This is a genomic window from uncultured Sphaerochaeta sp., from assembly GCF_963676625.2.
Taxonomy (GTDB): Bacteria; Spirochaetota; Spirochaetia; order Sphaerochaetales; family Sphaerochaetaceae; genus Sphaerochaeta.
This window is the reverse complement of sequence record NZ_CAXXYB010000014.1, coordinates 57,672-173,014: the sequence shown is the minus strand read 5'-3', so window position 1 is coordinate 173,014 and position 115,343 is coordinate 57,672. Positions and strand designations below refer to the sequence as shown.

At 43.3% G+C, this 115,343-nt stretch carries 109 protein-coding genes, 3 tRNA genes, 1 other RNA gene and 2 pseudogenes (2 of these 115 cut by a window edge); 52 read left to right on the top strand and 63 right to left on the bottom strand.

Features of this window, described 5'->3' with window-relative positions; all coding sequences use genetic code 11:
• The 18 genes from ACHZBG_RS18340 to murJ form a co-directional block, all read left to right on the top strand.
• On the top strand, positions 1-182 hold the final stretch of the coding sequence (locus ACHZBG_RS18340) for a BamA/TamA family outer membrane protein (protein ID WP_320130905.1). 1,138 nt of this gene lie to the left of the window's left edge; 182 of the gene's 1,320 nt are visible here — the last part of the coding sequence; its start codon lies beyond the left edge, outside the window; it ends in the stop codon at positions 180-182.
• 2 nt (positions 183-184) lie between these two features.
• Complete coding sequence (locus ACHZBG_RS18335; RefSeq protein ID WP_320130904.1) at positions 185-1,903, top strand: hypothetical protein; 1,719 nt, start codon at positions 185-187, stop codon at positions 1,901-1,903.
• A gap of 43 nt (positions 1,904-1,946) precedes the next feature.
• The gene (locus ACHZBG_RS18330) at positions 1,947-2,150 is read left to right on the top strand and encodes an AAA family ATPase (protein ID WP_320130903.1); all 204 of its coding nucleotides are present in this window, start codon (positions 1,947-1,949) and stop codon (positions 2,148-2,150) included.
• A 19-nt stretch (positions 2,151-2,169) separates the two neighbouring features.
• Complete coding sequence (locus ACHZBG_RS18325) at positions 2,170-2,799, top strand: hypothetical protein (RefSeq protein ID WP_320130915.1); 630 nt, start codon at positions 2,170-2,172, stop codon at positions 2,797-2,799.
• 22 nt (positions 2,800-2,821) lie between these two features.
• Positions 2,822-3,472 (top strand): hypothetical protein, encoded by a 651-nt coding sequence (locus ACHZBG_RS18320; protein WP_320130902.1) that lies wholly within the window; start codon positions 2,822-2,824, stop codon positions 3,470-3,472.
• A 108-nt stretch (positions 3,473-3,580) separates the two neighbouring features.
• Positions 3,581-4,081, top strand: coding sequence for a ribosome assembly cofactor RimP (locus tag ACHZBG_RS18315; protein WP_320130901.1), 501 nt, complete (start codon positions 3,581-3,583; stop codon positions 4,079-4,081).
• Positions 4,071-5,564 (top strand): transcription termination factor NusA, encoded by a 1,494-nt coding sequence (gene nusA, locus ACHZBG_RS18310; protein ID WP_320130900.1) that lies wholly within the window; start codon positions 4,071-4,073, stop codon positions 5,562-5,564. The genes ACHZBG_RS18315 and nusA overlap by 11 nt, the downstream gene beginning before the upstream one ends.
• Before the next feature lie 19 nt (positions 5,565-5,583).
• Positions 5,584-8,574, top strand: a complete 2,991-nt coding sequence (gene infB, locus ACHZBG_RS18305) for a translation initiation factor IF-2 (RefSeq protein ID WP_320130899.1) — start codon at positions 5,584-5,586, stop codon at positions 8,572-8,574.
• Positions 8,571-8,927, top strand: a complete 357-nt coding sequence (gene rbfA, locus ACHZBG_RS18300; protein ID WP_320130898.1) for a 30S ribosome-binding factor RbfA — start codon at positions 8,571-8,573, stop codon at positions 8,925-8,927. Before infB ends, rbfA begins: the two co-directional genes overlap by 4 nt.
• A complete protein-coding gene (truB, locus tag ACHZBG_RS18295; protein ID WP_320130897.1) occupies positions 8,917-9,819 on the top strand; it encodes a tRNA pseudouridine(55) synthase TruB in 903 nt (300 codons plus the stop codon). Before rbfA ends, truB begins: the two co-directional genes overlap by 11 nt.
• Positions 9,806-10,639: an FAD synthetase family protein gene (locus tag ACHZBG_RS18290; protein ID WP_320130896.1), complete on the top strand. Its 834-nt coding sequence runs from the start codon at positions 9,806-9,808 to the stop codon at positions 10,637-10,639. Before truB ends, ACHZBG_RS18290 begins: the two co-directional genes overlap by 14 nt.
• Positions 10,636-10,902 (top strand): 30S ribosomal protein S15, encoded by a 267-nt coding sequence (rpsO, locus tag ACHZBG_RS18285; protein ID WP_320130895.1) that lies wholly within the window; start codon positions 10,636-10,638, stop codon positions 10,900-10,902. The genes ACHZBG_RS18290 and rpsO overlap by 4 nt, the downstream gene beginning before the upstream one ends.
• A gap of 109 nt (positions 10,903-11,011) precedes the next feature.
• Positions 11,012-13,117: a polyribonucleotide nucleotidyltransferase gene (pnp, locus tag ACHZBG_RS18280; RefSeq protein WP_320130894.1), complete on the top strand. Its 2,106-nt coding sequence runs from the start codon at positions 11,012-11,014 to the stop codon at positions 13,115-13,117.
• Entirely contained in the window at positions 13,117-13,563 is a 447-nt protein-coding gene (gene dut, locus ACHZBG_RS18275; protein ID WP_320130893.1) for a dUTP diphosphatase, read from the top strand. Before pnp ends, dut begins: the two co-directional genes overlap by 1 nt.
• A gap of 3 nt (positions 13,564-13,566) precedes the next feature.
• Complete coding sequence (locus ACHZBG_RS18270; protein ID WP_320130892.1) at positions 13,567-14,841, top strand: LptF/LptG family permease; 1,275 nt, start codon at positions 13,567-13,569, stop codon at positions 14,839-14,841.
• A complete protein-coding gene (locus tag ACHZBG_RS18265) occupies positions 14,838-15,923 on the top strand; it encodes an LptF/LptG family permease (RefSeq protein ID WP_320130891.1) in 1,086 nt (361 codons plus the stop codon). Before ACHZBG_RS18270 ends, ACHZBG_RS18265 begins: the two co-directional genes overlap by 4 nt.
• Positions 15,924-15,929: 6 nt before the next feature.
• Positions 15,930-17,054, top strand: coding sequence for a tRNA guanosine(34) transglycosylase Tgt (gene tgt / locus ACHZBG_RS18260; RefSeq protein WP_320130890.1), 1,125 nt, complete (start codon positions 15,930-15,932; stop codon positions 17,052-17,054).
• A complete protein-coding gene (murJ, locus tag ACHZBG_RS18255) occupies positions 17,032-18,588 on the top strand; it encodes a murein biosynthesis integral membrane protein MurJ (RefSeq protein WP_320130889.1) in 1,557 nt (518 codons plus the stop codon). The genes tgt and murJ overlap by 23 nt, the downstream gene beginning before the upstream one ends.
• A 149-nt stretch (positions 18,589-18,737) precedes the next feature.
• Here the strand turns inward: murJ and greA are convergent, their stop codons facing one another.
• Positions 18,738-21,458 (bottom strand): transcription elongation factor GreA, encoded by a 2,721-nt coding sequence (gene greA, locus ACHZBG_RS18250; RefSeq protein WP_320130888.1) that lies wholly within the window; start codon positions 21,456-21,458, stop codon positions 18,738-18,740.
• Between the two features lie 227 nt (positions 21,459-21,685).
• Between greA and rpe the strand changes: the two genes are divergently transcribed.
• The 3 genes from rpe to recA all read left to right on the top strand — a co-directional run bounded on the left by rpe (position 21,686) and on the right by recA (position 23,939).
• Entirely contained in the window at positions 21,686-22,366 is a 681-nt protein-coding gene (gene rpe, locus ACHZBG_RS18245; RefSeq protein WP_320130887.1) for a ribulose-phosphate 3-epimerase, read from the top strand.
• Positions 22,363-22,800: a D-aminoacyl-tRNA deacylase gene (gene dtd / locus ACHZBG_RS18240; RefSeq protein WP_320130886.1), complete on the top strand. Its 438-nt coding sequence runs from the start codon at positions 22,363-22,365 to the stop codon at positions 22,798-22,800. The genes rpe and dtd overlap by 4 nt, the downstream gene beginning before the upstream one ends.
• A gap of 65 nt (positions 22,801-22,865) precedes the next feature.
• Positions 22,866-23,939: a recombinase RecA gene (gene recA / locus ACHZBG_RS18235; protein ID WP_320130885.1), complete on the top strand. Its 1,074-nt coding sequence runs from the start codon at positions 22,866-22,868 to the stop codon at positions 23,937-23,939.
• Positions 23,940-24,021: 82 nt separating this feature from the next.
• Here recA and ACHZBG_RS18230 read toward each other — a convergent pair whose 3' ends face one another.
• From ACHZBG_RS18230 to ACHZBG_RS18210, 5 genes are all read right to left on the bottom strand, one after another.
• Positions 24,022-24,651, bottom strand: coding sequence for a group II intron maturase-specific domain-containing protein (locus ACHZBG_RS18230; protein ID WP_320130884.1), 630 nt, complete (start codon positions 24,649-24,651; stop codon positions 24,022-24,024).
• 208 nt (positions 24,652-24,859) lie between these two features.
• Positions 24,860-25,111, bottom strand: coding sequence for a hypothetical protein (locus ACHZBG_RS18225; protein ID WP_320128378.1), 252 nt, complete (start codon positions 25,109-25,111; stop codon positions 24,860-24,862).
• A 20-nt stretch (positions 25,112-25,131) separates the two neighbouring features.
• A complete protein-coding gene (locus tag ACHZBG_RS18220) occupies positions 25,132-25,944 on the bottom strand; it encodes an AAA family ATPase (protein ID WP_320128379.1) in 813 nt (270 codons plus the stop codon).
• Positions 25,941-27,173, bottom strand: coding sequence for a DDE-type integrase/transposase/recombinase (locus ACHZBG_RS18215; protein WP_320128380.1), 1,233 nt, complete (start codon positions 27,171-27,173; stop codon positions 25,941-25,943). Before ACHZBG_RS18215 ends, ACHZBG_RS18220 begins: the two co-directional genes overlap by 4 nt.
• Positions 27,174-27,207: 34 nt before the next feature.
• Positions 27,208-27,627, bottom strand: a complete 420-nt coding sequence (locus ACHZBG_RS18210; RefSeq protein WP_394699377.1) for a hypothetical protein — start codon at positions 27,625-27,627, stop codon at positions 27,208-27,210.
• Between ACHZBG_RS18210 and ACHZBG_RS18205 the strand changes: the two genes are divergently transcribed.
• Entirely contained in the window at positions 27,532-27,765 is a 234-nt protein-coding gene (locus ACHZBG_RS18205; protein WP_320128382.1) for a hypothetical protein, read from the top strand. The genes ACHZBG_RS18210 and ACHZBG_RS18205 overlap by 96 nt on opposite strands.
• 155 nt (positions 27,766-27,920) lie before the next feature.
• Here ACHZBG_RS18205 and ACHZBG_RS18200 read toward each other — a convergent pair whose 3' ends face one another.
• Positions 27,921-28,730, bottom strand: a complete 810-nt coding sequence (locus ACHZBG_RS18200; protein WP_320130883.1) for a reverse transcriptase domain-containing protein — start codon at positions 28,728-28,730, stop codon at positions 27,921-27,923.
• A 407-nt stretch (positions 28,731-29,137) separates the two neighbouring features.
• Here ACHZBG_RS18200 and ACHZBG_RS18195 point away from each other — a divergent pair, with 407 nt between their 5' ends.
• The 7 genes from ACHZBG_RS18195 (at position 29,138) to ACHZBG_RS18165 (ending at position 35,483) form a co-directional block, all read left to right on the top strand.
• On the top strand, positions 29,138-30,133 hold the full coding sequence (locus ACHZBG_RS18195) for a segregation/condensation protein A (RefSeq protein WP_320130882.1): 996 nt from the start codon (positions 29,138-29,140) through the stop codon (positions 30,131-30,133).
• A gap of 47 nt (positions 30,134-30,180) precedes the next feature.
• The gene (gene scpB, locus ACHZBG_RS18190; RefSeq protein ID WP_320130881.1) at positions 30,181-30,765 is read left to right on the top strand and encodes an SMC-Scp complex subunit ScpB; all 585 of its coding nucleotides are present in this window, start codon (positions 30,181-30,183) and stop codon (positions 30,763-30,765) included.
• Positions 30,762-31,514, top strand: a complete 753-nt coding sequence (locus ACHZBG_RS18185; RefSeq protein WP_320130880.1) for a pseudouridine synthase — start codon at positions 30,762-30,764, stop codon at positions 31,512-31,514. The genes scpB and ACHZBG_RS18185 overlap by 4 nt, the downstream gene beginning before the upstream one ends.
• Positions 31,511-32,155 carry a (d)CMP kinase gene (gene cmk / locus ACHZBG_RS18180; RefSeq protein WP_320130879.1) on the top strand — a complete coding sequence of 215 codons (645 nt, stop codon included), beginning with the start codon at positions 31,511-31,513 and terminating at the stop codon, positions 32,153-32,155. Before ACHZBG_RS18185 ends, cmk begins: the two co-directional genes overlap by 4 nt.
• Positions 32,156-32,185: 30 nt before the next feature.
• Positions 32,186-33,907, top strand: coding sequence for a S1 RNA-binding domain-containing protein (locus tag ACHZBG_RS18175; protein WP_320130878.1), 1,722 nt, complete (start codon positions 32,186-32,188; stop codon positions 33,905-33,907).
• A 68-nt stretch (positions 33,908-33,975) separates the two neighbouring features.
• Positions 33,976-34,665: a tetratricopeptide repeat protein gene (locus ACHZBG_RS18170; RefSeq protein WP_320130877.1), complete on the top strand. Its 690-nt coding sequence runs from the start codon at positions 33,976-33,978 to the stop codon at positions 34,663-34,665.
• A 56-nt stretch (positions 34,666-34,721) separates the two neighbouring features.
• Positions 34,722-35,483, top strand: a complete 762-nt coding sequence (locus ACHZBG_RS18165; RefSeq protein WP_320130876.1) for a hypothetical protein — start codon at positions 34,722-34,724, stop codon at positions 35,481-35,483.
• Positions 35,484-35,615: 132 nt separating this feature from the next.
• On the opposite strand, the gene glmS is transcribed toward ACHZBG_RS18165, so the two are convergent.
• Both glmS and ACHZBG_RS18155 read right to left on the bottom strand, forming a co-directional pair.
• Positions 35,616-37,415: a glutamine--fructose-6-phosphate transaminase (isomerizing) gene (gene glmS, locus ACHZBG_RS18160; RefSeq protein ID WP_320130875.1), complete on the bottom strand. Its 1,800-nt coding sequence runs from the start codon at positions 37,413-37,415 to the stop codon at positions 35,616-35,618.
• 181 nt (positions 37,416-37,596) lie between these two features.
• Entirely contained in the window at positions 37,597-37,974 is a 378-nt protein-coding gene (locus tag ACHZBG_RS18155; RefSeq protein ID WP_320130874.1) for a GntR family transcriptional regulator, read from the bottom strand.
• Between the two features lie 112 nt (positions 37,975-38,086).
• Here ACHZBG_RS18155 and mazG point away from each other — a divergent pair, with 112 nt between their 5' ends.
• The 6 genes from mazG to ACHZBG_RS18125 all read left to right on the top strand — a co-directional run bounded on the left by mazG (position 38,087) and on the right by ACHZBG_RS18125 (position 45,291).
• Complete coding sequence (gene mazG / locus ACHZBG_RS18150; RefSeq protein WP_320130873.1) at positions 38,087-38,917, top strand: nucleoside triphosphate pyrophosphohydrolase; 831 nt, start codon at positions 38,087-38,089, stop codon at positions 38,915-38,917.
• Positions 38,918-38,986: 69 nt separating this feature from the next.
• Positions 38,987-39,643, top strand: a complete 657-nt coding sequence (locus ACHZBG_RS18145) for a TrkA C-terminal domain-containing protein (RefSeq protein ID WP_320130872.1) — start codon at positions 38,987-38,989, stop codon at positions 39,641-39,643.
• A 351-nt stretch (positions 39,644-39,994) separates the two neighbouring features.
• Positions 39,995-41,506, top strand: coding sequence for an ABC transporter substrate-binding protein (locus tag ACHZBG_RS18140; RefSeq protein WP_320130871.1), 1,512 nt, complete (start codon positions 39,995-39,997; stop codon positions 41,504-41,506).
• Entirely contained in the window at positions 41,503-42,471 is a 969-nt protein-coding gene (locus ACHZBG_RS18135) for an ABC transporter permease (RefSeq protein ID WP_320130870.1), read from the top strand. The genes ACHZBG_RS18140 and ACHZBG_RS18135 overlap by 4 nt, the downstream gene beginning before the upstream one ends.
• The gene (locus tag ACHZBG_RS18130; RefSeq protein ID WP_320130869.1) at positions 42,468-43,298 is read left to right on the top strand and encodes an ABC transporter permease; all 831 of its coding nucleotides are present in this window, start codon (positions 42,468-42,470) and stop codon (positions 43,296-43,298) included. Before ACHZBG_RS18135 ends, ACHZBG_RS18130 begins: the two co-directional genes overlap by 4 nt.
• Positions 43,288-45,291 (top strand): ABC transporter ATP-binding protein, encoded by a 2,004-nt coding sequence (locus ACHZBG_RS18125; protein ID WP_320130868.1) that lies wholly within the window; start codon positions 43,288-43,290, stop codon positions 45,289-45,291. Before ACHZBG_RS18130 ends, ACHZBG_RS18125 begins: the two co-directional genes overlap by 11 nt.
• Positions 45,292-45,384: 93 nt before the next feature.
• Here the strand turns inward: ACHZBG_RS18125 and ACHZBG_RS18120 are convergent, their stop codons facing one another.
• The 10 genes and pseudogenes from ACHZBG_RS18120 to ACHZBG_RS18075 form a co-directional block, all read right to left on the bottom strand.
• Positions 45,385-47,889 carry a TIGR03936 family radical SAM-associated protein gene (locus ACHZBG_RS18120; protein ID WP_320130867.1) on the bottom strand — a complete coding sequence of 835 codons (2,505 nt, stop codon included), beginning with the start codon at positions 47,887-47,889 and terminating at the stop codon, positions 45,385-45,387.
• 14 nt (positions 47,890-47,903) lie between these two features.
• Positions 47,904-48,671 (bottom strand): hypothetical protein, encoded by a 768-nt coding sequence (locus ACHZBG_RS18115; RefSeq protein WP_320130866.1) that lies wholly within the window; start codon positions 48,669-48,671, stop codon positions 47,904-47,906.
• A 28-nt stretch (positions 48,672-48,699) separates the two neighbouring features.
• Positions 48,700-49,038: RNase P RNA component class A (gene rnpB, locus ACHZBG_RS18110), an RNA gene on the bottom strand.
• 8 nt (positions 49,039-49,046) lie between these two features.
• The gene (locus ACHZBG_RS18105) at positions 49,047-49,865 is read right to left on the bottom strand and encodes a C4-type zinc ribbon domain-containing protein (RefSeq protein ID WP_320130865.1); all 819 of its coding nucleotides are present in this window, start codon (positions 49,863-49,865) and stop codon (positions 49,047-49,049) included.
• A 19-nt stretch (positions 49,866-49,884) separates the two neighbouring features.
• Positions 49,885-51,936, bottom strand: coding sequence for an RNA polymerase sigma factor RpoD (rpoD, locus tag ACHZBG_RS18100; RefSeq protein ID WP_320130864.1), 2,052 nt, complete (start codon positions 51,934-51,936; stop codon positions 49,885-49,887).
• A gap of 21 nt (positions 51,937-51,957) precedes the next feature.
• Entirely contained in the window at positions 51,958-53,754 is a 1,797-nt protein-coding gene (dnaG, locus tag ACHZBG_RS18095) for a DNA primase (RefSeq protein ID WP_320130863.1), read from the bottom strand.
• An 8-nt stretch (positions 53,755-53,762) separates the two neighbouring features.
• Positions 53,763-53,897 (bottom strand): hypothetical protein, encoded by a 135-nt coding sequence (locus ACHZBG_RS18090; RefSeq protein WP_394699435.1) that lies wholly within the window; start codon positions 53,895-53,897, stop codon positions 53,763-53,765.
• An 18-nt stretch (positions 53,898-53,915) separates the two neighbouring features.
• A pseudogene (locus tag ACHZBG_RS18085) lies at positions 53,916-54,200 on the bottom strand (YkgJ family cysteine cluster protein); the annotation flags it as partial.
• A 65-nt stretch (positions 54,201-54,265) separates the two neighbouring features.
• Positions 54,266-54,347, bottom strand: a tRNA-Tyr gene (locus tag ACHZBG_RS18080).
• Between the two features lie 21 nt (positions 54,348-54,368).
• The gene (locus ACHZBG_RS18075; protein WP_320130861.1) at positions 54,369-54,494 is read right to left on the bottom strand and encodes a hypothetical protein; all 126 of its coding nucleotides are present in this window, start codon (positions 54,492-54,494) and stop codon (positions 54,369-54,371) included.
• Between the two features lie 288 nt (positions 54,495-54,782).
• Between ACHZBG_RS18075 and ACHZBG_RS18070 the strand changes: the two genes are divergently transcribed.
• Both ACHZBG_RS18070 and ACHZBG_RS18065 read left to right on the top strand, forming a co-directional pair.
• The gene (locus ACHZBG_RS18070; RefSeq protein WP_320130860.1) at positions 54,783-55,391 is read left to right on the top strand and encodes a hypothetical protein; all 609 of its coding nucleotides are present in this window, start codon (positions 54,783-54,785) and stop codon (positions 55,389-55,391) included.
• Positions 55,392-55,752: 361 nt separating this feature from the next.
• A tRNA-Thr gene (locus tag ACHZBG_RS18065) sits at positions 55,753-55,824 on the top strand.
• Positions 55,825-55,980: 156 nt separating this feature from the next.
• Here the strand turns inward: ACHZBG_RS18065 and aroH are convergent.
• Positions 55,981-56,349: a chorismate mutase gene (aroH, locus tag ACHZBG_RS18060; protein WP_320130859.1), complete on the bottom strand. Its 369-nt coding sequence runs from the start codon at positions 56,347-56,349 to the stop codon at positions 55,981-55,983.
• Between aroH and ACHZBG_RS18055 the strand changes: the two genes are divergently transcribed.
• On the top strand, positions 56,348-56,644 hold the full coding sequence (locus tag ACHZBG_RS18055; RefSeq protein WP_320130858.1) for a hypothetical protein: 297 nt from the start codon (positions 56,348-56,350) through the stop codon (positions 56,642-56,644). The genes aroH and ACHZBG_RS18055 overlap by 2 nt on opposite strands.
• Before the next feature lie 64 nt (positions 56,645-56,708).
• Here the strand turns inward: ACHZBG_RS18055 and ACHZBG_RS18050 are convergent, their stop codons facing one another.
• The gene (locus ACHZBG_RS18050; RefSeq protein ID WP_320130857.1) at positions 56,709-57,350 is read right to left on the bottom strand and encodes a thiamine diphosphokinase; all 642 of its coding nucleotides are present in this window, start codon (positions 57,348-57,350) and stop codon (positions 56,709-56,711) included.
• A gap of 77 nt (positions 57,351-57,427) precedes the next feature.
• Between ACHZBG_RS18050 and ACHZBG_RS18045 the strand changes: the two genes are divergently transcribed.
• On the top strand, positions 57,428-58,747 hold the full coding sequence (locus ACHZBG_RS18045) for a DUF1015 domain-containing protein (RefSeq protein ID WP_320130856.1): 1,320 nt from the start codon (positions 57,428-57,430) through the stop codon (positions 58,745-58,747).
• Here ACHZBG_RS18045 and ACHZBG_RS18040 read toward each other — a convergent pair whose 3' ends face one another.
• Positions 58,748-59,326: an L-threonylcarbamoyladenylate synthase gene (locus tag ACHZBG_RS18040; RefSeq protein WP_320130855.1), complete on the bottom strand. Its 579-nt coding sequence runs from the start codon at positions 59,324-59,326 to the stop codon at positions 58,748-58,750.
• Positions 59,313-59,762, bottom strand: coding sequence for a septum formation initiator family protein (locus ACHZBG_RS18035; RefSeq protein WP_320130854.1), 450 nt, complete (start codon positions 59,760-59,762; stop codon positions 59,313-59,315). Before ACHZBG_RS18035 ends, ACHZBG_RS18040 begins: the two co-directional genes overlap by 14 nt.
• 77 nt (positions 59,763-59,839) lie before the next feature.
• Between ACHZBG_RS18035 and ACHZBG_RS18030 the strand changes: the two genes are divergently transcribed.
• A complete protein-coding gene (locus tag ACHZBG_RS18030; RefSeq protein WP_320130853.1) occupies positions 59,840-60,712 on the top strand; it encodes a hypothetical protein in 873 nt (290 codons plus the stop codon).
• Here ACHZBG_RS18030 and ACHZBG_RS18025 read toward each other — a convergent pair.
• The 15 genes from ACHZBG_RS18025 to rsxC form a co-directional block, all read right to left on the bottom strand.
• Positions 60,709-61,632 (bottom strand): ribonuclease Z, encoded by a 924-nt coding sequence (locus tag ACHZBG_RS18025; RefSeq protein WP_320130852.1) that lies wholly within the window; start codon positions 61,630-61,632, stop codon positions 60,709-60,711. The two genes, ACHZBG_RS18030 and ACHZBG_RS18025, sit on opposite strands and share 4 nt — an antisense overlap.
• A gap of 26 nt (positions 61,633-61,658) precedes the next feature.
• Positions 61,659-62,843: an FtsX-like permease family protein gene (locus ACHZBG_RS18020; RefSeq protein ID WP_320130851.1), complete on the bottom strand. Its 1,185-nt coding sequence runs from the start codon at positions 62,841-62,843 to the stop codon at positions 61,659-61,661.
• Positions 62,840-63,538 carry an ABC transporter ATP-binding protein gene (locus tag ACHZBG_RS18015; RefSeq protein WP_320130850.1) on the bottom strand — a complete coding sequence of 233 codons (699 nt, stop codon included), beginning with the start codon at positions 63,536-63,538 and terminating at the stop codon, positions 62,840-62,842. The genes ACHZBG_RS18020 and ACHZBG_RS18015 overlap by 4 nt, the downstream gene beginning before the upstream one ends.
• Positions 63,522-64,733, bottom strand: coding sequence for an FtsX-like permease family protein (locus ACHZBG_RS18010; protein WP_320130849.1), 1,212 nt, complete (start codon positions 64,731-64,733; stop codon positions 63,522-63,524). The genes ACHZBG_RS18015 and ACHZBG_RS18010 overlap by 17 nt, the downstream gene beginning before the upstream one ends.
• Positions 64,699-65,658 carry a hypothetical protein gene (locus tag ACHZBG_RS18005; protein ID WP_320130848.1) on the bottom strand — a complete coding sequence of 320 codons (960 nt, stop codon included), beginning with the start codon at positions 65,656-65,658 and terminating at the stop codon, positions 64,699-64,701. Before ACHZBG_RS18005 ends, ACHZBG_RS18010 begins: the two co-directional genes overlap by 35 nt.
• Entirely contained in the window at positions 65,655-66,533 is an 879-nt protein-coding gene (gene ftsY, locus ACHZBG_RS18000; protein ID WP_320130847.1) for a signal recognition particle-docking protein FtsY, read from the bottom strand. The genes ACHZBG_RS18005 and ftsY overlap by 4 nt, the downstream gene beginning before the upstream one ends.
• Positions 66,534-66,552: 19 nt before the next feature.
• On the bottom strand, positions 66,553-67,848 hold the full coding sequence (locus ACHZBG_RS17995) for a hypothetical protein (RefSeq protein ID WP_320130846.1): 1,296 nt from the start codon (positions 67,846-67,848) through the stop codon (positions 66,553-66,555).
• A gap of 2 nt (positions 67,849-67,850) precedes the next feature.
• Positions 67,851-68,952 (bottom strand): peptide chain release factor 2 gene (gene prfB, locus ACHZBG_RS17990; protein ID WP_320130845.1). Its coding sequence is split into 2 segments (ribosomal slippage): positions 67,851-68,882 and positions 68,884-68,952, totalling 1,101 coding nucleotides; the frame shifts between segments, so codons are not numbered across the junction.
• A 20-nt stretch (positions 68,953-68,972) separates the two neighbouring features.
• Positions 68,973-70,874 carry an alpha-amylase/4-alpha-glucanotransferase domain-containing protein gene (locus tag ACHZBG_RS17985; RefSeq protein ID WP_320130844.1) on the bottom strand — a complete coding sequence of 634 codons (1,902 nt, stop codon included), beginning with the start codon at positions 70,872-70,874 and terminating at the stop codon, positions 68,973-68,975.
• Between the two features lie 3 nt (positions 70,875-70,877).
• Positions 70,878-71,675 carry an RnfABCDGE type electron transport complex subunit B gene (locus ACHZBG_RS17980; protein WP_320130843.1) on the bottom strand — a complete coding sequence of 266 codons (798 nt, stop codon included), beginning with the start codon at positions 71,673-71,675 and terminating at the stop codon, positions 70,878-70,880.
• A 10-nt stretch (positions 71,676-71,685) separates the two neighbouring features.
• Positions 71,686-72,279 carry an electron transport complex subunit RsxA gene (gene rsxA / locus ACHZBG_RS17975; protein WP_320130842.1) on the bottom strand — a complete coding sequence of 198 codons (594 nt, stop codon included), beginning with the start codon at positions 72,277-72,279 and terminating at the stop codon, positions 71,686-71,688.
• Between the two features lies 1 nt (position 72,280).
• A complete protein-coding gene (gene rsxE / locus ACHZBG_RS17970; RefSeq protein WP_320130841.1) occupies positions 72,281-72,913 on the bottom strand; it encodes an electron transport complex subunit RsxE in 633 nt (210 codons plus the stop codon).
• The gene (locus ACHZBG_RS17965) at positions 72,910-73,467 is read right to left on the bottom strand and encodes an FMN-binding protein (RefSeq protein WP_320130840.1); all 558 of its coding nucleotides are present in this window, start codon (positions 73,465-73,467) and stop codon (positions 72,910-72,912) included. The genes rsxE and ACHZBG_RS17965 overlap by 4 nt, the downstream gene beginning before the upstream one ends.
• A complete protein-coding gene (locus tag ACHZBG_RS17960; protein ID WP_320130839.1) occupies positions 73,464-74,558 on the bottom strand; it encodes an RnfABCDGE type electron transport complex subunit D in 1,095 nt (364 codons plus the stop codon). Before ACHZBG_RS17960 ends, ACHZBG_RS17965 begins: the two co-directional genes overlap by 4 nt.
• Positions 74,555-75,865: an electron transport complex subunit RsxC gene (gene rsxC / locus ACHZBG_RS17955; RefSeq protein ID WP_320130838.1), complete on the bottom strand. Its 1,311-nt coding sequence runs from the start codon at positions 75,863-75,865 to the stop codon at positions 74,555-74,557. The genes ACHZBG_RS17960 and rsxC overlap by 4 nt, the downstream gene beginning before the upstream one ends.
• Before the next feature lie 85 nt (positions 75,866-75,950).
• Here rsxC and ACHZBG_RS17950 point away from each other — a divergent pair, with 85 nt between their 5' ends.
• Entirely contained in the window at positions 75,951-76,823 is an 873-nt protein-coding gene (locus ACHZBG_RS17950) for a hypothetical protein (protein WP_320130837.1), read from the top strand.
• Here the strand turns inward: ACHZBG_RS17950 and ACHZBG_RS17945 are convergent.
• A complete protein-coding gene (locus tag ACHZBG_RS17945) occupies positions 76,820-78,076 on the bottom strand; it encodes a poly(A) polymerase (RefSeq protein WP_320130836.1) in 1,257 nt (418 codons plus the stop codon). The two genes, ACHZBG_RS17950 and ACHZBG_RS17945, sit on opposite strands and share 4 nt — an antisense overlap.
• 110 nt (positions 78,077-78,186) lie before the next feature.
• Between ACHZBG_RS17945 and hisS the strand changes: the two genes are divergently transcribed.
• On the top strand, positions 78,187-79,521 hold the full coding sequence (gene hisS / locus ACHZBG_RS17940; protein WP_320130835.1) for a histidine--tRNA ligase: 1,335 nt from the start codon (positions 78,187-78,189) through the stop codon (positions 79,519-79,521).
• A 2-nt stretch (positions 79,522-79,523) separates the two neighbouring features.
• Positions 79,524-82,043, top strand: coding sequence for an ATP-dependent RNA helicase (locus ACHZBG_RS17935; RefSeq protein WP_320130834.1), 2,520 nt, complete (start codon positions 79,524-79,526; stop codon positions 82,041-82,043).
• On the opposite strand, the gene ACHZBG_RS17930 is transcribed toward ACHZBG_RS17935, so the two are convergent.
• Positions 82,044-83,105, bottom strand: coding sequence for a 3-dehydroquinate synthase family protein (locus tag ACHZBG_RS17930; RefSeq protein WP_320130833.1), 1,062 nt, complete (start codon positions 83,103-83,105; stop codon positions 82,044-82,046). It abuts the gene before it with no gap.
• Between the two features lie 126 nt (positions 83,106-83,231).
• Here ACHZBG_RS17930 and ACHZBG_RS17925 point away from each other — a divergent pair, with 126 nt between their 5' ends.
• From ACHZBG_RS17925 to ACHZBG_RS17905, 5 genes are all read left to right on the top strand, one after another.
• Positions 83,232-84,368, top strand: coding sequence for a cysteine desulfurase family protein (locus ACHZBG_RS17925; RefSeq protein WP_320130832.1), 1,137 nt, complete (start codon positions 83,232-83,234; stop codon positions 84,366-84,368).
• On the top strand, positions 84,365-85,564 hold the full coding sequence (thiI, locus tag ACHZBG_RS17920; RefSeq protein ID WP_320130831.1) for a tRNA uracil 4-sulfurtransferase ThiI: 1,200 nt from the start codon (positions 84,365-84,367) through the stop codon (positions 85,562-85,564). Before ACHZBG_RS17925 ends, thiI begins: the two co-directional genes overlap by 4 nt.
• 86 nt (positions 85,565-85,650) lie before the next feature.
• Positions 85,651-88,575 carry an acyl-CoA dehydratase activase-related protein gene (locus tag ACHZBG_RS17915; protein WP_320130830.1) on the top strand — a complete coding sequence of 975 codons (2,925 nt, stop codon included), beginning with the start codon at positions 85,651-85,653 and terminating at the stop codon, positions 88,573-88,575.
• Positions 88,575-88,916, top strand: a complete 342-nt coding sequence (locus ACHZBG_RS17910; RefSeq protein WP_320130829.1) for a 2-hydroxyacyl-CoA dehydratase — start codon at positions 88,575-88,577, stop codon at positions 88,914-88,916. Before ACHZBG_RS17915 ends, ACHZBG_RS17910 begins: the two co-directional genes overlap by 1 nt.
• 1 nt (position 88,917) lies before the next feature.
• Complete coding sequence (locus ACHZBG_RS17905; RefSeq protein WP_320130828.1) at positions 88,918-89,826, top strand: 2-hydroxyglutaryl-CoA dehydratase; 909 nt, start codon at positions 88,918-88,920, stop codon at positions 89,824-89,826.
• A gap of 86 nt (positions 89,827-89,912) precedes the next feature.
• Here the strand turns inward: ACHZBG_RS17905 and ACHZBG_RS17900 are convergent, their stop codons facing one another.
• From ACHZBG_RS17900 to ileS, 9 genes and pseudogenes are all read right to left on the bottom strand, one after another.
• Positions 89,913-90,716 (bottom strand): alpha/beta hydrolase, encoded by an 804-nt coding sequence (locus ACHZBG_RS17900; protein WP_320130827.1) that lies wholly within the window; start codon positions 90,714-90,716, stop codon positions 89,913-89,915.
• Between the two features lie 167 nt (positions 90,717-90,883).
• Positions 90,884-92,401 carry a hypothetical protein gene (locus tag ACHZBG_RS17895; protein WP_320130826.1) on the bottom strand — a complete coding sequence of 506 codons (1,518 nt, stop codon included), beginning with the start codon at positions 92,399-92,401 and terminating at the stop codon, positions 90,884-90,886.
• Positions 92,402-92,522: 121 nt separating this feature from the next.
• A pseudogene (locus ACHZBG_RS17890) lies at positions 92,523-93,640 on the bottom strand (ABC transporter ATP-binding protein).
• A gap of 11 nt (positions 93,641-93,651) precedes the next feature.
• A complete protein-coding gene (locus tag ACHZBG_RS17885; RefSeq protein WP_320130825.1) occupies positions 93,652-95,454 on the bottom strand; it encodes an iron ABC transporter permease in 1,803 nt (600 codons plus the stop codon).
• Positions 95,455-95,516: 62 nt separating this feature from the next.
• Positions 95,517-96,674, bottom strand: coding sequence for an extracellular solute-binding protein (locus tag ACHZBG_RS17880; protein ID WP_320130824.1), 1,158 nt, complete (start codon positions 96,672-96,674; stop codon positions 95,517-95,519).
• 217 nt (positions 96,675-96,891) lie between these two features.
• Positions 96,892-97,881 (bottom strand): tryptophan--tRNA ligase, encoded by a 990-nt coding sequence (gene trpS, locus ACHZBG_RS17875; RefSeq protein WP_320130823.1) that lies wholly within the window; start codon positions 97,879-97,881, stop codon positions 96,892-96,894.
• A gap of 3 nt (positions 97,882-97,884) precedes the next feature.
• The gene (locus ACHZBG_RS17870) at positions 97,885-98,106 is read right to left on the bottom strand and encodes a zinc ribbon domain-containing protein (RefSeq protein ID WP_320130822.1); all 222 of its coding nucleotides are present in this window, start codon (positions 98,104-98,106) and stop codon (positions 97,885-97,887) included.
• A gap of 13 nt (positions 98,107-98,119) precedes the next feature.
• Entirely contained in the window at positions 98,120-99,001 is an 882-nt protein-coding gene (locus ACHZBG_RS17865; protein ID WP_320130821.1) for a hypothetical protein, read from the bottom strand.
• 1 nt (position 99,002) lies between these two features.
• Entirely contained in the window at positions 99,003-102,131 is a 3,129-nt protein-coding gene (ileS, locus tag ACHZBG_RS17860; protein ID WP_320130820.1) for an isoleucine--tRNA ligase, read from the bottom strand.
• A 133-nt stretch (positions 102,132-102,264) separates the two neighbouring features.
• Here ileS and ACHZBG_RS17855 point away from each other — a divergent pair, with 133 nt between their 5' ends.
• Complete coding sequence (locus ACHZBG_RS17855; RefSeq protein ID WP_320130819.1) at positions 102,265-103,629, top strand: CCA tRNA nucleotidyltransferase; 1,365 nt, start codon at positions 102,265-102,267, stop codon at positions 103,627-103,629.
• Here ACHZBG_RS17855 and rnc read toward each other — a convergent pair.
• From rnc to ACHZBG_RS17795, 12 genes are all read right to left on the bottom strand, one after another.
• Complete coding sequence (gene rnc, locus ACHZBG_RS17850; RefSeq protein WP_320130818.1) at positions 103,596-104,342, bottom strand: ribonuclease III; 747 nt, start codon at positions 104,340-104,342, stop codon at positions 103,596-103,598. The genes ACHZBG_RS17855 and rnc overlap by 34 nt on opposite strands.
• A gap of 12 nt (positions 104,343-104,354) precedes the next feature.
• Entirely contained in the window at positions 104,355-104,594 is a 240-nt protein-coding gene (gene acpP / locus ACHZBG_RS17845) for an acyl carrier protein (RefSeq protein WP_320130817.1), read from the bottom strand.
• A 20-nt stretch (positions 104,595-104,614) separates the two neighbouring features.
• Positions 104,615-104,800, bottom strand: coding sequence for a 50S ribosomal protein L32 (gene rpmF, locus ACHZBG_RS17840; protein WP_014269196.1), 186 nt, complete (start codon positions 104,798-104,800; stop codon positions 104,615-104,617).
• A gap of 60 nt (positions 104,801-104,860) precedes the next feature.
• The gene (gene coaD / locus ACHZBG_RS17835) at positions 104,861-105,361 is read right to left on the bottom strand and encodes a pantetheine-phosphate adenylyltransferase (RefSeq protein ID WP_320130816.1); all 501 of its coding nucleotides are present in this window, start codon (positions 105,359-105,361) and stop codon (positions 104,861-104,863) included.
• Positions 105,358-105,867: a hypothetical protein gene (locus ACHZBG_RS17830; protein WP_320130815.1), complete on the bottom strand. Its 510-nt coding sequence runs from the start codon at positions 105,865-105,867 to the stop codon at positions 105,358-105,360. Before ACHZBG_RS17830 ends, coaD begins: the two co-directional genes overlap by 4 nt.
• 123 nt (positions 105,868-105,990) lie before the next feature.
• A complete protein-coding gene (gene rplS, locus ACHZBG_RS17825) occupies positions 105,991-106,347 on the bottom strand; it encodes a 50S ribosomal protein L19 (protein WP_320130814.1) in 357 nt (118 codons plus the stop codon).
• A complete protein-coding gene (gene trmD, locus ACHZBG_RS17820) occupies positions 106,334-107,086 on the bottom strand; it encodes a tRNA (guanosine(37)-N1)-methyltransferase TrmD (protein WP_320130914.1) in 753 nt (250 codons plus the stop codon). The genes rplS and trmD overlap by 14 nt, the downstream gene beginning before the upstream one ends.
• Positions 107,083-107,589 (bottom strand): ribosome maturation factor RimM, encoded by a 507-nt coding sequence (rimM, locus tag ACHZBG_RS17815; protein WP_320130813.1) that lies wholly within the window; start codon positions 107,587-107,589, stop codon positions 107,083-107,085. Before rimM ends, trmD begins: the two co-directional genes overlap by 4 nt.
• A 2-nt stretch (positions 107,590-107,591) precedes the next feature.
• Positions 107,592-107,825, bottom strand: coding sequence for a KH domain-containing protein (locus ACHZBG_RS17810; RefSeq protein WP_320130812.1), 234 nt, complete (start codon positions 107,823-107,825; stop codon positions 107,592-107,594).
• A gap of 17 nt (positions 107,826-107,842) precedes the next feature.
• A complete protein-coding gene (gene rpsP / locus ACHZBG_RS17805; protein ID WP_320130913.1) occupies positions 107,843-108,097 on the bottom strand; it encodes a 30S ribosomal protein S16 in 255 nt (84 codons plus the stop codon).
• Positions 108,098-108,139: 42 nt separating this feature from the next.
• A complete protein-coding gene (gene ffh, locus ACHZBG_RS17800) occupies positions 108,140-109,474 on the bottom strand; it encodes a signal recognition particle protein (RefSeq protein WP_320130811.1) in 1,335 nt (444 codons plus the stop codon).
• Positions 109,475-109,536: 62 nt separating this feature from the next.
• Positions 109,537-112,386 (bottom strand): AAA family ATPase, encoded by a 2,850-nt coding sequence (locus tag ACHZBG_RS17795; protein ID WP_320130810.1) that lies wholly within the window; start codon positions 112,384-112,386, stop codon positions 109,537-109,539.
• Positions 112,387-112,467: 81 nt separating this feature from the next.
• On the opposite strand from ACHZBG_RS17795, the gene ACHZBG_RS17790 reads away from it, so the two are divergent.
• Complete coding sequence (locus ACHZBG_RS17790) at positions 112,468-113,094, top strand: ribonuclease HII (protein ID WP_320130809.1); 627 nt, start codon at positions 112,468-112,470, stop codon at positions 113,092-113,094.
• Here the strand turns inward: ACHZBG_RS17790 and ACHZBG_RS17785 are convergent.
• The gene (locus tag ACHZBG_RS17785; protein ID WP_320130808.1) at positions 113,091-113,342 is read right to left on the bottom strand and encodes a DUF3276 family protein; all 252 of its coding nucleotides are present in this window, start codon (positions 113,340-113,342) and stop codon (positions 113,091-113,093) included. The two genes, ACHZBG_RS17790 and ACHZBG_RS17785, sit on opposite strands and share 4 nt — an antisense overlap.
• 432 nt (positions 113,343-113,774) lie before the next feature.
• Here ACHZBG_RS17785 and ACHZBG_RS17780 point away from each other — a divergent pair.
• Positions 113,775-113,845 (top strand) — tRNA-Gly (locus ACHZBG_RS17780).
• Between the two features lie 115 nt (positions 113,846-113,960).
• Complete coding sequence (locus ACHZBG_RS17775; RefSeq protein WP_320130806.1) at positions 113,961-115,136, top strand: site-specific integrase; 1,176 nt, start codon at positions 113,961-113,963, stop codon at positions 115,134-115,136.
• A 67-nt stretch (positions 115,137-115,203) separates the two neighbouring features.
• Here the strand turns inward: ACHZBG_RS17775 and ACHZBG_RS17770 are convergent, their stop codons facing one another.
• On the bottom strand, positions 115,204-115,343 hold the final stretch of the coding sequence (locus ACHZBG_RS17770) for a hypothetical protein (RefSeq protein WP_320130805.1). The gene runs 142 nt beyond the window's last position; 140 of the gene's 282 nt are visible here — the last part of the coding sequence; the start codon falls outside the window, past its right edge; the stop codon is at positions 115,204-115,206.

Sequence of the window (115,343 nt, the reverse complement as noted above, 5' to 3'; positions counted from 1 at the left end):
ATTTTTCCATGGGTGCTGGAGTGAAGCTGAAGATACCCGGATTCCCGCTTGGCCTGTATCTTGTAAAGAACGCAACCTGTATGGATAGTACGTTTGCTTGGGATGCCGGAACAATATTCACTACTTCAAGCGCTACAAGTGGATTTAAGCTTGTGCTGGCCATCTCGTCAAGCTTGTATTGATCATGGAAGAAAACGCGAAACTAACCCCGATGATGGTTCAGTACCGTCAGATCAAGGATAATAACCAAGACAAGGTATTGTTTTTCCGTCTCGGGGATTTCTATGAAATGTTTGACTCCGATGCCTTGGAAGTCTCGCGCTTGCTCAATCTCACCTTGACCAAGCGTGCAGGCCAGGCAATGTGCGGTATTCCCTACCATGCAGCGAAGGCCTATATAAAACGACTGTTGGATCTTGGTAAGAAAATAGCAATCTGTGAGCAAGTGGAATTGAATGATAATCCAAAACAACTGGCAAAACGAGAAGTTGTACAGGTAGTCACTCCGGCCACTGTAGTTGATGATGATTTCTTGGATTCAAGAAGCAATAGCTATGTTTTGTGCATTGCCTATTATCGGCAACGTGCAATGATTAGCTATACGGATATAACAAACGGGGAATTTGTACTTCGTTCGACGGATATGGACAAGCAATTCAATGCATTGCGTTCAATTCTTGAACAGGTAAGAGCTCGTGAGATCTTAGTAAATGAAGATGATTATTTCTTGCATCAAGACTTTCAAAGAATGATTGATGGCCAGAATGCAATGGTAACAAAACTCCCTTCTTGGTTTTTCAAGGCCAGGGAAGGGTATAAAATCATGTGTGAGCAGATGGAAACCAATTCCTTGAAAGCCTTTTCCCTTGATGAGAATTCCCCTGAGATCATTAGCGGGGGAGCGTTGCTTCGCTATGTGAAGGACTCCGCAAAAACGGGACTTTCTCAAATACGCACGTATACCTTGGCAAATGAAAATGAATTCCTCCAAATCGATGAATCAAGTCGAAAGAATCTTGAGCTACTTACCAACCTTCACGATGGCAGTGAGCGTTTTACGCTTTTTTCTTGCATTGACTCTACGATTACCAGTGGAGGGGCAAGGCTCTTGAAGAAATGGATTTCTTTCCCCCTCATAAACAAGCAAAAGATTCTTGACCGTCAGGATTGGGTTACCCGCTATATTGAGGATCGCACTGAACTGGAGAGAACCAGAACCATCCTAAAAAACGTCCTGGACCTTGAACGACTTACAAGCCGGATTGCGATGGGACGCTCCCTCCCTCATGACCTAGTGGGAATTGCCCGGACGGTAAAGGCGTTCTTTGATTTGGTTTCCGATTCTTTTTCTCTTTATAAGCCTTTGTTTGGAGATGATTTTACCCAAGAATCCATGCAACAGTTGATAGAGGTTGTACAGACTATCGACAAAGCAGTGAATGACCAATGCCAAGGCCCTTTTTTGGAAGGTCTGGTCATCCTCGATGGTTTTGATGAGCAACTTGATTCTTTGCGATCCTTGAAGGACAACGGCAAACAGTTACTTGATACCTACCTTGCCAAAGTACGTGCAGAAACTGGCATCACTACCATGAAACTCTCTTCCAATAGAATTCTCGGGCATTATCTGGAAGTATCCAAGGGACAGGTTGACAAAGTTCCCTCTTCTTTTTATAGAAAGCAGACTCTGGTAAATGCCGAACGCTATACCTCGGATGCATTGATCGAATGTGAAACAAAAATCCTCAAAAGCGCCTTTGAAGCAGAAAAACGGGAACGGTATCTCTATGAAGGAATTCTTTCTTCTGCCAGGGATATGAGAGACCAACTTCTGAAGATAGGAAAATTTTCTTGGTCAGGTCGATTGTCTGCAAGGATTTGCTGCGACCAGTATAAGAAATGATTATTGTCGCCCTCAATTCATTGAAAATGATTGTCTTTCAATTGTGGGAGGTCGGCATCCGGTAGTCGAACGACAACTTGGCATCGGCTCTTTTGTAGCCAATGATTTGACCATCTATCCTGGCGACAATCGTTTCTGCCTTATCACAGGTCCGAATATGGCAGGAAAATCGACCTTCCTTCGACAAAACGCACTGATAGTGCTTCTTGCCCAGATAGGGAGGTTTCGTCCCTGCCTCCACGGCTGAACTCAGTCTTGTCGATCGTCTGTATTGTAGGGTAGGTTCCAGCGACAACCTTGCAAGGGGAGAATCTACTTTTCTGGTAGAAATGCAGGAAGCTGCACATATCCTTCGTACGGCAACTTTCCATTCCTTGGTAATCCTGGATGAATTGGGAAGAGGAACCAGCACACAGGACGGTATGTCGATTGCCTATGCTGTTATGCAATCATTACTCGAGATGGGCCCTAAGACTCTCTTTGCCACGCATTACCATGAACTTGCTCAACTAGATACCTCCACGGTGCAGCTGTTGACACTCCAAGTCCTTGAACAAGGTGGAGAAATCATCTTTGTTCGTAAGGTAATAGAAGGTATTGCCAATAGTTCCTATGGATTGAATGTAGCCAAGATGGCGGGAATCCCTGCAAAAGCCCTGCGAACAGCCTTGTCGTTCCAGAAGAAACATTTCAGTGAATACGGTATTGCAAATCCTCAACTTGATTTGTTTGCCTCAGAGGTTGCTGATGATCACTTGACGGGAGAAATGCCAATCCTTTCGGAAACTGAATCTGACGTCCTCAATACAATAAAGACCATTGACCTTCCTTCATCGACTCCTATATCAGCCTTGTTGCTTTTGGAAAAATTGCAACAGGAACTTGAAGCAAATTGAGAATTGTTTATTCTTTTTCAATATGTTTTGCCAAATTTGCGGAAATTTTTCCGATGCCATTGTTTGCCCAGTTTGCAAGGAAATTCTTGAAAATGCTGCGTTTGCTCATAGATATGCTTCACATTGCCTAACCTGTGGTTATCCTATTGCTGATGCGGTATATACTTGTAGCAATTGTTCCCAAGGTTTGCTCTCCTATGGACGATATATTCCTCCGTTGTCGACACTTCTGGGGCGCTATAAATTCAGTTGTGAAAAAAGTCTTGCAAAGGTATTGGTTCCTTTATATCAATCCTTGTTGATACATTTGAAAAATCCAGTACTTGTCCCTGTCCCTGCCAGCAAAAAAGGTTTGCATGACCGTGGTTTTGATCAGATGGCATATCTTTGCAAATCCTTGGAGAGTATGCATGACTATCCTGTTTTATCATTGCTGAAAGCAAGAGGCAAGGGTGAACAAAAATTCCTTTCACGTGAACAAAGAAAACTTCGTGCTGGTTATAAAGTAATCAAAAATAAAAAATCATTGGTTGAGTCCTATGCAAAAAAGGGCTATTCTTTTGTATTGATTGATGATATTTCCACTACTGGAAGGACTTTGGAGGTTTGCGCTGATATGCTTTTAGAAGCCTATGGAATCAAACCCCAGGCAATCGTTCTTGCTTTGGCATAGGATGATTGACAAAGCCTTGGGATGTGCTTAGTATATGAATCAAGAATACGTTTGTTTATTGGGGATCGCTGACAGGCAGGTCCCTTTTTTATGGGAATTGGATAAGGTATGTTGCAAACAGGAATAGAACAGAGCGAATTATTTATGGAGTATGCCCCACTCTTGGAGGCACTTGGCGTAACCCTTGTAGATATCAGTATGGTTGAACATGGGCCAGCGGTTGTCATAACAATGATTATTTTGACAAAAGAGCATGAGGTGAGTATCGCCGAATGTTCAAAAGTGTATAAGCTTGTTTACCCACGTCTTGAAATGGTATTGGGAGAACGAGATATTCAACTTGAGGTTTCAACTCCAGGATTGCAGAGATCGTTGAGGGATTATTATGAATTTTCCCTTTATCATGGGAAAAGAGTTCGGGTCTATGATACGGTACAGGGCCAATGGGTCAGTGGTGTTATCGAAGATTCTGATAAAAACTCGTTAACCTTGCATTCCGCCCAGATCGGTGACGACAAGGAGATCCTTGAGTCAATGACCGTTGATTTTTCACAGATACAGAAAGCGAAACTTGACTATAGATGGGAGGACAATTCACATGGCAACTGAATTAGGTGATGCTATTCGGAATATGATTGCGGAAAAGGGAATATCTGAGGAATTGGTAATCAATACCATAGAAGACATCCTCCGTGCTGCATATAAACGAAAATATGGAACTGAAGAAAATGCCGTTATTGAATTCAATGAAGATTTCACATCCGTGGAACTCAGTGCACGCCGAAAGATTGTCGACGATGATAACTGGTATAATGAAGTTACCGAAATTGCTCTCAGCGACGCCCAGAAGATTCATGAAGACTGTGAAATCGGAGACGAGTTGCTGATTCCTGTTGATTTGAAAGAATTTGACAGAATCAGTGTACAGAGTGCAAAACAACGAGCTCATCAGAGTTTTCGGGATATCCAGAAAGATACTCTTTACAGTGAATTCAAGGCCAAGGAAGGACAGCTCATCATTGGGTATTTCCGTCGTCAGATTGCAAATGGTGATATTTATGTTGATATTGGTACCACTGAAGGAATTCTTCCTCGCAGAAATCAGTCAAGTCGAGAAAGTTATGGCAATAATGACAAGATAAAATGTTATGTTGACAGGGTCGAAAAGGCTGAGAGAGGGGTTCGTGTCGTATTGTCCAGAACCAGTCCCGAACTTATTCGCGAATTATTTGAGGTTGAGGTTCCTGAAATTGCCCAGAACCTGATTGATATCATTAAAATTGTCAGGGAAGCCGGTTACAGGACTAAAGTTGCCGTAGCTTCACGCAACGACGATATCGATCCTGTGGGAGCTTGCGTTGGCTTGAAGGGAAATCGTATCCAGACTATAATGAGTGAGATAGAAGGGGAGAAAATCGATATCCTTCGGTATGATCCAAATCCCGTTAATTATATCCGCAATGCTTTATCTCCTGCACAGGTCAGTGATGTAGTCATAATCGATAAAAACATTTATCATGCAGTTGCGATAGTTGATGAGAGCCAACTTTCTCTGGCAATTGGCAAACAAGGATTGAATGTCCGATTGGCCAATAAACTTTGTGACTGGCTTATCGATGTAAAGACTCCGGCACAGTTCCAGGAAATGGACATAGCTACTGAAGCACGCTCCAGGGCAGAGAGCATCTTCAAGGAAGATGATATTTTCAATGAGATCGAGGATGAACAGATTCAGGGTGAAGTTGCGAATTTATCAGAATCCGCACAGCAAGAAAGTGGCGTTAGTGAAGATGAAATTGCTCTTTCTGATCTTCCCCTTGATGCAAACCTTCTTAGTAAACTGCAATTCCATGACGTTTACAGTGTTGAGGAATTCATCAATCTTTCTGATGAGGAATTAACTTCTTTTGGGGATTTGAGTGATGAGGATATCAATCAAGTAAAGGATACTATCAACGAGTATGTCGATATCGTTGAAGATGAAGATGATGGACAAACTGAGTATGTATGCCCGAACTGCGGTTCACCCATCACCACTGATATGACTGTTTGCCCGAATTGTGGCACTGGTCTTGCATTTGAGGTAGAGTAATATTATCCAAGAGGGAAGAATGACGGAAGAGAATAAGCCAAAAGCAACATTAATCAAGCATGTCGTGACTCCATCGGAAAACAAGGAAGAGCAAATCGCTACTCCCAAGGAAACCGATACACAGCCAAAGGCTCAGGAGAAACGAAGAATTGTCGTAGTCAAGAAGAAAGTAGTCGTCGCAAAGCAACAGGTACGGCCGATGTCAACGGAACCTACTTCTTCGGAAAACGCATCACTTGATTCTGGAAAAAAACCGGCAACAACATTGCGTACCAATACGCAGAGGAAAACAACCCGATCAAGTGGGGACAGGCTATCCTTGTCACCTTTGCATAACGGGCCAGTCGTGATCAGGCCAACGAATCTTCCGCCTGTCCCTAACCAAGGTCAGACCGTCAAGGACCATGCAGAATGGCAGAGCAAGAATCCTGATGGGGTAGTTCCTACTCCGGCACCTGTTTCTGCAGGTCCACGCATAGCGGGAACTGTAGGAGGGCGTCCTGCACCAGGATCCAGACCTCCTTATCAAGGAAATCGTTCTACAAATTCCACGTACCAAGGCACAGCGGCTCCTCGTACAGGCGGCTACCAAGGCAATAATTATCAGGGTGCTGCAGGTGGTGCTCCTCGCACCGGTGGTTATCAAGGCAATAATTACCAGGGTACAGGTGCTCCTCGTACAGGCGGCTACCAAGGTAATAATTATCAGGGTGCTGCAGGTGGTGCTCCTCGCACCGGTGGTTATCAGGGCAATAATTACCAGGGTACCGGTGCTCCTCGTACCGGTGGTTACCAAGGTAATAATTACCAGGGTGCTGCAGGTGGTGCTCCTCGCACCGGTGGCTATCAAGGCAACAATCCTCAAGGAGCTGGTGCTCCTCGTACCGGTGGTTACCAAGGTAATGGCGCTCCAAGACCAGGTGGATTTCAGCCTCGCACAGGCGGTTACCAACCACGTCCCGGTGGGGGACCTGGACGTCCCGGTGGATTCAGACCACAAGGCGGTCCTGGGGGAAGACCTGGGTTTGGCGGAAACAACAGACCTGGATCCAACGGAAAACCAAGTGGCTCTTCTTCGCAAGATCTTGATTCTTTGAACCAGAGAGCTCCCAAGAAAGTTTTCAAGAAAAAAGATTCTGGATCGTATAAGAAGCGCAATGCCGAGGAAGAAAAAGAATTCCAAATCCAGAGACGAAAGGAACAAGCCGCTGCAAAACTTGCTTCGGTGCCCAAGACTATTGATATGATGGAATCGATCACCATTGCTGACCTTGCAAAGAAAATGAACCTGAAGGCCGGTGAGATCATTGCAAAATTATTCAAGATGGGCATGATGGTCACCATCAACCAGCAGATTGATCATGAAACCGCTGCTATTATTTGTAGCGACTATAATTGTGAAGTCCATTTGGTCAGTTTGTATGATGAAACCTTGATTGCAAGTGAACCTGAAAAAGAAGACGACCTAACGTATCGTGCACCGATTGTAACGGTCATGGGACACGTTGACCATGGTAAGACCAAGTTGCTTGATGCCATTCGTTCAACCCATGTTGCAGAAGGTGAATATGGTGGTATTACCCAGCATATCGGCGCATACAAGGTTACACTTCCAGGAAGGGGTGATGTAGTCTTCTTGGATACTCCGGGACATGCCGCATTCTCTATGATGCGTGCTCGTGGAGCCCAGGTTACGGATATCATTGTCTTGGTTGTTGCAGCCAATGACGGTGTCATGCCACAGACCAGAGAAGCTATCGATCATGCAAAGGCTGCAAAGGTACCTATCATTGTAGCTATCAATAAGTGTGATTTGCCAGAAGCTAACCCTGAACGGGTCATGCAGCAACTTTCAGATCTCGGACTTATGCCTGAAGCATGGGGTGGCCAGACTTTGTTCTGTCAGATTTCAGCTCTTAAGAAAATCGGTATCGAGGAATTGTTGGATACTATTTTGCTTCAGTCTGAAATGCTTGAATTGAAGGCAAATGCAAATTGCAGGGCAGAAGGAAAAGTTCTTGAAAGCCGTGTTGACCAAGGCCGTGGTATCGTTGCAAGCGTCTTGATCGAACGGGGAACTTTGCATCAGGGAGACTATTATGTTGCCGGTATTTATCCCGGACGGGTACGTGCCTTGTTTGATGACAAGGGCAACAAGATCCCTGAAGCAGGTCCTTCGACTCCTGTTGAAATCATTGGACTTTCCGATATTCCGGGTGCGGGTGATCCGTTCCAGGTAACTGAGGATGAGCGCCAAGCGCGTCAGGTTGGTACAAAGAGACAGGAACTTGAAAGACTGGGTGAAAGCCGTAATGTAAAGAAAGTAACTCTTGACAACCTCTATTCCAAGATTAAGGAAGGCGAGATACAGGACTTCAACGTTGTTATCAAAGGCGATGTCCAAGGTTCCGTCGAGGCTCTTCAGGGTTCGTTGGAAAAATTGTCAACCAATGAGATTCATCTCAATGTCATCCGTGCCTCGGCCGGTGCCATCATTGAAAGTGATATCACTCTTGCAAGTGCTTCCAACGCCTTGGTCATTGGCTTCAATGTAAGGCCTACTCCTCGTGCGCAGGCACTCGCCGAACAAGAAAAGATTGAAATACGTAAGTATAATGTAATCTATGATGTAGTCGACGATGTCCATGATGCCATGGAAGGAATGCTTAAGCCGGATATCAAGGAAGTTGATATTGGTAGCTTTGAGGTTCGTGAAACCTTCAAGGTTCCTAAAATCGGTACTATTGCCGGTGGTATGGTCATCAAGGGCAAGGTCAAGCGAAATAGTTTGGTCAGGGTTATCCGTGACAGCATCCAGCTTAACAAGGAAATGGTTAAACTATCATCCTTGAGACGCTTTAAGGATGACGCCAAGGAAGTCACAGAAGGTTTTGAATGTGGTATCGGTCTTGAGAACTTCCAGGATTTGCATGTTGGTGATATCCTTGAAATTGTAGAAACCGAAGAAATCGCACGCAAATTGGTGAATACCAATAACGAGAAAGTATGAGTGAATATAACCAGAAACGTATAGAATCGAGACTCTCTGAGGCAATCAGCATGCTGATTGTCAAAGGGGAGATCAAGAATCAGCATTTGAGTACCCTCTGCTCGGTAAGCCGGGTAGAGGTATCTCCTGACAACGCTTTTGCAATTGTCTATATCTCTTCTGTCATGGATGAGAATGTATTGAACAAAAGTGTCGAGGCTCTCCAGGGAGCAAGCAGTTTTATCCAGAAAAGAGTAGGAGCCTTCCTGAAGACCCGTAACACTCCGGTGTTGCGCTTCAAGGCTGATACCTCCCTTCGGGAAGGACAGAAATTAAACGCCTTGATAGACTCGTTGGTGGATAATGGGAAATAATGCAAGTATCCTGCTTGTTGACAAACCCAGTGGGATTACAAGTTTTTCATCGCTGAACACCATCAAGCGTACCATTGACCCTAAGGTAGGGCATGCAGGTACGCTTGATAAGTTTGCACAGGGTTTGATGATAGTTCTTACCGGTAGCATGACAAAGCTCAATGTTCTTTTTTCTACGATGGACAAACGATATAGGGCTACTATTTGTTTTGGAACGGAAACAGATACCCTTGATCCTGAAGGAAAAATTATTGCAACTTCCCCCATCCCATCCTATGATGAGATCAAGCAGGCAATGAAAACCTTTGAAGGGGAGATTTTTCAGCAACCCCCTCAATACAGTGCTTTGCATATAGACGGGAAAAGAGCTTCTTCTCTCGCAAGGGAAGGTATTGTGATTGAAATGGCGAGTCGACCGATTACAGTCTATTCTTTTGAACCTGTATCATTCGATGGTTGTAATTTGATTGCTGATATTCATGTTTCGAAAGGTACCTATATTCGATCCCTCGCGAGGGACCTTGCCTTGGCATGCAATAGCAGGGCTCATTTGACACACTTGGTCAGGACACAAATCGGGCCCTTTATGCTGGAAGAATCCATTTCGTCAGAGGATAGGGGAGCTCTTTTACGCTCATTGTCTCTTACTGATGGGTTGATGCAACGAGTTCCTTCTTTATCAATCCTGGAAATAGAAGACCCAGATTTGTTCTCCCTCGGAAACGGAAAGTTTCCTGACAACTATACTATCGTGAGACATAAAGAAGCCGATAAGTATGGAGCCGTTTATAGCAAAGACGGTATATTGCGTTGCGTAATTGATATTCAGGCGCAAAAGATTGTAGCACAGATACATAGATCATTGCAGAGGCCAGAAAATGATACGATATGATTTTATGTATCTTTCTGCACACCCAGTCCTCTGGCAAACACCAATGTGTGTTTCAATCGGAGTTTTTGATGGCTTGCATATCGGGCATCAAATGATTTTGAAACGAGCAGTTGCCATTGCCAAAGAACATAATTGGAATACAATGGCAATTACTTTTGACAAAAATCCTAAAATGGCCTCAAAGGCACAGCCATATCACGAAAGACTTACCAGTGAAGCGCAAAGTGTGGATATTTTTGCAAAACTTGGCATCGACCACTTGGTTGTCATTGACTTTTCTCCTGATTTCAGTAAACTCACAGCTGAGGAGTTCCTTGCTTTTATATGTTCTTTTTGTACATTGAAGGCAATGGTTGTCGGAGAGGATTTCCGCTGCGGTGCCCCGGTTTCAAGCGCCGGACCTGTTCAGCTGCAGGAATATCTATCACGATTAGCACCTAGTGCTTTCTTGGAAGTTCCTCCGTTTGTCTTTACGGCAACCGGTGAAATAGCAAGTAGTACTATTGTGCGGCAAAAACTTCTTAAGGGCGCTTTGGAAGAAGTCCAAAGTATGCTCGGCAGACCTTATTCCTTGGATTTGGCACCTTACCCTTCCAAATTTACTGAAAACGGCCTGTTGTATCGTACTGGTTCATTCATGCAGCTCCTTCCTCCGGAAGGAAAGTATGAGGGTTCCATAGTTCTTTCTGATGCAAGGGAATGTGCTGTCTTGGTGTATGTAGATGCATCTGGTATACGTATTGTCTGCAAGGATAAGGTATGGAATCATAAAGCAGTACGGGCAAAATGTCTTAGCATTGCTAAGAGGAGTGTTACATGATCTCGAAGGAACAGAAGCAAGAAATCATCACCAAATTCGGTGGTGAATCTACCAACACCGGTTCAACCCAGGCACAGATTGCCTTGTTGACCTTTCGCATCAATGACTTGCAGGGCCATTTCAAGAAAAACCCCAAGGATAACGCGGGGATACGTGGACTATTGAAAATGGTCGGACAACGCAGAAGGTTGCTCAAATATTTGAAGAACAACGATATTGCGCAGTATCGTGCATTGATTGCCGAACTTGGTCTGAGAAAATAGTTGTGGTGAATGCATAGGATTTATTCATAGCTCCGGCGGCTTAACAGGCTGTTAGGAGCTATTTTCGTTTTCGTATCGAGTATAAAAAGAACAAAGAAAGGAATAAGAAATGTCAGAAGTAAAAAAAGTTTCCGTTAAGATTGGCAATTCTGAACTGGTTTTCGAAACCGGTAAGATTGCAAAACAAGCCAGTGGTGCTGTGTATGCTCATTACGAGGGAAGTGCTGTCATAGCCACCGTATGTTGTGGAGATGCACCCTCCGAGGCTCTAGATTATGTACCTCTCAGTGTTGAATACAATGAAAAATATTATGCAGCCGGTAAAATTCCAGGAGGTTTCCTTAAAAGGGAATCACGCCCCAAGGATAAAGAAATTCTTGTCAGCAGAATTATTGACCGTCCCATGCGTCCTTTGTTTGATAAGGCCTTTGGCCGCGAGATTCAGATTGTACCAACCGTTGTCTCTTCGGATATGACCAATACTCCTGATATCATAGCGGTTAATGCAGCTTCTGCTGCCGTTACCATAAGCGATATCCCTTTCAATGGACCGATCGCTGCCGTTCGAGTAGCACTCCTTGACAATGAATATATTATCAATCCGACTTTTGCCCAGATCGAACAATCCCAGCTTGACATCGTCGTTGCCGGTACTCGTGATGGAATCACCATGGTTGAAGGTGGAGCAAAAGAAGTCAGCGAAGAACTGATGCTTGCCGCAATTGCCGCTGCCCAGCCAGTTATCACTGCCATTTGTGATGCACAACTTGAACTGAAGAAGATTGCGGGAAAAGAAAAACTTCCTGTCTTTGTTTCAAAAGTAGATCTTTCGTGGCTTGAAGAGATTCGTAAGGCTGCCTATCCCCTGATCAAGGAAGCTTCCTTTGTAAAAGGCAAGATGGCTCGTTATGCCGCTCTTGAAGTTGCACAGGATAAGATCAAGGACCAATTTGCAGAGCAGATTGGTGTTGATTCAAAACGCCCTGGACAACTTTCAACCTTATTCGATGACCTTGAGTATGAAATCCTTCGTTCTTCCATCCTCAACGATGGCATAAGGACCGATGGTCGTACCGTTGAAGAAATTCGTCCTATTACCTGTGAAATCGGGGTTTTGCCTCGTACCCATGGATCAGCACTTTTCACTCGTGGAGAAACTCAGAGTCTGGCCGTAACAACTTTGGGAACCGCTTCTGATGAACAAATGTTTGATACCATCGACGGTGAAAAAACTTTCAGCAATTTCATGCTTCACTATAACTTCCCTCCCTACAGTGTCGGTGAATGCGGAAGACTTTCCACTGGCCGAAGAGAAATCGGACATGGACATCTTGCCCAAAGAGCCCTGACCGCAGTCATTCCTTCCAAGGATAAGTTCCCGTATACAGTGCGTATCGTAAGCGAAATCATGGAATCCAATGGTTCTTCTTCAATGGCATCGGTTTGTGGTGGTTGTCTTTCCCTCATGGATGCAGGTGTACCCATAAAGAAGGCAGTTGCAGGAATTGCCATGGGACTGATTACCGAAGGTGCTGATTATAGCAAATATGTCGTGCTTTCTGATATTCTTGGAGAAGAGGACCACCTTGGCGATATGGACTTCAAGGTAACAGGTACTGAAGATGGTATCACTGCTTTCCAGATGGACATAAAGATTGCCGGTGTTACTCCTGAAATCATGAGCAAGGCTTTGCAACAGGCAAAGCGTGGCAGAATGCATATTCTTGGAATCATGAACGAGGCTATCAAGACCCCACGTTCGGAAATCAGTGAATATGCTCCCAAAATTTTGACCATGAAGGTTGATGAAGAAAAAATTGGAGCTGTCATCGGTACTGGCGGAAAGACCATCAAGGCTATAGCAGCACAGAGTGGTTCAGAAGTTAATATTTCTGATGATGGTACGGTTACTATCTATGGAAAGAACAGTGCTTCGGCCCAAATGGCCAGAGACCTTGTAAAATCCATTGTTGAAGAACCCGAAATCGGACGGATCTATCAAGGAACTGTCAAACGTATCATGGATTTTGGTGCATTCATTGAGATTCTTCCTGGTAAAGAAGGGCTATGCCATATTTCAAAGCTTGCCAAGGAGAGGGTTCAGAATGTAGGGGATGTCCTTACCGTTGGCCAAGTTGTACCTGTAAAACTGATTGAAATCGATCGGCAGAACAGGCTTAACCTAAGCTACATTGATGCTATTGAGAGTAAATAATGGCACAAAGAGCCATTGAAATTTCCATAACTTTACAGGCGGGGGCAAAAGCTCCCGCCTATGCAACGGCCTATAGCGCAGGTGCTGATATCTGTGCCCTGCTTTCTCAGGATTTGGTAATAGAAAGTGGTTCTTTTTCCATGGTACCCACCGGTCTCAATATAGCTCTTCCAAAAGGTTATGAGGCACAGGTAAGGCCACGTTCAGGCCTGGCAGCAAAGTATGGTGTTACTGTACTGAACAGCCCTGGGACCATTGATGCCGATTATAGGGGAGAGGTAAAGGTAATACTCATCAATCATGGGAAAAAGCCTTTTGTCGTCCACGACGGAGATCGCATTGCCCAGTTGGTAATTACTTCCTATGCCGAGGCTTCGTTCAATTTAGTCGAAAGTCTTGACGAGACTGAACGAGGGCAGGGAGGCTTTGGCTCTACGGGGGTTTAGGTTGTGTCCAGGAATCAAAGCTATTGGCTTGTACATAAGCACATTGGTAAGGAATACCTTCTATCCTTTGTCGTGGCATTTTTCTTTTTCTTTTTCATTTTCTTTATCAACCAACTTCTTCTTATTGCGCAGAAAATTCTTCTGAAAGATGTGGATTTTTTTTCTGTGTTCAAATTGATTCTATTGGCCATCCCTCAATTTCTTCTTTATACCTTTCCGTTTAGTACACTTACTGCTTCCAGTATGGTAATTGGAGATCTTTCGGGTAGCAATGAAATATTGGCAATACGATCCTCTGGAATATCCATTCGCCATGTTTGGCTGCCTATTGCTTCAATAGCCATTCTCTTTGGTCTTCTTACCTTATTTACAGCGGACATTGCCCTTCCCTGGAGTATGCGACAATATAAAGCCCTGTATTCTGAATTGATGAAAAATCTCCCCACTCTTGAATTGGAGAGCAATGCTTCCAATACGATCGGAAAAAAAGTTTTGGTAAATGGACCTGTAGAAAATTCCATGGTCAAAAATCTTTTGCTGTTTGATCTTTCCAATTCTACGAGTAACCAGGCATTGAGTTCTCCTGAAGGGACAGTAACTCTTGTTGATTTGCATAATTTCATATATCGTCTCGATCTCAAGGATCCTGTGATCTTGAATACTGATCAACATGACATACATAAGTGGAGCCTATCCAAAGCTGAGAACGCCACGATGTACCTTGATTTTTCAGGTCAGATTGCGTCTCTGGCATCTGCAAGTCCTTCCCAGCTTTCATTATCTGACTTACGTGCTAAAATTGCCCAGTACCGTAAGGACTATGCCCAGGATTACTTGAAATATCAATTGGAAATACAGGCTTTGGAAAAGAAAATTGCCAAAACATCAATTGATCTCGACCGGGGAGTTCTCTTGCAGAAGAGTGAAGCAGAAATCAATGAAAATCTGCAGGAGCTTGCTACACTGAAAAAGAAAAAACCTATCAATTTCTACTATCAATATTACAGGGCAGAATTGAATAAAAAGCTTGCTTTGTCGGCAGCTTGCTTCATGTTGGTTTTCTTGACCTTTTCCCTTTCCTTTTTCAAGATAAAACATGGCAGGTTGATTGGGTTTGGACTATCCATGCTTATTGCTGTTGTCTATTGGTATCTTTTGTTTTTCGCTCAGCTACGAATTTTCTCATCCTCCATCAATCCAGCCTTTTTAATTTGGGCTCCCGATTTCTTTTTCTTTACCCTGGGTGTCCTCTTACTCGGAAAAGCGAGGCGATCATGAGATTGCTTGACAAACATATTACCTTTGCCATTTCAAAAGTCGCTTTCATAACCATGTTGCTCTGCAGCTTCATGCTCATTAGTGTCGACCTATTTTCACATCTTGATTCGTATCTCCAGAACTCAGTTCCTCAATTGACTATTTTGCGCCTGAGTATCTTATATCTGCCAGAAGCAGCATTGTATGCCATTGCCCCCTCCCTACTTTTTTCGGCTACGTTTTTTTTATCACAATTGCAGGCAAACAATGAACTTATATGTCTATTGAATGCTGGAATCAGTTATAAAAGAATCGTCTTCCCTGTTTTGGTTCTGGGAATGGTTCTTTCAGTTGCTTATTTTTCAGTAAGTGAATTGATTGCAATTCCTTTTTCTCAACAGCGTTCCGTATTGCAAAATGAACTCTTTGGACTGAGTTCTACCTTTGACAATAGGAATATTACCCTAAGCGATCTTGAGGATGGCTTTGTAATTCATGCCTCTCACTACAACGATGAGCAAAAACGCATTTCCGATGTACTGATAATCCTAAAAGATGCTGAGGGAAACCTTGATTCAAGAATTGATGCTTCCTCTGCTACCTGGGACGAAACGAAAGGATATTGGATTTTGAAAAATGCATCCGTTTTTTCTATCAATGAAAAGGACTTTTCAGTAACTGGCAAACAATATGAAACCTATTCAAATCCAGCAATAAATCTTGAACCGAATCTTTTCAGGAACTTTTCGGCAGATATCAAGACGATGCCGCTTCCGACAGCTTTCAGGTACTTGAAGAGGATACGGCTACTTTCCCCTGACCAATGGAGTGGATATGCAACCGACCTGGCAAGCAGGATTCTTGGATCGTTTTCTCCTCTAGTACTTCTTTTCATTGCCTGCACAATAAGTTATAAATATAAAAAGAATGTTCTCCTGTTCAGCATCATCCTAAGCCTTTGTATTGCCGTAATCTATTATGTCATGCAAATGCTTTCGCTTATTCTGGCCAAGCAGGGAGTCATTGGTCCTGTTTGGGGTATGGTAACCCCTATGATTATGATAGTATGCATAGCTATACTAGAACGCTTGATTTCCCGTTGAGGCAATATGCAAAGAATTTTTTCTGAAATACACAAAGATGCAAACAGCAATGCTCGGCTTGGGGTTTTATCTCTTCCCCATGGCGATGTACAGACTCCTGCCTTCATGCCCGTCGGTACCAATGGTACGGTAAAAGGTATATATCATGACAAAGTGGATGAGATAGGCTACAAATTAATACTTGGCAATACGTATCATCTGTATCTTCGCCCAGGCCTTGAAGTCCTCGAAAAATTCGGAGGGCTCCATAATTTTTCCCATTGGAACCACAACTTGCTTACAGATAGTGGGGGCTTTCAGGTTTTTTCACTTTCCGGCCTCAGAAAAATCAGCGAGAAAGGGGTTGCCTTTCAAAGCCATATCGATGGTTCGCGGCATATATTCACTCCTGAAAAAGTAGTTGACATCCAAAAGGTCATTGGCTCTGATATCGCCATGTGCCTGGATGTCTGTACTCCTCCGAATATCGAATACAGAGCTGCTAAAGAAGCAATGCACATTACCCATAACTGGGCTGAACGCGCCCTGAAACATAGGGAGGAACTTGGCTCAGAATTTCGTGGCAATCTTTTTGGAATTGTCCAAGGAAACTTCTATAAGGACCTTAGAAAAGAAAGTGCAGAAGTACTCAGTGCCATGGATTTTCCCGGTATTGCGATCGGCGGATTGTCAGTGGGGGAAACTCCTGATCAATTCAAGGAATTCCTTGCCTATACATCTGACTACGTTACCAAGGAAAAACCAAGGTACGTAATGGGGATCGGTAGCCCTGATTATATTCTTGAGGCCGTAGAGAATGGCATCGATATGTTTGATTGCGTACTTGCAACAAGAATGGCGCGAAATGGTGCTGTTTTTACCGATGATGGGGTAGTAACCTTGAAAAAGGCAATGCATACATTCAGCCAGGAACCAATAGAGAGTGAATGCACTTGTACTGCATGTACAGAATACTCCCGAGCCTATATGCACCATCTGGTCAAGACCAATGAAATGTTGGGAGGCATGCTGGCAACAGAACATAACCTTACGTATTTTTATCGTTTGATGGAAAAAATACGTAAGGCAATTGCGGAAGACCGGTTCTCTTCCTTCAAGAAGGAATACCTTGCAAGATTCTACAAACGATAGATCTTCAGAGAAATCCAGCGTCATAATGATGGCGTGCACGTTGGCAAGCCGTTTGCTCGGTATACTGAAGGCCAGGATCATTGGATCGGTCTTCGGGGCAAACGGTGTAGCGGACGTCATCAACTTTACGTTCAATATTCCCAATAATTTCCGAAAAATGTTTGCAGAGGGTGCTCTCAACAATGCCTTGATACCACATTTCTCAGCCTTGGTTGAAAATAAGGATAGACACACTGCCAATCGTCTTTTGGCACTTCTTTGTACATACCAGGCTTTGCTCTTCCTTCCGTTATGCATACTGTCCTATTTTTACAGCAGACCTTTGATTGCATTTTTTTCTGATTTCAATAGTGAAAAAATTAAGTTGGGAGCTGAGTTATTACCATTTTTTATGGTTTATCTGGCAACGATAAGCATTGGGACTTCTTTCAATGGACTTCTTTTTTGTCATAAGAACTATTTTCAAGCTTCTTTTGCACCACTACTATTTTCTCTCTCAGTAATTCTTGGTATACAGTTTTTTCATGACTCCCTCGGTGCCATGAGCATGGCTTATGCAACGGTGTTTGGCGGTTTGGCCCAGGGTTTTTATTCGTATTATGCTATAAGAAAATTTGGATATCGTCTTAAGGTTGCAATCAATCCAAAGGGAACTCCTTTCAAACCTTTAATGAAAGCCTGGTTTCATGTAGTACTGGGATCTTCCTTTCTTATTGCCGGGCAAATGGTTGCATATTGGTTTGCATCTGGACTCAGTGAAGGCAGTGTCACAGCTTTCAGCAATTCCATTATTTTCTGGCAAACTCCATATGGTATTTTTTATAATTCCATTTCCCAGGTTTCTTTTACTATATTGAGCAGTGCCTGGGCTATGGGTAAAAAAGATGAGATACAGAAACAAGCTAGTACGGCATTACAGTATCTTGCAACGTTCATGGTACCCAGTTTCATCCTTCTTTTTTTTCTTAGCAATGAATGTGTTTCTTCAATTCTTCAAACTGGAAATTATACCCTTGCGGATTCAATGCTCACTGCCAGGATCTTGAATTATTATCTTATTGGCATGCTTATTGTTTCTTGGTACGGAATGATGCAAAAACTTGGATATAGCGTTAATAGGCATCGACAAATGACCCAGATTTCAATTATACAGACTGTTTTGGATGTTTTGCTCATGTATCTCTTGCTACCTACCTATGGTATCCTGGCATTACCCATTGCCAATACCCTTTCTTTTCTTGTCGGGTTTATTCTTTTGGCAATCAACCTCAGGGATGTCTATCCCTTGTTTCATGATCGATTGCTTGCAAAAGGTTTGATCAGGATTGTTCTTGCAAATATTCCATTGTTGACAGTTTCCCTCCTATATAAATCATTTGAGTTTACTTGGTGGCAAACAGGATCAAATCTGAAAAATCTAGGTCTGGTTTCCTTGTTGGGAATCGTAGGAATACTACTGACAGTTCTTTCCTATTCATTGTTCCATATCCCATTTCTTAAAGTTCTTCTCTCAAATAAGAAAGTATCAAAGTAAACTTGATTGATTCCCTGTTTTTATCGATGATTTAATAAAACAGAAAGGAAAGGGCTCTTGGTTTTATTTGAATTGCAATGCCAAGATACCTTCAAGACAAACAAAAAGGCCATCCCCGAAAGGAAGGCCTTCATTGTTCATACCGTTATTTAGAAATCAATAACGGAAATATTCTTGACCGTAAAATCATAGTCCTGGTCATTGAGAGAAAATGTAATTCTTTCTCCAACCTTATGATTCAACATAGCCTTTCCCAAAGGGGCAAGCAAGTTGATGATGTTCTCATTGGGATTGGATTCCCAAGGTCCCATGATGGTATAGGTTACATCCGAATTCTCAAGGTTATCAAAGAGAAGGACCTTTGTACCAAATCCAATTCGGGTAGGGTCAACCTTGTCCTTGGTAATAATGGTAGCTCGATCAATTTCCTCTGAAAGCCTGCGAAGTGAATTATTCAGGAAAGATTGTTTCTCCTTCCCGTATTTATATTCGCTATTCTCCCTGAGATCTCCCATTTCACGAGCAATTCCTATTTCCTTGGCAACATCTGGAAGGTCGATATGTTGGATATGTTCCATTTCCTTTTTCTTCTGTTCCAAGGCAGCTGCCGTGCAGAAAAGTCCGGTTGGAACCAATCCTATCTTATCTATGGGACTGACTTCATCAAAGAATCTGAAAGTAGGGTACCGTTCGCTTATGGTATGCTTGATTTCAATCCGCTTTCCGCCATCCAGACCGCTTACGCTTGCAACGAGACTGTAAATTTTTTGCGCACTGTCTTCATTGCCATTGATAATATAATTCATTACCGCCTTTTCATCGAAAAGGACGCTTATCAAGGTCTTTGCATTCTTGCGATTTTCCTGGACTTCCTTTTTGGACTCAATGCAACGATTGGTAAAATCCAGAAGTTGCAATTCTGCAAACAGCAATTGCTCACTTGTAATCCCTGCTTTTGTCCAGATCTTTGGTTCAGTATTCTTTATCAAATAAATAAGAGTACCTGATTTATCCCTGAAATTCTCCACTGCATCTTTGTATACTTTGCTGAATTCAGGGAACTTTTTTGATTGTCTGAATACATCTGGAATATAGCTTGTAAGATAGAGGGGGAAAAGCTGGATCAGTACTTTTTCCCAACTCTCCACTTCTTCTGCAACATGATCGATAAAATCTTTTTTCAAGTCAGGATCCTTAATGGCTCCAAAACTAGTCTCTACATCAGCGAGTTGATCATACAACATTTTAAAGGTCATTCCTGTTGGACGCCTTACAAAATTCATGTTGTGTTTTATGGAAAGATCTTCCAACAGGAGAAAAGCACTGATTGTCTGGTCAGTAATCTCTCCAAGTTTCTTATCCTTCTCATCAGCACCAATGAATATCTCACTGAAATATTTTACCATTTCATAGAAGAAATCACTGTCTGCATCACCCTTTGAAGCAAGAAAATCCTTAAGATCCTTCACCTTGTCATAGAATAATTTTTCACTACGGAAAACTGCAAGTTGCTTTTCTTCATAGCTAACAGGGGTTGATCGGAGGAAATACGTGTCAATGTCATTTATCGACAAGTCAAAGATTGGATTGTTCATCAATTCTTTCTTTGCCTGATTTGACCAAGAAGTCCATTGACTTGTAGTAAGAATGGAAGGAACTAATTCACTCTTCATCTCACGAATTGAACTCTTGCCCCCATTGCTTGTCATAAGGGTCTTCAAAGTCCAAGGAATGTCTTCCAAGACTTTTTTATTGAGCTTTTCTCTTGGCAAGGCACTCTTGAGAACCCAGATATGACTTTTAGGCAAGGCAAGAAGACTCTTGAAAGCCATGCTTGTCGAAAGACGGCTGCCTTCCTTGTTGGACTGTCCAGCATAATCTACAATCACATCTTTTTCATCAATTGACCGGATACGTCCAATGCGACCCGTACTATTTTGAAATACAAACGTTCCTTTATCAAAAGCAATATTTGTCTCAAAATCCTCAATACTATGGAGAACATCCCTGACAATATTGCTTGTCAAAGCACTGGATTCAAGACAATTCTTGAGCCTGGAATGGTCCTTGTATTTCTTGCGATAGCTTTTGATAAGATTTTCCCTGGCAGATATATCATCCCTGTCGAAAATCAATATTTTTTTCTGACATTCAATTTGCCTATCGACATCATCCTTGCTTGCCAATTCAAGATCCCTGAGGACTGCAACGGCACTACTTTTGCTAATGGCACCAATTTGATCTGCCAAGGCAATGAAATAGCCGAAATCCTCATCGTCCAATCCGACAAGAATATTGAATAATTGTCTGATTGAAGAGGGGTCTTTTTTCTTTATCAGACGATGAATCGACTTTTTATAAAAAAGAATACCTTTTTCTGTATTTCCCTTGGAAAGGGCATAGCTGGCTATTTGTTTGACTATTTCTATTTCTTCATAATCAACTTTCACCAATCGTTCCCAAGCAGCATATTTATCATCCTCACGATTCGTTTGGGTATAACAATCCGCGAGCAGTCTGAGGGCATGCTTGTTCTCCGTCTTGGAAAGGATCTTCTGGCAAAGTCCTTCGACGATATTCCATTTCTTGTTCTCTGAAAACAACTCGATGAGGTTAAGTAACAACAGGTAGTCTTCGGACCCTCTGCGCTCTAGTTGGATGGAACCACTGATATACATTGCTATGATGCTATTTCGTTCCTTTTCCAGCAAATGTTTGTCACAAAGCGCCTTTGTTTCTGTTTTTTCCTCTTCGTCCATGGATTTAACTTGGTTATCAAGCTCCTGGAAACTATTTATGGTATAGTTGTTGATTGTGGCCCGCGTCCACTGCTCTTCTTTCAATAAGTTCTCGACTTCCTGGAATCCCATGGCTTCCTCCAAAATATTCTTGCATTCTTTTATACGTAAAAGAAAACCGGGCAAACCGGTTCTCAGCCTGCTCGGATAGTTTTTTCGCTTTGTTTACTTAACTATAGCACTTATACAGGGAATAAGCAATCGAATCTTGAAAAGGCTTGCTACATATTAACAAATATATAGTATATTGACTATTTTTAACATTGCAAAAGCCTTTTTTACCTGCTATAACTTGTTGTATGGAACAAGCACCCCTTATTATAGCACCAAGCGTACTCTCATCTGATTTCTCTCGTATTGCCGAAGAAGTCAAGACAATTGATGAAAGTGGAGCAAAATGGGTTCACCTTGATGTCATGGACGGAAGATTTGTACCAAACATTACGTTCGGACCTAAATTCATCAAGGATTTACGACCCTGTTCACCTTTGGTCTTCGATACGCATCTCATGATCATGGAACCTGAACGTTATGTTGAACTGTTTGCACAAAGTGGCAGTGATTATATTACTGTTCATAGTGAGGCTACCATTCATCTTCATAGAACCTTGCAATTGATACGTAGCTGTGGATGTAAAGCTGGCGTTGCTATTGTTCCTTCCACTCCTGTAGTTGCGATTGAGTCCGTACTGGACATCGTTGACCAGGTTCTTGTAATGACTGTCAATCCCGGTTTTGGTGGACAGCAACTCATTCCTTCAACCTTGAGAAAAATTTCTGAACTTGCCCAATTGCGTGAACAAGAGGGGTATGAATATTTGATCAATGTCGATGGTGGAATAAATGTCAGAACTGTCAAGGATGTAGTCGCTTGCGGTACCGATGCCATAGTTTGCGGAAATGCCTTTTTCAATGCAGAAAACAGAACCTCTTTCGTTGAGCTTATGATTGAATTGGCAAGGGAAGAAAGAAATAGATGAAAAGTGTCATCCAAAGGGTATTCGATGCATCCGTGACTGTTGATTCTGAAATTGTCGGAACCATAAACCACGGGCTCCTTATCTATTTGGGAATAGAGAAGGGCGATACCCTAGAGCAATTGACCTGGCTCTGTTCAAAAATTTGCAAATTACGGATATTTTCCGATATCAATGGCAAGATGAATCTCAGTCTTTCTGAAGTGCAGGGCGAATTGCTGGTAGTCAGTCAATTTACGCTTTGTGCTAATCTACATAAAGGCAATAGACCGTCCTATGAAGAGGCAGCGGATCCTGTGGAGGCGGAACAATTGTACCAAAAATCCCTGGGAATTTTTGCTGGACTTGGTTTTCCTGTAGCACATGGCACCTTTGGGGCGCACATGAAGGTGGCCTATACCAATGATGGTCCGGTTACCATGCTTCTTGATGCCTGAAACTGAAGCGAAACCTATGGCTTCCAACCTTACTTTACGAATAATGAACCATGTAGGAGCATACTATGGCTAAAAACAAAGAATCATCGTTCCCCACTGACCTTGCACAAAAAAGAGAAGCTTTGGAGGCTGCAAGGGTACAGATTGACAAGCAATTCGGCAAAGGGTCCCTTATGAAACTCGGTGACAACGAGGATACCTTGGATATAGGATGCATTTCCTCAGGTTCCTTGCTACTCGATGAAGCCTTGGGTGTCGGGGGATACCCCAGAGGAAGGGTCATAGAAATTTATGGTCCAGAGAGTAGCGGCAAGACTACCCTTGCCCTCCATGCAATCGCTGAAAGTCAAAAAGCAGGGGGAATCGCAGCCTTTATTGATGCAGAACATGCACTTGATCCTACCTATGCAAAGAAACTTGGTGTCAATATTGATGAATTATGGATCAGTCAGCCAGATAGCGGTGAACAAGCACTCGAGATTTGTGAGTCCTTGGTGCGTAGCGGTGCAATAGACCTCATTGTAGTGGATTCAGTGGCCGCCCTGACTCCGCAGGCTGAAATTGATGGAGATATGGGAGACAGCCATATGGGATTGCAAGCCAGACTGATGAGCCAGGCACTCAGAAAACTGACTGGACTTCTATCAAAAAGCAATACCACGATTATTTTCATAAATCAGATACGAATGAAAATTGGTGTCATGTTCGGAAACCCTGAGACTACCACTGGAGGCAATGCCCTCAAGTTCTATGCTTCAGTCCGTATTGAAGTAAGAAAAATTGAATCCATCAGCAAAGGGGCTGATGATATTGTGGGTAACAGAGTCAGGATCAAGGTTGTCAAAAATAAGGTATCACCTCCTTTTAAAAAGGTAGAACTTGATTTGATGTTTGGTGAAGGAATAAGTTACGTGGCAAGTGTCCTTGATGCAGCCATAAAATTCAACTTGATCGAGAAAAGTGGTTCCTGGTATTCCTATAATGGGGAAAAGATCGGACAGGGTAGAGAAAAAACAATTGATTTCCTTAAGGAAAATCCTGATATTTCTGTTACTTTGGATAAAAAGCTTCGATCAACCATGTTTCCACCGAAAGCTTCCAAATCTGTATTGGCAGCTGAGGTAACCAGCAATACCTAAAAATCCTTGATAATCGAGTAGGCGGGGGCCACTAAGCCCCAACCTCTCACACCACCGTACGTGCCGTTCGGCATACGGCGGTTCAACCAAACAGACTATTGTACCGGAAATCCAGCACAATCCCATCTTGCTCCATACGCACAGTATGGAGCTTCTTGTAATAACCCAGAATATCCACCAGTCGGTAATGCTCATGAAGGCTCTCATTGCTGATGAGATAGTTCATGGATTTTGCCATCTTCCAGTACGACCTGCTGGCAAGTGTCCATTTCTTCAGCTTCCACTCTTCCGCTCCCAGTTGCCTGATGCGGTGTTTCCGGTTATTCCCGGACTTCCACTGTTTCCATAGATACTGGCGTATGCGCCTCCGAATCCACTCCATCAGGCCCTTGAGGTATTCCTTGATGGCACTTCTTGCAAAGTACCCAACCCAACCCCTCAGGATGCTGTTGAGCTCCCCAATGACCGTCCAGATGCTCACTCCGCGGTTGCGCTTCGTGACCAGCCGTATCCGGTCCTCAAGTTTCTTCAGCTTTTTCTCGTGGGGAACGGTCCTCCCAAGTTTTCCTCTCTCGCCGTATGTCCGGAATGTGAATCCGAGGAAGGTCGAACCTACGGCCCTCCTTGCCTCCGTCTTCTCCATGTTCACTTTCAGTTTCAGCTTCCGCTCCAGATAGCTTTTCGCGCTGTCCCTCACCCGGTAGGATGACATCTTGCTCTTGGTGAATATGTTGCAGTCATCGGCGTACCTCACAAACCGCAGTCCCCGCTTCTCCAGTTCCCTGTTGTTATGTGGCATATTATTTTATAGCGGTATTTGCACGGTCAGCTGAGAAGAAAGTTGCACGCTTGGTTAGAGCTCCTTATGCAACGAAAGGCCTCCGAAGAGGCCAGTCCTTGAATACAATCGTAAACCTATTCTAGAAAGGTGCAGGATCTGCGAAAACGTCAATCATGCAGTTCTCGTAACAGTACTCCAGGTCCTCCCTGAACACAGCCTGCCTTCTCATTATGCCGTTGGCTTTTTCACAGATGCTGCGGTGCATTGCTTCGTCATCCACTCGACTTCTGTATAGATTGATGACATGCAGGTAATAGCTTTCGGTGAATTCGTGGTGGAGCACAACCAGTGGTACCGGTCTCTCTTCCTTGATTTGTGTATTTGGATCCATGGTCGTTTTTCCTTATGCTCTCATTCCCACCAGTTCCTGGTCACTTTCCTGATCACCTCTGCCGGGATGGTCAACAGGCCCTGTTCCATGCCGTGCTGCAATGCCAACAGACATACGGAATTGATGTTCCTGGGGATACCCGCCGACACCTGGCTGACGGCTATCAGCGCAGGCTTGTCGAATATCTCGGAACCGCGGCCGCCGATGGTCTTCAGGTGGTGCTCGATGTATCCGAAGCACTCATCCTGGGTGAGGCTCCGAAGGTTGTATCCGTCGAGGATCCTGCTCATCAGGGGGCGTGCCTGCGGGTTGCGCAGCTTCTCGAACAGGCCTTCCTGCCCGCACATGACGATCGGTATCACATTTGCCTTGGCGAGGTTCTGCTGGCTTATGAGGTGGAGCTGGGCATAGAAATCACCGGTGAAGTGATGGCACTCATCGATGACCAGGACGGGCCGCTTCCCGTCGTTGTAGATGAGGTCCAGCGCCTCATGAATCTGCCTGAGCATGGTGGAGGGCTGGTTGGTCCTGGTGAAAAGCCCCAGCGATGCCATGAGCTGCCTGAGCACCTCGACGAAGCTCCACTGCCCTCCTACCAGGTCGATGACCTGGTAGCTCTTGGCAGGCAGCTGGGAGAGTACGTAACGCAACGTCGTCGACTTTCCCGCCCCCACATCACCGATGAGGGTGAAGTACATGCTGTTCTGGATGGCGAACTGTATCTTGTTGCTTATCTCCACCATCGAGGAGAGCAGGTACATCTGCTGGGGCTTCAGTTCCGGAGAGAAGGGTATCTGCTTGAACCCGTAGAAGGTGCGGATGTCCGTGTTCACAGCTGCACCCCCTGCATCCTGTGGGCCCGTGAGTTGGCCTGGTAGTCCACCGGCTTGAGCATTCCGATGCTCACCCCCTCATGAAAAGCTTCCACATCGCTGGTGGTGTTGTACCTAAGCTCGATCTTCCTGCCCGAATATCCCAGCGGGACCTCGAGCAGCACCGAGTCGAGGCTTACGGTCCTGGCCTTGCCCACCGTCCGAATTTCGCGCTTCCTGAACAGCCTGGGCAGGTCCGGCGGGGCCGGCCTGACAGCCTGGACCTCGGAGAGGTAGCATTGCAGGGGAGACATCCCGATGCCGGAGTGATACCTGCCGTTGTACTCCTCAAGATAGGCCATCCACCGCTTGTTCAACTCGTACAGTTCCAGCGGCTCGTCGCCCAGGGTGGGCAGGAACTGCATCCTCACCGTCGAGAACAGTCGTTCCACCTTCGCCTTTCCTGTGGGGGTGTATGGCCTTGAGTGTGTAAAATTCACCTCAAGGGAAGCACAACCAAGTTTTATGCGCTCGTCCCGCATGGCGGCCCCATTATCGGTATGACATTGGCGGGGCAGTCCCCGGGCATTGAAGCCGCCCCAGAGGCAGTCAAGCAAGCTGTCGCTGGTCTCATCCCGGTAGAAACGGGCGTAGGTCACCAGACGGGACTTGTCGTCGATGAGGGCGAAAAGCTTGGCCGTCACGATCTTGCATTCCTTTCCCTGACCGACATGCACCTTCGGCCCGACCATCGCATCCAGATACCAGACCTGGTTCACGTATTCCATCTCCAGCCGGCGCATGTCCCTGTCGTTGGGATTCCTGCCTTTTGTGTCCTGGTTGCGGAACACCCGGTAGATGAGCGTCATGTCCACAACCTCCGAGGGCAGGAAGATGCCTTGCTTCTCGGCCATCCTCACCAAGGTCGTGATTTTGATGTCCGGATGCTGGCGGCGGAACAGTATAAGCGCCTGCTCTGTTTCGCTGCTGAGCTTTCTGCGTGACCCCTTGTCAGAGCGGTCGCGGGGATAGAGATCCTCGATGTTGCGGTTCCTGCGGTAAGCGTTGAGCCAGTTGTAGAGGGTGGGCATGCTCACCGTCCGCTTGTCAGAATAGGGAATGTCGTACAGCTTGGAGCAGATTTGCTTCATCCTGCGCGTGATGTCCCCATACTGCGAACGGTCATCGAGCAGAGGGAAAATGAGTCCGAAGCGGAACAGGCCTATCTGTTCCTTCTTTTGCGAGTCCATAGGTAAGGTACCTCCTGAAATAGATACCGAAAGCCTAGGGGATGCACCTCGGCACATATAGATACAAACGTTGGTGGGAAGGGTTGAGCAGCCGCAAACCCATCAAGGAGATACTCCGGTCTTGCACGATCCTTACTGAAGGAGGGGCCGTCAGACAACCCTTGAGGGCAGCCTTGAAGTGGGGAAACAGCTGATCATGATCCGGGAAGTCGCTTTCGCAGCGGCTCCTGTCCGAATATCCCTTCCACCATCTGCGCTGCAGGTAGCCGGATATGCCGATAATGGTGCTGAAGTGTCCTTTCTCGATCCTGCAGGCAAGAATGCGACAAATGGTTTCCAGGCTGAATAACTTGAAGGCATGGACCCACAGGGGCAGCAGGGTATAGGTCTTCCTGCAGCAAGGACAAAGCTTGCGGTGGATCCACAGCTGGAGACTGGCAAGACTGTCGGTGATGAAATAGCGCTTTCTCCATCCGTGGCCGTGCAACCTGGTGCGACAGAAAGTGCAGAAGAAAACACCCAAAGAGTGGGAGCTGGGAGGTCCTTGGCCCTCGACCACTTGCAATTCCGCCAATTCAATGGCAATCTCTAAGAGCATTATTGCAAACTGGAGAGGGACAACTTTGGTCGGGAAGCCCTCTCCTTTTCCTTTATAGGAGAATGTGCAACTAATGTACCATGCTCAAGCTACACTTACCAAAGCATTTTGCAACTTTCGGCCGTCTTCCTGATAAAATAATTTGCCGCCTAACACCTGTCGTAGGGGGTGAGATAGACGTTCGACAGCAGGGGCGACAACGGGCCCCCCTGCGGGGTACCCAGTGCTGTTGCCATCATGCTCCCGTTGGTCATCACTCCGCTTTTCAGATATACGTAGATGAGCCTCCTCACGTCCTTGTCGTCCATGTGCTTGTCGATTAGTCCCATGAGGATGTCATGGTCGACCGTGTCAAAGAACTTGGACAGGTCCAAGTCAACCACGTGCTTGTACCCTTCGGACATGTAGGTCTGGGCGAGTCGGACCGCATCCTCGGCGCTCCTGCCGGGCCTGAACCCGAAGCTGAAGTCGCTGAATGTCGGTTCGAACACCGGGGTCAGAACCTGCACCAGGGCCTGCTGGATTACCCGGTCCACTGCCGTCGGTATCCCCAGCAGACGCACGCCCCCGTTGTCCTTGGGTATTTCCCGTCGGAGCACCGGTTTGGGTTTGTACGTCCGAGTGACAATCCGCTCGCGAATCAAGGCCCAGTTGGCTTCAAGGTAGGATGGAAGTTCAGTCACTTCCATCCCGTCGATTCCCGCAGAACCCTTGTTCTGCATCACCTTCCTCATCGCTTGCTGGATGTTCGCAAGGGAAATCAGTTGCTCGCACAGTCTCGTGTTCGGTCTTGACCTGTCTTCCTCTCTCATTCGTTCCTTTCTCACCCGCATCATCACTGGTAGGCTCTCGCCGTTCGGATTTGCGGATGGACCTTTCCCTTTCGAAAGGCGTTTGATTGTTCGGCCCTTTGCGTCCGTTTCCCCGGTCGCTACTACGGCCTCTGCTGACTTCTCCACATTCGTTGTTACTACGTCGTCATAAGCGATGTTGCAGCCTCGTACGCTGTGGAGACCTCGCGGGATAAGTCATCACTCTTTCCTCGTTTACCCGCCTGATTTACAGATGAAGGTCACATTGCCTTTGGGATTCACTGATAGTAGCCAGCTTGTCCCCTCCACCTGCCTACTATCAGGTTTCTGTCCGTCGGGCCACGATTTCGCTATTGCTTCTTCCCTCCCACACCTCGCGGCGTGAAACTTGCAAGTCGCTATCGGGTTCGTCGGCAACTACGCCCCTTGGGAATTTCACCCAAGAATGATGACATGCCCGTCATACTACAAGAACAAGAAAGCGGGATACTCCCGCTTTCTTGTCATATCTTTCCGGGTCCGCTATACTATTCCCATCATGGAGGTCGGCTTCCTTGCTTGAGAACATCACAAAACCTATTCCTTCCTCCGATTCCGATGGAAAAAACTTTCATACCAATAGTTTCGACGGTCCTCTTGATCTTCTTCTTTTTCTTATACAAAAATCGGAAATCAATATTTACGACATTCCAATATCCCAGATAACTGATCAATTCCTGGATTACCTCAATACAGCAAAAAATCTTGAATTGGGTGATCTTACCGGTTTTTACAAAATGGCTGCCGATTTATTGTATATAAAAAGCCGTATGTTGCTTCCTGTGGACATTGATTTTGATGAAGAATATGAAGACCCAAGACAAGAACTTGTCGAACAGTTGCTTGAATATCAAAAATTCAGGAAATATACGGAATTGCTTACATCAGCAGGAGGGAGCGGAGAGCTCTATGTTTCCAGGAAACCTACGCAGTTCATTCTCCCCTTTGGAGATGAGGAGTTATTTAGCAATGTAACATTGCAAGACCTTCTCAGAACCTTTTCCCGACTCATGACCACCATAACCCCCAATAAAATATTCAATGTATATGAGTCGGTAACAGTCAATGAAAAGATTGCACTCATGAACGAATTATTTGAAACCAGGGAATACATTACCATCATGGACATCATCATCCATCCTGAGCAACCCCTTCATATCATCTGTTCATTTATGGCAATACTTGAATCTTGTAAGTTCAAGATGATATTGATAGAACAGCAGGAGCCTTTTGGGGAAATCGTCATGCAAAGACGACCTGAGAACTATGATAAAAACCTTGCAGACCTATATGATGAAGAATATGACGAGATAATCGAACATAACCTTGAGGATGACCTTGACCAAGATGATTTTTCCGTAATCAATGATGATAGTGAACCAATTGAAGAGAAAGAAATGCAAGATGATGAAGAAGATGAGGAAACCGAGCTTATAACTGCTGACGATGGTCGTGTTTTCCAGTATGATGACGATAGTGAAGCCGAACAAATCGACCTCACCGATGAATAACTTTGAAAATCGAGGGTAAGGGTATCTTGAAAGGGACTTCTGCACAATTGAAATTGACCCAAAAGGAAACAGGACCTATCCTTAGCCCCGAAGCTAGGGTGGTCGAAGTAATTCTCTTTTTGGAAAATGAACCAGTTTCATTGGAGAAAATATTGCGGATGACTGGTTTTTCCCATGAAGTAGCTCTCGATACCCTGGGTGAATTGAAGGACCATTATACGTTGTATATGCATGGTCTTGACTTGAAGGAAAATCAAGGAGCCTACCAGTTTTCACCTTCTGCTGATTTGCATGAGAAGCTTCGTGGTTGCTATGGGAAGCGTGTTGACAGGAGATTATCCAAAGCTGCACTGGAAACGCTTTCCATCGTTGCCTATAGCCAACCAGTTACCAGACGTGAGATTGATAACATCCGTGGGGTTACCAGCGACACGATCGTACGGCTTTTAAGGGAACGAGAATATATCAAGGTTGTTGGCCGGAAGGACGTCCCTGGCCATCCCTGTCTCTATGGGACGTCGAGAAAATTCCTATATGAATTTAATTTGAGCAGCATTAGCGCATTGCCAAAGCTATCCGATATCGACCGGGAGCGATTCGTCAAGGAAAATGAGGAGAAAGAAGAATCATGAAATTGGAATATCCAATACGCCTCCAGTCCTATCTAGCCAAAAGCGGAGCTGGATCACGAAGATCCTGCGAGGGCCTCATAACGGCCGGCAGAGTCACAGTCAATACAAAACGAGTTACTGAGCTCGGAACCAAGGTCAAGGAAGATGATGTGGTCATGGTTGATGACAGTTTAGTCGAACCTAGTGACCGTACGTATTACTATGCCTTGAATAAACCAAAGGGGTATGTGTGCACAAACTACGATCCGAATGAAAAATTGTATGCACGGGATCTCATTGATATTCCCGATAACAAACTTTTGTTTCACATTGGAAGGTTGGATAAGGAATCAACAGGACTTATCCTCTTTACCAATGACGGTAACGTAGCCCAGAAGATTATGCATCCTTCCCAGGAAATCGAAAAAGAGTACATGGTGAACTGCAATGCTGAAGTCAGGAGGGAGGACCTTGAGGAGGCCCTGAAAGGCATTTATATTGATATCAACAAACCATACAAGATAAGACGCTTTGAACTCATGACCAAAAAATGGGTCCGTATCGTACTCACGGAAGGCAAAAATCGCGAAATAAGAAAAATTTTCAGTTATTATGGGTATGATATCAAGCAATTGGTCCGGGTACGCATAGGTTGTATCGAACTGGAAGATATGAAAAGCGGTGAATTTCGTGCGGTAACCAGTGGTGAGATAGAGGCCTTGCTTTCAGGTAAGACAGAAAAGCCCCTTGGAAGGAAAATCCATTCATGATTGTAGCTATTGACGGACCTGCTGGTGTCGGGAAAAGTTCCATTGCCAAGATGATTGCCGATAAGTGCGGTTTTTATTATCTGAATTCTGGTTCCTTTTACCGAGCCTACACCTATCGTCATATTCAATTGGGCGGGGACCCTCTTGATGATGAAAAGGTCCTTCAAACTGCAAAATCAACCAATCTTTCTGTTCAAGAAGGTCTTATCTGTATTGAAGGGGTTCCTGTAGAAGATAAACTGCATACCCCTGAGGTCGATGCCTTTGTTGCGACGGTCTCCGTTTTTCCGCCGCTTCGTTCTTTTGTGAACGAGCAACTGAAAGAAATTGCAAACGGGTTGGATGTCGTGGTAGAGGGAAGGGATGTGACGACGGTCGTCTTTCCAAACGCTCAACTGAAATGTTACTTTGATGCAAAACCTGAGGTGCGGGCAGAGCGTCGATTCAAGCAACACCCACAAGGACAAACCTATCAAGCTGTTCTGGATCAAATAAAAGATAGGGACAAAATTGACCGAAATAAGAGCGTTGGAGCGCTAAAGATAGCTCCTGATGCTCTCTATATCGATACCTCGTACTTGACTATAGAGCAAGTTTGTGAGAAAGTGTTATCTGCTATTTTTGCGCGAAAAGCGAAGTAAATAGGTAAATTTAGGATCAGGAGAAATCAAGTGGCTGAAGAACAAGAAATGGATGAAAAGAAGACCAAGATGCAGGACATGCTGCAGGAGGAATATCTTAAATCTCTTGATGGAATCGAAGACGGTCAGCTCGTGGCCGGTACTGTTGTCCAGGTAAACAACGAGTTTGTATTCGTAGACGTCGGCTATAAGAGCGAAGGACGCATTTCCAGGGACGAGTTCTCTACGATTCCGGAAGTTGGTGAACAAGTTAAAGTTGTTATTATCAACAAGGAAGGGAAGGGCGGCCAAATCGTCGTTTCCAAAAAACGTGCTGATTTCAAAGAACGTACTGATGAATTGAAGACTGCTGCCGAAGGCAGAACTCCAATAATGGGCAAGTTCGAGAAAGTGATCAAGGGTGGATTTGAAGTTGACCTCGGTGGTGAATATAAAGGCTTTTGTCCTTTGTCCAAAGCCGATGTAGTACGTGTCGAAGATCCAGAAACCTTGATTGGAATTTCCGATTATTTCATCATCGACAAGTTCCATGGTGGCACAAAACTCAAGAGCGTCGTTAACAGACGAGAGTATCTTGATCAGAAAATTAAAGAAAATAAAGAAAAGTTTTTCTCTACTGTCCAGATTGGTGACGTTGTAGAAGGTGTTGTGAAATCATTCACCTCTTTCGGCGCATTCATTGACCTTGGTGGTTTTGATGGACTTCTCCATATCAATGATATGAGTTGGGGACATGTAACACGTCCCAAGGATTTTGTAAAGAAAGGTCAGGTTGTTCAGCTCAGGCTTATCAATATTGATCCTGAAACCCAGAAAATCAATCTTTCCCTTAAACATATGCAGGAAGATCCTTGGACTACCTTCGAGAACAATTTTCATGTTGGCGATGTAGTTAAGGCTCCCGTAACCAAGATAACTACTTTTGGAGCTTTCATTGAAATCGAACCGGGAATCGAAGGCCTTGCACATATTTCCGAACTGTCCTGGACCAAGAGGATCAACAATCCCAAGGAAGTCCTTGATGTCGGCGATGTTGTCGAAGCAAAGATCCTGGGGTATGACTTGGACAAGAAGCGTGTTTCCCTTGGTCTTAAGCAACTTGACGCCAATCCTTGGGATACCATTACTGAAAGATATCCTTCAGGAATGACTCTTTCCAAGCCTGTTGTTAAAATTACCAATAGCGGAGCCTTCGTAAACCTTGAAGAAGGTATCGATGGGTTCTTGCACATTGACGATATTTCCTGGACCAAGAAAGTCAAGAATATGGCTTCCTTCTGTCAGGAAGGAGATGTCATTGATGTTGTAGTTACCCGTGTTGAGCCAGAAAACAGAAGAATTCGTCTCGGAGTGAAGCAACTTGAAGGCAATCCTTGGCAGACTCTTCGACATGACTATCCAAAGTTCAGTACCATCAGCGGTGTAATTACCAATGTTACTGATTTTGGTGTATTCGTGAAGGTTCTTGGTGACATCGAAGGTTTGATCAGCAAATTCAACTTGGTTGGACCAGATGAAGAATTTTCTGATGAAGTTCTCAAGAAGTACAAAGTTGGCGATCCTATCACTGCAATGGTTGTCGAATGCAATCCTACTACCCAGAAACTTTCTCTTTCCGTAAAGGAAATGGTAAAGCGTTCTCAGCAGTCTGAGATTGCCAAATACATCCATGAAGATGATGATGGCGATACTTATTCTCTTGCAGACATGATGCGTTCCAAGGATGAAGACAGGGAGAAAGAGGATAATTAATCCTCTTTTGACTAGGCAGGCGGCATATGCCGCCTGTATTTTATAATCTTGAAACGCGGAGATACCCAATGAGTGATAAAAAAAAGGATAAGGTTGAGATTACCACGACTGAAAGAATCGAGGGACAACTGAATTCATTTCTTGGAAACCATCGTAAGATTGTTTTGATATCTTGTATTGCCCTTGTTGTGATAATTCTCGCCATCGGCATTATTTCAGGGATAAACAACAAAGCTTTGAGTAAGGAATTTAACGAGATTGATCAACTTTCCACTACATATTCTGAACTTCAGGCATCTGATAAGGATGCAGCTGATTACCAGACAAAAGTTGATGATCTTGTTGCAAAACTGACTGCATTAGCTTCCAAAAACAAGAAGTATCCAGCTCTTAAGGCTCAGTATCTTTTGGGAGTTCAATCTTTTGATCAGAAAGATTATCAGAAGGCAATGGATAGCTTCCTTGCTGTACATGACAAGGCTTCCGATTCTTACCTTGGATCTTTGTCCTTGTGCAATGCAGCCAGCTGTGCAGAGAATCTGAATAATGATACCCTTGCTTTGGAATACTATACCAAGCTTATCGATGAATACGGAAACAATGCAGCAGAATCTCCGAAGGCTCTCTTTGGACAGGCTAGGTTGCAGGAAAAGGCCGGTAATATCGATCTTGCCAAGGCTACGTTCCAACAGCTTGCTGACCAGTTCCCAAGTTCAGAGTTTGCAAAACTAGCTAAAAACAAATTGGTAATCCTTTAAATCAAAGAAAATAGGAGTAGGGTAACTTTTTACCCATCACAAGGAGACAGATGCTAATGAAAAAAATGAATAAAAAGCTTTTTTTGGTGTTTGTCTCTTTTTGCATTCTCATTCTTGTTGGATGCGGGATTGCGACTATATTTTATCTCGAGGAATCAATCGATGCAGGAAGTGACTCGGTAACTTCAGTATCAGGAGAATTCACTTCCGCAGACGATGATCTGGATTTGATTACTACGGGCACTGGTCCTTCGTTGATGTTGTTTTATGTATTGAGTGATAATTCTACAATCCCTTATTCTTCCATAATCAGTAGTTTTTCTACTACCTATATCAATAAACCCTATGGCAAGATTATATCCCCGAGTCTTTCAGCCCCCATCCTCCTCACAGTGACTTCAGGTTCAATTTATGAATTATTTGCTTTCTCAGATGTAAACCAAACGCTGTTTACTGCGCCTGACTATATTACTGTAGCTGATGATCCAAATAATTGCAGCTTGGAATTTACATTGACTCTCGAAGGTGATACCACTTCCGGGTATGATTTAGGCTTGTCCGATACTACAGACTACGGCTATACACCACAGACCACCAACAATCTTACACGTTACAATGGAGAAAACTTTTTGGCCTCAACAAGTGAAATGGCTGACGTAACGGATTATGCAGCTGTTTCAACTTCAGATATCATTGATTCTACATATTATTGCCATGTTTTTGCCGCGATGTGCGTAGCTGAGGGATCTTTCAATAATATCTTCTGGACTGAACTTACATATCTTGGCTCTCTTTCTCTTACAACTACTACAACTTGATTTCCTTCCTGCATTATTTCTATAGAGAAAAAGGATTCTTTAAAAATCCATACTTGGTAATAATGTATATTCTGACAACTAGAAACAATTATTAAAAGACATTCCCTTGGGAAATGTCTTTTTTGTATTTAATTATTCAACTGTAACTGATTTTGCAAGATTCCTTGGTTTGTCAGGATCATTGCCTTTGAGTACTGAGCAATAATACGCATATAACTGACTGACGATAACTGTAAGCATTGGCGTAAAATATGGTTCAGTCTCGGGAATCCTGAATACTTCGTCCGCAGTAGCATCAAAATCATGGACATTATCAAAGGTAATCACCAAAGCCGTAGCTCCGCGAGCTTTTACTTCCTTGATATTTGAATCCATCTTCCTATACAAACTCGGATGCGTACACATGGCTACTACCAACGTAGATTCATCCACCAAGGCAATCGGTCCATGCTTGAGTTCACCTGCAGCAAAAGACTCACTATGCGTATAACTGATTTCCTTGAGCTTCAAGGCACTTTCCATACTTATTGCATAATCAGTAAGCCTTCCCATGAAAAACACTTTGTTCTTGTTGAATTGCCTGGCAGCAAACCGCTGGATATCATCTTGTTTATCCAATAAAGTTTGGGCCAAGCTTGGAATTTGCTTTAGTTTAACAAGCAATAGCTTATCTTTTCCCTTTTCCAGAACCATAGCGATGAGATATAAGCACATCAGTTGAGTCGTAAGGGCTTTTGTTGAAGCAACGGCAATCTCGGGACCTGCCTGGGTGTACATGACCAAATCAGCTTCACGACTGATGGTTGAACCAACCACATTGGTCAATGCAATGGTTTTTACGCCAAGGCTCTTGAGCAAACGCAAGGAAGCCAAGGTGTCCGCAGTCTCACCACTCTGACTAATGACGATACAGACGTCACCTCGCTTGCATAGAGGCGTTCTATAGCGTAGCTCACTGGCAAAATCGACTTCAACACTGATTCCTGCAAAATGTTCAATGACATACTTGGCAACCATCCCTGCATGATAGGCAGAACCACAACCTACGATTAAAAGATGTGTACATTCCTTTAGTAAAGCCGAAATAGCCGGATCAAGGCAAATTTCTTCATTCTTGATCCTGGATGACAAGGTATCGGCAAGAGCCTTTGGCTGTTCAAAGATCTCTTTCAACATAAAATGTTCATATCCACATTTCTCTGCTGCCTCAATATCCCAATCTATATGGCTGGTTTCCCGTTCGAGTTCTTCGCCTTCAATTGAATAAATCTTTACGCTATCAGCCTTCAATACTGCCAGCTCATTTTCGTTCAGATATTGGACTTCCCGGGTGAAACCCAACAACGGGGGGACATCACTTGCAATGAGTGAACAACCATCTGCAATCCCGATTACCAAGGGACTATCTTTTCTGGCAACGACCATTCTATCTGGATAATCTTCACAGACCACCGCTATTGCATAGGAACCTTCAAGTCGTTTGACTGTTTCCATGACTGCCAGCAAGAGATCCCCGTTGTAATGAAAATCCACTAAATGTGCAATGACCTCACTGTCAGTCTGGCTCCTGAAGACAACTCCATGGTTTTCCAGCCAGAGCTTCAAGGAAGCATGATTTTCTATAATACCATTATGTACTACTGCAATATTTCCTGAAACATCAGTATGCGGATGACTGTTGATATCGCTTGGATCACCATGCGTTGCCCATCGTGTATGGCCTATACCGCACATACCTTCCACTGGTTGCTGCTGTACCAAGAGTTCCAGATTCGACAATCTTCCCTTGATTTTACGCACCTGGAGTTTGTGATTCTCTTGGACGACCGCAATTCCTGCAGAATCATAGCCACGATATTCAAGCTTTCGCAAAGCCTCCAATAAAATCGGAGAAGCCTGATCTGATCCTATATAGCCGACAATTCCACACATATGCCACCTCCACAAGAAATATCAACAACCATAATCCCTTAATACCATGTAAAAGATTATCAATACTACTAGTTTGAAATATTAATATCAATTATGTAGTAATTATTTCTCATTAGGTATGCCCTATACAGCACTTTCAAATGAAATGATTACTTCCATAATATTTTCACCAAGGCAGTGATCATTCCTTTCCTTGTCTTAACAATTGATACATGAGAGCCAATTCCTTTTCCTTGATATTACAAAAATCAGCTAAAAGCATAATGGAACGCATATGTCCCTCAATTTGCAAACGATATTCTTCCCTGATTTGTTCAATGTTCCTGGCTGCCACAAAGCAACCCTTGGAAGCCACCGTGTTTATATATCCTAGTTTCTCAAGTTCCTCATAGGCATGTTTTATTGTAATTACACTTATTCCCAACTCTTTTGCAAGATTTCTTATTGAAGGAAGGTTATCTCCCTCCTTGAGAAATCCTGATACAATCTGTTCTTGTATCTGTGTACAGACTTGTTTATAAATAGGTTGCGTATTTGCATTGCTGATAATAATTTCCATATTTTCCCCCACTTTTGTTAATATACAGTATGCACAGTATACACAACGTTGTCAAGAAATTTTTGTACTGTACATGCTTTCCTGATTTCCTAATTTTACGTATACTCTCCCTATGATTGATTATACATACACACAGGCTACGGAATTTGGCGAAGCCATGATACAACTTTTCGATATCGTTACTTTATTGAGAAGTCCTGAAGGCTGTCCTTGGGACAGAAAACAAACCAATAAGTCTGTCGCAACCAATTTATTGGATGAAACCTATGAATATATTGATGCATTGCAAGAAAATGACAAGCATGGTGCCAGCGAGGAAATCGGGGATGTATTGCTCAATATCATGCTTCTACTTGAAATGCATAAGGAACATGAGGATTTTGATATCGTAGGATCCATCAATGCAGTTTGCGAGAAATTGATACGAAGACATCCCCATGTATTTTCCACTGAAAAAGCTGATGATAGTGATCAGGTAGCAGATCTTTGGAACAAGATAAAAATTGAAGTCGAAGGAAAGAAAGCGGCTCCCGATGACTTCTTCAGTCGAATTCCCAAAACCCTTCCCCCCTTGGAAATGGCCAATGAAATTCAAAAGAAAATCAAGAGAGTCGGTTTTGATTGGCCTGAAAAACAGGGAGTAATCGATAAGATCAAGGAAGAGCTTGATGAAGTCATTGAGGCAGATTCGGCAATTGAACGTATTGAAGAAGATGTTGAACTTGAACTTGGAGATCTTCTTTTCTCAGTGGTAAATTATGCAAGATATCTGCATATTTCTCCTTCTGTGGCACTTCATCGTTCAAATCAGAAGATGCGACGCAGATTCAACGCCTTGCAGGATATTTGCTTGAAACGAGGAATCCTCCTCGAGAAGGAAAATTTTGAAATCATGGATAGTATTTGGGATGAAGTGAAGGAGTTGGAAAGCAATACAAAGTAGCCTCTCCTTATTACTGTATGATAATTATCGGTATTGTTAGCCTCATAGTATCGTGCTACACTCTCAGCCATGGAATTAATTCAAGACGAAAAAGATACAACAACACGTCGAAAAAGACATGAGATAGTTGCCGTTTATGATCGTATTGCTTTTGATATAGCAAACAGAATTGCAAAAGGTGAAATTTCTGAAGGTGCAAGGCTTTCGGGTAGATCTACCATGTCAAGTGAATATGGAGTCTCTCCAGAAACCATTCGTAGAGCCTTTTCTCTTCTTGAAGAAATGGAAGTGGTTCTCGTACAACACAATAGCGGGGTCATCGTACGTTCCAGGGAAAATGCCAGTAAATATATTGCCAGGAATGGAAGCCGAAACGAAACCAAGGCATTACTTACGAGAATCAGGGAATTGATCGAGGAACATGAGCGTATTGATCGGGAGCTTTTCAACATTACCAAGGAACTGGTAAATGCAACAGAACGATTCACTGCCAGCAATCCTTTTTCACCGTATGAATGCCAGATCCCTTCTTCCTCATCTGCCTTGGGAAAAACCTTGTCTGCTTTACGGTTTTGGCAAAAGACTGGAGCCACGGTCATTGCAATCCGTCGCCAAGACTCTATCCTTCTGTCACCGGGACCAGATTTTATTTTGGCTAAAGCTGATGTCCTGGTTGTCGTGGGTGATCAAAAAACCCGCGATTTGGTCCTTGATCTTCTTTCTTGATTTATTTATCAAGTAATTTTTTTCTTTTTCAACCTAAAATTATTCCCAACCTGCTTTGTTTTTTCATATTTTCTTACAAGCAGTTTTTTTGCTTTCTTTTGATACAGTGTATGTTTTTACATATGTTTTCTCGCCATCTCTTTTTCACAATTCACTTATTTCTTTTTTATTTAAAGAATTATGTAGACCATTATCAGACCTTGACAAACTGACACTCTCTATAGTTTAATAAAGTTGTTGGTTCCTGCCATCAATGCCACCACGTTTTATAGGTTGTCTCTCAGTTTCAACCAACTGCGTATTGTTATCGCTGATGGTGGGAACAATATAATCGCAAAATATGGAGGAAACATGAAACGTATCATACCAATTTTTCTGTTATTGGTGAGTGTACTACTTGCACCGGTCTTTGCTGGTGGAGAAAAAGAAGCTGCTGTTCAGGAAAAACAAATTCGCATCGCTGAACAAGTCCCAAATCTTATTACCCCAGGAGTCTGGGATGGCCAGGCCTTTTCCCTGGACTCTTCAATTTATGAATATCTTGTTGAAATCAATCCTGATACCAAGCAACTTGATCCTGTTCTTGCAACCAAGTGGACCACCGAAGATGGTAAACGCTGGGTTTTTACCCTAAGAGAAGGTGTCAAATTCCAGGATGGCTCTGATTTTGATTCTGCAGATGTCAAGTATACTCTTGAAAGAACTCAGGATCCAACAATCGGACATTTGAAAAAACAAGACTTTGCAGTAATCTCGTCAATAGATACCCCTGATAAGTATACGGTCGTCATCAATCTTAAGGAACCGAGACCTACCTTTGTCTATCTGCTGACCGATTACAATATGGCAATACTTTCCAGTGATTACGACTATGCCAAATTCGGAGAGACAAAACCAATGGGAACGGGGCCTTTCATGGTCAAGCAAATTATTCCCAAGGAATCAGCTGTATTGGTAAAGAACCCGAAATATTGGGATCCTGCTCTTCCGAAAGTCGATAAACTCCTGATCTATTTTGTTCCCGATATCGATGCCAGCGTTTCCATGATTGAAGCCGGCAAAGTTGATGTAGTTCCCTTCATTACCCCGGTTATCAAGAAGAGACTTGAAAGTACCGGAGCAATAAAAGTAATTTCTCCGTATCAGGAACAAAGATTTGTCTCCATGGCTGCCAATCAGAAACCTTTTGATGACAATCTTGTTCGACTTGCCTTCAAATACACAATGGACCCTGAAATCATCTCCAAGAGCGTAACGCAAACAACTTTGGGTGACGGTTCAAACTATTGTGAGACCCCCATCATGAATTCCTTGGCCCAATACATGGAAATACCTTTGAGAGAAAGAAATATAGAGAAAGCCAAGTCTTTGTTGGCTGAAGCTGGATATCCTGATGGCGTAAGTGTTGATTTGTACTTCGCGTCTGATCATCCTTTTGGAAAGGAACTTGCCCAGACCATCAAGGAACTTGCAGCCCCTGCAGGATTCACCATCAATCTCAAGGGCTATCCCCGAGATGTATATCTTACCCAATACTGGTTGAATGTTCCGATGAGCATCACTGGTTGGGGCGGCAGAATCGATCCCTCCATGTTGCTTTCCCTTGCTTTCAAGTCGACTGGCCCTTGGAATGAATCACACATGAACAATCCAAAGGTAGACACCTTGATCGACAAGATATCCGCTGAAGTAAATCCAGATACCAGGATGGAGTATTATCATGAATTGCAACAACTTTTCTATGATGAAGGCACATTGGTCAATGTACAGGTGCCCTACTTGGTCGCAGTCAGTGATAAGATTGTCGATTACAAACAACCTCTTACCATGATTCCCCAATACAAATATATCGATATAAAATGAATAGAACTGCAACAATTTTTCTAAAAAGGCTGGGGTCACTTCTTGTGACCCTGGTTGTCATGTCACTTATAATATTTCTCCTGGTTGAATTGATGCCCGGTGATGTAGCCCAGATAATACTCGGACAGAGTGCAACTCCCTCATCGATACAGGCTCTGAGAGAAGCCCGTGGCCTCGATGCTCCCATAATGGTACAATACTTCCATTGGTTTTCGCACGTTATTCGAGGGGACCTTGGTGATTCCATTTATATGCAAGGAGTCTCGATTAACTCCATCCTTTGGCGAAGAGTGGGGCATTCTCTGGTTCTTGCCTTGATGGCCTTTCTGATTTTTGTACCCTTGTCCCTCGTACTTGGCGTCCTTGCCGGAGTAAAGAAAAACAAGCCAACGGATTCAGTTATTTCATTCTTGGGTTTGGCAACCATGGCCTTACCTGAATTCGTATCGGGAGTTTTTCTCATTACCATATTTGGAGTCCAACTCAAATGGTTACCCATTGTGAGCATCATTCCCATAGGAGAAAGTTTGTTTACCAATCTGAATATACTGATACTCCCTGCCCTTTCCATTACCTTTGTCATGTTTGGCTATGTATCGCGTATGCAACGGTCCTCCATGATCCAGGTAATGGAATCAGACTATATCAGGGCGGCTACTCTCAAGGGGATGCCCAGAAAATATGTAATCTTTCGGCATGCCCTTAAAAATGCCCTGCTTCCCTCCATAACCATCATAGGCATGAATATGGGATGGTTATTCGGCGGTCTTGTCGTTGTTGAAACTCTTTTTGGTTTCCCGGGAATGGGCTCTTTGCTCATGACGGCAATCAAGACACGTGACGTACCTTTGATAGAAGCCTGCGTATTGTTGATCACTGTGATTTATTCCATATCCACAATGATAACAGACATGCTCTATAGCTATCTGAATCCTCGTATCCGATTTGCAGGAGGCCAGAAATGAAGTATTTTTGGTATAAACTAAAACAATCCCCTCTTGCAATAACAGGCATTGCATTGCTTTGCCTTTGGATCATCCTTGCAATAATAGGACCTTCCATTCTTCCTTTTACATTTACACAAATGGATACTGCCAACCAGATGGTATCTCCTGGAACTGCAGGGCATCTTTTGGGTACGGACAACCTGGGAAGGGATATTCTTTCAAGAGTCGTCTATGGAAGTCGTTCCATATTGACTGTTGCCTTGATGACAGCACTTATCTCAACAGTAGTTGGTGTAATCCTTGGCTTTTTTGCCGGTTACTTTGGCGGAAAACTGGACTTCATGTTTCTTAGGATAATGGATATCCTCATGGCCATTCCTCCCTTGGTTCTTGCCATGGTGGTGCTTGGTATCCTGGGAGGATCATCAATTATCTCGCTCACCCTTATTGTTTCTTTGGCATTCATTCCGGCGACAGCCAGGGTATCCAGAGGTGTATTGCTTACCGAAAAAAGTCATGAATATGTTTCAGCAGCACGAATACGTGGGGAAAACCATTTTTATATCATGTTTGTTGAAATTCTTCCCAATACTACAGGACCCATCATTGTTGAGGCAACCGCAAGATTCGCCTACTCAATCATGATGGTTGCTTCCCTGGGTTTCTTGGGCGTAGGACTCCAACCACCAACACCTGACTGGGGTATGATGGTCATTGAGAACAAGGCAATCATCTCACAGGCTCCGTGGGCTGTCCTCTCTCCCGCACTTGCCATTGCATCACTGGTAATCGCAATTTCAATTTTCTCTGACTTTGTCAGTAAGGTACTCATACATGAAAGATAAAATATTGGATATCGAACATCTAAGTGTTTCATTCAATACGTTTGAGGGCGAATTCGCCGCGGTAAGAGATGTTTCCCTTTCTCTTGGCTTTGATCAATCCATTGGAATAATCGGTGAGTCAGGTTGCGGGAAAAGCACGCTTGCGTATTCAATAATGCGATATGTCGCCTCAAATGCAAAAGTTGAGGGAAGCATTAAGTTCAAGGGAGAGAATCTCCTTGAAAAAACTGAACAGGAAATGGCAAACTATCGTGGCAATCGTATTGCCATGGTGTATCAGAATCCATCATCTTCGTTGAATCCAGCATTGACTATTGGTTTTCAGCTTGATGAAGTGTCTATCATTCACCAAAAACTGAACAAGACCGAAGCCCGAAAAGCTTCGATCGAAGCACTTTCCTTGATGAACATCGGTGATCCCAAAGGAATAGTTCGCCGCTATCCCCATCAGATAAGCGGGGGAATACAGCAAAGAATATGCATAGCCATGGCAATACTCTGTAGACCTGACCTCATGATTCTTGATGAACCGACCACTGCCTTGGATGTCACGACAGAGGCAACCATCCTCGACTCCATCAAGGTCTTGAGAGATACCTTGCATATGTCCCTCATCTACATATCGCATGACATGGGAGTCATCAACAAGGTAGCTGAACAAGTAGTGGTCATGTACAATGGTGAAATAGTCGAGCAAGGTCCGAAGGAAAAAATCTTTGAACATCCCTTTCACCCCTATACCAGGGCCTTGATCAACTGTATGCCAAGGGGCGGAGTCGTCAAGGAAAATACACGGCTCAATACTATTCCGGGATATGTGAAACGACGGGGAATTGTTGCCAGTGGCTGTCCCTATGCCGATCGTTGTGACCAGCATACTACTACTTGCGAAGCCTTGCTTTCCTTCAGAAAAGTTGCAGATCAGCATTTTGCCTCCTGTGACAGGGCCTACGCCATTGATGGAGAGGAGCTTCTCATCAAGAAAAAAACTCCTCGCAAAAAAAATATTCAACATCAGGTCGAGCAAACTGAAGAGCCTTTACTTGAATTACAGAATGTAAACAAAGTATATGGTACGCTTCGTAAAGTATATGCTGTCAACGACATTTCGGTCTCTGTCAAAAACGGAACAGTCATGGGAATTGTTGGCGAGTCTGGTTGCGGAAAGTCCACGACAGGACATATGGTCTCTGGCCTATTTCGGCCAACCACCGGAAAGATTCTTTTTGAAGGACAAGATATATCCATTGCCTGGAATAAACGATCGGCCAAGACTTTGAAGGATATCCAGTTGATTTTCCAAAATCCAGGAAAAAGCCTCAATCCTTCCCATACGGTCGAACAGATAATCGGTCGGCCAATGAAACGTCTTTCGAATATTGATTCTGCTGAAGAAAGAAAAGAGAAAATCATTCATTTGCTGCATAAGGTAGATCTTGGGAAAGAATATCTTTTAAAAAAGCCAAATCAATTGAGCGGAGGAGAACAGCAACGAGTGGCCATTGCCAGGGCTTTGTCGATTTCCCCGAAGCTCATCGTCTGTGACGAGCCTACAAGCGCCCTGGATGTCTCTGTGCAGGCCTCGGTCCTCAACTTGTTGAATGACTTGCAATTGGATACCCAGGTAACTTATCTCTTCATTTCCCATGACTTGAATGTCATCAATTACCTTAGCGACACCATCATGGTAATGTATGCAGGGAAAATTTGTGAATTTGGAACCAGGGATGAAGTCATGTCTCCCCCGTACCATCCTTATACGGAAGCTTTGCTTTCGGCAATTCCCGAAGTTGACCCAACAAAGCAAAAAGAGCCCATCAGACTCTATGGACAATTACCGAACCCAAGCAAAAAATTGAAAGGCTGTCCCTTTGCCGGTAGATGTCCTAAAAAAGTCGGATCAATCTGTGAGACTGAATATCCCCCAATGGTAAAAATCAGTGACTCCCACTACTATTATTGCCATATAAAACCTGAATTGGATAACAAATAAGTACTGCTCACCTATCAGGAAAACAATAATGCCGTCTCTTGAATCTTTCGATTTTGAGGCGGCATCATTGTTTCTTTTCTTGTTAACTTCCGGTCATTCAAGAGAAAGAATAGAAGCAGTAGTTTCCTTGAAATTCTCAATTTGCTTGGAGAAAAAAGAAATATAATCCTCATCCCAATTTCCGGCAGAAAGAGAAGTTCTCTTGATGGTAATTTTCGAGGCAATCTCAAACTTGTTTGCCTCGCTTCCAAATATACTTTTTACCATATTCCTTTCTCCTGCAACTTTTACTTCATACATGAACTCTCCTGTATGACGTACCGAAAGGTCATTGGTAGATTTCTTTTCCCAATCCTTGAGAAGAGAATCATATTGTTCAATACCATGAGTATTGATGGAATAAATACTTCCCTTTATATATTTTGCCATAGTCTGTTTCTTTCCAAGATCAAGAAACAATACTTTTTTCAATTCATACCCTTCGGGAAGTGCCTTCTGCAACAAATTCTTGACCGTCTTTTCCGATACTCCAGGTTCCAAATCCAAATCAGCAAGAAAAACCTCATTATCCCCAGCAATTCCCAACGACAAGGGATTTACGAATTCTAGCTTGGGTTTCGGATTGAAGCCTTGGGTAAACTGCAGCGACAAAGTGCTTCTCTGGAAAGCCATTTCAAAATTTCTCATGGCATTGATATGACTGATATACAAAGATTTACCATATCTTCTATAGGTACAGATTACTTGTATGCTTCTCTTTTCGGAGAGTATTTTTGGTTCCAAAATGTGTGTCTTTTGTCTTACTTCCTCCAGAATTGAATCAATGTCAGTTGTATCGGTAACCTGGGTAGTCTTTGAACAAACACCACAAGGATGATCGCATTCGGGAAGACAGCGTTCAAGGAGCAATGAAGCCATTGCGTTTTTGTATTCACTTTTCAAAAATGCCTTGCTTACTCTCATTGATACAGAATCCCAGGGAAGTTCCTCTTCCAGTTGTCTGGGTTTGAAAATTGCTTCTGTAGGATCATAGGTTGCTTCCGAAATTGCTTCCATCCAGGCATCTGCTTTCAAGTATTCATCCCAAGCATCAAGACGGCAACCTTTACGATAGGCACTTTCGATGACTGCGCCATATCTCTCATCACCCCTGCTGATCAAACCCTCAATGTAACTGACATTTGGCTCATGATAACTGACCTTGCATCCGCGTATTCTTTCCTGAATTGCCCTCTTGAGCGAAGAGAGTTGCGTATAGGATTCCTCAGGAGTAAGTTGCGTTGCCCATTGGAACGGTGTATGAGGTTTTGGGATGAACGTACCGATATTTATATTCATATTTATATGGGTTGCGTCATAGACTTTGACCAGATAATCAACAATTGCCTGATTCTCTATTTCCCGATCAACAAAAGGCAATCCAACCATAAAATAGAATTTGGCAAGTTTCCAACCACGACGTTTTGCTTCTTGTGCAATCGAGACAACTTGCTCTACGGGAACTTCCTTGTTTATTGCTCTCTGCCATTGTAAGAGTGGTGTTTCTATTGCAAAAGTCAGTCCACTTTTACGAACTTCAGAAAGTTGTTCCAGGATTCCGAGAGAAAAAGAGTTTACCTTCAGGCTAGGAAGGGAAAACGAAACATGTGAAGTAGAATATTCTGCATTCAAACTTTCGATGAGTTCCTTGATATAAGGATGGTCACCACTTGAAAGAGAAGAAAGGGTTACCTCACGGAATCCGAAGCCATGTACATTTTGCTCTACCTGGGCCTTGATAGTTGCATATTGTTTCTGCCTATACGGTTTATAATACTGGCCAGCATGGCAAAATCGACAACTATTCGGACATCCCCTCATTATTTCAACAACACCATTATCCTGGGCTACTTTAAAATTCGGTACCACATAATATTGATAGGTATGATCATCGAGGTTTGCAAATTCTGTGTCTACAGCCCTGATAGCAAGTTTCTTACCTGGATACCACAAGAAATCAAATACTTTCAAAGCTTCGATCTGCTGGGTTCTTGTATAGCCCTTTGCTTTCCCTTCACGCAAGGTTGACACCAACTCGACCAGCCCATTTTCGGCTTCACCAATATAAACAAAATCAATGAAAGGTGAGAAAGGCAACGGATTGGTAGCAGCAGGACCACCACAAATTACAATAGGATCACTTTCGCATCTGTCTTCAGTATGGAGAGACATACCACCAAGTTCCAGAATTTGCAGGATATTGGTGGCACAGAGTTCATACCCTATGGAAATATTCAATAGATCAAGCTCGTTTAGCGGTTTTCCCAGATCAAGGGTATATAATGGCAATTTTTTCTCACGAAGAAGTGTCTCAAAATCCTCTCCAACAGAAAAAACCCTGTCACAATGGACAGAGGGAATCTTGTTAAGAATATCATAGAGAATCCTAACGGCATTGTTGCTCATCCCTATTTCATAGAGATCAGGAAAACACATAGCTGTATAGAAATCTATTTTATCAAGGTCCTTGGTATCTCCGTAATGAAACTCACCACCAGTATATCGTGATGGATTTTGTATCAAAAGGAGATCATCCTTTATTTGTTCTACTACGTTCATCGCATCCTTCTTATTTATTTATCAGCCAAAGTCCCGTATTTTCGTTGCAGGACTCGTTGGTCAGAAAAGCCATATAAACGTTCCAACACCGAATAAACCCTTTTACGTTTTGGCCCATCCTCAAAGGCTTTTTCAAGAGGAATTGCAAAACCAAGCAACTCAGTCGCATACGCTCCGGTTACTGTATCAGATGCTGCAAATTCAAGCAATGAGAGTTGTTCCTCAGAGCCGAGACCTTCAAATACTTGTACAAACTCAGGTCCCTTTACTTTAGCTTCAAGAAGCATTTTGGCATATTGATATTGTCCAATGTTATTTTTCAGATAGGTGGAAAACACCTTGCTTGCTTGTTCTGTTCTTCCAAGGAAAACAAGTGCCTGATAATAATATTGAGGAGTTTCCCCTTCAAGAAGTCCTGACTGTTCCAAGGCTTGTCCACTTGCCAGAACGCTCTGGTATTGCTTTTCTTCCAGTCCTATCTTGCACATCAAGGTATTTGCCTCATGCCAATAGGGATCTTTACTGTCATAGAGAGCAAGAAATAATAACAATTCCTCATATGCGTCCAAAGTGTTTCCCAGTGCAGCATTTGCTTTTGCCTCATAGAGGAGAGATTCACTTTGTATGGTCTTTTTCAGGGCAGTCTGGGCTATGATAATTGTTTTCCCATACTCTTTATTTTCATAGGATTGTTGTAATGCATTTGAAGATGACCTTTGGCAACCCATGAGAAAAAGAAAAAGGAAGAACAAAAGACATACAAACCACTTTCGCACGTGCATGTCGTTGTTCTCCCTTATATATATCATAAAAAAAGGCAAGCAATAAGCCGGGTTCTGTTTATGATGATCATCTATCCACATCCATTGTTTCCAATGGCCTGTAGCAACCGACCCGCAGGCTAAAGACGGACTACCCAACCTGCTGCTTGGTTTTGCTCCTGACGAGGCTTACCCTGCCATACCTGTTACCAAGTATGCGGTGGGCTCTTACCCCACCATTTCACCCTTACCGGTAAACCGGCGGTATATTTTCTGTGGTGCTTTCTATAGCGTTACCGCTCCCGGGGGTTACCCGGCGTCATGTCCTATGGAGCCCGGACTTTCCTCAAGCGACCTTTCGGTCGCCCGCGATCATCTAGCTTGCCTTAAAAACCCCTACAACAAGTCGTCAAATTCACTGCTATCGACAAAATCGGCCAAACCGGCTTCTTCGACATCAGCATCATCAACATGCTTCTTGAACTGCTCTTCTGCACCTTCAACCGCTTCATAATAAAGGATACGGCTACAGTACGGACAAAAATCAATCTGCTTGGCTGAACGAACATCGTTCACAAACTGAATAGGCAACACAATATGACATCCCTGACAAATCAAGCCATGAATAGGAACAATACCTTTGCCTTTCTTGTTTTTTACAATATTGCTAAATTTTGCAAAAAGTTCTTCAGAAATATCATTTCCGATATAACTATCGCATTTTGCAATTACTTGGGACAAAAGATCATTCTTCTCTGCAAGCAAGGATTCAATTTTACTCGATTCAGCATCAACTTCACTTTTCTGGAGCAACATGAGTTGTTCCTTCTCAGTCAAATGTTCACTGAACTCATTTACCTGCTTTTCTTTGGCATGCACCTGTTTGAGAAGGCTTTGTTCCTTGGCTGCCGCATCTTTTATCTCTTTCTCCAAGGCTTCAAACTCACGCTGGGTATTGATCAACTCCATTTGCTTTTCGGAGTTTTCCCTAGCATGCACCGCATCATCATATTGGATGCGGAGGCTCTTCAATTCCTCTTTTGCAACTTCGCTTCTGTCGTGTTCGTCAATGTATTCCTTATTGATCTTGTCAAGCAATTCCTGCTTGACCTTCAAATCCCTCGGCAACTTGACTATCTCTTCCTCAAGGGAAAAACGCTCGGTAAGTTTTTCCTGCAATTGGTTGAGTTTTGCGAATACTTCTGCTTCTTCCATCATTCTCTCCTGGTATATGTCAAATGAAATCCTTCAATTTCCTGCTACGCTTAGGATGTCTCAGTCTTCTCAAGGCCTTTGCCTCAATCTGTCTGATACGTTCCCTGGTTACTTCAAAATACAACCCGACTTCTTCAAGTGTCAATGAGTATCCGTCTTCAAGACCGAATCTCATCTTCAATACTTCCTGTTCTCGAGAAGGAAGGGTTGCAAGAACATCCTTGAGTTGTTCCTGAAGCAAGGAATATGCTGTCTGGGTTGCTGGATTCTCAACTTCCTTGTCTTCAATGAAATCAGATAGTAATGAGTCTTCTTCTTCTCCTACAGGAGTTTCAAGACTTATTGGCTCCCTGGCCACATTCTTTACTGCCTTTACTTTACTCTCGGTCCAACCCAATTTTTCAGCGACTTCCTCATCTGTAGGTTCTCTACCCAAGGATTGCATGAGCATTCTCGATTCCCTTACCACCTTGTTGATCTGTTCAATCATATGGACAGGAACACGAATAGTTCTGGCCTGGTCACTTATGGAACGAGTAATGGCCTGTCTGATCCACCAAGTTGCATAGGTAGAAAATTTAAAACCCTTACGATATTCAAATTTCTCCACTGCCTTGATCAAGCCAATATTTCCTTCCTGTACAAGATCGAAGAAATGCAATCCACGGTTGGTATACTTCTTTGCAATGGAAACAACCAAACGCAGGTTGGCGCGAATGAGACGATCCTTTGCATCCTTCATCATCTTCTGTCCGAATTTGATCCTGGTTGCATGAGAAAGGATATCGTCACAAGGTTCCTCAAACTGATATTCAATATTCTTGAGATCCTTATCTGTCAACTGCAGTTCACGGATAAGGTCCTTGATAGTATCACTGGTAAGATGCAATTCCTCTTCAATCTTGGAACATCTGCTTTGAGTGGCAAGATCCCTTCCAAGTTGGCGCAATTCCTTGGCCGTGGAAATATGGAGCTTATTTTCGAGCTGCTGCTTCTTTTCCTTATATGAACGAATCTTGTTCTCTGCATTGATGAAATCCATCGTAAAGGTGGTAATTTCTTCAGGTTGTAAATCTACCTTGGCAAGTTTCTTCAAAAGCATTGTGCGTGTCTTTCCAAGACTTTCATCATGGAATACATCTTCCCCGCTACTTATCATCTGGTCTTTCTTAAGGATATAGTTCTTCAGGGGAGCCTGCAATTCTTTCAGCTGTTCTCTATAATATTGACTAAAACGTTTCTGGTTCGTGACCAGATCCTTATAGTCCTTTGCATTGTATTCTTCTTCCTGACCTTCGATCTTGGTGTTGAGTGTTTTGATGATATCGTAGAAAAGCGTAATCATGATACCACTTTCCTGAATAACGTCTTTTATGATCAAGGCGCCATCTTCCATCTTTTTACTCAGTTCCACTTCCTGTTCAGCGGTAAGAAGATTTTCCTTGCCGATTTCTCGCAGATACAGGCGTATTGGATCATCACCGGAAGCATCACTCTTATCTGTTCCTAGAATCGTATTATGGCGAACATGTTCAATTTCGCCTTCATGGTCATCGAGGCTTGAAATATCTATATAATGGTCCCCGCCTCCGACTGAATCATCATCGGTGCTTATGCTTGACCAATCATTCTTCATTGAGCCAGAAGAGTCTTCATCATCTGCGCTATCATCACTATCTTCTTCGTCCTGATCATCATCCGAAGACTCACTATTCGAAGCAGAAGCATCTTTTGCAGGGACAGAAGCCAAATCCTCAAGCAAGGAATCTACTGATAAATCATCTTCGACACCTTCGAGCAAATCAGTATCTTCGGGGTCTTCTTCAATATCCTCTTCAATTTCATCCTGTGATGGGCCGTCATTAAAAATACTCCCGGCAACGGGGGCGCTGGTTTCAGAAACCGAAATCTCCAGCTCACTGAGCGTTTGTATAATCTCATCCAAGGCTTCATCATTTGCTCTTTCAGATCCTAGAGCCTTTCGAATGTCTTCCTTGGAGACGAGTCCAGTCTCAGCCGAGCGTGCTACCATGTCCTTGACGATGGTTTGTGAAATGTTTTCATCAAGCATCTGTATCTATACCTACCCTGTTTAATTATCCTGACCAAGAACTTGTCTCAAGAGAGAAATCTTAGTATCAATTTCTGTTTTCTCCCGAAGCAATTCCTCAATCCCTTCTTCCGCGGTGCCATCACTGAGGCTGATGTCTAGCAATCTTTTATTACTTGCCCTTTTTTTTTCATAATTCCTGAGTTGTATCCGATTCACTGCTTCATTTAGTATTTCTTGAGGTGCCAATCTAAACTCTTCCATGGTATAGGAAGTAGATATATCACTCCTTAATTGTGGATCATCAACCATTTGCAGGATATACTCGTCGTTTTTCCCGACATCCTCTCGAGCGGCATCTTCCAATACATCATACAGTGCCTCTGCCTCCTTATCCTCAAGATCCTCGATTGCCAGTTTGTACCTGAATTGCACATACAAACCCCTATTGTTGACAAGTGTCAACATTGCATACAAATCAAGGGAAATCGAAGCAGGATTCAAGGGTTTTACCTTTTCTTGCTCAACTGTTCCCATAGGTTCAAGAACTTTCGTTCTTCCACGAGAATAATCGTCAATTATAGAGGATTCGTCAACCTTCAGCACTTGAGACAGGCGTTTAATCAGATCCTCCTTCTCGATCATGGACTCAGTTGCATCCAAATATGGCCTAACCTTTGAAAAAACAAGGGATTTCCCTTTGGACGTCGTTACATCATACTGATTTACTGCATTGTTTACAAGATAATCAAAGCCTTGTATTGGATGCTGCAAATCAGATTGCAAGGCTTTTTCACCTTGTTTCTCAACTACTTCCGAAGCATCCTTTGCCAAGGAGAGAATCAGCACAGTGTTCTCGATACCATGTTGCTGAGCTATGCTAAGAGTCTTTACCGTTGCACTCTGTCCTGCCGCATCGCTATCGAAAAGCGTAGATACAGAAGTACAATACCGTCTTAGCAATTTGGCTTGTTCATTGGTAAAAGCAGTACCAAGCGGAGCCATTGCATTGGTAAAACCACTTTGATGAAGTGCCACCACATCAAAATTGCCCTCACAAAGAATGGCTGCCTGACTTTTTTTAATCGTATCAAGAGATTCGTACAATCCAAACAGATTGTTTTTCTTGCTATAAATAGGAGTTTCGGGAGTATTGATGTATTTTGCCTTGCTATTTCCACTGAGATCACGGCCCCCGAAAGCCACTGTCTTTCCCTGCCAAGTTCGAATAGGAAACATCAAACGATCCCTAAACAAAGGATAGGTGCGGTTATTCTGGGAAAAAAGGCCACTTTGTCCAAGCAATTCATCACTATAATGTTGTTTTTTCAAAAAACCATGTAACCAGGAGGCGTTGTCTGGAGCATATCCAAGATTGAATTTTTCCCACATTTCTGGCTGTACATTGCGATTCTTGAGATATTCCCTGCCTTTTTCTCCCATTTTTGAATCAGTGAGGATAAAATGAAAGGATCCGGCAATTTTTTCATATAGATCATAAAGAGTCTCATTGATATCGCGTATTCTTTTTTCTTCGGGGTTCTCATCGACCAATTCAACATTTGCTTTTTTGGCAAGGATTTTCACCGCTTCAACAAACGGTACTTTTTCCATTTCCATGACAAAGTCGAACATCGAACCGCCCTTTTTGCAACTGAAGCAATAATAAAAACCTTGTTCATCAACTACGGAAAAAGATGCTGTCTTTTCCTGATGAAACGGGCACAGTCCCCACAACCTTCCACCTCTGCTTGAAAGGGTGACATAATCTGAGACTACTTCGCTTATAGGAATCTTTGCCTTGATCTGGTCAAGGACTGAATCTGATATTTTTGCCATTGAATGCCTTAAAGTATGGTGATGGGTTCATTCCCAGGTTCAACGGCAAGAAGTTTTTCAATCTCATCTTTACCGTAACGTTTTCCCTTTCCCATACCAGGACAAGACAACTGCTCATTATCCCAAGAATCCTTGTTTTCCACTATGCTTCTCCAGAACGGATATGTTCGACATTGCCGCGGCCTACCTTCATAGACCGAACAACCCTTCTTCGTAAGAAAGATACAATCGAAATTATCTTTTTCCTTCAGGCTAATCATTGAAAATGTATCAAAAGAGATTGTTCGACAATACAATTCAAGAAACCGATCCTGTTTCAAGCCAGTACATGCACACAATCTTTCCAAATCTTCTTTCGAAAGGAAAACATACCCAGGTTCGCAACTACAACAGTAATTACAGCCGGTACATTCGAATTGCAGACCCTTTTCGTAGAAGGAACTCATCGATACCCCTTTTTTTACACAAGGACGGAAAAAAGGCCTTCCTCTGAGAAGAAGGCCTTCATTTTTGGAGAGAGAAGGATTCGAACCTTCGAAGGTGTAACCAACAGATTTACAGTCTGCCCCCTTTGGCCGCTCGGGAACCTCTCCATTGCCAAAGACAAACGTACATTACAAAGAATCAAGAACTTTGTCAACCATGAATACCAGAAAACGCAGAGCCGATTGCAATTCACAGGTGTTCCACCCAATTGTTTTCTGTATCTTGTCAATCCTACAACCTTTCTCTTCATTCATAGGTAATTATAAAAGAATTGCCAATCAATCAATTATATTTTGACATAATTTTTCTATATATCATATTTTTTGTTTCTTTTATTCGATTTTTCGTATTTTATTATTGACTGATTATGAATCATACCTAATACTATGGGCAATGGAATCGGTTTTGGAAGATTCCTATACAAGAAGGTCCATATCAGATATAGGAAAAAATCATGGTTCTTTACAATATGCGACAAGAGAAATGATCGGTAATAAAACCAAAACATACGCTAAACAAAATATATAGGAATGAATTGCATTATGGAATATATTGATGTCGATAGTCTGTCTGATTTGCCTATCCTAGGTATGGGGCAGAGATATTTTGACACCATTGGTGGAGATAAAGCATATAGATGTTTTATCATTTCCGAAAAGCCTGAGAATAATAGTTCCAGTGCTGAAAACAAAACAGTGGCAAACTCAGGCATTGAACCCATATTTGAGAATAAGGGGATAGTTATTTATCAGGATACTACGTATCCTCTTCCTGGCTTTTATCGTATAGCACCAGCTAAGGATTATAAGAGTTTTGATGAAATCGATCCCATCACATACCAAAGATTGATGTATATTATATATAATATCAAAAAATTAACAAGAATCGAACTGACTACTTACCATATTCATGTCATATATGAAGAAAAGGTTAACCTTAGTTACAGCCTCCACCTGCTGCTGTTGCCTATGGCTAATGCAAAGAAAATAAATGAATTAGATATTAATTCATATTTGAAATTCTTTAGTGTAGCAGATAATTATCATAAAAGCATAGAATTAAATAAAACACTAAGAGAACTCATCACTAAATGGGAACTCTATAAAAAGGATAATGCTTTTTCTGATCTATTAAATAATAATTTACAATAGATCCCTGTTCATGATAATTTCTTTTTCCAAATAATAAATAACTCTTAAAGAATGCGCTCGATATTGAAATTGCATGAAACTATCAAAAAAGTAAAGTAAAGAAATTTTTCCAGTAGTTTAGTGGTCACCTTTGTTCTGTACATCTTGTTGTTTTTGAATATCATTTGCAATTCAATTTAAAATACCGGGTTAATTTTTTTCTTTGTTTCATGCCCAGTTATTTCATTTCAAGATATACTGGTGACATTTTAGCCCTATTTTTATTCAAAACACCTTTACTATTAAAATCATTTACGTTAGTATTTGCACGCAAAACAGTGATTATGGGCGGTATCTTAACGCAAATATTCTGTATTGATTTGCCGACTTAGCTCAGCGGTAGAGCACGTGACTTGTAATCTCGGGGTCGTCAGTTCAATTCTGACAGTCGGCTATATTACTTAATTCCCTTATTCTAGGTTTCTTGATATCCAAGAAAAGCCTTATAATTCATCTCAAATAGTTTCATATCCTTCAAAATAGAATGAAAACAACAGAATTCTTTATATTTTGTATTTTATTCTTTTCAGTGCCCTACTTTCTTGTCGGTCTAAAGCACAAGGTCAGGGCGAAGCTTTTCTGCACCATCCAAATATACAGGAACTATGTTTTCAACCTCTCCGTTCGTAACTACCATTAGCCTTATTACACGTTCCAACATTCCCTCTATTTCCAGCTCTTGCATGCAGAATAAGGGAGTTACGGAACAGAAACCTCCCTTTCGCAAAGCAGCAGCCGGATTACGGCTTTTCAAATCCCCGGTCTGGGTAATCAACAAAAAGGCCACATCTTCCTCTTGAAGGTTGTTTGCCTCCAGGACCTTTGAATACAATTTACAAATTGACCTATCTATGGTTTCTTTTGAATCGTCTTGTACGCATATTGCGCCACGTATAGCTTTTATCAAGGGGTTGTTCATGACAGGGGTCTCCTCAGCTGATAACCAAACCCTTGGTTACCAGATTTTCGATAATTGCGGTCAAAAAACTCAAAAGGAATATCGTAGCCATTCTCAAAATCGTGATGATCACTGGAGCAAACGGAAAAACCCGGTCACTAGCCCATACGATAAAGGAAAATACAATAATCCAGAACCCAAACAAAAGGTTTGTCCAACCGATCAAGTTCAACGCAAATTGCAAAATATCCAAAAATTCCTGTTGGACTACAAAATAGCTACAGGAAATGTAGACCGCGAAGAAAAAGAGGTATAAGAGCAATGTATAGGTGTGAACCCTGCTGGAAAACGCCAGTAACCGCCGTGTCTGTAGCATGGGGTTATGGTATCATCTTTATTCCACCATCGGCAACAGGAAAAGATACAAAGATATCTCCGCCTTGGGTGGATACGTCGAGAGTTTTTCCTGTTGTACGGTTTGAAAGTGAAATGCTATTGAATGAAAGTTCATAATTTTGAAGCGGCCATCGCAATTGACAGGCCTGTACCATCGAGCTACCTGTTAATTTTGCCGGAAAAAAACTTACTGTCATCCCACTTTCCAAATCATCAAACCGTTGACAATCCGACACGAGATAGCAGATTTCCTTAGCCGTATACCATCTTAGAGGTGGGCCAAATTGATCAAACAATGAATAGGTGGCAAACAAATGATCCAGCCTACCCCCTCCGCCTCCGATGAGCACATAAGAATTCCCTGTCAGTTCTGTCGCCCTTTGCAAAGCCAGGCAGGTATCGCTTTCATCTTTGTCCCTGTCATGTTGTTCAAAACCAATCTTCTTGATTTCTTCAAACAAGGCAGTTGAATCAAAGTCACCGATGGCAAGGTCTACCTTGAAACCAAGCTTTCGGGCAGAGTCATATCCACTATCCGCCGCAATAACAAAATCTCCTGGTTCATAAAGGTCTTGCGGCAAAGCTTTTGGAGGTTCAGCACCAGTAAATATAATTGATTTGCTCATAATTTTTCACTTTTCCTTGCCGATTTTGCAATATTATTATAGAATATTTACACATTCATAAATAAAGAGGATAGTACATGTCCAATTCTGACGAACTTCTAATGACCCTTGCCCTCAAAAAGGCCGATATCATGGTACCGAAAAAGGGAACCGACCTGACAAAATGGGCTGTTGTCGCATGCGACCAGTATACCTCAGAACCGGAATATTGGGAACGCACCAGTGCATATGTAGGTGAAGATCCATCAACTCTTCGTCTTATTTTTCCTGAATGCTACCTCGAAGAACCAAATCCTCAAGAAAGAATCAATCAGATAAATACACATATGTCCCAATATATCAATGAAAAACTCTTTGACACTTATAAGGATTCATTTTTTCTTGTTCACCGTTCCACAGGTGGAGCAAGCAAGGGGAGATGGGGACTCTTGGTAAGTCTTGACCTTGAACAGTACAGTTATGCAAAAGATTCCCGTACCCTCATCAGGGCTACGGAAGGAACCATTCTTTCCCGTATTCCTCCAAGAAAAGAGATCAGGAAGAACGCTCCCTTGGAACTGCCCCATATCATGGTTCTCCTAAGCGATGATCAGCGTTCCGTAATAGAACCCTTGGCCAACAAACGAAATTCCTTGAAAATGGTCTATGACACAGACCTTATGGAAGGTGGCGGGCATCTCAGCGCCTGGGTCATAGACAAGGAAGAGGATTTTAGTATCATCGCCGAATCCCTTCAGACCATGCATGATCGTCTTGATCCTGAAAATCCTTTGCTCTATGCAATGGGAGATGGTAACCATAGTCTGGCAACCGCAAAAAGTTGTTGGGAGGATGTAAAGAAAAATCTAAATGAGGAAGAAAAGGAAAATCATCCGGCACGTTTTGCCTTGGTTGAACTGGAGAACATCTATGATCCAGGTCTTGAATTCGAACCTATTCATAGAGTGCTTTTTGGATTGGATATCAAGACCTTTACCAGTGAAATCGAAAAATGCGCAAAATCCTATTCAATAGAGGTTGTAGAGGACCTGAAAACACTTCATTCTTTGGTAAACAAGAAAAATCAGAACCAACAGTTTGGATTTTGCAATGAAAGCGGATTCTATCTCTTTTCTTTGGTGCAACCGATATCCAGTATAGCAGCAGGAACCCTTCAGGTAGTCATCGATAGTCTACTGAACCAGAAAAAGGCAACTGTCGATTATATCCATGGAGAACAGGTAGTATCTAAATTGGGAAGACAGAAAGGAAATTGCGGCCTCATCCTCCCTGATGTTGCCAAGGAAACCTTTTTTGAATCCATCATCAAGGATAATGCCCTTCCGAGAAAAACCTTTTCCATGGGAGAAGCCCATGAAAAACGGTTTTATATGGAAGCAAGAAAAATCCAGAAATAATCAGCTTAACAAAGCGCTGGCATCGTAGGATCCTGCGCGAACCAAGGTATAAGGTTGCACCGTGCAGTTAATTAATGTAGAAGGCACGGTGCCTTGTCTTTGAGCCCCAACTACAAATGCAGGAACCCTATTTTTGAAAGAAAAGATAATGTCGGTAATATCAGTTATCGACTGGTATCCCGATTCATTTACACTTGTTGAATAAATTGGACTGCCAAGCTTTTGCAGTACTTCCTGGAGAAATGCATCGTTCGGTACCCGGACGGCAGTGGTTCCACCTTGCTTGTTATTCAATATTGCAGTCAGGGAGCAAGGCCAGACCTTTTCAATATCCTCTGGCACAATGCAAAGTTCCTTGGCTTGCTCCAAGGTGGCCAAAATCAAGAAAGGCTTGGTCTCAGCTCTATATTTTATATTCCGCAATGTATTTTCTGCCGGACCTACTTTGGCGCAGAGTCCATATATGGTATCACAAGGAAGAACCAAGACTTTATTCTCTTCCAAGAGATTGACCACCTTTTCAACCGTTCCTGAAACTTGTCGATACAGTACCTGCCCTTCTTCACTATTGCTCATCATTCGTTTCTTTTCTCCTGTTCACAACAAATGCAAAGGATACCGTAAGAACAAGGGAAAAAGCTAGAGCAATTATTAAAATCCAAATAGCTGAAAGGCCTTTAAAATCCCATTTTTCTTTCTTCTCGGAAAGTTTATCTGTTTTAGCAGTGGAAATATCATCATTCTTATCAGAAAAATAAAACACTTGTTCACCTTGGGTTTGGTATCCAAGTTTGAAGGCAGCATCCTTGAGTCCTTCACCGGATTTAAGTTCTACCTTTTGTTTTTCCAGGGAATCAACTTGCAAGGACAATACTTCTTTTTCATAACGAAGATCCTTCAGTTCCTGTTTTACAGATAGATTGCAAAGAAAACCTTGTTTTCCAAAGATTCCAAGCAAAAGAAAAAAGGAAATCCCTGTGCTTAGAATGAATAATAACGCTATTTTTCTTGTCATGCTTTTCTACAACCTATATAATAGATTATAATACTATAGTTATGGTATTCTTGAAAAGCTAATAAAGGGAGGTTAAAATGTTGGAAAACAAACATTATGGACGACAAATTTTCTTGAGCTTGTTTGTAACAGTATTCCTGCTTGTGGTAATTCTCTACCTCTCTGTTAAATTCCTTGTTCCAATGTACAATATCAATCAGGAGCAAATATATAACGTCTTGGTTAGGTTGTTTCCTATTTTGATTGGTTTGGTCATGATTGAAATTGGTGTTCTCATAGCAAGAAGAAAAGATGAGGACTATACTGATGACAATGCAGACAAGCTTCCTCCCAATGCGTATGACCGCCCCTTATACACCCTTCCAGGGGATGATCCAACCCATCTTCATAGCGATGAAATGACTTTTGGACATGAAGTTGTTGCAAAAGAGTCCTCTGACCTGGATTTCAATCTTGTTCAGGCAGGACCTCTGGAAGCTGCAGTACAAGAAGAAAAAGAAATTATCAGACCTGTTACCGAGCAGACCGAAACAAAGCTTTCCGACGGTGTAACCATGGTTGCAATGGCATCGTATGATACAAGTTTTGATTCAATCCTTGATCTTGAACTCAAGAATGCAATCACCCAGAATTATGATTTGACCTTGATTCTCATTGATATAAAGAATGGACCAAAGGGGCCAATCAGTGACAAAATGATTGCCCAATGCACGGATTTAGCCTATTGCTATCTCATGGACAATGATTTCATTGCTGTTATCCTACCCTTCTACAACAGTGAAGAAGCAAAAAGTTTCATGCTCTCGCTCATTCAGGATTGCAAAGCGGAATTTGGTGGTTGTTCAATGGAAATCGGATTCTCTTCTCTCAATGGAAGATCTGTAGACAGTAAATTCCTTTATGGGGAAGCTGAAGAAGCCCTTTCTGTCAAAGAAAACGAATCCAATTAATCCTTCAATGGAATTTCAAAACACATGCGGTCCCTGGTAAGGATAGTTTCAGGAAATATGGTGCGGGCATCTTTAACCAGGTATTTGAGTTCCTTGTCACTGTAACGTGGACTGTAATGAATCAAACCAAGTTTTTTTACTTTTGCATCTCTTGCAATCATGGCAGCCTGAACACTTGTCATGTGCTTTTTTTCTCTGGCTGTTTCTTCAAGATCTCCGGTAAACATACCTTCACAAAGTAAAAGGTCACTATTCTCGACTTCCTTCGCCAGGTTAGGCGAATACAAGGAATCCGTAAGATAGCTGAATTTCCTTCCTGACCTGTCTGATCCCATCACTTGTTCAGGACGAACCAATTTGCCATCAGGGAGCAGCACTTCCTTTCCCTTTTGTAACATACCCCACATCGGACCAATTGGAACTCCCAGCTCCCTTGCAAGGTCTGGATGGAATTCCCCGGGCCTATCTTTTTCTTTCATTACATATCCCATACAGGGTTTTGTATGATCAAGCCGGAAAGCCGATACAGAAAATTCAGGAAGATCTAAAATTACACCTTCCTGAGCTACTTCCACGATAATTTCATAATTGATATACATATCAAGGATTTTTCTATTTGCATCGATATATTCCTTGAGTCTGGGAGGACCGAAGATCGTCAACGGTTCATCCCTGTCGACCTGACTGGAAAGCATCAAGATACCAGGCAATCCAGTAACATGATCCGCATGCATATGACTGATAAAAATGGAATGTATTTTCTTCCATTTCAGGTTCAGCATCTTCAGTGAGACTTGAGTTCCTTCCCCACAATCGAAAAGAAACAACTCACCATCTCTCCTGACCATGGCACTGGTAAGGAATCTATTGGGAAGCGGCATCATTCCGCTTGTACCTAAAGCAAAAACTTCAAAATTCATGTACGCATTATATAGGAAATCAGAGGTTAGTCAAAGTGTGTGCAACTCAACAATTCAATCTTATGGATCCTTCTCAAGCTCCAGAATATGGATAAACCACTTACAACAGCAAGGACTGAGATAATTAAAAGAACTTCCTTTATGGGCACAATAACAGAGAAGTCCAAAAGATAATAAGATAATGCCGGAATTGATCTCTTTGCAAGCATTGAGAGGACACCGTTGAGGTTAATTCCAAGAAGTATCCCTAAAAGTGTACCCAAGGCTATTGAAACCAAGGTTACCGCCATGACAGTTGAGAAATAAACCTTGCTTATTACCCGGTCAGTGGCACCAAGCAATTTGAGTAACGCAATCTTATGTTTATCATCCTCCACCATTTCACTGGAAACTTCACTTATGAAATAGCCACAGAGAATGGCCACGATTATCAATACACCCAATATCGCTTCTTTGCTGGTATTGAGGTTCGTAGCTACCGAATAATTCTCTTCATCCCAGGAAGTAACTGATAACCCAGCTTCCTGCAGGGTCTTCTTTGTAGTCTCTATGGCATTCTCATCTACCAGCAATTCAAAGTAAGTATCGGTAGAAGCTCCAAAAAGCTTTTCAATGAGCGAATAATTGCAAAAAATCAGATTCTCGTCCAATTCCTTATAACCGGAATCGTACAAGGTATCTATGATGCAGAGTTGCGGACGCAACGAAGTACTCTCCACTCCATTTACCATCATAAGGGCTATGCGGTCTCCCCTCTTCACTGAAAGCAATGTCGCCAAACTGGTGCTGATGGAAATACGAGGAAGGTTAGAAGAATCATCCTCCATTTTATCTTTGTATAATGTCATTTGCTTCATTCTATATTCATTGAAATATGTTGAGCCAACACCTTTGACCCTAACCATCTTGTTTGCCGTGGCACTATAGGCAAGAGCCACAGTCTGGGAGACATTCTGTTTGTCGTAAATTGAAGGAAGTGCAGGAATTGCAGTATTAGGGGGCTCATGCACCTGCAAATGGCCATTTCCCAGCAACGCATATTTATCGGCAATCCCATTGCTCATGGAAACAACAAATAACTGTGATAGGACAAGCATGGACACAACCAAGGTTATAAGCAAGATATTAAAAAATATTCGCCTTTTTGCCGTTTTGGTTCCATGAATTCCAAGTTTTCGTGCAGAAAGCAAGAGCACCAATTGTCTTTTCAAGGAGCTACCTCCACACGACGATCATGCAAATGATAGACATGATTACAGCGAGAAGCAAAAAGAGTATCGTGGGTAATAAGCATAAGTGCCACTTGTTGAGTTTCGACTAGAGAGAAAAGCATATTTTCTATAATCGCTGCATTCCGTTCATCCAAGGAACCCGTAGGTTCATCGGCAAACAGAACAAGTGGATTATTTACCAAGGCTCTGGCTATTGCCACTCTCTGGCGTTCTCCCCCTGAAAGCTGATCACTTTTATGACCAAGCCTGTCTTCAAGACCTACCAGTATAAGCAACTCCCTAGCTTTTTTCGTAGCTTCCATTTCATTGGTTCCTGCAATCATTGCAGGAATCTTTACATTTTCCAATGCAGTAAAATCATCAAGCAAAAGGCTATTCTGAAAAATGAAACCCATTTCCTTGCTTCTCATGGCACTAAGAGCTACATCATTGAGTTTTTTGATATCTTTGCCGTCAAACAAGACAGTGCCGCTATCATACTTGAGCAATCCTGCACTGATTTGCAAAAGAGTGCTCTTTCCCGAACCACTTTTACCAATTATTGCAACACTACTGGCTCTTTGGATAGACAAATCCACTGACTCCAGGATGAGCAAAGGATCTCCACCTCTTGCTGTTGCAGGAAAACTCTTCGATATATTTTTCAGCGATAGGATTTCATTGGACTTCGTCATGTATAAACATCTCCATAATATCGACTTTCAAAATTCGTCTCGTACCAATATAAGCAGCAAGACCACTGAAAGAAAGAATGGCGACTACAAGGATGCACAACCTCATAGGATGAATTGTCAGCACAAGTCCCTGGGCAAGGGAGTCTCCAAGGAATCCCGAGATAAAGGGATAGACCCAAATTCCAAGAAAGGAAGCCAATATACCAAGGGATAAACCAACCAAGGCCACAAATAATGCTTGCAAAACAAAAATCAACTGCAATTGCGCCAAACGCAATCCCATTGAACGTAACATTGCCATTTCCCGTTGCTTTGCAAGAAGCAATCTCTTTGAACTGTTTCTTATATGAATTATAATTACTACTATCATAAGGAAGAGGAGAAGCTCCATCATACTCTGCTCCAATTCCATGGCACCATAGAGAGAAGCGTTTGCCTCCTGCCAGGTGATAGGATTGAGCGTACCATCAAGTCCCTTTATCTCTTCTTTCAGTTGCTTCAGATTCCCTCTGGAATATAACCCTACACAAAGGGTAGCCTCTGGATTGAAAGCATATAGGGTATGGAGATCCGTAAGAAACGTTGTATCATCGAACTCATACATAGACGTATAATAAAGAGCACCTATTTCCATTTCCCTTCTTATCGGAACAACCGCCGCTTGTTTTCCTTTTTTCAAGATAGTTACGCTGACAGTATCGCCAAAACCTATATCCGATGCATGAATATAGGAAGAAGCAAGCTTACCTTCCTGAACAAGAGTTCCGCGGAAAGTCCTGATATTTCTTGCTAACCTACCTTCTATCTGGATGCCTCTCAGACGACCTGCAACGGTAACTCCATTTTGTGAAATTACCAAGGTCGGAATATCTGAGTACAGAAACGCATCATCTACAAGATCCAAGTGTTTCAGTTTTTCGACCAAGGCAGAACCTTGTTCCAAAGAATTGTTTGCAAGAGGAATATGAATATCAAAGGATTCATAGGTTCGAATATCATCAAATTGATTCAATTGCAAAGCTTGCATAAAGGAAAGAATCATTGTTATGGAAAACAAGCAAATAGCAAGACCAAAGGCTATGCGAAGGCTAGTATTTCGATGACGATTTTGCCGAGAAAAGGCGTATCTCTTGGCTATGAGGAAGACTGATTTCATTGGTTCACCGATATTGTATCGATAGAACTCTTTTTCCATCCGAGGCATAGGTTATATCGCAATAGGCTTTACCTTTGTCATAGAGCGTTTCCACCCTGGTCTTATCAGCATTAAAAACAATCTCCTTTTCAAGATTATTGTCTTTTGTTACGCGCTGAGATACTGGGACCCCTTCGTTATAGCTAGTCTCACGGACTTTCCCATCTTTATCAACAGTGCGTTCCTTCGTGAGCATCCTTTGCTCATTATACTGGTATTCTGTATGATTGGAAGGAGTTTCTTCGCGTACCAACAAGCCTTGTTCGTCATACGTCTCTGTAATTCCCTGTTGGGCAAGAACCAGGGAACCATGCTCCCCATTTGTAACCTGCATCGGTGAAAGCTTATTTTCTCCCTTCCAGATTTCTTTGATCGTCAGATTATTTGGCAATACTGTCACTTTCTCAAAAGAATCTGAAAGAGTATCGGTAAACCAGGTTCCTTTGGAATCATGTCCAAAATATCCCAGGTGCACCAATCCTTTTCCTATGGTCCTGCTCCCATTGAGTTGATGGGTAACCTCGTCATAGAAAAAGATTTCAATTGATACAAGTTCCCCATTTTGCAATAAAGTTACCTTTTGCAATTTTCCATTCTTTGCATAGGAAAATAAATACTGCAACTCATTTTCTGTTTCACTCATCAATTGGTTGTCTTCATATATCTGGATCAACGTATGCGTGGTATCAGGATAGCTGAAACTTCTTGTCAGTTTATCCCCTTCAAGGCTTTCAGTTTTTGTCCAAAGCCAATCGGCTCCTTTATACAAGGAACTTGAAGTATCTTCGATATGCAAGCTATAAGAAGAGGAAGGCTCATACGGCCCCAGGTCCTGCCCAATACTATTGGATGAATGAACTTCCATCGCAAACACAAAGGATTGCGTACATAGCATAATAAGGAGAACCTGCAAGAAACGTTTCATTTCTCGTCCAGCCCTACAAGAGAATCGAGGAATTCATCTTCATCAAACGGATGCATATCCGCATAGGTCTCTCCAGTGCCTACATACGCAATAGGAATATTGAACTTTTCTCCGATTTGTACCAATGCACCACCTTTTGCAAGGCTGTCATACTTGGTAAGGATCAAGGCATCAAGTTTCACTGCCTGATTGAAAAGATCGGCCTGACTTATGCCATTTTGGCCAGTAGTGCTGTCTATGACCAGAAATTTTTTATAATGGGCATCGTCTATCCCTCTTGCCCTGATAACTTTATCAATCTTTGACAATTCACGAAGCAAGTTTTCCTTGTTATGCATTCGGCCTGCCGTGTCAACCAAGATAATGTCTTCACCCTTGGCCTTCGCAGAAGTAATTGCATCAAAGACCACAGAACCGGGGTCACTGCCATTATTCTGCATGACTATCCTGCAACCTACCCTCTTTGCATGTATTTCCAGCTGGTCTATGGCTGCTGCCCTAAATGTATCGGCAGCGGCAAGAAGTACCTTATTGCCCTGTTTTTGATACAAGGAAGCCAATTTTGCAATCGACGTTGTTTTCCCTACACCATTTACGCCAAGAATCAGAAAAACCGTTACCCCATCCTTGGAAATCTCGGGAATATACCCATGCACCTTGTTTTTTAGGATGCTTTTGACCATAAGCTGTAAATCTTTCTGCGTCTTGGGTTTGGTACTTTTTGCCAGTTTTCTGACTTCTCCACTGATTTGCATCGCAAGATTTGCACCAAGATCACCCTCAATCAAAAGATCTTCCAGTTCTTCATAAAAATCCTCGTCTAGGGAATGAACAGAAAAAAACGCCTTTAACCTAGAACCGAATCCTTTCAACATACTATTCTCCCTATTCTCGCTATCTCTCATTTGTTCCTGCATAAAAAGCATAGGAAGCGAGACTCTTTATTAAATTTACAGATGAAACAAGAGTAAAACCACTTGTTGCAACTAAAACAGGTTCCCAAAATTGATTTTTCAGTCCATTTGTATTTGACAGAGACAAACATGCAACATATATCCCAAACAGGAAAATAGTACTTCTCAAACTTCCATAAAAAGATTTCTGGGCATCATCCAACAAACTTGAATCATTCATCCACAAGGGTTGCAAGTCAAAGGTAAGGGTATTTTGCATTTTCTGCATCTGAATTGCTTTTGTGGAAAATCCATCCTTTGTGGCAACGGCTACCAAAGGAAGTGAATAATCATCTATCTTCATTTCTGAAGAAAATCCATGAAAAGTTCCATCTGCAAACCAGTTGACATTTCCTGTATCAGAAAGCATTTCAAGGTTTCCAAACGTTTTATTGACCAATTTGGCATCAATTTTTATTGCATGAGTACCATCGACATCGAGAGTCAAGGTTTTTCCGATGTATCCAAAAGCTCCCAGAGAAAGTTCATAACTCCCCGGCGTAAGAAAAACATTGTTTGAAATGATTTCCAAAGGTTTTTCATTGGCAACTACAGTCAATCCAGCAGGTCCATTCTCAAATTCAACTAAACCAAGGGCCTCTCCATGTCCTGTAACTTTCATCAAGGATAAGGCTAACTCAGGTTGGAGAGGATATAATTCCTGTGACAATCCAAGTTTATCAAAAACAGTTTGCTTAATTTGAGTGTCAAGAGAGAAATACTCCACCTGCAATCGGATATGACCAGATAGGGGGCTGGCAGAGACCAACAGCAGGGCGTCCATGCCCTGTGAACGACAATACCAAGTCAAACCCTCTGCTCCTGAAACCAAGATTTTTTCCAAGGCAGGATCTTCATCCAAAAGAGTGTATTGTATAGGCAACGAATCAAAAGTGATCGCTTCAGACTGAACGGTCGAAGTCCTTTCGGATTCTACCGCTTTTACATCCTCATTTTCATAAGCCGTATGGATACGAGCTTCAAGGGAAGCTTCTTCTCTTTCAGAATTTTTATTTTGTATATATGAACTCAATCGTCCATCACTATTCAAAAATCGCGAACAATAGATTTTGGCAGTTTCCTCCACAAAGGAGGAAACCTCTGAATTGGGAGTTCCCATTGAAACGATGCCGATGGAAAACGTGTTGTCCTGCGTGTCGACAGAATAGAGTTGGGGGCATACGACAAAAGCCGTTACCATAAGTAACAGAAGCAGTTTCCGAATACCGCCCGACATACCTACTCCTTTTGGTCCCAACGAAGGAAACTCTCAATGAAACTATCGATATCTCCATCCATGACAGCCTGGATATTTCCAACGGTTTGGCCTGTCCTATGATCCTTGACCATCGTGTAGGGTTGGAAAACATATGAACGAATCTGGCTACCCCAGGTTATTTCTTTCTTTGCGATAGCTGTCTTTTGATGTTCCTTTTCTTGCTTTTCCTTATAATACTCGTACAAACGGCTGCGTAGCACTTTGAATGCTACATCCTTGTTCATGTACTGGCTTCGTTCATTCTGGCACTGTACGACGATTCCTGACTCATAATGGGTAATACGAACAGCACTGTCTGTCTTGTTTACATGCTGCCCCCCTGCACCACCGGCACGGTAGGTATCCAGACGATAATCCTCAGGTTTCAGGTCAATTTCTATGGTATCATCGATAACAGGAGACGCATATACGCTGGTAAATGAGGTATGGCGACGCTTTTGTGCGTCAAAGGGGCTGATACGTACCAGTCTATGAACACCTGCTTCGCCCTTGAGGTATCCAAAACTATACAAACCGGAAACTCGTATGGTTGCGCTTTTTATGCCACCTTCATCCTCGAGTAAATCAAGAACTTCGCTTTTGAAGCCATTTCGCTCGCAATAGCGAAGATACATGCGCATCAACATATTGGCCCAATCACTGGCTTCAGTACCACCTGCCCCAGCATGGATAGAGAGAAAACAATCATTCTTATCAAACTTGCCATTCAGAAGGGTCTTTAGCTTCAGACGATTGTACTCTTCAACGAGTTTGGAAATTTGCTCATTGATTTCTATTTCTTCCTCTGGGTTATCCGGTTCAGCAGAATATAAATCAATCAGTTCTTCCATATCATCGATTTTTGCAATGAGCTCCTTCCAGGGAACAATGGAATCTTTTATGCCATTAAGCTCAGTATAGAGAGTCTCGGCACCCTTTTTATCATCCCAGAAACCAGGTTCCAGGGTCTTTGATTCAAGCTGTGAAATCCTGACTTGCATTGAATCCGGGTCAAAGCCGCCTCCATACGGTATAGGCTTCTTCCTTGACAGTTTCAAACATGGATTTATTCTGAAAAAACATAAAAACTCCTAAATATAATATTACTTGCGTTCCAATCTCAACCCAATAGTAACTTTTTTTTGTTCTCCTGGGGAAATAGCCAATGGCCAAATGGGTAAAAGCAAAGTATGTTGATACAAACGTTCCTGCCCCATCGTTGTCTTATAATCAATAGTATAGTCTTCTTTCAGCAAGGTAAAGCGGTTATCGGCAACCAGGGTAATCGAAGTATTGTTCGGCTCGTCATATAACCTGAGCGTTTTGACGTCATCAAGGATTACTTCTGCTTCCTCATAAGGATTTGATTTCTTGCTTTCCAGCAAGGTAACAGGAACAGTGGTCCCCTTCATTCCCAAGGAAAGCGGGATCTCGCAACCATAGGAACAGTAGACCTCACTATTCCCCAAATTTGTAATCGTAATTTCCAACAATACTGTATTCTGTCGAAATTTATAATGCTTTTCCAAGCTAAGTTGACTTGAAAGGAAGCCATTTTCATAGCACTTTGCAATAGCAAGAAACTCTGTATTTCTTTTATCAATGACAGAAAGGTCATATACGTTTTTTCCCATATCCAGACAATGTAAAGTATCAGATTTTTTATATTCATCTAATGGCAAGGAAGGATCAAGGAATACGTCGTTGAAAATTCTTTGTTTCCTCCCTGGTTCAAGTGGATGCAAAGCCTGTGAACTGCCAAAACCGGAAAGAGGGACAAAGGTATCTCCATAATTGAACAAAGAAGGAAGATAGGTCAATTCACTCAAAGCTCCGCCTTTTGCATCCACTACGGCACTGAGATTTTTTCCGATAGTCAGGTATTCCATATTACCGTCATGATCATAATCGACATTCAAGGGATATGAATAATCCTTTTGGGAAGAAAGGACCGATTCGACCTCGCTGATATATCGCCATACCAGTTTACGCACCGAGGAGCGAAGCATTGATCCATTTGCATCACAAACATAGGGAGCTCCTGTGGCAATCTTCAGAAGAAGGGAATCAATCCGCTTACGAATATCTTTATCTTTCTTGTAACTTCGAGTTATTTCCCATAAAGAGGTATATCTGCCATAGAGATACGCCAAGGATTCATCCTTTACAAATATCTCATTGAAACATGACAAATCAGAAACTAAACTGTCATAGCCATACCATCCACTTTGCAGATATCCCTTTTCCAAGGGACTATTCGGATCAAAGAGGTCTTCGATAGAAGAGGCTCCATGGTCAAAGAACAAGGAAAACAAGGCAAGGGTCTCTTCCTCTGTAATATTTCCCTGGCAGAGTTGGTCAATATTCACCATTGCAATGCAATATTCATTTGAAACGTCCTCAAGACGAATCCGTGCCTGTTCAAGAAGATATTTGAAACTTATCTCGCCCATTCCATATTGCTTGACAAGGTTTCCGATCAAATCATCCGTCGGGACAATCTGAACAGTCTTTCCCAACTCCTGCATTTGATAGGGAATTGCCTTGCATACCGTATTATGCACCGTATCATGGCTTGATATCAGTATTTTATCGATGCAACAAAGATTAAGGGTATTTATGTATAAAGGATTGAACAGTTCCCCATAACACCACAAAGTCCGAGGCCTTTGCCCATAGCGTTTACGTATCCAGGTAGTGTCCAGTTCAATTTGATTTGATCGATCTTTCGGTGAAAGTAAGGAAAGCACACTCTGATGGTAACTTCCGCTAACCAATTCAACCCTGCCTTTCCGGGCAAGATCAGCAATGAGCATATTCACTTCTGGATGATTGCATTCCAACCATTCCATGATTGAACCATTTAGATACAATTGCAAGACAGTTACAGAAGAATTGTACAGATAGGTCAACAAAGGTTTGAATACACAAACCAATGCCCGTTCGTATACGGGCATTGGGGAACCAGAAGCAATTTGACTGTACGCACCTATCAGTATTTTCATTCGCTACCGCTTGACTATACATTTGCTCGGGCACGCCTCTGCTGCCTCTGCTATTTGACTATGGGGAACCTGCTGATCAAATTTTGAAAGAAAATTCTCAACTTTACAGCCGGATTCAGGAAACTTGTTTTCACAAATCTTACACCCAATACACCCAACGGTACATTGTTTTCTTACTTTTCCGCCTGGATCGTGATTATTGCAATCAATTACATATTCACTTTCGGCATTCATCAATTGAATTACACCATTTGGACAGATTTTTGAGCATTTGCCACAGCCGATGCACAGGTCTTCATCCACTATGATAAAACCATCCTTATCTTTTGAGATGGCTTCTACAGGACACACGGCAATACAACTGCCAAGATGCAAACATCCACTCTTGCAAGTATTGTCTCCACCAAACAACAAAGCGGCCGCGTTACAGTCTGTAAGACCTTTGTAATCATAGTCCTTGGTCGTAAATTCACAATTGCCGCCACACATAACATGGGCAACCATTTTTCCTGTTTCAGAAACCTTTACTTCCTGCCCCATGATTTCGGCCATCTTTACATTGAGTGCTGCTCCACCTGGGTTACAAAGCCCTATTTCGGCAATGCCATTTCCAACAGCAGCAGCATACGCATTACAACCGGCAAAACCGCATCCACCACAATTGGCACCCGGCATGATTTTTTCCAACGCCAAGATTTTTTCATCTTTCTTGACAGCAAGTTTCTTTTCTGCAAAGGAAAGCCCATAGCCAAAAATACCCCCAAGGATGGCTACGACCAGTACAGCTAATAAAATATTCATGGCTTTCTCCTTATACCAGATGCAAATTCGTAAGCAACGACTTGTCAAATGCCATGAATGCAAGAGCCATCAAGCCAGCAGAAATAAACGCAATGGGCATACCACGGAAAGATCTCCGAACTGGTTGGACATCAAGTCTTTCGCGAATATTACTCATCAGAACTATTGCCAATGTAAAACCAATACCTGCGGCCAAGCCACCGGTAAAGGATTCCATGACATTATATCCATTTGTAATATTTATCAAGGCAATACCCAAAACAGCACAGTTAGTAGTGATCAAGGGAAGATATATTCCCAAAGCCTTGTACAAGGGAGGACTGATCTTCTGAATGACCATCTCAAGTAATTGAACCAAGGCAGCAATGACCAAGATAAAAGAGAGAGTTTCCAAATATTCAAGAGAAAAAGGAACCAAAAGAAAATGGTATATACACCAGCAAACCACAGAAGCTACACTGGTGACGAAGGTAACCGATGCCCCCATCCCTATTGCATTCTCACTGCTTTTTGAGACTCCGATAAAAGGACAAAGTCCCAAAAACTGCACCAGAATGAAGTTATTGATAAATATAAATGTTAGCAGTATTGCCAAGTATGCCATGTTAATTCCCCTTCTTTCGTGATGTATTCCAATCAAAGAATGCTTTCAGGTAACCCATGATCAACAGGGCTCCAGGAGCAAGGGCCATAACCCTTACAGGATTCTCATGGAACCAAGGAATATTAATGACACCCCCAAAAGTTCCCATTGGAAACAGGGTAATCGTCCCTGATCCCAAAAGTTCACGAATTGAAGCAATCAAGACAATTCCCAGGCCAAAGCCCAAGCCCATCCCTATTGCATCAAGTGCGCTGTCAAGCATGGTATTCTTGCTGGCAAAAGCCTCGGCTCGACCTAAGATAATACAGTTTACTACGATCAAGGGAAGATATACTCCCAGAGCATTGTAAACCGAAACTACATAGGCATGCATCACCATCTCAGTAACAGATACCAAGGCGGCAATGACAACGATATAGGCTGGGATATGGATACTATTGGGAATCACATTTCGTAAAGCCGAAATAATGATATTACTGAATAGAAGAACAAACATTACACCGGCTGTCATACCAAGGGCATTTGAAACCTGGGTAGAGACACCTAAGGTGGGACAAAGCCCCAAGACAACTACAAATATCGGGTTTTCAGCAAAGAAGCCTTTTGTCAGCTCCTTGATGTGTTTTCCTTTCATTTTGTTCCTCCTAGGCTTTTTACGAACTCACTACCGCCGGCAATTGCCTTGCCCAATGCGGCAAAAGTAACAGAAGCTCCACTTACCGCTGAAGCATCCTCAGTGGAAAGCATCGATTTGTTGGTAGGAACAGCTTTCTTTCCGCCAGTTCCCTTGAACTTATCCATATATCCAGGATTCTCGCTTTTCTTGCCCAATCCAGGAGTCTCGCTATTGGTCAACATCTTGGCAGAAAGCATTTCCCCGTTTATTGAATAGGAAGCTACCATGGTTAGTTGACCACCGTAGCCCGAACCTTTCAAGCCTACGATATAGCCCTTGGTTTCACCATTATCCGACAGACCGAGATAATACGATACAATCGAATTATCACTGACCACTTCCTCGGAACCGACTGCCCAACCATTGCTCACTTCTTCAAGTGCCTTCATTCTGTTCTCTTGCTCTTGCTTTTCAATGACCGGTTTGGTTATTGAGTTCGTGAATCCCAAGGCAAAAGCACAAACGCCACAGATGGCCAGAAGGATAAAAGCATATTTCAAGTTCTTTTTCATACTTTTTCCTCCTTCAACTGTTTTCGGTATTCCTTTGTATCACCAAACTTCCGCGGAACGATGAATCGATCAATGGTCGGGGTTACGATATTCATCAAAAGGATCGAGACCGAGACTGCTTCAGGCATTGATCCAAAATATCTGAACAGGAAGGTAAAGAAACCACAACCCAGTCCAAAGATTATTTGCCCTTTATGGGTAATGGGTGACGTAACATAATCAGTCGCCATGAAAATGGCTCCAAGCATCAAGCCGCCGGTAAAGACGGAGGACAGGACCTCGCCTTGGAAAAATCCAAGATCGGAACGCAAACCACCGAATATCCAGCTGAGAATTGCAACGGAAAGAATATAGGAAACACTCGTTTGCCAAGAAAGGATTTTTTTGACAAACAGAAAAATTCCACCGATCAACAACATCAGCGCACTGACTTCTCCAATACAACCTCCTACATTTCCAATGAAGGCATCAATTGTATAAGGAGAAAGACCGATTGCATGGGACAGCGAAGTTGCAAGGGAAGAGGCAGGATACCCCGCATTGGCAAGTATCTGATCAGAAGACATTCCCAAGGAACCTGACACGATGGAAGTTTTGACAAAGGAAAGGGGTGTAGCCGAACTGAGAGCATCAGGTACAATACTTGATAGAGCTCTTGGCATGACATATCTGCCCATGGGAGTCGTAAATGAGAAGAATACAAAGACACGTCCGGCCAAGGCTGGATTGACCCAGTTTGCACCAAGCCCGCCAAAAGTCCACTTCGCCACTACGATGGCAAAGAAACTTGCCACACAAGGAATGTACAACGGAATGCTTGGACTCATGTTCATCCCAACAAGAAGTCCGGTAAGGAAGGCAGATCCATCCCAAAGAGTATCCTCCTTGCTGAAAAGACCAAGCAAATATTCAAACAACATAGCCGTACCAATGGATACGGCAAGAACCAATAGCGACCTAAAGCCAAACGCATATACACTCCAGATTGTAGCTGGAAGCAAGGCAAGCGATACGGTCCACATGATAGATGAGGTATCAGCCTTCGCATGGATATGCGGAGATGCCGAAACCGACAACGAGGGTTTCATCATTTCTTCTTTCTCCCCAATTTTTTACCATTCTTCATTCCGTGGACAAGAGGAATATGTGCAGGGCACACAAACGAACAACACCCACATTCCTTACAATCCATAAGATTGCTTTTCATAGCCTCGTCATACATTCCGTGGCTGATATAGCGGTACAGACGTGCTGGCATCAAACCAATTGGACAAACAGCTACACAACGTCCACAGTTAAGACAGGCAGTAGTACGATATTCCTTTTCTTTGGGAAGAGCCAAAAGACCACTGGAACCTTTTGCCATCGGCGTATCCTGGTCAAAAAAGGAAAATCCCATCATAGGGCCACCACTGACCAATTTGTCCGGCTCACTTGAGAAACCACCACAAAAGGCAAGCAAGTCGCTGATTTTGGTACCTATCGGCGCAAGGATATTCTTCGGGTTGGCAATACACTCACCCGTAACACTGATCACCCGTTCATACAGGGGCTTATGAAGCACGATGGCCTCATAAATTGCATTGCAGGTCCCGACATTGACAACCACGGCACCGATATCCAGAGGAAGCTTTCCTGAAGGTATTTCCTTGTTTATCGTAGCCTTGAGCAACTGTTTTTCATCGCCTTGGGGATACTTCATCTTGAGTCCGACTACTTCAATCGGAAAACCTTTTTTTTCGGCAACATCCTTGAGATGAGCAATGCAATCAGGTTTGTTGAGCTCTATTCCCACGATTACCCGATTTGCACCGGCAACCTTGGCGGCTATCATTGCACCTTCCAGGGCAAATTCACCCTTCTCCATCATTACCCTATAATCAGCAGTAAGATACGGTTCGCATTCGACGCCATTTACCACCAGTGCATCCACTGATTTGCCCTTGGGAATGGACAATTTTACATGCGTCGGAAAAGTCGCACCACCCATACCCACTATTCCCATATCCTTTATCAAGGCAAGAAGTGCTTCTCTCTCCTGATCTTCCCAGGAAAAAGTTTGTGTGTACTCTTCATTTTGCTGCTCATCCGGTACGATAATATAAGCATCGCAACAAACACTGTTTGCAAGTGTTACCTTTCGGATATCCTTGATCATGCCAGAAACAGGAGAATGGACATCGGCACTGATAAAACCAGAGGCTTCACCAATTTTCTCACCTTTCTGTACGAGGTCCCCTTTGGACTTCAAAGTTTTCGCCGGCGCACCGAGGTGCTGGGACATTGATACAACCAACTCTTTAGGAAGGGGGAGTCGTTCAATCCGCTGGGAACGGCTGAATACCTTTTTATCATCAGGATGCACGCCACCCTTACTGAACGTAGGTACTTTCTGCATGGAAAACTCTCCTTGAATATGTAATTAAAAACCTATTGTACATTTTTTATAAAATGCGGTTCTATTGTACAAGAAAAACAGTATAATGAAAACCATGAATCGAATTTTTAAATACGCTTTTTGGAAATTAAAAGGCACAAAGGTATATGCACTGGTTGGCAAGAGTGGTACAGGAAAAAGCTTCCGTTCCAAGCTTGTCGCAGAAAAATATTCCATAGATTTGATTATCGATGACGGTTTGCTTATCAGGGGAGACCGAATTCTTGGGGGAAAATCCGCCAAACATGAGAACAATGTCCTTTCTGCTGTACGCACTGCCGTGTTTGATGATCCCGAGCATCAGAAAGAAGTCATCGATGCCCTTCAGAGAGAAAAATATCATAAAATCCTGCTTATAGGAACAAGTGAGAAGATGGTCTACAAGATAGCACAAAGGCTTAACCTTCCCCAACCAGAAAAACTATTTCGTATAGAGGATATTGCCACAAAAGAAGAAATAGAGACTGCCATGCGGATACGGTATACAGAAGGGAAACATGTCATCCCTGTCCCGTCCATTGAGATAACCCGAAATTATCCACAAATTGTCTATGACACCATGAGAGTTTTTTTCAAGAACAAACGCCCTTCTCCATTTCGGAAACGAAAAATCAGTTTCGAAAAGACTATCGTTCGACCAGAATTCAGCAAATATGGAAAAACAACTGTCAGCGAGGCTGCCTTGACCCAGATGGTAGCACATTGCCTTGATGAATTTGACAGCCAAATAAAAGTAAAGAAAGTGACGGTTCAGATAAAAGCGGAAGGGTATGCCTTGAACGTCCGCCTCAGGGTGCCGATGCAACACCAAATCACCACCACTTTGGGCGAACTCCAGGAATACATTGCCGATAGCCTGGAAAAATATGGCTCAATCTTTGTCGCCAGCGTCAACATAGAAATTGAGGAATGGGCCTAAAAATCATGGACCTCAGCACTGGAAGCAACCTGCTGTGAGCCGGAAGGCAGGGTCTCCAGCTTTGGACCCTGAGGCTTTCTCCTTCGGTGAGGTCTCCGTTTCTTGTTGGCAGTCGACACCTCAGTGCTTTCTTCCGTTTTTCGTGGCCTTGCAGGACCTCTTCTTTGCGGGGGCTTGTTGACAGCACGCTGTCCTCGTACACAATTTCGGGGAGTTCGGTACCCGCGATCCAGCAATAAATGTTCAGAAGCAAGTTCCACTTCATAATTTGAGGGAGTCATGGGACTGATTAATACTTTTATCTGCCGGAAAGTCTCTTTGAAACGTTCTTCACTTGTCATTTGGTCATCAGTAAAGAAAATGAGGGGAGCAACCAAGGATTTGATCATATCCGCAAGATTGACCTCATCACCTCTGCCCATTTTTGCCTCGACAACTTTACCATCAAGTTCCTTCAGACTCTTCTGCACCTGGGGAAATTTGCAATATACGGAAAAACAAGGAAGCATAAACACAAGAAGTTTGTATTTTTGCAACTCATTGAAAATTTCCCGGCTATGCCCAGAACCCAAAATCTTGTTCACCTCTTCGGTCAGACGACTGGTAGAGGTTCTGGAAAGCTCATTCGCATATTTTCGAATAGCCATCTTGACATTGAAACGTAAGGTAAAACCTGTAGAGACTGAATATTTTATGGCTCGAATCATTCTGACAGGATCTTCCTTGAAAGACTCGTCCAAATGAATTATTGAGCTGATTCTTTTTTTCTTGAAGTCCTCCATGGCATTGTTGAAATCCAACAATTGGGAGGTGGAAGGATCAAAATAGAAGGAATTAATGGAGAAATCACGTCGTTTTGCATCTTGGTCAATGGAACCAAATACATTATTATTGCCATCCATAGCCTCTTCACCACTACGAAAGGTCGAAACTTCCAAAATTTTATCCTTGAAGACCAGATGAACGAGCTTGAATCGTTTTCCTATGATCCGGGCATTCCAGAAAAGCCTTTGGATTTGTCGGGGGGAAGCACTTGTAGCCAAGTCAAAATCCTTGGGGACATTGCCAAGCATAAGGTCGCGCACAGCGCCTCCGACCAAATAGGCTTCAGCGCCGGATTGTTGTAGTTTGCGAATAGCCCAAACCGCGTCTCGATCAAGCATGGCAGGATTTATCCTGTGCTCATTCTGTGTATAAATATTCGCAACGGGCACTGTCTTGCCATTCTCGTCTTGTTTGTATCGTATCAGCATAATGCTCTCAATAAGTAGGGTGGAAAAGAATCGCATATTGCAGTACACAAGCGATTCGTTATACACTCTTTGTACACCATATAGTGCAAAAACACAACAGGAGTTTAGCAATGATTGACGAAACACAGGATAAGAGGATTATAGAACCCAAAGTTTTGAAAGGGTTCAGAGATACTCTACCTGCCATGGAGATACAGAAAAAGGCCATTATCAACAAATTGGAAACCCATTTCTCCAGCTATGGATTCGTCCCCATCGATACTCCTGTCCTTGAATATACCGAAGTCCTGTTGGGAAAAGGCGGCGGAGAAACCGATAAACAGATTTTTCATTTCAAGGATAATGGAGAACGTGAGGTAGCCTTGCGCTTTGATCTTACTGTTCCCTTTGCCAGATTTCTTGCCATGCATCAAAATGAGCTTGCCCTACCCTTCAAGCGTTTTCACATCGACAAGGTATGGCGTGGAGAAAATCCTCAGAAGGGCCGGTTCAGGGAATTCACCCAATGTGACTTTGACATCGTTGGAGTTGATAATGCCCAGGCCGATTATGAGATACTCGCGATGATGGACAGTTCCTTTGCCTTGATGGGTATCAGCGACTATAGGTTCTGCGTTGCCCACAGAGGATTATTCAATGCCTTTTTGTCATATCTGGAAGTAGAAAATAAAAGCGTCGATATTCTACGCACGGTAGACAAGCTGCGTAAGATAGGCACTGATGAAGTAAAAAGCCTGCTTCAGGAAATTACCAGTTCCGAGGAGAAAGCCGATAAAATCGTCAGCTTCATAACCAAGATCGACGAGAATGAACCTTTCTTGGATACGCTTCACAGACTTTCCCGACTTGCTGGAGACGAACAGGAACATACGCAGAGAATGGAGCAGATCTATCAGTATCTCTCGGATGCAAAGATCCAAGACCACTTCACCTACGACCCTTCCATTACCCGGGGACTCGATTATTATACGGGAATCGTATATGAGACCTTCTTGACGGAACTCCCGAATTTTGGCTCTGTCTGCAGCGGTGGTCGTTACAATGACCTTGCCTCGCTTTACACCAAGGAGAAACTTCCTGGTGTAGGATCTTCCATAGGTCTTGATCGTCTTCTTGCTGCACTTGAAGAATTGAAAAGCCCTGTATTGAAAAGCGGGAGCTCTGCTGATGTCATTGTTTTCTGCCTTGACCCGACCCTGAGAGGCTGGTATGACAGCCTTGCACGTACAATTCGCACATCAGGTCTACGTTGCGATGTCTATATGCTGGATAAAAAGATGGGAATCCAGTTTAAATACGCCGAAATGAATCACATTCCATTCGGCTTGACCTGCGGGAGCGAAGAGTTTGCAGCAAACTCCGTTACCCTAAAGAATCTATTGACTAGAGAAACGCATCGAAATATTTCCATCGAGGATGCGATTTCTCTTATCCAAAGGAAATAAGTTTGCAAGATTTGAAACAGTTGCCGGTCTACCAACACCGGCAAGAAATTCTCGATGCTCTTCGTGACAACCAAGTCATAATCGTCGAGAGTCCTACGGGAAGCGGTAAAACCACCCAACTTCCCATCATCCTCCTTGAAGCCGGCTATACCGATTCACTTTGTGTAGGCATTACGCAACCAAGACGTATCGCGACCCTTTCGGTCTGCGAATTTATCAAGAAACAAATACATGAAAGAGAGGGGTTCGTCGGCTACAAGATGCGCTTCGAGGATACTACCGATTTCACTACCAAGGTTAAGGTAATGACTGACGGTATTCTCCTGATGGAATTGAAAGCCGATCCCTTACTCAAGAATTATGGTGTCATTCTTGTTGATGAAGCACATGAACGCTCGTTGAACATTGATTTTATCCTGGGATTATTGCAGGATGTCATGAAAAAGCGATCAGACTTCAAGGTAATCATTTCCAGTGCCACCATTAACACCAAGGTGTTTTCGGAATTCTTCAATGGTGCCCCTATCATTTCGATTGATGCCCAAATTTATCCGGTAAAGATAGTATATCAACCCCTTGAGGCTGAAAAACTTGATTTCCAGGTAGAAGCCATTACCCGTATCGTCATGAATCAGGCCAGGAACAACCGTGGCGACATCCTTGTTTTCATGAGCGGGGAATTCGACATCACCACCTGCGTAAATGCTCTCTATGGAGCGGATTCCGAAAAACTTTTGGAAATCTATCCTCTTTTTGGACGTTTGAGCAAAGAAGAACAGGAATCTGTATTCAACGATACCACAAAGGGAAAAACCAAGGTTGTCGTTGCCACCAACATTGCCGAGACCTCAGTTACCATCGACGGGATCACTGCCGTCATTGATTGTGGAATCGCAAAGATCAATTTCTATAACCAAAAAGATTTCACGACTTCCCTGGTACCGCTTCCTACCAGTCGTTCAAGTTGTGACCAACGCAAGGGACGTGCAGGAAGAACTGCTCCCGGCACGTGTTTCCGTCTATACTCCGAACAGGATTTCAAAAGTCGTTATGCCTATGGCACCGAGGAAATTCTCAGGACTGACCTATCGGAAGTCGTACTGAGAATGAGTGACCTCAGCATCTTTGACTATGAACATTTCCCTTTTATAACCAGACCTAAAAACAGTGCCATAACATCAGCTGAACAGACTCTTCGATTCATCGGAGCAATCGATGAAGACAGACACCTGACCCAAATCGGTGAACTGATGTGTAAATTCCCCTTGGCCCCAAGACATTCCAGGGTAATTGTTGAAGCCCTTGTCCATTACCCGGATGTCCTTGAAGAGGTCCTCATTGCCGTTTCCTTCCTGTCAACGAAAAACCCTTTCTTGCTTCCTCCAGGTGAGGAAGAGCAGTCGCGAGCGGCGCATAAACATTTCAACAATTCCCAATATGGGGATTTTGTCTCCTATCTGAATATTTTCAAACAATATACGGACAACCCCAGCAAGGAAGCCAAGCAAAGATTCTGCAAGCGTTCCTACCTCGATACCCAAGGGATGCAAGAAATCTTGCACGTTGATGAACAATTAGGTGAAATATGCGGAGAAATTGGCTTTCCTTTGACTCATGGTGGCAATGTGCGGGATTATCTCAGTTGCATAGCAAGCGGACTTTCCCAGTATATCTGTATCAAGAACAGGGGAAATATGTACAAGAGTCTGACAGCTGACCAAGTATTCATCCATCCAGGTAGTGCCTATTTCAGGACACCGCCGCAGTTTATCATTGCCGGGGAAATTGTACAGACGAGCAGGATGTATGCACGTGCCGTCAGCCCCCTGGAGAAAGAATGGCTTGATGACATCTCCCCCAATTTATACAAACACCTGATAGGATTGACCAAGGAAGAACCAAAACGGCTTTCAAGGCAAGAAGAACGGGAAGAACGGGAAGGAAGGGAAAAAATCCAAAAGGCCGCGGACAGCAAGGCAACAGTTACCGTCTACAGAAAAAGCTACCCAACTGTCTTGCTCAACCATAAGAAAGACAAACTTATGGCAATCATTCCGCTTGAAGATCTCGCCTATCTATCTCAGGCCAATGAAAAGGCCCCAAAGAGGCCAAAGAATTTCCTCTCGGCGTTGTCTTTCAAGGGTTTTTATATCCACTATGCTGACAAATTCTTCTCTATACTGGAATTGAATGGCAAAATAGATACAGAAAAAGGTGTTTTGGATAATCCACCGAGTGGAATTTTTACGGTGGAGGACAAGCAATTGCTAGTTGACAACCTCTCTTGGATCCTTGCCTTGTGCAAAAGCAAAAAGGACCGCAAGAGGCTCGGTTTTGTCATGCTTGATCAAAGCGGAGACGGAAATTACCGGTTTGCCTTCAACAACGACTGTTTCGATGCCCTGGATACTTCATTGTTCTCCTTGCTGCAACTTTCGGAAGCCTTCGAAACAGCAGGAGACGTCCAGATGGCCAAAGAAACAGGTAAGCTATACGGCAAACTCCTCAAGTTGGTCGAATAGTCAGAAAATTGGTTTTGCAATCACCAGATGCTGCACAAGTGCAGTTTCAATGGGACGAAGAACGGCCTTGCCTTGGCTTTCCATCAGGACAAACAAGACCTGGCCGTTCATTTTTTTCTTGTCCTTCATCAGCCGTTCTCGAAAATCAATCCAATCACCTCTTCCGATTCGGTAATCAATATCATATCCATAGGACTTGAATAACTTTATGGCACCAGTGGCGTACGCCTTGTCGGTTATCCCCAAGGTAACCCCTGCTTCCAAGGCCCTGCAAGTCCCCCAGGCAACTCCGATTCCATGGCCAAGGGAAAAATGGGCAGAAGCCTCAAGGGCATGTCCAAAGGTATGTCCCAGATTAAGCATCTGACGAATCCCCAGAGTCTCGGTGGGATCTTGTTCTATATACCATTGTTTTACTGCAAGGGAAAGAGTCACCAAAGTCTGGAGGGTCTCATTGTTCCTGGCAAGGATTTCATTCTTTTTTGTCAGTAAGAACCTATATAAATGTTCATCTTGGCTTAGCAGGGCATGTTTAAGGACCTCCGCAAGACCATTGAGAAATTCTTTTTCAGGCAAGGTTCTGAGGGTATCCATACAAATCAAAACTTCGTTGGCAGGATAAAAGGAACCAACCATATTCTTCAGACCCTTGAAATCTATTGCTGTCTTACCGCCAACAGAGGCATCAACCATACATAACAAGGTCGTCGGTACCAAGGTAAGCTTGCAACCTCTCATGTATATTGAGGCGGCAAAGGCTGCCATATCACATACAACTCCCCCACCAAAACCAATAATCCTTCCATCCCTAGCTAAGCCTTCATCGATGGCCGTGGCAAGAATCCGTTCAACGGAGGAAAAAGTCTTTGCAATCTCCCCACTGTCCAGAACTACGTTTGCCGGTGGCAATTGCTTGAAAAGGGTTGCCGTATTGGTATCAAAAACCCACAAAACGGAACGCCCATAATTGCCAAGACGCTCAGAAAGATCTTTCAGGTCATCAGCAAGGAATACATCAGTTTGTTTGCCATTTGCAAGGGTAGCGGTAGATAATGATTTCATACATAACCTTATACCCTTTGTAAGCTGGAAAGACAAGAAGCAAAGAATATTTTCCCACTTTCAATTGACTGATTGTTTTTTGTTTTTCACTTGAATTAATGGGATAATTTCAGCACAATACAGAACATGACTCAATTAAGGTATTTTGATAATGCTGCCACGACCCCCATGGGCAAGGAAGCATTGGAAGCATATGAAGCTACGGCACTTGACTACATCGGAAACCCATCTGCCCTTCACCTTGAAGGAAGAAAGGCAAAACAAGAATTACAGGATTGCAGGGAAAATATTGCACGTCTTCTCAAAGTTTCGCCCCTTAACCTTACCTTTACCAGTGGTGCCACTGAATCGAACTCCATTGTAATGAACAACCTGCTCTGGACCCAAAAACCAGGCGAGGTGATCCTGTCCAATATTGAACATCCTTCCATCAGTGAATATGCACGACTGCTAAAACAAGTAGGATGGAACGTCATTACCATCAATGCTCCCCAGGGGTTCATACAACCGGAGGACCTAAAAAAGGCCCTTACCAAAGAGACCCGGTTGGTATGCTGTATGTTGGTAAATAATGTCGTAGGCTCCATCCAGAATATTGCAGGCCTTGTCGAGACCGTACGAGAATTCCAAAAACAAAACGGAAGAAAAATTCATTTCCATACCGATGCCGTGCAGGCCTTGGGCAAGATACCCTTCTCTCTCTCAGATCTTGGCGTAGACAGCGCATCGTTCAGTGCACATAAATTCAATGGCCCCAGAGGTATAGGAATATTGTACAATACCGATTCTGGGTTACAAGCTCTTTGCCGGGGCGGGGACCAGGAGGATGGGTTGAGACCTGGGACAGAGAATCTGGCTTCCATCAAGGCCATGACCGTAGCCTTGGAGCAGGCCTTTGCCTTTCGGGAAGAACATTTCAAGAAAGCTACTGCAATACAGGATATGCTTCAGGAAGAACTCAGGGAATTTACCCAGTTGTCTCCCAGAAGTAATTGCAGTCCCTATATTCTTGCCCTTTCAGTCAAGCCAATTCCCAGCGAAGTATTTACCAGAATGCTCTTTGATCAAGGATTCTGTGTTTCCTCAGGTTCGGCCTGTTCCAACAATGTAAAGAAAAAGGGAGAGACAGTCTTATCGGCCATGCTTGTCAAACCTGCTGACTCCAGAAGTAGCATTCGCCTTTCCTTTGGGTATGACACCACGCTTGAAGATGCCAAAACCCTTGCAGAGACCATCAGAACATTATATAGGGAGCATTCATGAAAGACTCTACACTCTACCTGGTAAGACTAGGTGAAATTTCTTTAAAAGGCCTTAACCGTGACTATTTCGAAAAACGCTTGAAGCAGAATATAAAAAACAAACTCAAACCTTACCGAACACAAGTTTCCAAGCAAAAAGGGCGCATCTATTTCGAAATTCATAATGATTGTCCTGAAGCTGTCACCAGACAGGCTTTCAAGACAACTTTCGGCGTAGTTGGTTTCTCCAAATGCGTACGTTGTGAAAAGGATATGGAAACCATCAAGGCTGTTGCCGCAGAATTGATAAAGGCAGAACCATTTGCCTCTGGTACGGGTACATTCAAATCGATTTCTACACGTGCAGACAAGAATTTCCCTCTTACCAGTTATCAGATTGATTGTGAATTGGGCGGAGTCGTCCTTGACACCTACCCTGACATGAAGGTACAGGTCAAGAATCCCGATAAAATAATTCATTGCGAAATAAGGGACAAGGCATATCTTTACACTTCTCCCGAAGCCGGCCCCGGAGGTCTTCCTGTTACTACGGCTGGAAAAGGGATGCTTTTGCTCAGCGGGGGCATAGATAGCCCGGTGGCAGCCTACAGGATGGCTCAACGCGGTTTGAAATTGGAATGCATTTATTTCCATGCCTATCCGTATACCAGTGAACTTGCCTTGGAAAAAGTCAAAAAGCTGGCATCCTTGGTTGCTCCATATCTTCAGGGAACTCGGTTGCATGTCGTCCCCTTTACCGACCCTCAACTGTGGATAAGGGATCATAGCCCTGAGGATGAACACACCCTCATGTTCAGAGCTTGCATGATGAAAGTTGCCAACAGGATTTCCCTGGCTCAGGAAGGAAACTGTATCGTCACAGGAGAGGCACTCAGTCAAGTTGCAAGCCAGACTCTCGATAGTTTGGTTTTTACCGATAGCATGAGCGATCAGTTGGTCCTCAGGCCCTTGATCGGTATGGACAAGCAAGAGATCATGGATTTGGCAAAAAAAATTGAAACATATGAAACCTCGATCCTGCCGTATGAGGATTGTTGTGTTATATTCAGTCCAAAGCATCCCTCGGTACGTCCTGACAAACAAGCCGTTACAGAACATTTTTTGGATATGCATATTGAGGATTTATTGCAAGATGCCATCAAGAATACCGAAACCTTTGATTTTGGCCCCCATGGGACCCCCCTGCTGTCGCTTTAATTAATTTTCTGGTATTTGTATTTTTTGTTACTACTGTGTAAAAAGCGGTAGCGTATCATCACTGTTTATATATCGGAGGCTTTTCGGTGAGAATCGGATTAGATGTAGGCTCCACAACCATGAAATGCGTCGTTCTCGATGATTCAGGTGCGATCCTTTTTAAAAAATATCAACGTCATTTTTCACAAATCCCTGAAACGGGAATCAAGTTATTGCAGCAAGCCTCTCCTTTTTTGAAAGGGGAAAAGACTACCATCAGTATTTCTGGTTCCGCGGGAATGGGACTTGCCCAAAATCTGGAACTTCCTTTCGTCCAGGAAGTCTATGCTACACGAATTGCAGTATTGCAGTATCTTCCCCATAGTGATGTAGTCATTGAGCTTGGTGGTGAAGACGCAAAAATCCTGTTTTTAGGGACGAACATGGAAGTCAGGATGAACGGGACTTGTGCCGGAGGTACTGGTTCCTTTATCGATCAAATGGCTACTTTGCTCAATGTTTCCCAGGATGATATCGATATTTTGGCAAAGCAGGCAAAACAAAGCTATACTATCGCCTCTCGTTGCGGCGTATTTGCAAAAAGTGATATCCAACCTTTGCTTAACCAAGGTGCCGAGAAATCAGATGTTGCACTTTCCATTTTGCAATCAGTTGTTAATCAAACTATTGCAGGGCTTGCCCAGGGACGTCCAATAAAAGGAAATGTAGTATATCTCGGAGGTCCCCTGACTTTCCTGTCCCAATTGCGGACTTGTTTTGACGAAACTCTGCGACTCGAGGGAACCCTTCCTGAGAATTCCCTTTTCTATGTCGCCATCGGAACAGCACTTGTCACCAACGATATATTCTTTGACATAAAGGATTTAATCGAAAAGCTCAAGCAATATGACAATCAGGGTTCCTATACAAGTATACCTGCCCTTTTCAAGGACACCCAACACTATGAGGCATTCAAGGAACGCCATGCAAAGGCCACCTTGCCTACCCTGGATCCTGAATCCTATACGGGGGAAGCTTTTATAGGTATCGATGCGGGATCAACAACGGTCAAGGCTTGTGTAATCAGTGAAAACGGGGAATTACTCTATAGTCGTTACCAAAGCAACAATGGAAATCCGGTTCAGGCAGTAAAGGAATTCCTGACTACTTTTCTGTCCAGTTATCCAAATATCAAACTGGTCAAGGGCTGTTCCACTGGATATGGGGAACATCTGATCAGTAACGCCTTCAATCTGGAATATTCCATCGTAGAGACCATGGCCCATTTTATCAGTGCGCGTTCTTTCTATCCTACCGTCGATTTTATCATTGATATCGGTGGACAGGATATCAAGTGTTTCAAAATTGAAGAGGGCGTCATTGATGATATTTTCCTCAACGAAGCGTGTTCCTCAGGTTGCGGATCATTTCTCCAGACCTTTTCCAATGCCCTTGGCTATACCCCTGAACAGGCCGCAAGTCTTGCTGTCTCGGCAAAGCGCCCAGTCGATCTAGGCAGTCGTTGTACGGTATTCATGAACAGCTCAGTAAAACAAGCCCAAAAGGATGGCGCTTCGGTTGCTGACATTTTTGCGGGACTTGCCATTAGTGTAGTCAAGAATGCCCTCTATAAAGTAATCAGGTCTACAGATCCTACCATGCTGGGAAAGCATATCGTCGTCCAGGGAGGTACCTTTCTTAATGATGCTGTGCTCCGAGCCTTCGAGATGGAACTGGGCATTGAGGTCGTCAGACCCAATGAAGCAGGATTGATGGGCGCCTATGGATGTGCCCTCTATGCAAAAAAAATGCACAGGACCACTCCGCTGGCAACTTCAATGCTCGACCTTGAGGAATTGAAGGATTTTACACATTCTACCAAAACCATGTATTGCAAAGGGTGTACGAATCATTGCCAGTTGACCATCAATACGTTTGACAATGACAGAAAACTGGTAAGCGGAAATAAATGTGACAGGATCGTGAAACCCGAGGCTTTCTTCAGTGATCCAAGTCAATATAACATTTATGATTTCAAGCAACGATATCTTTCAAATTTCAAGCCCCAGAAAAATCGTCGAGGACAGATTGGATTGCCTCTTCAATTGAATTTTCTTGAGCTGTTGCCCTTTTGGCATACTTTTTTCTCATATCTCGGTTTTGAAGTCATTGTTTCCCCCTTCTCTACCAGATCTACGTATCTTGATGGCCAGGCAACCATTTCAAGTGACACGATTTGTTATCCTGCAAAACTCATGCATGGTCATATTCAATATTTAATTGACCATGATGTGAAAACTATCTTTTACCCCTGTAGCAGTTACAATATCAATGAGGAGAAGGGAGACAACCATTTCAATTGTCCAGTTGTCGCTTATTACCCAGAGGTACTGAAACATAATATCCCTGATCTCGCCAGCGGAGACATTACTTTCATTTCTGATTATCTATCTCTTGAAGACAGTCATTTTCTCCCCAAGAGACTTTATGAGATATTGAAACCACACTACGATATTCCCAAACGTGAAATCCGAATTGCTTGTGAAAAGGCGTACAAGGCTTATGACACCTATATTCAGGCTATACGGACGCAAGGTGAAATAATCATTCAAAATGCCCGTGAAAGAAATATGCCGATCATGGTACTGGCAGGACGCCCCTATCATGTCGATGCAGAGGTAAACCATGGCATCGATCAATTGCTCCTGCAATGTGGTTGCGCCGTTATCAGCGAGGACAGCATCTCCAATAGAATGAAAAAAGAAGGTCGCAATGTCTTGAATCAATGGACGTATCATGCCCGGATGTATGACGCCGCTCGTTATGTATTGACCCAAAAGGATATGCATGTCATCCAGCTGGTTTCCTTTGGATGTGGGCTAGATGCGGTTACGACTGATGAAATGAGAGATATCATGAGACAAGGAAACAAGATCTATACTCAAATAAAGATAGATGAAATAACCAACCTGGGTGCTGTGAAAATCAGGATCAGGAGTCTTCTGGCAGCGTTGGAGGCGACAAGTAAATAATGGCAATTCCATTTACAAAAGAAATGAAAAAGGATTATACAATCCTCATCCCCAATATGTCCCCTGTCCATTTCGAACTGGTCAAGGAAGTATTCGTAAACCACGGATACAAGGTAGTATTGCTGGAAAATCAAGGTCCGAATGTAATCCGTGAAGGTTTACGATATGTACATAATGATATCTGTTATCCTGCCCAGCTCGTAATCGGGCAGATGATCGATGCCTTGAAGAATGGTACGTATGATCTGGATAAGACAGCCTTGGTCATTTCCCAGACGGGGGGGGGGTTGCAGGGCCAGCAATTATCTTTTTTTGCTTCGCAAGGCCTTGGCAAAATGTGATATGGAACAAATTCCCGTCATCAGCCTGAATCTCAAGGGTATGGAGAAAAATCCGGGATTCAAACTTACCTTTTCCATGTTGTTGCAAGCCTATAGCGGTTTCATCTATGGCGATATCTTGATGGCTCTTTCAAACCAAGTTCGTCCCTATGAAGTGCATAAAGGCGAAGCCGATGCCTTGGTAAAGAAATGGAATGTATTCCTGAGCGAAAAATTTGCTCACAATAGTGGATATATCGGATGGGCGATGAAAAGGAACCTCAACAAGATTGCCTCGGAATTTGCCCAGATAGAAGTCAACAAGACACCAAAGATCAAAGTAGGTATCGTCGGAGAAATTTATATGAAATATTCTCCTTTGGGAAATAACAATCTCCAGCAATTCCTTGAAGATCAGGGATGTGAGGTAATGATTCCTTCCATGATGGGTTTCTTGTATTATGGTGCAGATAACGCCGTTACAGACCGGAAATACTATGGGGGACGCTTCTTTTCCTCTACATTCACCCAATTTGCCCTCAGACAATTCTACAAGGTTGAGGATATGTCCAACGAGGCTATCAGAAAGCAAAAATGCTTTACAGTCCCTTCTACCTACCGCAAGACCAAGAAATTGAATGAAGGAGTCCTGGATTACGGGGTGAAGATGGGAGAAGGCTGGCTATTGACTGCAGAAATGCTGGAACTTGCCGAAAGTGGATACAAGAACATTGTCTGCACCCAGCCTTTTGGTTGCTTACCAAACCATATTTCTGCCAAGGGAATGATTCGCGCCGTAACGGAAAGAGCTCCCGATGCCAATATCGTACCTATCGATTATGACCCTTCGGCTACTCATGTCAATCAAGAGAACCGGATCAAATTGATGCTTTCCATAGCCAAGGAAAGGCTGGCCAAAGAAACGGAATAATTGAGAGAGAACCACCAAGACAATATATCTTGGTGGTTCCTTTCAAAAACTAGGTCCATTATTCAAGACACAGGCATTACCTGTTCTTATATACGGTTGGTTATCCACGAAACGACATCGCCGATGGTTTCATCATGACAATATTCGTTGAATATTTCATGGAACAAATTACCATAAATTTTCATTTGTTTATCCTTTGACGCTGCCTGTTCGAAGAATTGATAGGTATCTTTTGGATCGACCAGCCCATCTTTCTCCCCGTGGAGCATCAAGACAGGATAGGTAAAAGTAGTTCTTGCTGTCTTGAACCATACGATGCCATCCTGGATGGCATAGCAAAGACCAACGGTAAAAGTCATTGTATTATCAGGATCCTTGCCATACCAGTCCACCACTTCCTTGACAGAACAAACACCCGCTCCAAGTTGGTTGGGAAGTTTGAAATGAGGATCCATTCCTCGTTCCACTGACGTAATAAGATGATTATTGTCTACGGTCAAGGCACCACTGGTTATGATCCCGGCCAGTCTTTCTCCTGGATATTTGGCTCCATAGAGAGCAACTGCAAAACCGCCCATGCTATGCCCCAATAAAAATACAGGGATATCAGGGTTTTCCTTGATTGCCATCTCAACAAAAACATGTACATCATCAAGCATTTCGTTGAAATTTGCATAATATGTACGTTCCCCTTCACTTCGACCATGACCTCTATGATCAAAACGGTACGTTCCGATACCTGCTTCATGAAAAGTCTTGCAAAGATAATCGTATCGTCCTTGATGTTCGCACAAACCATGCACGATTACACAGACTGCCTTGTCATTCTTGCTGGTCTCTTTATTGAGAAACAACTTTGTATTATCGAATGAAGATATCATAACTTCCATTTTCTGCCTCCGTTTTTCATACTGGAATGGGTGCAGTCCGTTGTCAAGTTTTTATTGCAAGATATGCATCCCAAAAAAAGGGTTTGCCAATAGGATATCCCTATAAACAAACCTTTTTTTATCCTTGCATCTTCATCAAATGCAATTCATTGATTCTTTAATAAACTTTATTCGATTGCCCTCATTGCAATTGCCATTTGTTCAAGGACTTGTTGTCCTGTTTTTTCGTCACTTGCCACTACTTCCCAACGCACCAAGGCATCTTCACTCTGACTCACACGCTGGAACACTTGGAACCAGGGAGAACGTAAGGTTGCCTCCTTGTCATAGGACTTTGGCAAATTGTAGCGAAGAAGCGTAGCATTGAGATCTTCCCCAAGCTGGTTGGTCGTAACCTTAATGGCTCCCATGGACAAAATACGATCCTCAACGGCCTTCTGGAGCGTAGTTCTCTTTCCTTCTTCCTTGATCATGACTGACCATTCCCGTTGTCTCCAAGTACTGTCCTGAAGTATTTTTGCCTCATCAAACCGACGGGGATCTTTTGCATAGGCCTTGAGGACTAGCAATGTGAAGAACAAGGTATTTTCACTGGCAAACAAAGGACTCATCCAATCTCCTACTGTCAGGGGAAATTGAAGATAATAATGGGCAGACTCTTCAACGGCTGCAAGAAAATGTTTATCTCGATTATTCAGCAAAGTATCCTTGATATAGGAATGGCCATTTTGGACCAGGGAAACTTTTTTCCCTTGGTGAATCTGGTTCAGTAACAAGGCAGGAGAAGCTTTTATATCAAAGAGGAACATCGGATCAAAAGCTTCTTCGGGTTTTTCGAAGTAATCGTGAAACATCTCTGTCAATTCATCCAAGACCAATCCCATGACAAAGCAAGGGGATAGCTGACTCCCACGATACAGAAGATCCATGCGGTCTCCATCGCCATCGTAGACAAAGCACATATCAACAGGATGCTCTTGCAGATATTGCCTGACCTCGGAAGTACTACCTTCACTGCCAGGGTTCGGATCGCCACAAGGAAACGCCCCGTTGGGGACAAGATGCAGATACGTTCCGTCTACACCACATTGGTTCAAACCCCTGCTTATAGCCTCACCATTGCTCCCATGGAGGAAGTCACAGACTACTGGCAACCCTTTCAGGCTTTTTGTAGTAACCTGAGCCAGTCTCATTGAGTAATCGATAAAAGAGTCGAGGGTGTTGATTGGTACTATTTTTCCACCAAGACGCGTATTGCACAACAATTCTTCATCATAGTATTTCTGTACGGTCTGCAAACCACCCTTGGGGCCACAATTTCTGGCAATGCTCTGGACCTGTGGCGCAACCAACTTCATTCCAAGATACGATCCTGGATTATGGCTGGCAGTTATCATTAGCCCGCCACTTTTTGATCTTTGCATACAGTTATAATAAAATTGGCAGCTTCCTATTGCATTCAACTGTACATATACAGTCATCCCAGAAGCTTGGAAAACTTCAAGTGCCTTCTGCATGATAGCTTCGGTACCCACTCTCGTATCCCGACAGACAACTATCGAATAAGTCTTTACATCATGAATCATGTAATATGCAATGGCATGACAGAGAGCACTAGTTGTTTCATCGTCGAAATTATCACGTTTACTTCTGATATCATAGGCCTTGAACAGGTTCTTTTTCATTTCTTTCCTTTGTGTGGTATTCCGCACTGCAGTGAATCTCAAATTCATAGAAAAAGGACAAGTCCCCCAAAGCGGAGCAAACCCATCCCCTTCTTTTCTATCTCCATATTGTCTTGTTATCTTATGCTTTAGCCAATTTTCCTTGGCAAAGGTTCAATGTGGTTTTTTTGTCAAAAAGATTGAACTTTCCTTTGGAAAATGAAATTCCTACTTTTTTCTCTACATCAAAATCCAAATCTCCAAAGATAACGGAATTCAGGAAACTCTCTCCAAAACCTAGCTGGACAATGGTTTCCATTCCAGAAGGAAGAGAAGACAGGATTACGCCTTCTGCCATTGCATCGGAATCGGCAATTTCCACATGTTCTGGTCGGATGCCCAACACTATTTCCTGTCCTTTTTCCAATTGTACCGCATCGTAAGGAATGAAGGCAAGCTTGACATCACCTGGTAATAGCAGGATCACAGGATTGATGCTTGCTACTGTTCCTCCAATAAGATTGATTGGGGGAGAACCTACGAAATCTGCGGTAAAAGTATTGGCAGGACGGCGATAGACCTCAAAGAGGAGGTGCATATTGTTGCATGTAGCCATTTTTCATGAGACAGACCTTGTTTGACAAGGTCATTGCTTCAAGCTGGTCATGGGTAACATAGACGAACGTGGAATCAGTTTCCCGATGCAAGCGCTTGAGTTCCGTGCGCATCTCCATCCTGAGTTTGGCATCAAGGTTGGATAAAGGTTCATCCATAAACAGGGCTTTAGGCCCGGTGGCCAAGGTGCGGGCAATCGCAACACGCTGTTGCTGGCCTCCTGATAATTTCAGAGGGATATCGATCCTTGAACTCACCTATCTTGAGCATATCCAAGAGTTCGTTTACCTTTTCTTGCACTTTATCCTTGGGCCATTTCAAATTCTCAAGTCCAAAGGCAATATTTTTGTATACGCTCATATGGGGCCAGAGCGCATAGTTCTGGAAAAGAAAACCCACATCACGTTTATCCGGCGAAATATCAATTCCGTCTTCGGAGGAGAACACGACCTGTTCATTGATCGTAATCACCCCTTCAGTCGGTGTCTCGAGACCTGCAATCATCCTCAGTGTAGTTGTTTTACCACAACCCGAGGGACCCAGAAGAGTTACGAAGGAACGATCCTCAATAATGAGGTTCAAATCATCTACGGCAACAAATTTTCCAAAACGTTTGGTAACGTGTTTCAATTCAATCCTTGGCATGAAAGACTCCTTTAATTGCTTCCAATTCCCTTATCGATGGAAGCCCCTGTCAGTTTATTGACCATGAGATTGAAACCTACGACAATGACCACGATCATGAGATTGATGGCATTGGCATACTGATTCCACCCCTTTTCGTTGTACTGGAACAACAAGGTCGTAAGAATTCTCGTTGAAGGAGAAACCAAGAGTATAAACAAGGACAATTCTCTCATACAAGAAATAAAGGGCAAGAGATATCCGCTTATAAAAGTGGTTTTCTGGATCGGGAATATTATTTTTGTCATTCGTTTGAACCAACCGATGCCAATAATGGTTCCCGCCTCTTCTATCTCCCCAGAAAGCTGAAGCATCGCGTTGATACCACTGCGAGAAGCAAAGGGAAGATATTTTATTGAACCTACTATGACCAGAAGCCCGAAGGATCCATACATGGCAGGGATGAAACCTCTTCTCACGGCGAACATGGAAAGATATATGGCTCCAAATGCCATGGAAGGCATGAGATAAGGGAAAAAGGTAAGGTTGTTCACCCAAGTTGCCAATAGTGATCCTCTCCTCTTTGCAATGGAATAGCCGGCGAGCATCCCCACGGTTCCTGCAATCAAGGAGACAATTACCGACAGTTTGAGACTATTGGTCAGCCCAAGCCAGATCGAGGGATTGCGAAGGATACCTGGTTCACTGTTTGCAATGTCCGCCCTACCGGGACCTATCCAGAATTCAGTGGTAAAGTTCGAGAAAGAATAATTTCCGGGTGCCATGATGAACGATTCAATGGCAAAGGATACAAGGGGAAGAATCGCAACCATAAGCAGGATTATGACCAGTACGATGGTAAGAGGTGTCCTGGCTTTCCGCAGATTGAACAGGGAAATATTGGAACTCTTTCCAGTGATAGTCGTATAAGCCTTCCGTTTTCCGGTAATCCATTGGTTCAGCATGAGAATTCCAACACCAATTACGATCATGACCAGGGCCATGATATACCCATAGCCTGGGTTTATACCGTTGAGAGTCCGGTACATCTGGGTTGTCAGAACCTGATATCTGACAGGACTTCCCAGAAAGGCAGGAACGGCAAAAGCGCTCATCGTGCTTGAAAAAACCAAAAGAATGGTGGAGAGCAATGCCGGTTTAACTATGGGAATAGTTATTTTCCGTGTTATTTGCCACCGGTTGGCATGAAGCAACATTGCTGCTTCCTCTAGATTGGCATCCATATTTCGCAAAATACCACCGATGAGAATGTAGGCAAAGGGGGCATAGTGGATACCTTGGACAATTACAATAGGAAATAGCCCATAGGCAAACCAGTTTGCAGTTTCAATGCCTGTAAGGACGGTAAATAGACCAGGGACACCCCCTACCCTGGAATTTCGGAAGAAGTTCAACCAAGCCATGGCAAGAGTCCAGGCCGGCATGATATAGGGGAATACAAAAACCGTTGAAATGAATGCCTTGCAACGAAGATTGGTCCTTGTCACTGCCCAGGCAAAAAAGCCACCGACTAAAATGGCCATCAAACAAGATAGGGAGGCAACAACCATTGTATTGAGAAACGGTTCATAAAAAATTTTCTGGCTGGTAATTCCACTGGCAAACATCTTTTTCCAGTGGAAAAGGGTAAACGTACCTGAAGCTTGCTTTATAATGCGGGCTTCCGAGGAATGTACGGTTAACGTATCCGTCACGATGGTAATCAGAGGGACAAGCGTGAGGTAACCCAAAACAATCAACAATACCAACAGAATGATATTGTGTGGTTTTTTTAAATAGGATTTAAGGTTGTTCAACCTGCTTTTGGTACTCATGGGGTATTTCCTTGGCAAAAACCTGCAGGGGATTCCTGCAGGCAATATTCAATTGGTTAAAATTAGTAAAGATACTGGTTGAGGAATTCCTCGACCTCTGCACGGTGTTCAAAGCAATAAGATCCATCTTCACCGACAAGCAAAGGTTTCCAAGTCTCGAACGGATAATCAATATCCTCTTGAATCGGATTGTTCGGATTTGCGCTATAGGTACCGCAGTCGGCTCCCCAAGGTGCAAAACCTTCAGCGGAAAACAAGTACTCGATAAATAGTTTGGCTGCGTTCGGGTGTTCAGCGGAGGCACACACCAGGGTGTACAGGCTATAATAGAAACCACTGAACGGCTCCATGGTCATACTTGCTTTCAAGGCAAGGTTCTTGCTGGTAGCATAGCGAGCCTTGGAATACACGAAGAGTCCGACAGGTGGATTGATCTTCTTTGCATTCTGGCCCTTGATACCTACGTTCTCTGCAATGGTGGTATCACTGGTACCGACTATCAGATCGTTTTCAAAAATTGCCTTTATCCATTCATATCCTGCATTGGGGGTAGTCAGGACAATATCCTTTCCATAATACGATTTGTAGGCCTTGGCAATCTTTGCAGCCCATTCATCAGAGGTACACATGGTAAGGAAATTTGCATTGACCCCTTCCTGGAACGGATTCTTGAAGTTAAGGGTACTTTTGAAAGCAGGATCTGCAAACTGCCAGATATTGGAATAAGGAACAGAAGAAAGACCTTCATCGTTATAAATAAAAACTTTATTAATTGCAAAAGCTTGCAAGGGATTTTGCATGGAAACAGGAATTACATCCTTGAGGGTCGGGGGAACATAGTTATAGAGATACCCTGGTCCCAGCAGTTCACCGACCAACCTTCCGGCATCCTGTGCCAGAACAAAGTCAGCACCGCTTACCTTGGCCTCTGCTTCCTTGGAGACCTTCTCAATCAGCTCAAAGTCCTTGAGATTCGAACTCTCAACTTCAATACCATATTTTTTGGTAAACCCCTCGGCTGCCTTGGCTATTCTGCTGCTGGTTGCATAGACAACAACTTTTCCTTCTGCCTGAGCCTTGGACACCAATTCTTCATGGGTCAATTCAGGCTCTACGACAGGGGATGCAACGGCAGTCGGTGCAACCTCTTTGGCTCCAGTTGCCATAACAGCTGTGATGGCAAATAAGGAAACCATCAGATACGCAAGCAATTTTTTCATACGCATACTCCTCTTTAATGATTTTTCTCACCCAGGTCAAAGTATATCATCCCTATCTTTGGTTTTGGTTTTTTATATTGCAAATGGATTTGAGCATGAATGCAACATTTTTTGCACATTCTCCCTACTTTGTCCAAGAAAGATTCACATTATTGCATAAAAAAACATGCTTCTTATCAAAAAGCATGTCCTATAGGGCAAATATGCGACAAGCCAATCAAATGGCAACGTGCATTTTTTCCTTGATATCAGTGAGATTGGCGTTTCCAATCTTGTTTGCTTTCTCGGTACCAGAGATTATCAAATCCCTTACTTCACTACGGTGTTCTTCATAGTAATGTCGTTTTTCCCGGATAGGATCAAGCAAGTCATTCAAGACACCGTTCAACAGCTTTTTACAGGCAACGCAACCAATTGCTGCATTTTTGCACATGTGTTCGATATTCGGGGCCTCTGCCTGATTGAATACACAATGGTATTTATAGACATTGCAAATTTCAGGATGCCCAGGAATCTTTACGGTAATTCTTGCAGGATCGGTAACAGCATTGCGTACCCTCTCCCATACTGCCTCGGGAGTGTCGGAAAGGTAGATGGCGTTACCCATGCTCTTGCCCATTTTTGCATTACCATCCAGACCGCTCAACCTTCCGATCTTGCTTAGCTTGACCTGCGGTTCCACTATGGAGGTACCATAGAGATCGTTGAATTTTCTGACAATCTTTCGTGATAGTTCAATATGCGGGATCTGGTCTTCCCCAACGGGGACAAGGTCTGCATTGCAGAACGTGATGTCAGCTGTCTGACTAACCGGATACCCCAGGAATCCATAGGTTAGATCTTCATAACCATAATTCTTGGCCTCGGTCTTGATAGTCGGGTTATGCCTTAGTTGATTGACTGTCACCAACATGGAATAAAAAATTGTCAATTCCGCTATGGAAGGTACCTGGGACTGTTGTACGATCGTCACTTTTTCAGGGTCCAATCCCACGGAAAGATTATCCATGGCAACATCATAGATACTGCTGTTAATCAAGGAAGGTTCTGCAAAATGCGTGGTAAGTGCCTGAACATCGGCAAGCAGTATGAATTCTTCATACGTGTCCTGTAGTTCTACCCGACTCATCAGAGATCCTACAAAGTGACCAAGATGCAGCTTCCCTGTCGTCCTGTCCCCGGTAAGAATTCTTTTTTTCACTTCCATTCCCTACTCCTTATGAGAATCACTGTTGCTATTCTTGGCAACTGGATTATCGGTACTGTAATATCCATTTCCCTTGAAAATAACGGCAGAAGGGGTAAATATTCGTTTCATGGTATGCTCGCAATTGCACGAAGGACATACAGCGGGTGCAGTATGCTCCGATACGCTCTGATGCAATTCTACATGTGCATGGCACATTTCACATTCATATTCATATATAGGCATAATTTATTCTCCTTCAAATGACAAAGCCAGTAATGCTCTGTTTTAACATATCCATCTGTTCCTCGGATAACTTCATACCCTTGATAGTAAAAAGATCATCCTGTATCAAGAACATCTTCATAAGGTCGGCTATTTTATAAGGAACCTTGTCCTTTTTTAACCTAGCAAGATAACCTGTTCGCACCATCTGCGACAAGGTTTGTGCAAGTTTCGCGGAATCCATGGTTATATAGGCATCCAAGGTATGGGAGTCTTCTTGCTTTCCTATCAATAACAAAATACTTTTCATTTGCTTGATAGCTGAAACAGGGAGACCAAGACCAAAATCAAAAAACGTCTCTGGCTCCAAGGCATATACTGCAATAGCGGTATTTACCATCATGGAAGCCGTTGTTGCATCTATGTAGGGAACTTCCTGTTTCATTGCATCATAGGCAGTTGCATAGGATCCATTGGAAAACAGGAAAGTATCATTCTTGGCAACGGAAAAACTGAGATCGCTGTCTTTTTGCTCAAACCAGGAAAGGCCATCGCTGTTTTCTTTTCTGGTAAGGGCTGACGAATACATCATGCCTGTGTTGATAAGAAATTTCGGGTAATCCCCCTGAACCACGCCATAGATCGAGAGATCCTTGGTCTGCAAGGGATATTCATCGCCATTGGGGGTAAGGGAAACAGAAATTCTATCTGCCCGTTTGGTAAACTCCTCCATACCTTTGAAAGCTGACACAACCAAGGCGTTTTCTGCCTTTGCATCAACAGTCATTACGATAGTATTGGGTTTTGCCATTCCCTGAAAATAATAATACGGCTTCGCCTTCCTGCCCAAGGAGGTGCAGGAAGTGAAAAGCAATATCGTTATACTGGCGACAAGGATACCTTTAATTCCTTTCATTTCAGGCCTTTTTTACTGCAAGCCGAACTGAATGATCCCCACAATCAAGACCTTCCCCCTCAAGGGAGACCTTTTCAAGTGAGTTGGCCAAGGTTTCGCTGGCAATGGTCGTTCCAAAGTCAGTAAATACTTTTTCGATGACTTCATCACCATCATAGGATAATTCAATTCTATCAGAGACATCAAACCCACTTTCCTTGCGCAGGTTCTGTACACTCCTGACTATGTCACGGGCAATTCCTTCTTCAAGCAATTCCTCTGTGACTTTGGTATCAAAACCAACAGTCAAGGATCCATCATTGAGGACTTTCACGCCCTCCATTTCAGTTCGCTGGACAAGGATATGCTCTAAGGTAAGTTCAATTTTCCCTGCACTGTATGCTATCTTGAGACTTTTTCCATCCAGAATCTGAGCAATGGAACTTCCCGACAATTTTTCAATCTGGGAAGCAACTTCTTTCATATTCTTGCCCAAGGCAGCACCAAGAACCTTGAAATTGGCTTTTGCACTGTAACGTACCAAATCGGATTCATCACTCTGAAGATGCACTTTCTTTACATTCAGTTCCTCGGCAATGATGTCTTCCATGGAAAGGAGAATCTCGCGTTCTTCCTGTTCACGGTCAACAAGATACAAAGTCTGCAACGGCTGACGTATCTTCAGGTTGTTGGTGGCTCGAACGGCACGGCCCATGGCAATTGCCTTTTGGGTCAGGGCCATCTGGGTTTCCAGGACAAAATCACGTTGCGCGTTCTCATAGGTAGGATAGGAACAAAGATGTATGCTCTGCTCCATATCATCTGATTTGAGATTCTGGTAGATTTCCTCAGTAGTAAAGGGAATCAAGGGAGCAGCTACTTTGATGAAGGTCATCAGTACCCTGTACAACGTATCATAAGCTTCCTTCTTGTCCCCATCATTCTCACTACGCCAAAACCTTCGACGACTGCGACGAATGTACCAGTTATTCAGGTCATCCAGGAAAGGAACGAACAAGGAACTTGCTTTTTGGATATCATACGCATCAAAAGCATTGGTCACATCCTGAATAAAACGCTCACTACTGCTGATAATCCATTTATCCATCGGATTGGAAAGCTTTTCATAAGGCGTTTCGCTCGGTTCATACCCATCGATATTCGCATAGGTTACAAAGAACGAATAGGCATTCCACAAAGGAATGATCAAAGTCTTGAGAACATCCTTGACACCATCTTCACTGAATTTCAAATCCTCTGCCCGGACAACAGCACTGTTCATGAGAGCAAATCGAAGACTATCGGCACCATATTGGTTGATAAGCTCCATGGGGTCAGTGTAATTGTGTGCACTCTTGCTCATTTTCTTGCCTTCTGCGGTAAGAACGATCCCATTGGTTATACAGTGCGTGAAGGCAGGTTTATCCCAGAGACCGGCAGCAATGACTGTCAAGGTATAGAACCAACCACGGGTCTGGTCCAATCCTTCACAGATAAAGTCTGCCGGGAAATGTTCTTCGAAGAATTCCTTGTTTTCAAACGGGTAATGGAGCTGGGCATAGGGCATCGATCCTGATTCAAACCAACAATCAAGCACATCCTTGATGCGCCTCATCGTACCTTTGCCATCAGGACTGGGCCACGTCAATTCATCTACGAAATGCTTATGTAAATCTGGCACTGACTGGCCACATTTTGTTTCCAATTCTTCTCGGCTTCCGATGACCTCGATATAGTCGCTGCCATCACATTTCCAAATTGGAATCGGATTTCCCCAGAAACGGTTACGGCTGATAGCCCATTCATGGGCATTCTCGAGCCATTTGCCAAAGCGACCTTCCTTGAGATGTTCAGGCATCCAGGTAATCTGTTCATTGGCGTTGAGCATCGATTGCTTGATCTTCTGGACATCGACAAACCAACAACTCATTGCGCGATAGATCAAAGGCTTGTGTGTCCTGTAACAGAACGGATAGGAGTGCAGATAATTCTCTCGTTTGACCAAGACTCCATGATCCTTGAGCCAAGCAATGATATCCTTGTCTGTATCCTTGACAAAACGACCCTTGAAATCCGGCACTTCATCAGTAAAACGACATTCATCATCAATCGGACACACCACAGGGATTCCGGTTCCCTTAAGCACCTGATAGTCATCAACACCAAAACCACTGGCGGTATGGACAATACCACAACCATCCTCGGTGGTTACATAATCTCCGGTTACGCAGACAAAGGCACCTTGTTCCCTAAGGTTTGCAAAGTAGGGAAACAACGGTTTATACCGCATTCCCTTGTAATAACTACCCTTCTGCTCGTCAACTATCTCGTACTGATTCTCATCCTTGTAATAATGGGAGATCCGTGACTTTCCGAGTATATAATAACAGTTGTCTGTCTTATCAAGAACCTTTACATAGTCAATATCGGGACCAAAGGCAAGCGCAAGGTTGGAAGGCAATGTCCAAGGCGTAGTAGTCCAGGCGAGAAAATAGGTGTCCTTTTCCCCTTCTACGGCAAACCTTACAGTTACCGACTGGTCAACTACATCCTGATACCCCCCGAGATTGACTTCGAAGTTTGACAAGGGACAGCCCAAGGCAGGACTATAAGGCAGAATGTTATATCCCTCATAAATAAGACCTTTATCAAAAAGGGTCTTGAATACCCACCAAATGGATTCCATGTAATCAGTATCCATAGTGCGGTAACCATGTTCAAAATCAACCCAGCGTCCCATTCTGTTGATGGTGCTCTTCCATTCGGAGGTGTACCGAAGCACAATGGAACGGCACTGCTCATTGAAGTTTGCAACGCCATATTCCATGATGGCAGAGGGTCCACTGATCCCAAGGGTTTTTTCCATCTCATATTCAACGGGGAGTCCGTGACAATCCCAACCAAAACGACGATTGACCCTCTTGCCCTTCATCGTCTGATAACGAGGAATGGCATCCTTGATCGTACCAGGAACCAGATGCCCGAAATGAGGCAAACCTGTTGCAAACGGAGGCCCATCATAAAAGACATACTCATTATCGGCGGGTCTTGATTCTATTGACTTGGTAAAAATATCTTCTTCCTGCCAGAAAGATAAAATCTTTTCTTCCATCTCAGGAAAATCAACTTTGGTGGTTACTGTACGAAACATACACACTCCTTGAAATGGGAAACCTTCACCGACTTCCGCATTGCTGTTATTCTATTCATAAAAACGCTGAATGGCAACCTTTACCACCGTTTTTTCCGTTGACCTTTCTCGTTTGTCACGTTAGTGTGGCAGTATGCAGAGTTTCCCCGTTTCCAGTTCCATCAAGCGATTCTCATCCCGTTTCAAGGATGCAGGTTTCTCTCTCTTTATAGTGGGAGGTGCTATTCGTGACCATCTGCTCGGCTTGCAGAATGACGACTATGATTTCACTACTGATGCTGACCCCCAGGAAGTGATTTCCCTTTTTCCCCATGTCATTCCCACAGGCATTGACCATGGGACTGTTACGGTCATCTTCGAGAATCAAATGTTCGAGGTAACTACCTTTCGCACTGACGGGGATTACGTTGATGGCCGGCATCCTTCATCGGTAACCTTTATCAGGAATCTTGAGGAAGATCTGAAACGAAGGGATTTTACCATCAATGCCTTTGCAGTGGATTGCAGCAATGGAAATATCATAGATAAACACGAAGGAACGAAAGACCTGAAAAACAAGATGATCAGGGCCATCGGGGATCCTCATCTTCGTTTCTCCGAGGATGCACTCAGAATCCTGAGAGGGTGCAGGCTTGCTTCAAAACTCAATTTTTCCATTGAACGGCAGACATTGGTGGCAATGGGCGAATTGAAGGATAATCTCACCTTTGTCAGCAAAGAACGGATTCGCGAGGAGTTCTTCAAGATGATTGGTTCTGGACAACCTAGCATCGGACTATCCTATATGAGGGAAACCAGAATTCTTGAAGTGCTTTTTCCCGTTCTGGCACAAGGAAATGGAATTGAACAAAAAGGAATGCACCATGAGGACATTCTTTCCCATAACATTTCTGCATGCCAAGCAGCCGCGGATATGGGCTTTACTCTGGAAGTACGGCTGGCAGCCTTATTCCATGATATTGGAAAAAGCCTGACCATTGTTGAAAAAGACGGGGGTTATACCTTCTATCAACATGAACTTGTCGGGGAACGCGAGACAAAAAAAATATTGTCATCTCTCAAGGCAAGCAACGAACAAATCAAGACCGTCTCTCATTTAGTCAGGGAGCATATGTTCAATTACCAGGAAACCTGGACTGATAGCGCCGTACGACGCTTCATCAACCGAGTTGGTCTTTCCTATCTTCCCCTGCTCTTCCAGCTCAGGTTTGCCGATCAGAAGGCAATCAATGGTTCAGTTGATATACGGATGGTCTCTGAACTGGACGGAAGAATCCAAGGGATTCTGTCAGAACATGATGCCTTGACTGTCAAGGATCTGGCAATCAATGGAAATGATTTGATACTTCTGGGGATTCCCAAGGGACCAAGCATCGGCAAGATTCTCAATTTGCTCTTGGAAACGGTCCTGGATGACCCAAAACAAAATACCAAGGAACAATTGAGCGATATTGCCAAATGCTATCAGTCTGAATTCGTATCGAAGATACTTTCATAGGCAAGCTTGGCAGCATTCTGCTCCGCTTCTTTTTTATTACGCCCTTGAGCCGGCCCAAAGGAAAGTTCATTTAAATGAACCTCTACATGAAACGTGAAATCATGTTCTGGACCAGTCTTCTTCACCAAAGTGTAGGTCGGACATTTGCGCCAACGCTTCTGCATGTATTCCTGAAGGCTTGTCTTATAATCCCTATGATAATCATACTTGAGCACTGCCTGGATCTGAGGTTCCAGATTGTCCATGACAAAAGTCTTGGCAACCTCAAAACCACTATCCAGATAACAGGCAGCAAAGAGAGCTTCAAGACAATCTGCAAGCAATGCCTTTTTTTCTCTGCCCCCGCTATTTTCCTCGCCCTTTCCAATGAGAAGATACTGGTCGACATGAAGTTTCCGTGCCACTAAAGCCAGACTATCCTCACTCACCACCACGCTCTTGATTTTTGAGAAATCACCCTCATGTTTTGCAGGAAGATTTCTGAAAAGCCAATCAGCTACGATTACCCCAAGGACACTGTCACCCAAGAATTCAAGCCGTTCGTTGTTATCGACCAATTCCAGGGTTTCATTTGCAAAAGACCGATGCGTGAATGCAAGATTCAACAATTGCAGGTCTTTACAAACTATACCGCTGTTTTTTACAAAAACAAAAAGCTCCCGTTCTCTTGATTCAGAGATCTCGGGAGCTTTCCCAAAAGATTTATCATCCATTGAAGATGAACCTTAGAGCTGGGTGGAGAGAAAATCTACTGCGTCTTTAACGGTCTCGAATTCATTAGCCTTTTCATCAGGAATGGAAACACCCAATTCCTCTTCAATGGCATACACTAATTCATACGTATCAAGACTATCAGCTCCCAGATCCTTGCGGAATGAAGCTTCCATTGAAATCTTTGCTGGATCAATTTCGAGCTTCTCTGCAATAAGAGCCTTTACTTTCTCATAAACTACCTTACTATCCATTTCTTTCTCCTGAACTGCGTCTATTTATCTTGTAAATCAATAACCTGTACACCACGATAAAAGCCGCATTTTGGGCATACGCGATGAGGCAGGACCATATTACCACAGGTACTACAACGGGAAAGAGTCGGAGCTACAAGGCGCATGTTAGCGGCTTTACGAGAAGCCGCGCTGGCCTTTGAAGTCTTATATTTGGGTGTTGCCATTTGAATTTCCTCTTACACTACGCAAAATTTTGACACTTAAGCAAGAATAACGGAAAACCCTTATTGCGTCAACAACTTGACACGATTTCCCATCATTTGTACGACTAACGGTGGAACCATCGGAGAAATGTCAGCCCCATAGGCTGCCATTTCCTTTATGGCACTGGACCGTAGCTGAAAGTATTTCGGGCTTGTCGGCATAAACAATACTTCCAGACTTGCATTGAGTTGCTTGTTTGTCATTGCCAACTCAAATTCATACCCAAAATCGACCAAGGCCCTGACACCTCGAATCATCACTCCAACCCCATTGTCACGAGCAAACTCAACAACAAGACCGCGATAACTAACTACCTCAATGTTTCTATGTTTTTCCAAGATCTTCTTGAGCATGTCCTTCCGCTCATCGGCACTAAACAGACATTTTTTCTGAACGTTGTCAGCAACCACTACAAAAAGTTTGTTGTAGAGAACTGCGCTGCGTTCAATAATGTCGATATGTCCATTGGTCGGAGGATCAAAAGATCCAGGTAACATTGCAACATTGTATGAAGGTTTCATTTCTTAGAGGCCTCGACATATTTCTTCATTGCATCAAACGCCTCTTGGTTTTCCCATACGATACGTTTGACAAAAGTAAATCCGCCATCATCCTTGGGTTCAACAACTGCAAAAGTACCCCTTCCGATATAACTGACTTTTTGCTTCTCCGTAAGGGACTCTGTTTCCGAAAGTTTGTTCAGGACACAATCGAAATGGCAATGACCCCCTCCCTCAGAAGTGAAACTTTCCGCAATATTTTCTATTACTTTATTGCAAAGAGGACAGATCTCCAGTGGTTCATCAATTTTCTTTACGGGAAGTTGCGGTAGGTTGCTATGAAAAGCCCGTTTTGTCTGTTCAGGAAGCAAGGATTCCTTGGAGACATTTGCGTTACTGGTTGCAAGGACCGCAGGCCCCTTGGCTTTGGAACCTTTTTTCCCATTCCGGCGCCCCCTGTCACGCTTGCGGTTTCCCGAAGCCTTTCCTGGTTTACTAGAGTCAAGCTTGATGTTATCGGATTCCATGTTTACCTCTATGACTAAAATACCTTGTTTTATCAACTTGGACAAGATATTGAAGAAAGTGGATTACAGCAAAAAGGACGGCACCATATAGATGTCGTCCCTTTCTGGCTATTGGCGAAAGAACTAGGCGTTCTTCTTTTGGATGAGTTCCTTGACTTTTGCCTTTTTGCCCACTTTGTCGCGCACATAGTAAAGCTTTGCGCGTCTGACACGGCCCTTTCGGACCACTTCGATCTTCTCGATACGAGGTGAGTGCAAGGGGAAAATTCTCTCTACGCCAACGCCGTAGGAAATCTTCCTTACAGTGAAAGTACGACGGACACCACCATTGTTCTTCGCGATGGCAAGACCCTCAAATACCTGTACACGTTCGTTTGCACCCTCGATAATCTTGAAAAACACCTTTATGGTGTCACCAACACAGAAATTCTCTGCATTTTCCTTAATCTGTTCCGACTCAATAGCCTTAATTACATCCATCGTCTACGGTCCCCTTCGCACTATGTTCTTTCAATTCATTCAAAATCTTTCTGGAGTTCACATCCAAGGATGCCGTCTCCAACAGGTCCGGCCGACAAGACAAAGTCTTTTCCAGCCTTTTCTGTAGTCGCCATTGGCCAATTTTGGCATGATGCCCGCTCAATAATACATCAGGCACCTTTTTTGAGCAATAGGTCTCAGGCCTAGTATATTGCGGATATTCGAGCAAACCATCGCTGAAGCTTTCTTCCTCAAGTGATTCATCGCTGATGACACCACCGATCAAACGGTAAACGGCATCTATGATAACCAAGGAAGCAACCTCACCGCTGCTGATCACATAATCCCCAATACAAATCTCGTCATCAACATACAGGTCTATTACCCGTTGGTCAATACCCTCGTAGTGGCCACAAATAAAGACCAATTCCTCTTCTTTGCTCAGGTCCTCGGCATATTGCTGTGTAAACTTTCGTCCTGAAGGAGATGGGAAAAGTACCCGTTTCTCCTTTGCTCCGATTGAATCCAAGGCAGCACAAAGTGGTTCGCATTTTATTACCATGCCTGCCCCACCCCCGAAGGGAGCATCATCACACGTGTGATGACGATCCGTAGCAAAAGAACGAAAGTCTATGACATCAAAACTGATGGTTCCACTTTCGACAGCCCTTTTCATGATTGAATTGTTGAAGAACCCTTCCACGATTCCCGGGAATAAGGTAACTATATGGATTTTCAATCGAGAATCCATGGAGTCTTCAATTCAATAGTCTGTTTGGAACTGTCTACAGCCCCCAAGAATTGCTCAAGGTAAGGAACCATGCAATTCTTCTTATCCGGCATGGAAACTTCAAGGAGAACAGCCTGGGCACCATCAAAAGCATTCACTACCGTACCACAAACCTCACCTTCATGCACCAAGGTGAAACCGATGAGGTCCGAAACATAGTGCTGGCCTTTTTTCAGTGGTGCGGCCTTACTTCTCTCAACCATCAGTAAACAACCAGCCAAGGCCCTGGCATCTTCAGGATTATCATATCCTGAAAATTTCATCAGGGCTTGGGAAGCCTGCATCCTGAATTTTTCAACAGTCACAATTCGCTCGGTTCCATCCTTGTAACGAAGTACCACTTCCTTGAGTGTCCCAAGGTAGCTGCAATCATCATTATAAGAATAAATCTTTACCTCACCGTGAATCCCGAAGGGATTTTGTACGATTGCGGTACAGAGCATCTTTTCCATGATCAATCCAAGATTTCAAGCACGGCACGTTTTCCGCTTTTCGTAGCGGAAGCACTCAGGATAGTCCTGATTGCCTTTGCAATACGGCCTTGCTTGCCAATTACCTTACCGACATCATCACTGGCGACCCTAAGTTCAAGGATTGTGGATTTTTCACCCTCAACCACATTGACACTTACCTCGTCAGGAATATCTACAAGGGATTTTACAATGTATTCAACAAGATCTTTTTCCACAACTATCTCCTGGGAACTTATTCCTGGACAGTTCTGGTTACAGTTACACCATTGCTGTTGAGCAAGTGCTTAACCGTATCGCTGGGCTGAGCTCCCTTGGCTATCCATTCCTTGATCTTCTCAACATTAAGAACCACCTGCTTGTCTTTTGTGGCAATCGGGTGATACTGGCCAACCTCGTCAATCGTACGACTGTTGGTTGCTGATCTGGAATCCATAACGACAATCCTGTAATCTGGTCTCTTCTTGGATCCAAACCGCTTTAATCTCATGCTTGTGCTCACGTCAATTCCTCCTACTCGAATTCAACTCTACTACATACCCATCTGTTTAAGCATTGCAGCCTGGTATTTTTTATTTTTTGCAAACTTCTTCATTGTAAGTCGCATCTTCTCAAATTTTTTAAGCATCTTGTTCACATCGGATACGGTAGTCCCGCTTCCCGCGGCAACTCTTTTTCTCCGAGTGGCCCCCATTATACGGTAATTTACTCGTTCCGCATAGGTCATGGAGCATATGATTGCTTTTTCACGTTTAATTTCTTTTTTGTCAATGTCATCTTCACTGATCTGACCCTTTGCACCTGGAATCATATCAAGAATCTGCTCGACAGAACCCATTTTATCCATACGATTCAACTGGTCAAGATAATCCTGCAGGTCAAAGGTGTTTTTTGCCATCTTTTCCTGCATTTTCAGTGCTTCTTGCTCGTCAATGGTCTCCTGTGCCTTCTCTACAAGGGAAACCACGTCACCCATGCCCAGGATCCTACTGGCGATACGTTCTGGATAGAACGGCTCAAGATCCTCGGTTTTTTCACCGGTACCGATGAATTTGATAGGTTTGCCAACAACAGAACGCAAGGACAGTGCAGCACCACCACGGGTATCGCTATCGAATTTGGAAAGGACAACTCCGGATATTCCGACTTTTTCCTCAAATTCCTGCGCTATGGTAACAGCATTCTGGCCTGTCATGGAGTCAGCAACAAAGAGGGTTTCGTCCGGTTTGATAGCCTGACTGATCCTCTTGATTTCATCCATGAGGGTTTCGTCAAGGTGCATACGGCCACTGGTATCAACAATCAGTATATCTCTCTGGTCTTTCTTGGCGAGCGCCAGGGCAGCCTTGGAAACCTTTACAGGGTCTTTTTCCCCGTCGATACTGAAGACAGGAACACCAATGGCATTCCCAAGGACCTTGAGTTGCAATATTGCGGCAGGACGGACCAAGTCCGCTGCAACAAGCATCGGCCTTCTTCCTTCCTTCTTCAACCTTGCGGCAAGCTTGGAGGCAGTCGTGGTTTTACCAGAGCCTTGCAGGCCCATCATCAAAATGACAGTGGTAGTATCAGGACCCTTCAGTTCAAGCTTCTGGTGTTCAGCATCCCCAAGCAGTGATACCATCCGATCATAGACAATCTTTATGAATTGTTGACCGGGGTCGACAGCTTTGAGGACCTTTTCACCCATGGCTTCTTCCATGGTCCCATTGATAAAACGACGAACCACCCGAAGGTTTACGTCGGCATCAAGCAGGGCGACCTTGATTTCCTCAACGGCGTCCTGGATGTTTTTCTCTGTGATTTTTGACTTACCGGCCAGCGTTCGCATGATACCGGAAAATTTATCGCTTATTGAATCAAACATTACCTTTCTCTATATACACTATCATTCAAGTTACATCTTATACCGCAAGCAACGGCTACCTGTCAAGGAGTGCCTAAAACCGATCCTTCTGCGTTAAAAGAAACCTCTGTGGAGTCATCATTATATATGACAGGCTCCCCCTCAATACGCCCAATTCGGTAACTTACCGTTGTCGAGACACCCGCTTCCATCTGGGTTACGCCAAGCAGCGTCCTGCTACCCATTACCGTATGCTTGTTATGCGTGATGATAATGAATTGGCTCTTCATTGCAAAGTCCTCAAGTACGGAAAGAAAATATCCAATATTTCGGTCATCCAGCGCTGCATCAATCTCATCAAGGATACAAAACGGTGAAGGTTTGACTAAATAGGTTGCAAATAACAAGGCTACAGCAGTCATGGAGCGTTCACCTCCGGAGAGCAGGGAAAGATGCGTGAGCTTCTTTCCAGGAGGCTGGGCAAGGATGTCAATGCCGCTTGTCAGGACATTCTCCATATCCACCAGCTTCAATTCTGCACGTCCGCCTCCAAACAAACGACGGAACATCTCCTGGAAGTTGTCCGAAATTTGTTTATAAGTCGCCAGAAACAGTTGCTCACTTCTTGTCTTTATTTCCATAACAACTGCATTGAGGTCATTTTTAGCCTTGGTCAGATCATCAAGTTGCTTGGTAAGGAAGTCATATTGTTCCTTCACTTCCGCAAATTCATCCTCAGCCATCTGGTTTATGTATCCAAGTCCGTCTATCTTTCGCTTAACTTCTTCGAGACGAGTCTTCAATACAGGAATGTCATTTATCTCTTCATCGAGTCGCGATTCAAATTCCTTGAGACTCTTTCCGAAGTTTTCAAAGAAAGATGTGTAGATTCCACTGATATTCAATGCCAGCTGTTCAACCTGGAACCCCAGTTTCTCTCCCTCACTCCTCAATGCCTGCAGACGTTCATAGGACGAGGCCTTGAAATCCTGTCTCGAACGAATCAACTCCCCTTTCTCTTCAATGAGGGTAATGATATCCTTCAGGTCTTCATTCAATTCAGAGACTTTTGATTTCATCTCCTTTAACTCAGCTTCGGTATCACGGATATCTTCCTGGGTTTCATAAATTCGTTCCTGGGCATTCTCGGAATTGCTGAGCGCATCCTTATGTTGGTATTCTTGTTCAGTAATTGACAGCTTGAGCTTTGCCACCCAATCCTTTGCGCCCTGCTTTTGTCCCTGCAATTGGTTGAGGGCAACCTTCTGGTCAGTTATTGCCATTTGATAGGATTCAAGGGCGTCCGATAATTTTCTGTTCTCTTCGCGTAAGTAGGAAATCCTGTCACGGTTTCCCGAAAGCAGTTTGCGCTTGGCACCCATCGCTGCTTCCAACGAGTGTTTTTCAGATATGATTCCTTCAGGAGCAATCAATTCGTCAATGAACGAAGCCTGATGTATTTGATAGGAAGCAAAAAGTTCTTTCAATTCACCGAGGGCTTTTGACAGAACGGATTGATAACGTTGTTGTTGAAGAATCACTTCATTGGCGGCGACTCCAGTTGCCTTGAGTTTTTCCAGAAAACCGGTATGTTCCGATACCGAAGCTTCGATATGGCTCAATTTCGCAAGGAAATCATCAAGCGCAAGCTTTTTTTCTTCCAGGTTGTATCCTGATTTTTTAAGTTTTTCTTCTATCTCAACAACAATGACATCCGTAAGCGCCTTGAGTTTGTTCGATAATCCTTCCAACTCTTCATCAATTCCGATATCAGTCGTCTCAGTCTGGCCTATTTCTTCATCCTGGCTCTTTATCAGGGCTTTTGTCGACTCCAGCCCCTTGAGGTTCTTTTCTATTTCCGCAGTAAGCTCTTCCAAGGCTTCATCGATATCAGCCATGGCATTGAGTTTTTCATCCATCTCGTCGGTATCCCTTTGGATACGTTCAAGAATTGCCTCCGAGCGAGCACCGGCCTCATCTTTTTGTCTGCAAAAATCCCGGAAACGTTGAGTCAGGAGATCAAGCTTGTCATTCCTGCCTTTCTGGGCTTCATCAAGGCGTTGCAATTCTGTCTGGATCGCTATTCGCTTGCTTCCCGTCTCACGCATCTGGGTCTGCATTTCCTCAATTTCGATATCACAGGAAGAAAGAGAACCCTTCTGGGTCTCATAGTCTTGTTCGGCTTTGATCTTTTGTTCCTGCTTGCTCTCCCTGAGCATAAGATAGGACTTGACAGTCGAAAGCTGGATATCCACTTCCAGGGAAAATTGTTCTTTTTTCAGTTCCCGATAGGAAGTTGCCTTTACGGCCTGGTTCTTTTTTGTTTCATAGTTTCTTCGTACTTCCTTGAGGATATTTTCCACTTGTACGATATTTTCATCTGTTCTCTCGAGTTTTCTTTCCGCTTCAAGACTTTGCTGCTTAAATCGGGAGATGCCGGCGGCCTCTTCGAAGATATACCTTCGGTCCTCCGGGCGTGAGGAGAGAATCTGGTCAATTTTTCCTTGTTCAAGTATTGAATAGGCACTCTTGCCTACCCCCGTATCAAAAAATAGTTCCCGTATGTTCTTGAGCAACACCCGGTTACGATTGATTTGGTATTCACTTTCTCCAGTTCTGAAAATTCGTCGTTTTATTTCGATTTCCGGTGAATCAAGGGGAAGAGTCCCATTTTCATTGTTGATAGTCAGGGTTACTTCAGCTACTTGCAATGGTTTTCGGGTATCCGTACCATTGAAGATTACGTCTTCCATTCGGCCGGCTCTCAAGGTTTTTGTAGATTGTTCTCCAAGAACCCATTTGATGGCATCGACGATGTTACTTTTTCCGCACCCATTTGGACCAAGCAAACTGGTTATTCCGTCGGAAAATTCCAAGTTTACTTTGTCTGCAAATGATTTGAATCCAAATATTTCAAGGCTTTTGAGAAACAATATTTACCCTCGTTTAGCTTGACGCAATATTGACCTGATTATAGCATAGGTTGGAATATGATAAAAGAGAGGAAAAATTCAATGGAAGAGGAACTTTTTGATTTCTCGGAACCAAAGGTAATCTGTGGGATTGACGAAGCTGGCAGAGGACCTCTTGCAGGACCTGTCTATGCCGCAGCTGTCATCCTTGGTGATGATTTTCCCATTGAATGCCTCAATGATTCAAAAGTACTTTCTGAACAACAACGGCTGAAAGCAGAAGCGATAATCAAGGAAAAAGCCATCGCCTATGGAATTTCCTGGGCTACAGCTGAAGAGATTGACCATATAAATATTCTGCAAGCTTCCCTTTTGGCCATGAAAAGAGCCTATGAGAAGATAAAGATTGAGTATCCAGTCGATTTGGCAAAGGTTGATGGTAACAAACGGCCCGACCTCGATTGTGCCACGATTGCTATCGTCAAGGGTGATGCTACCGTACCAGAGATAATGGCAGCTTCAATTTTGGCCAAGAATGCCAGGGACCGATATATGGTCTGTGCAGATAAGAAATGGCCTTTATATGGGTTTGCCAAGCACAAGGGATACCCGACCGAGGAACATAGGAAAGCCTGCCTGCTGTATGGGCTTTCCCCTATCCATAGAAAAACATTTCATATTGAGGTGCAGAGAAAGAAAAAGCAGCCCGACGGCTGCTCATTGTTCTAGACTTCTACAGTCCCTTTTTCGTTTTGCTTGATGAAATCCAGCGATTTCTGGAGTTCCTTTACAAATTCCCCAAGGTCTTCCTGGTAAACGATGATTGACTGCCGGATGAAACGTTCGCTTTCCGGAGTTCCTTTGCTCTCTACCATATTGAGGAACATATCCCCATAGATGTTTTCCTTCACATTAAAGAAATAGGTTCTGTCATTCTTGACAAGCCTCGTTGAATACACTTCTCCACGCTGTCCCACGTTTCTATCCTCGCTTTGCAAAACGTCCAATTCTCTACGCTCTACTGATGGCTTATTTTTAACAGGAACCTGTAGGTATGTCAACAAGAGGACCAACAATCAAAAACTGATTTGAATAAGAACAAAAGACTATCCTGTACCAAATTAGAATGCAAATACTTCTTCTTTCATCTTTTTCGATAGTATGATACACAAGGAAAAGACAAATCCTTTTTCTTGCCAATATTCTTCCAAACGATTTTACGCTTCAGTTTTCCAAACGATGAGGAAGAAATTGCCCATGATCAGAGAGGGACAAACAATCGATGTAGTATCGATTGAAAACCGCATAAAGAAGCGTTTTCGTATGGTTTGATGCCAAGGTTTGCCTGTATTATTTCTGATAGGACTTGACCAACTTACGTTTTTGATTTATAAACATACAACGTTAGCGCGCCTTTCGTATAATGGTATTACCTCAGCCTTCCAAGCTGAAGAAACGGGTTCGACTCCCGCAAGGCGCTTTAAAAATAAATCCTTAATTTACAAAGAGTTACAAAGCCTACACTTCAGCGTGTAGGTTTTTATTTGATTTCCCATTGCTTGACTTACATCAAATTTTACATCAAAACAGTATCCATGAGACACGAATACACATTGTTCAAACGGTACAAAGACACCAAAAATAAAAAAGGTGTTGTCTGGTTTTTCTATTATTATGATGTAGATGGGAAGCGTTGCTCGAAGTCCACGGGTACCAACAAGAAGTATGAAGCTGATGTTTTCGCCCAGAATTTCATGGACGAAGATGACAAAACTTTGATAACTCTTCAGCAGTATACGACCAATTTCTTTGTCTGGGATGTTTGTCCTTGGATCAAGAGGCAACATGCCAAAGGCAAATCTTTTTCTCCGAGTATTGCCCAACAGAGAAGAAGTCATCTTACAACGTACATTCTACCCAAGTTCGGGCATCGGATACTTTCCAGCCTCAACAGGATAGAGATCGAGAATTGGCTTATCGAATTGAAGAAAAAGGGTACCAAGGAACAACTTACCAATCAAACCAAGAATCATATTCTCTATACCTTCCGTATCGTACTCAGGGAAGCAGAGAGAGAGGCTTTGGTTCCGTATAATTGCCTTGCAACAGTAGAGTCTCTTGGTGGCACTTCAAAAGCAAGGGATATATTTTCCAAGGAAGAGTTATTGAAGCTGTTCCCGACCGATATCAAGCAAATGGAGGCTATCTGGGGAAGAAGGGAGTATGCATATATGTTCTACCTTCTTGCCACTACTGGAATGCGAGTCGGGGAATTGAGAGCCCTTCAATGGAAACATGTACAATGGAAGGAAGATCGCAATGCCTTGCTCATTGAACATACAGTAAAGCATGACAATTCAATCGGCACGACAAAAACTGGAAAAACCAGAATAGTTGTACTTACCAAGCGAGCACAGGATTGTCTTGACGACTGGCTCCATGTCACACCCTTTGACCAAATGAGAGATTTCATTTTCTTTGGCCAGGATCGCTCCTCCACCGTGACAGGGAGAACGCTCTTGAATCATTTTGCAAAAGCGTTGGAGAAGGTAGGCATAGATACCACAGGAAGAAATCTAGTAATACATAGTTTCCGACATACCTATAATACGATGCTAAAGCCTTTAATGCCCACTGAAGTATTGCAATCCATGACAGGCCATAGTTCTGATGCAATGACAGAGCATTACAACCACCCTACTTTTGACGATGAATATAACGCCATCATGAAATTTCAGGATGCCTTGGATTCACTGGACGATAAAGAGTAGATGCAGACAGGGCACCCCTTTTCAGGAGTGCCCCAGCTTTTTGTATACAGTTATATTAATTCTGGTTTCACTTTTCATATCCATGCAGGAACAATACTTTTGCCTTGACGGAGGTTTCCGTATCATTGAAAAAGTCCATGCTACCCATCATTTCATCAATAAAGGCATTTACTACCAATTGTTTACCCTTTCGGCCACTGGACTTTT

What these genes read in the sequence shown, in the direction of transcription:
- ACHZBG_RS18335 (WP_320130904.1), top strand. Translation starts at nt 185, where the DNA reads ATGGAAGAAAACGCGAAACTAACCCCGATGATGGTTCAGTACCGTCAG.
- ACHZBG_RS18320 (WP_320130902.1), top strand. Translation starts at nt 2,822, where the DNA reads ATGTTTTGCCAAATTTGCGGAAATTTTTCCGATGCCATTGTTTGCCCA.
- ACHZBG_RS18315 (WP_320130901.1), top strand. Translation starts at nt 3,581, where the DNA reads ATGTTGCAAACAGGAATAGAACAGAGCGAATTATTTATGGAGTATGCC.
- nusA (WP_320130900.1), top strand. Translation starts at nt 4,071, where the DNA reads ATGGCAACTGAATTAGGTGATGCTATTCGGAATATGATTGCGGAAAAG.
- infB (WP_320130899.1), top strand. Translation starts at nt 5,584, where the DNA reads ATGACGGAAGAGAATAAGCCAAAAGCAACATTAATCAAGCATGTCGTG.
- rbfA (WP_320130898.1), top strand. Translation starts at nt 8,571, where the DNA reads ATGAGTGAATATAACCAGAAACGTATAGAATCGAGACTCTCTGAGGCA.
- truB (WP_320130897.1), top strand. Translation starts at nt 8,917, where the DNA reads ATGGGAAATAATGCAAGTATCCTGCTTGTTGACAAACCCAGTGGGATT.
- ACHZBG_RS18290 (WP_320130896.1), top strand. Translation starts at nt 9,806, where the DNA reads ATGATACGATATGATTTTATGTATCTTTCTGCACACCCAGTCCTCTGG.
- rpsO (WP_320130895.1), top strand. Translation starts at nt 10,636, where the DNA reads ATGATCTCGAAGGAACAGAAGCAAGAAATCATCACCAAATTCGGTGGT.
- pnp (WP_320130894.1), top strand. Translation starts at nt 11,012, where the DNA reads ATGTCAGAAGTAAAAAAAGTTTCCGTTAAGATTGGCAATTCTGAACTG.
- dut (WP_320130893.1), top strand. Translation starts at nt 13,117, where the DNA reads ATGGCACAAAGAGCCATTGAAATTTCCATAACTTTACAGGCGGGGGCA.
- ACHZBG_RS18265 (WP_320130891.1), top strand. Translation starts at nt 14,838, where the DNA reads ATGAGATTGCTTGACAAACATATTACCTTTGCCATTTCAAAAGTCGCT.
- tgt (WP_320130890.1), top strand. Translation starts at nt 15,930, where the DNA reads ATGCAAAGAATTTTTTCTGAAATACACAAAGATGCAAACAGCAATGCT.
- greA (WP_320130888.1), bottom strand. Translation starts at nt 21,458, where the DNA reads ATGGGATTCCAGGAAGTCGAGAACTTATTGAAAGAAGAGCAGTGGACG.
- rpe (WP_320130887.1), top strand. Translation starts at nt 21,686, where the DNA reads ATGGAACAAGCACCCCTTATTATAGCACCAAGCGTACTCTCATCTGAT.
- dtd (WP_320130886.1), top strand. Translation starts at nt 22,363, where the DNA reads ATGAAAAGTGTCATCCAAAGGGTATTCGATGCATCCGTGACTGTTGAT.
- recA (WP_320130885.1), top strand. Translation starts at nt 22,866, where the DNA reads ATGGCTAAAAACAAAGAATCATCGTTCCCCACTGACCTTGCACAAAAA.
- ACHZBG_RS18230 (WP_320130884.1), bottom strand. Translation starts at nt 24,651, where the DNA reads ATGTCATCCTACCGGGTGAGGGACAGCGCGAAAAGCTATCTGGAGCGG.
- ACHZBG_RS18225 (WP_320128378.1), bottom strand. Translation starts at nt 25,111, where the DNA reads ATGGATCCAAATACACAAATCAAGGAAGAGAGACCGGTACCACTGGTT.
- ACHZBG_RS18215 (WP_320128380.1), bottom strand. Translation starts at nt 27,173, where the DNA reads ATGGACTCGCAAAAGAAGGAACAGATAGGCCTGTTCCGCTTCGGACTC.
- ACHZBG_RS18205 (WP_320128382.1), top strand. Translation starts at nt 27,532, where the DNA reads ATGGACCCACAGGGGCAGCAGGGTATAGGTCTTCCTGCAGCAAGGACA.
- ACHZBG_RS18185 (WP_320130880.1), top strand. Translation starts at nt 30,762, where the DNA reads ATGAAATTGGAATATCCAATACGCCTCCAGTCCTATCTAGCCAAAAGC.
- cmk (WP_320130879.1), top strand. Translation starts at nt 31,511, where the DNA reads ATGATTGTAGCTATTGACGGACCTGCTGGTGTCGGGAAAAGTTCCATT.
- ACHZBG_RS18170 (WP_320130877.1), top strand. Translation starts at nt 33,976, where the DNA reads ATGAGTGATAAAAAAAAGGATAAGGTTGAGATTACCACGACTGAAAGA.
- ACHZBG_RS18165 (WP_320130876.1), top strand. Translation starts at nt 34,722, where the DNA reads ATGAAAAAAATGAATAAAAAGCTTTTTTTGGTGTTTGTCTCTTTTTGC.
- glmS (WP_320130875.1), bottom strand. Translation starts at nt 37,415, where the DNA reads ATGTGTGGAATTGTCGGCTATATAGGATCAGATCAGGCTTCTCCGATT.
- ACHZBG_RS18155 (WP_320130874.1), bottom strand. Translation starts at nt 37,974, where the DNA reads ATGGAAATTATTATCAGCAATGCAAATACGCAACCTATTTATAAACAA.
- mazG (WP_320130873.1), top strand. Translation starts at nt 38,087, where the DNA reads ATGATTGATTATACATACACACAGGCTACGGAATTTGGCGAAGCCATG.
- ACHZBG_RS18145 (WP_320130872.1), top strand. Translation starts at nt 38,987, where the DNA reads ATGGAATTAATTCAAGACGAAAAAGATACAACAACACGTCGAAAAAGA.
- ACHZBG_RS18140 (WP_320130871.1), top strand. Translation starts at nt 39,995, where the DNA reads ATGAAACGTATCATACCAATTTTTCTGTTATTGGTGAGTGTACTACTT.
- ACHZBG_RS18135 (WP_320130870.1), top strand. Translation starts at nt 41,503, where the DNA reads ATGAATAGAACTGCAACAATTTTTCTAAAAAGGCTGGGGTCACTTCTT.
- ACHZBG_RS18130 (WP_320130869.1), top strand. Translation starts at nt 42,468, where the DNA reads ATGAAGTATTTTTGGTATAAACTAAAACAATCCCCTCTTGCAATAACA.
- ACHZBG_RS18125 (WP_320130868.1), top strand. Translation starts at nt 43,288, where the DNA reads ATGAAAGATAAAATATTGGATATCGAACATCTAAGTGTTTCATTCAAT.
- ACHZBG_RS18120 (WP_320130867.1), bottom strand. Translation starts at nt 47,889, where the DNA reads ATGAACGTAGTAGAACAAATAAAGGATGATCTCCTTTTGATACAAAAT.
- ACHZBG_RS18115 (WP_320130866.1), bottom strand. Translation starts at nt 48,671, where the DNA reads ATGCACGTGCGAAAGTGGTTTGTATGTCTTTTGTTCTTCCTTTTTCTT.
- ACHZBG_RS18105 (WP_320130865.1), bottom strand. Translation starts at nt 49,865, where the DNA reads ATGGAAGAAGCAGAAGTATTCGCAAAACTCAACCAATTGCAGGAAAAA.
- rpoD (WP_320130864.1), bottom strand. Translation starts at nt 51,936, where the DNA reads ATGCTTGATGAAAACATTTCACAAACCATCGTCAAGGACATGGTAGCA.
- dnaG (WP_320130863.1), bottom strand. Translation starts at nt 53,754, where the DNA reads ATGGCAAAAATATCAGATTCAGTCCTTGACCAGATCAAGGCAAAGATT.
- ACHZBG_RS18075 (WP_320130861.1), bottom strand. Translation starts at nt 54,494, where the DNA reads ATGAATGAAGAGAAAGGTTGTAGGATTGACAAGATACAGAAAACAATT.
- ACHZBG_RS18070 (WP_320130860.1), top strand. Translation starts at nt 54,783, where the DNA reads ATGGAATATATTGATGTCGATAGTCTGTCTGATTTGCCTATCCTAGGT.
- ACHZBG_RS18055 (WP_320130858.1), top strand. Translation starts at nt 56,348, where the DNA reads ATGACAGGGGTCTCCTCAGCTGATAACCAAACCCTTGGTTACCAGATT.
- aroH (WP_320130859.1), bottom strand. Translation starts at nt 56,349, where the DNA reads ATGAACAACCCCTTGATAAAAGCTATACGTGGCGCAATATGCGTACAA.
- ACHZBG_RS18050 (WP_320130857.1), bottom strand. Translation starts at nt 57,350, where the DNA reads ATGAGCAAATCAATTATATTTACTGGTGCTGAACCTCCAAAAGCTTTG.
- ACHZBG_RS18045 (WP_320130856.1), top strand. Translation starts at nt 57,428, where the DNA reads ATGTCCAATTCTGACGAACTTCTAATGACCCTTGCCCTCAAAAAGGCC.
- ACHZBG_RS18040 (WP_320130855.1), bottom strand. Translation starts at nt 59,326, where the DNA reads ATGATGAGCAATAGTGAAGAAGGGCAGGTACTGTATCGACAAGTTTCA.
- ACHZBG_RS18035 (WP_320130854.1), bottom strand. Translation starts at nt 59,762, where the DNA reads ATGACAAGAAAAATAGCGTTATTATTCATTCTAAGCACAGGGATTTCC.
- ACHZBG_RS18030 (WP_320130853.1), top strand. Translation starts at nt 59,840, where the DNA reads ATGTTGGAAAACAAACATTATGGACGACAAATTTTCTTGAGCTTGTTT.
- ACHZBG_RS18025 (WP_320130852.1), bottom strand. Translation starts at nt 61,632, where the DNA reads ATGAATTTTGAAGTTTTTGCTTTAGGTACAAGCGGAATGATGCCGCTT.
- ACHZBG_RS18015 (WP_320130850.1), bottom strand. Translation starts at nt 63,538, where the DNA reads ATGACGAAGTCCAATGAAATCCTATCGCTGAAAAATATATCGAAGAGT.
- ACHZBG_RS18010 (WP_320130849.1), bottom strand. Translation starts at nt 64,733, where the DNA reads ATGGAAAAAGAGTTCTATCGATACAATATCGGTGAACCAATGAAATCA.
- ACHZBG_RS18005 (WP_320130848.1), bottom strand. Translation starts at nt 65,658, where the DNA reads ATGAAACGTTTCTTGCAGGTTCTCCTTATTATGCTATGTACGCAATCC.
- ftsY (WP_320130847.1), bottom strand. Translation starts at nt 66,533, where the DNA reads ATGTTGAAAGGATTCGGTTCTAGGTTAAAGGCGTTTTTTTCTGTTCAT.
- ACHZBG_RS17995 (WP_320130846.1), bottom strand. Translation starts at nt 67,848, where the DNA reads ATGTCGGGCGGTATTCGGAAACTGCTTCTGTTACTTATGGTAACGGCT.
- ACHZBG_RS17985 (WP_320130844.1), bottom strand. Translation starts at nt 70,874, where the DNA reads ATGAAAATACTGATAGGTGCGTACAGTCAAATTGCTTCTGGTTCCCCA.
- ACHZBG_RS17980 (WP_320130843.1), bottom strand. Translation starts at nt 71,675, where the DNA reads ATGAATATTTTATTAGCTGTACTGGTCGTAGCCATCCTTGGGGGTATT.
- rsxA (WP_320130842.1), bottom strand. Translation starts at nt 72,279, where the DNA reads ATGGCATACTTGGCAATACTGCTAACATTTATATTTATCAATAACTTC.
- rsxE (WP_320130841.1), bottom strand. Translation starts at nt 72,913, where the DNA reads ATGAAAGGAAAACACATCAAGGAGCTGACAAAAGGCTTCTTTGCTGAA.
- ACHZBG_RS17965 (WP_320130840.1), bottom strand. Translation starts at nt 73,467, where the DNA reads ATGAAAAAGAACTTGAAATATGCTTTTATCCTTCTGGCCATCTGTGGC.
- ACHZBG_RS17960 (WP_320130839.1), bottom strand. Translation starts at nt 74,558, where the DNA reads ATGATGAAACCCTCGTTGTCGGTTTCGGCATCTCCGCATATCCATGCG.
- rsxC (WP_320130838.1), bottom strand. Translation starts at nt 75,865, where the DNA reads ATGCAGAAAGTACCTACGTTCAGTAAGGGTGGCGTGCATCCTGATGAT.
- ACHZBG_RS17950 (WP_320130837.1), top strand. Translation starts at nt 75,951, where the DNA reads ATGAAAACCATGAATCGAATTTTTAAATACGCTTTTTGGAAATTAAAA.
- ACHZBG_RS17945 (WP_320130836.1), bottom strand. Translation starts at nt 78,076, where the DNA reads ATGCTGATACGATACAAACAAGACGAGAATGGCAAGACAGTGCCCGTT.
- hisS (WP_320130835.1), top strand. Translation starts at nt 78,187, where the DNA reads ATGATTGACGAAACACAGGATAAGAGGATTATAGAACCCAAAGTTTTG.
- ACHZBG_RS17930 (WP_320130833.1), bottom strand. Translation starts at nt 83,105, where the DNA reads ATGAAATCATTATCTACCGCTACCCTTGCAAATGGCAAACAAACTGAT.
- ACHZBG_RS17925 (WP_320130832.1), top strand. Translation starts at nt 83,232, where the DNA reads ATGACTCAATTAAGGTATTTTGATAATGCTGCCACGACCCCCATGGGC.
- thiI (WP_320130831.1), top strand. Translation starts at nt 84,365, where the DNA reads ATGAAAGACTCTACACTCTACCTGGTAAGACTAGGTGAAATTTCTTTA.
- ACHZBG_RS17910 (WP_320130829.1), top strand. Translation starts at nt 88,575, where the DNA reads ATGGCAATTCCATTTACAAAAGAAATGAAAAAGGATTATACAATCCTC.
- ACHZBG_RS17905 (WP_320130828.1), top strand. Translation starts at nt 88,918, where the DNA reads ATGGAACAAATTCCCGTCATCAGCCTGAATCTCAAGGGTATGGAGAAA.
- ACHZBG_RS17900 (WP_320130827.1), bottom strand. Translation starts at nt 90,716, where the DNA reads ATGGAAGTTATGATATCTTCATTCGATAATACAAAGTTGTTTCTCAAT.
- ACHZBG_RS17895 (WP_320130826.1), bottom strand. Translation starts at nt 92,401, where the DNA reads ATGAAAAAGAACCTGTTCAAGGCCTATGATATCAGAAGTAAACGTGAT.
- ACHZBG_RS17885 (WP_320130825.1), bottom strand. Translation starts at nt 95,454, where the DNA reads ATGAGTACCAAAAGCAGGTTGAACAACCTTAAATCCTATTTAAAAAAA.
- ACHZBG_RS17880 (WP_320130824.1), bottom strand. Translation starts at nt 96,674, where the DNA reads ATGAAAAAATTGCTTGCGTATCTGATGGTTTCCTTATTTGCCATCACA.
- trpS (WP_320130823.1), bottom strand. Translation starts at nt 97,881, where the DNA reads ATGGAAGTGAAAAAAAGAATTCTTACCGGGGACAGGACGACAGGGAAG.
- ACHZBG_RS17870 (WP_320130822.1), bottom strand. Translation starts at nt 98,106, where the DNA reads ATGCCTATATATGAATATGAATGTGAAATGTGCCATGCACATGTAGAA.
- ACHZBG_RS17865 (WP_320130821.1), bottom strand. Translation starts at nt 99,001, where the DNA reads ATGAAAGGAATTAAAGGTATCCTTGTCGCCAGTATAACGATATTGCTT.
- ileS (WP_320130820.1), bottom strand. Translation starts at nt 102,131, where the DNA reads ATGTTTCGTACAGTAACCACCAAAGTTGATTTTCCTGAGATGGAAGAA.
- ACHZBG_RS17855 (WP_320130819.1), top strand. Translation starts at nt 102,265, where the DNA reads ATGCAGAGTTTCCCCGTTTCCAGTTCCATCAAGCGATTCTCATCCCGT.
- rnc (WP_320130818.1), bottom strand. Translation starts at nt 104,342, where the DNA reads ATGGATGATAAATCTTTTGGGAAAGCTCCCGAGATCTCTGAATCAAGA.
- acpP (WP_320130817.1), bottom strand. Translation starts at nt 104,594, where the DNA reads ATGGATAGTAAGGTAGTTTATGAGAAAGTAAAGGCTCTTATTGCAGAG.
- rpmF (WP_014269196.1), bottom strand. Translation starts at nt 104,800, where the DNA reads ATGGCAACACCCAAATATAAGACTTCAAAGGCCAGCGCGGCTTCTCGT.
- coaD (WP_320130816.1), bottom strand. Translation starts at nt 105,361, where the DNA reads ATGAAACCTTCATACAATGTTGCAATGTTACCTGGATCTTTTGATCCT.
- ACHZBG_RS17830 (WP_320130815.1), bottom strand. Translation starts at nt 105,867, where the DNA reads ATGGAATCCGATAACATCAAGCTTGACTCTAGTAAACCAGGAAAGGCT.
- rplS (WP_320130814.1), bottom strand. Translation starts at nt 106,347, where the DNA reads ATGGATGTAATTAAGGCTATTGAGTCGGAACAGATTAAGGAAAATGCA.
- rimM (WP_320130813.1), bottom strand. Translation starts at nt 107,589, where the DNA reads ATGGAAAAGATGCTCTGTACCGCAATCGTACAAAATCCCTTCGGGATT.
- rpsP (WP_320130913.1), bottom strand. Translation starts at nt 108,097, where the DNA reads ATGAGATTAAAGCGGTTTGGATCCAAGAAGAGACCAGATTACAGGATT.
- ffh (WP_320130811.1), bottom strand. Translation starts at nt 109,474, where the DNA reads ATGTTTGATTCAATAAGCGATAAATTTTCCGGTATCATGCGAACGCTG.
- ACHZBG_RS17790 (WP_320130809.1), top strand. Translation starts at nt 112,468, where the DNA reads ATGGAAGAGGAACTTTTTGATTTCTCGGAACCAAAGGTAATCTGTGGG.
- ACHZBG_RS17775 (WP_320130806.1), top strand. Translation starts at nt 113,961, where the DNA reads ATGAGACACGAATACACATTGTTCAAACGGTACAAAGACACCAAAAAT.